102 protein-coding genes, 4 tRNA genes, 3 rRNA genes, 7 pseudogenes and 1 riboswitch (1 of these 117 cut by a window edge) are annotated in these 113,897 nt (G+C 58.0%); of the genes and pseudogenes, 52 read left to right on the top strand and 64 right to left on the bottom strand.

What is annotated here, in order from left to right; genetic code table 11:
* The 7 genes and pseudogenes from OYW20_RS05085 to OYW20_RS05055 form a co-directional block, all read right to left on the bottom strand.
* Positions 1 to 553, bottom strand: partial view of an ABC transporter ATP-binding protein gene (locus OYW20_RS05085; RefSeq protein ID WP_268799640.1) — the 5' end (the start) only. The gene continues 1,196 nt to the left of window position 1, outside the view; only the first 553 of its 1,749 coding nucleotides appear in the window; it begins with the start codon at positions 551 to 553; its stop codon lies beyond the left edge, outside the window.
* A gap of 9 nt (positions 554 to 562) precedes the next feature.
* On the bottom strand, positions 563 to 1,510 hold the full coding sequence (locus tag OYW20_RS05080; RefSeq protein WP_268799639.1) for an acetamidase/formamidase family protein: 948 nt from the start codon (positions 1,508 to 1,510) through the stop codon (positions 563 to 565).
* 275 nt (positions 1,511 to 1,785) lie between these two features.
* Positions 1,786 to 3,420, bottom strand: a complete 1,635-nt coding sequence (locus tag OYW20_RS05075; RefSeq protein ID WP_268799638.1) for an ABC transporter substrate-binding protein — start codon at positions 3,418 to 3,420, stop codon at positions 1,786 to 1,788.
* A 51-nt stretch (positions 3,421 to 3,471) separates the two neighbouring features.
* The gene (locus tag OYW20_RS05070) at positions 3,472 to 4,386 is read right to left on the bottom strand and encodes an ABC transporter permease (protein ID WP_268799637.1); all 915 of its coding nucleotides are present in this window, start codon (positions 4,384 to 4,386) and stop codon (positions 3,472 to 3,474) included.
* Positions 4,387 to 5,235 carry an ABC transporter permease gene (locus OYW20_RS05065; protein ID WP_268799636.1) on the bottom strand — a complete coding sequence of 283 codons (849 nt, stop codon included), beginning with the start codon at positions 5,233 to 5,235 and terminating at the stop codon, positions 4,387 to 4,389.
* The gene (locus OYW20_RS05060; RefSeq protein WP_268799635.1) at positions 5,232 to 5,825 is read right to left on the bottom strand and encodes an ANTAR domain-containing response regulator; all 594 of its coding nucleotides are present in this window, start codon (positions 5,823 to 5,825) and stop codon (positions 5,232 to 5,234) included. Before OYW20_RS05060 ends, OYW20_RS05065 begins: the two co-directional genes overlap by 4 nt.
* Positions 5,822 to 6,907: pseudogene (locus tag OYW20_RS05055) on the bottom strand (transporter substrate-binding protein). Before OYW20_RS05055 ends, OYW20_RS05060 begins: the two are co-directional and overlap by 4 nt.
* 443 nt (positions 6,908 to 7,350) lie before the next feature.
* Here OYW20_RS05055 and OYW20_RS05050 point away from each other — a divergent pair.
* Both OYW20_RS05050 and OYW20_RS05045 read left to right on the top strand, forming a co-directional pair.
* Positions 7,351 to 7,488 (top strand): annotated as a pseudogene (locus tag OYW20_RS05050) (type II toxin-antitoxin system MqsR family toxin); the annotation flags it as partial.
* A 1-nt stretch (position 7,489) separates the two neighbouring features.
* A pseudogene (locus tag OYW20_RS05045) lies at positions 7,490 to 7,814 on the top strand (type II TA system antitoxin MqsA family protein); the annotation flags it as partial.
* Between the two features lie 169 nt (positions 7,815 to 7,983).
* On the opposite strand, the gene OYW20_RS05040 reads toward OYW20_RS05045, so the two are convergent.
* The 5 genes from OYW20_RS05040 to OYW20_RS05020 form a co-directional block, all read right to left on the bottom strand.
* Positions 7,984 to 10,725 (bottom strand): LuxR C-terminal-related transcriptional regulator, encoded by a 2,742-nt coding sequence (locus OYW20_RS05040; protein ID WP_268799634.1) that lies wholly within the window; start codon positions 10,723 to 10,725, stop codon positions 7,984 to 7,986.
* 623 nt (positions 10,726 to 11,348) lie between these two features.
* Complete coding sequence (locus tag OYW20_RS05035) at positions 11,349 to 12,713, bottom strand: DUF1329 domain-containing protein (RefSeq protein WP_268799633.1); 1,365 nt, start codon at positions 12,711 to 12,713, stop codon at positions 11,349 to 11,351.
* A 14-nt stretch (positions 12,714 to 12,727) separates the two neighbouring features.
* Complete coding sequence (locus OYW20_RS05030) at positions 12,728 to 14,650, bottom strand: DUF1302 domain-containing protein (protein WP_268799632.1); 1,923 nt, start codon at positions 14,648 to 14,650, stop codon at positions 12,728 to 12,730.
* A gap of 372 nt (positions 14,651 to 15,022) precedes the next feature.
* Positions 15,023 to 16,699, bottom strand: a complete 1,677-nt coding sequence (locus tag OYW20_RS05025; RefSeq protein WP_268799631.1) for a fatty acid--CoA ligase — start codon at positions 16,697 to 16,699, stop codon at positions 15,023 to 15,025.
* Positions 16,700 to 16,949: 250 nt separating this feature from the next.
* Positions 16,950 to 17,579 carry a LysE family translocator gene (locus OYW20_RS05020; RefSeq protein WP_268799630.1) on the bottom strand — a complete coding sequence of 210 codons (630 nt, stop codon included), beginning with the start codon at positions 17,577 to 17,579 and terminating at the stop codon, positions 16,950 to 16,952.
* Between the two features lie 217 nt (positions 17,580 to 17,796).
* Between OYW20_RS05020 and OYW20_RS05015 the strand changes: the two genes are divergently transcribed.
* The 3 genes from OYW20_RS05015 to OYW20_RS05005 all read left to right on the top strand — a co-directional run bounded on the left by OYW20_RS05015 (position 17,797) and on the right by OYW20_RS05005 (position 20,671).
* Complete coding sequence (locus tag OYW20_RS05015) at positions 17,797 to 18,762, top strand: 2-hydroxyacid dehydrogenase (RefSeq protein ID WP_268799629.1); 966 nt, start codon at positions 17,797 to 17,799, stop codon at positions 18,760 to 18,762.
* Positions 18,763 to 18,838: 76 nt separating this feature from the next.
* The gene (locus tag OYW20_RS05010; RefSeq protein WP_268799628.1) at positions 18,839 to 19,837 is read left to right on the top strand and encodes a class I SAM-dependent methyltransferase; all 999 of its coding nucleotides are present in this window, start codon (positions 18,839 to 18,841) and stop codon (positions 19,835 to 19,837) included.
* Positions 19,838 to 19,877: 40 nt separating this feature from the next.
* Positions 19,878 to 19,998, top strand: a riboswitch (yybP-ykoY riboswitch).
* Between the two features lie 88 nt (positions 19,999 to 20,086).
* Positions 20,087 to 20,671, top strand: coding sequence for a TMEM165/GDT1 family protein (locus tag OYW20_RS05005; protein ID WP_268799627.1), 585 nt, complete (start codon positions 20,087 to 20,089; stop codon positions 20,669 to 20,671).
* A gap of 179 nt (positions 20,672 to 20,850) precedes the next feature.
* Here OYW20_RS05005 and OYW20_RS05000 read toward each other — a convergent pair whose 3' ends face one another.
* From OYW20_RS05000 to OYW20_RS04985, 4 genes are all read right to left on the bottom strand, one after another.
* Positions 20,851 to 21,669 (bottom strand): M48 family metallopeptidase, encoded by an 819-nt coding sequence (locus OYW20_RS05000; RefSeq protein ID WP_268799626.1) that lies wholly within the window; start codon positions 21,667 to 21,669, stop codon positions 20,851 to 20,853.
* A gap of 92 nt (positions 21,670 to 21,761) precedes the next feature.
* Positions 21,762 to 22,400, bottom strand: a complete 639-nt coding sequence (locus OYW20_RS04995) for an SOS response-associated peptidase (RefSeq protein WP_268799625.1) — start codon at positions 22,398 to 22,400, stop codon at positions 21,762 to 21,764.
* Positions 22,401 to 22,451: 51 nt separating this feature from the next.
* Positions 22,452 to 22,712 (bottom strand): putative signal transducing protein, encoded by a 261-nt coding sequence (locus tag OYW20_RS04990; RefSeq protein WP_268799624.1) that lies wholly within the window; start codon positions 22,710 to 22,712, stop codon positions 22,452 to 22,454.
* Positions 22,712 to 22,903, bottom strand: coding sequence for a CPXCG motif-containing cysteine-rich protein (locus OYW20_RS04985; RefSeq protein ID WP_268799623.1), 192 nt, complete (start codon positions 22,901 to 22,903; stop codon positions 22,712 to 22,714). Before OYW20_RS04985 ends, OYW20_RS04990 begins: the two co-directional genes overlap by 1 nt.
* 130 nt (positions 22,904 to 23,033) lie before the next feature.
* Between OYW20_RS04985 and OYW20_RS04980 the strand changes: the two genes are divergently transcribed.
* Positions 23,034 to 24,197 (top strand): 1-acyl-sn-glycerol-3-phosphate acyltransferase, encoded by a 1,164-nt coding sequence (locus tag OYW20_RS04980; RefSeq protein WP_268799622.1) that lies wholly within the window; start codon positions 23,034 to 23,036, stop codon positions 24,195 to 24,197.
* A 63-nt stretch (positions 24,198 to 24,260) separates the two neighbouring features.
* Here OYW20_RS04980 and OYW20_RS04975 read toward each other — a convergent pair whose 3' ends face one another.
* Entirely contained in the window at positions 24,261 to 24,530 is a 270-nt protein-coding gene (locus OYW20_RS04975) for a hypothetical protein (RefSeq protein WP_268799621.1), read from the bottom strand.
* A 143-nt stretch (positions 24,531 to 24,673) separates the two neighbouring features.
* On the opposite strand from OYW20_RS04975, the gene OYW20_RS04970 reads away from it, so the two are divergent.
* Positions 24,674 to 24,880, top strand: coding sequence for a hypothetical protein (locus OYW20_RS04970; RefSeq protein WP_268799620.1), 207 nt, complete (start codon positions 24,674 to 24,676; stop codon positions 24,878 to 24,880).
* A gap of 172 nt (positions 24,881 to 25,052) precedes the next feature.
* Here OYW20_RS04970 and OYW20_RS04965 read toward each other — a convergent pair whose 3' ends face one another.
* Complete coding sequence (locus tag OYW20_RS04965; RefSeq protein ID WP_268799619.1) at positions 25,053 to 25,634, bottom strand: YajG family lipoprotein; 582 nt, start codon at positions 25,632 to 25,634, stop codon at positions 25,053 to 25,055.
* Between the two features lie 178 nt (positions 25,635 to 25,812).
* On the opposite strand from OYW20_RS04965, the gene OYW20_RS04960 reads away from it, so the two are divergent.
* Both OYW20_RS04960 and mqo read left to right on the top strand, forming a co-directional pair.
* Entirely contained in the window at positions 25,813 to 26,046 is a 234-nt protein-coding gene (locus OYW20_RS04960) for a hypothetical protein (protein WP_268799618.1), read from the top strand.
* Between the two features lie 738 nt (positions 26,047 to 26,784).
* The gene (gene mqo / locus OYW20_RS04955; protein ID WP_268799617.1) at positions 26,785 to 28,290 is read left to right on the top strand and encodes a malate dehydrogenase (quinone); all 1,506 of its coding nucleotides are present in this window, start codon (positions 26,785 to 26,787) and stop codon (positions 28,288 to 28,290) included.
* A 73-nt stretch (positions 28,291 to 28,363) separates the two neighbouring features.
* Here mqo and OYW20_RS04950 read toward each other — a convergent pair whose 3' ends face one another.
* The 4 genes from OYW20_RS04950 to OYW20_RS04935 form a co-directional block, all read right to left on the bottom strand.
* On the bottom strand, positions 28,364 to 28,837 hold the full coding sequence (locus OYW20_RS04950) for a hypothetical protein (protein WP_268799616.1): 474 nt from the start codon (positions 28,835 to 28,837) through the stop codon (positions 28,364 to 28,366).
* 217 nt (positions 28,838 to 29,054) lie between these two features.
* Positions 29,055 to 29,342: a PA4642 family protein gene (locus tag OYW20_RS04945; protein ID WP_268799615.1), complete on the bottom strand. Its 288-nt coding sequence runs from the start codon at positions 29,340 to 29,342 to the stop codon at positions 29,055 to 29,057.
* A 67-nt stretch (positions 29,343 to 29,409) separates the two neighbouring features.
* Positions 29,410 to 29,895: a hypothetical protein gene (locus OYW20_RS04940; protein WP_268799614.1), complete on the bottom strand. Its 486-nt coding sequence runs from the start codon at positions 29,893 to 29,895 to the stop codon at positions 29,410 to 29,412.
* Between the two features lie 159 nt (positions 29,896 to 30,054).
* Positions 30,055 to 30,612 (bottom strand): hypoxanthine-guanine phosphoribosyltransferase, encoded by a 558-nt coding sequence (locus OYW20_RS04935; protein WP_268799613.1) that lies wholly within the window; start codon positions 30,610 to 30,612, stop codon positions 30,055 to 30,057.
* A gap of 196 nt (positions 30,613 to 30,808) precedes the next feature.
* Here OYW20_RS04935 and upp point away from each other — a divergent pair, with 196 nt between their 5' ends.
* Positions 30,809 to 31,447 carry a uracil phosphoribosyltransferase gene (upp, locus tag OYW20_RS04930; protein ID WP_268799612.1) on the top strand — a complete coding sequence of 213 codons (639 nt, stop codon included), beginning with the start codon at positions 30,809 to 30,811 and terminating at the stop codon, positions 31,445 to 31,447.
* Positions 31,447 to 32,727, top strand: a complete 1,281-nt coding sequence (locus OYW20_RS04925; protein ID WP_268799611.1) for a uracil-xanthine permease family protein — start codon at positions 31,447 to 31,449, stop codon at positions 32,725 to 32,727. The genes upp and OYW20_RS04925 overlap by 1 nt, the downstream gene beginning before the upstream one ends.
* A gap of 115 nt (positions 32,728 to 32,842) precedes the next feature.
* On the opposite strand, the gene hemH is transcribed toward OYW20_RS04925, so the two are convergent.
* Complete coding sequence (gene hemH, locus OYW20_RS04920; RefSeq protein ID WP_268799610.1) at positions 32,843 to 33,868, bottom strand: ferrochelatase; 1,026 nt, start codon at positions 33,866 to 33,868, stop codon at positions 32,843 to 32,845.
* Positions 33,869 to 33,882: 14 nt separating this feature from the next.
* Entirely contained in the window at positions 33,883 to 34,785 is a 903-nt protein-coding gene (locus OYW20_RS04915) for a TIGR01777 family oxidoreductase (RefSeq protein WP_268799609.1), read from the bottom strand.
* Positions 34,786 to 35,074: 289 nt separating this feature from the next.
* Between OYW20_RS04915 and OYW20_RS04910 the strand changes: the two genes are divergently transcribed.
* The 12 genes from OYW20_RS04910 (at position 35,075) to OYW20_RS04855 (ending at position 45,150) form a co-directional block, all read left to right on the top strand.
* The gene (locus OYW20_RS04910) at positions 35,075 to 36,061 is read left to right on the top strand and encodes an NAD(P)/FAD-dependent oxidoreductase (RefSeq protein ID WP_268799608.1); all 987 of its coding nucleotides are present in this window, start codon (positions 35,075 to 35,077) and stop codon (positions 36,059 to 36,061) included.
* A complete protein-coding gene (locus OYW20_RS04905; protein WP_268799607.1) occupies positions 36,058 to 36,273 on the top strand; it encodes a TIGR02450 family Trp-rich protein in 216 nt (71 codons plus the stop codon). Before OYW20_RS04910 ends, OYW20_RS04905 begins: the two co-directional genes overlap by 4 nt.
* Positions 36,274 to 36,387: 114 nt before the next feature.
* The gene (locus OYW20_RS04900; RefSeq protein WP_268799606.1) at positions 36,388 to 37,371 is read left to right on the top strand and encodes a YbgA family protein; all 984 of its coding nucleotides are present in this window, start codon (positions 36,388 to 36,390) and stop codon (positions 37,369 to 37,371) included.
* Between the two features lie 3 nt (positions 37,372 to 37,374).
* Positions 37,375 to 38,313 carry a MerR family transcriptional regulator gene (locus tag OYW20_RS04895; protein WP_268799605.1) on the top strand — a complete coding sequence of 313 codons (939 nt, stop codon included), beginning with the start codon at positions 37,375 to 37,377 and terminating at the stop codon, positions 38,311 to 38,313.
* Positions 38,314 to 38,322: 9 nt separating this feature from the next.
* The gene (phrB, locus tag OYW20_RS04890; RefSeq protein WP_268799604.1) at positions 38,323 to 39,768 is read left to right on the top strand and encodes a deoxyribodipyrimidine photo-lyase; all 1,446 of its coding nucleotides are present in this window, start codon (positions 38,323 to 38,325) and stop codon (positions 39,766 to 39,768) included.
* Positions 39,761 to 40,186 carry a nuclear transport factor 2 family protein gene (locus OYW20_RS04885; protein ID WP_268799603.1) on the top strand — a complete coding sequence of 142 codons (426 nt, stop codon included), beginning with the start codon at positions 39,761 to 39,763 and terminating at the stop codon, positions 40,184 to 40,186. The genes phrB and OYW20_RS04885 overlap by 8 nt, the downstream gene beginning before the upstream one ends.
* Entirely contained in the window at positions 40,183 to 40,959 is a 777-nt protein-coding gene (locus OYW20_RS04880) for an SDR family NAD(P)-dependent oxidoreductase (RefSeq protein WP_268799602.1), read from the top strand. Before OYW20_RS04885 ends, OYW20_RS04880 begins: the two co-directional genes overlap by 4 nt.
* Complete coding sequence (locus OYW20_RS04875) at positions 40,956 to 42,203, top strand: NAD(P)/FAD-dependent oxidoreductase (protein ID WP_268799601.1); 1,248 nt, start codon at positions 40,956 to 40,958, stop codon at positions 42,201 to 42,203. The genes OYW20_RS04880 and OYW20_RS04875 overlap by 4 nt, the downstream gene beginning before the upstream one ends.
* Positions 42,200 to 43,000 (top strand): DUF1365 domain-containing protein, encoded by an 801-nt coding sequence (locus tag OYW20_RS04870; protein ID WP_268799600.1) that lies wholly within the window; start codon positions 42,200 to 42,202, stop codon positions 42,998 to 43,000. The genes OYW20_RS04875 and OYW20_RS04870 overlap by 4 nt, the downstream gene beginning before the upstream one ends.
* A complete protein-coding gene (locus tag OYW20_RS04865; protein WP_268799599.1) occupies positions 42,987 to 44,249 on the top strand; it encodes an SAM-dependent methyltransferase in 1,263 nt (420 codons plus the stop codon). The genes OYW20_RS04870 and OYW20_RS04865 overlap by 14 nt, the downstream gene beginning before the upstream one ends.
* Complete coding sequence (locus OYW20_RS04860) at positions 44,242 to 44,760, top strand: DUF2878 domain-containing protein (RefSeq protein WP_268799598.1); 519 nt, start codon at positions 44,242 to 44,244, stop codon at positions 44,758 to 44,760. The genes OYW20_RS04865 and OYW20_RS04860 overlap by 8 nt, the downstream gene beginning before the upstream one ends.
* Before the next feature lie 81 nt (positions 44,761 to 44,841).
* Positions 44,842 to 45,150 (top strand): YkgJ family cysteine cluster protein, encoded by a 309-nt coding sequence (locus tag OYW20_RS04855; RefSeq protein ID WP_268799597.1) that lies wholly within the window; start codon positions 44,842 to 44,844, stop codon positions 45,148 to 45,150.
* A 124-nt stretch (positions 45,151 to 45,274) separates the two neighbouring features.
* On the opposite strand, the gene OYW20_RS04850 is transcribed toward OYW20_RS04855, so the two are convergent.
* The 6 genes from OYW20_RS04850 to hemA all read right to left on the bottom strand — a co-directional run bounded on the left by OYW20_RS04850 (position 45,275) and on the right by hemA (position 50,662).
* Positions 45,275 to 45,793, bottom strand: coding sequence for an acyloxyacyl hydrolase (locus OYW20_RS04850; RefSeq protein ID WP_268799596.1), 519 nt, complete (start codon positions 45,791 to 45,793; stop codon positions 45,275 to 45,277).
* 117 nt (positions 45,794 to 45,910) lie between these two features.
* The gene (gene murI / locus OYW20_RS04845) at positions 45,911 to 46,711 is read right to left on the bottom strand and encodes a glutamate racemase (protein WP_268799595.1); all 801 of its coding nucleotides are present in this window, start codon (positions 46,709 to 46,711) and stop codon (positions 45,911 to 45,913) included.
* Between the two features lie 2 nt (positions 46,712 to 46,713).
* The gene (locus OYW20_RS04840) at positions 46,714 to 47,478 is read right to left on the bottom strand and encodes a molybdopterin-synthase adenylyltransferase MoeB (RefSeq protein ID WP_268799594.1); all 765 of its coding nucleotides are present in this window, start codon (positions 47,476 to 47,478) and stop codon (positions 46,714 to 46,716) included.
* Complete coding sequence (gene prmC, locus OYW20_RS04835; RefSeq protein WP_268799592.1) at positions 47,472 to 48,305, bottom strand: peptide chain release factor N(5)-glutamine methyltransferase; 834 nt, start codon at positions 48,303 to 48,305, stop codon at positions 47,472 to 47,474. Before prmC ends, OYW20_RS04840 begins: the two co-directional genes overlap by 7 nt.
* Positions 48,306 to 49,388 carry a peptide chain release factor 1 gene (gene prfA / locus OYW20_RS04830; protein WP_268799591.1) on the bottom strand — a complete coding sequence of 361 codons (1,083 nt, stop codon included), beginning with the start codon at positions 49,386 to 49,388 and terminating at the stop codon, positions 48,306 to 48,308.
* Positions 49,385 to 50,662, bottom strand: a complete 1,278-nt coding sequence (hemA, locus tag OYW20_RS04825) for a glutamyl-tRNA reductase (protein ID WP_268799590.1) — start codon at positions 50,660 to 50,662, stop codon at positions 49,385 to 49,387. Before hemA ends, prfA begins: the two co-directional genes overlap by 4 nt.
* A 273-nt stretch (positions 50,663 to 50,935) precedes the next feature.
* Here hemA and OYW20_RS04820 point away from each other — a divergent pair, with 273 nt between their 5' ends.
* From OYW20_RS04820 to OYW20_RS04775, 10 genes are all read left to right on the top strand, one after another.
* Entirely contained in the window at positions 50,936 to 52,660 is a 1,725-nt protein-coding gene (locus OYW20_RS04820) for a tetratricopeptide repeat protein (RefSeq protein WP_268799589.1), read from the top strand.
* Positions 52,661 to 52,664: 4 nt separating this feature from the next.
* Positions 52,665 to 53,282, top strand: coding sequence for a lipoprotein insertase outer membrane protein LolB (lolB, locus tag OYW20_RS04815; RefSeq protein ID WP_268799588.1), 618 nt, complete (start codon positions 52,665 to 52,667; stop codon positions 53,280 to 53,282).
* Between the two features lies 1 nt (position 53,283).
* Complete coding sequence (gene ispE / locus OYW20_RS04810) at positions 53,284 to 54,135, top strand: 4-(cytidine 5'-diphospho)-2-C-methyl-D-erythritol kinase (RefSeq protein ID WP_268799587.1); 852 nt, start codon at positions 53,284 to 53,286, stop codon at positions 54,133 to 54,135.
* Between the two features lie 34 nt (positions 54,136 to 54,169).
* A tRNA-Gln gene (locus tag OYW20_RS04805) sits at positions 54,170 to 54,244 on the top strand.
* Positions 54,245 to 54,291: 47 nt separating this feature from the next.
* Positions 54,292 to 55,233 carry a ribose-phosphate pyrophosphokinase gene (locus OYW20_RS04800; protein WP_268799586.1) on the top strand — a complete coding sequence of 314 codons (942 nt, stop codon included), beginning with the start codon at positions 54,292 to 54,294 and terminating at the stop codon, positions 55,231 to 55,233.
* A 138-nt stretch (positions 55,234 to 55,371) separates the two neighbouring features.
* Positions 55,372 to 55,980, top strand: a complete 609-nt coding sequence (locus OYW20_RS04795; protein WP_268799585.1) for a 50S ribosomal protein L25/general stress protein Ctc — start codon at positions 55,372 to 55,374, stop codon at positions 55,978 to 55,980.
* A 167-nt stretch (positions 55,981 to 56,147) separates the two neighbouring features.
* Entirely contained in the window at positions 56,148 to 56,732 is a 585-nt protein-coding gene (gene pth / locus OYW20_RS04790) for an aminoacyl-tRNA hydrolase (RefSeq protein ID WP_268799584.1), read from the top strand.
* Positions 56,733 to 56,753: 21 nt separating this feature from the next.
* Entirely contained in the window at positions 56,754 to 57,854 is a 1,101-nt protein-coding gene (gene ychF / locus OYW20_RS04785; RefSeq protein WP_268799582.1) for a redox-regulated ATPase YchF, read from the top strand.
* 437 nt (positions 57,855 to 58,291) lie between these two features.
* Positions 58,292 to 59,851 (top strand): sensor domain-containing diguanylate cyclase, encoded by a 1,560-nt coding sequence (locus OYW20_RS04780; RefSeq protein WP_268799581.1) that lies wholly within the window; start codon positions 58,292 to 58,294, stop codon positions 59,849 to 59,851.
* 83 nt (positions 59,852 to 59,934) lie between these two features.
* Positions 59,935 to 60,933: an NAD(P)H-quinone oxidoreductase gene (locus tag OYW20_RS04775; protein WP_268799580.1), complete on the top strand. Its 999-nt coding sequence runs from the start codon at positions 59,935 to 59,937 to the stop codon at positions 60,931 to 60,933.
* Between the two features lie 207 nt (positions 60,934 to 61,140).
* On the opposite strand, the gene OYW20_RS04770 is transcribed toward OYW20_RS04775, so the two are convergent.
* Positions 61,141 to 62,037: a serine hydrolase domain-containing protein gene (locus OYW20_RS04770; RefSeq protein ID WP_268799579.1), complete on the bottom strand. Its 897-nt coding sequence runs from the start codon at positions 62,035 to 62,037 to the stop codon at positions 61,141 to 61,143.
* A gap of 508 nt (positions 62,038 to 62,545) precedes the next feature.
* On the opposite strand from OYW20_RS04770, the gene OYW20_RS04765 reads away from it, so the two are divergent.
* Positions 62,546 to 63,100 carry a HisS family protein gene (locus OYW20_RS04765; protein WP_268801046.1) on the top strand — a complete coding sequence of 185 codons (555 nt, stop codon included), beginning with the start codon at positions 62,546 to 62,548 and terminating at the stop codon, positions 63,098 to 63,100.
* 200 nt (positions 63,101 to 63,300) lie between these two features.
* A pseudogene (locus OYW20_RS04760) lies at positions 63,301 to 64,140 on the top strand (EamA family transporter).
* 58 nt (positions 64,141 to 64,198) lie between these two features.
* Here OYW20_RS04760 and OYW20_RS04755 read toward each other — a convergent pair.
* Together OYW20_RS04755 and fos are read right to left on the bottom strand one after the other, a co-directional pair.
* A pseudogene (locus OYW20_RS04755) lies at positions 64,199 to 64,552 on the bottom strand (transposase); the annotation flags it as partial.
* Positions 64,553 to 64,639: 87 nt separating this feature from the next.
* On the bottom strand, positions 64,640 to 65,050 hold the full coding sequence (fos, locus tag OYW20_RS04750) for a fosfomycin resistance glutathione transferase (RefSeq protein ID WP_268799578.1): 411 nt from the start codon (positions 65,048 to 65,050) through the stop codon (positions 64,640 to 64,642).
* Between the two features lie 158 nt (positions 65,051 to 65,208).
* On the opposite strand from fos, the gene OYW20_RS04745 reads away from it, so the two are divergent.
* Entirely contained in the window at positions 65,209 to 65,385 is a 177-nt protein-coding gene (locus OYW20_RS04745) for an AbrB/MazE/SpoVT family DNA-binding domain-containing protein (RefSeq protein ID WP_268799577.1), read from the top strand.
* A gap of 18 nt (positions 65,386 to 65,403) precedes the next feature.
* Here OYW20_RS04745 and OYW20_RS04740 read toward each other — a convergent pair whose 3' ends face one another.
* On the bottom strand, positions 65,404 to 66,174 hold the full coding sequence (locus OYW20_RS04740; RefSeq protein WP_408005463.1) for an SDR family NAD(P)-dependent oxidoreductase: 771 nt from the start codon (positions 66,172 to 66,174) through the stop codon (positions 65,404 to 65,406).
* 41 nt (positions 66,175 to 66,215) lie between these two features.
* On the opposite strand from OYW20_RS04740, the gene OYW20_RS04735 reads away from it, so the two are divergent.
* Positions 66,216 to 67,169 (top strand): LysR family transcriptional regulator, encoded by a 954-nt coding sequence (locus OYW20_RS04735; RefSeq protein ID WP_268799576.1) that lies wholly within the window; start codon positions 66,216 to 66,218, stop codon positions 67,167 to 67,169.
* Between the two features lie 139 nt (positions 67,170 to 67,308).
* On the opposite strand, the gene OYW20_RS04730 is transcribed toward OYW20_RS04735, so the two are convergent.
* The 9 genes from OYW20_RS04730 to OYW20_RS04690 form a co-directional block, all read right to left on the bottom strand.
* Complete coding sequence (locus tag OYW20_RS04730) at positions 67,309 to 68,628, bottom strand: OprD family porin (RefSeq protein WP_268799575.1); 1,320 nt, start codon at positions 68,626 to 68,628, stop codon at positions 67,309 to 67,311.
* 135 nt (positions 68,629 to 68,763) lie between these two features.
* Complete coding sequence (locus OYW20_RS04725; protein WP_268799574.1) at positions 68,764 to 69,597, bottom strand: phosphodiesterase; 834 nt, start codon at positions 69,595 to 69,597, stop codon at positions 68,764 to 68,766.
* A 10-nt stretch (positions 69,598 to 69,607) separates the two neighbouring features.
* Positions 69,608 to 70,639 carry an ABC transporter ATP-binding protein gene (locus tag OYW20_RS04720; RefSeq protein WP_268799573.1) on the bottom strand — a complete coding sequence of 344 codons (1,032 nt, stop codon included), beginning with the start codon at positions 70,637 to 70,639 and terminating at the stop codon, positions 69,608 to 69,610.
* Positions 70,636 to 71,430, bottom strand: coding sequence for an ABC transporter permease (locus OYW20_RS04715; RefSeq protein WP_268799572.1), 795 nt, complete (start codon positions 71,428 to 71,430; stop codon positions 70,636 to 70,638). The genes OYW20_RS04720 and OYW20_RS04715 overlap by 4 nt, the downstream gene beginning before the upstream one ends.
* Positions 71,427 to 72,245, bottom strand: a complete 819-nt coding sequence (locus tag OYW20_RS04710) for an ABC transporter permease (RefSeq protein WP_268799571.1) — start codon at positions 72,243 to 72,245, stop codon at positions 71,427 to 71,429. The genes OYW20_RS04715 and OYW20_RS04710 overlap by 4 nt, the downstream gene beginning before the upstream one ends.
* Positions 72,246 to 73,250 (bottom strand): ABC transporter substrate-binding protein, encoded by a 1,005-nt coding sequence (locus OYW20_RS04705; protein WP_268799570.1) that lies wholly within the window; start codon positions 73,248 to 73,250, stop codon positions 72,246 to 72,248.
* A complete protein-coding gene (locus OYW20_RS04700; RefSeq protein ID WP_268799569.1) occupies positions 73,234 to 74,253 on the bottom strand; it encodes a LacI family DNA-binding transcriptional regulator in 1,020 nt (339 codons plus the stop codon). Before OYW20_RS04700 ends, OYW20_RS04705 begins: the two co-directional genes overlap by 17 nt.
* A gap of 237 nt (positions 74,254 to 74,490) precedes the next feature.
* A complete protein-coding gene (locus OYW20_RS04695; RefSeq protein WP_268799568.1) occupies positions 74,491 to 75,033 on the bottom strand; it encodes a methyltransferase domain-containing protein in 543 nt (180 codons plus the stop codon).
* 203 nt (positions 75,034 to 75,236) lie between these two features.
* Entirely contained in the window at positions 75,237 to 77,294 is a 2,058-nt protein-coding gene (locus OYW20_RS04690) for a methyl-accepting chemotaxis protein (RefSeq protein WP_268799567.1), read from the bottom strand.
* 453 nt (positions 77,295 to 77,747) lie between these two features.
* Here OYW20_RS04690 and OYW20_RS04685 point away from each other — a divergent pair.
* Positions 77,748 to 77,824: transfer RNA gene (locus tag OYW20_RS04685), tRNA-Met, on the top strand.
* A gap of 363 nt (positions 77,825 to 78,187) precedes the next feature.
* On the opposite strand, the gene OYW20_RS04680 is transcribed toward OYW20_RS04685, so the two are convergent.
* The 9 genes and pseudogenes from OYW20_RS04680 to OYW20_RS04640 form a co-directional block, all read right to left on the bottom strand.
* Positions 78,188 to 78,790, bottom strand: coding sequence for an ANTAR domain-containing response regulator (locus OYW20_RS04680; protein ID WP_268799566.1), 603 nt, complete (start codon positions 78,788 to 78,790; stop codon positions 78,188 to 78,190).
* 16 nt (positions 78,791 to 78,806) lie between these two features.
* Positions 78,807 to 79,931, bottom strand: coding sequence for a transporter substrate-binding domain-containing protein (locus tag OYW20_RS04675; protein WP_268799565.1), 1,125 nt, complete (start codon positions 79,929 to 79,931; stop codon positions 78,807 to 78,809).
* On the bottom strand, positions 79,928 to 81,442 hold the full coding sequence (locus OYW20_RS04670) for an amidase (protein WP_268799564.1): 1,515 nt from the start codon (positions 81,440 to 81,442) through the stop codon (positions 79,928 to 79,930). Before OYW20_RS04670 ends, OYW20_RS04675 begins: the two co-directional genes overlap by 4 nt.
* 10 nt (positions 81,443 to 81,452) lie before the next feature.
* Positions 81,453 to 82,157, bottom strand: a complete 705-nt coding sequence (locus OYW20_RS04665; protein ID WP_268799562.1) for an ABC transporter ATP-binding protein — start codon at positions 82,155 to 82,157, stop codon at positions 81,453 to 81,455.
* On the bottom strand, positions 82,150 to 82,872 hold the full coding sequence (locus OYW20_RS04660; RefSeq protein ID WP_268799561.1) for an ATP-binding cassette domain-containing protein: 723 nt from the start codon (positions 82,870 to 82,872) through the stop codon (positions 82,150 to 82,152). The genes OYW20_RS04665 and OYW20_RS04660 overlap by 8 nt, the downstream gene beginning before the upstream one ends.
* Positions 82,869 to 83,894: an ABC transporter permease subunit gene (locus tag OYW20_RS04655; protein WP_268799560.1), complete on the bottom strand. Its 1,026-nt coding sequence runs from the start codon at positions 83,892 to 83,894 to the stop codon at positions 82,869 to 82,871. Before OYW20_RS04655 ends, OYW20_RS04660 begins: the two co-directional genes overlap by 4 nt.
* Positions 83,894 to 84,763, bottom strand: coding sequence for an ABC transporter permease subunit (locus OYW20_RS04650; RefSeq protein WP_268799559.1), 870 nt, complete (start codon positions 84,761 to 84,763; stop codon positions 83,894 to 83,896). Before OYW20_RS04650 ends, OYW20_RS04655 begins: the two co-directional genes overlap by 1 nt.
* Positions 84,764 to 84,773: 10 nt before the next feature.
* Entirely contained in the window at positions 84,774 to 86,012 is a 1,239-nt protein-coding gene (locus tag OYW20_RS04645) for an urea ABC transporter substrate-binding protein (RefSeq protein WP_268799558.1), read from the bottom strand.
* Between the two features lie 666 nt (positions 86,013 to 86,678).
* Positions 86,679 to 87,167, bottom strand: a pseudogene (locus tag OYW20_RS04640) (hypothetical protein); the annotation flags it as partial.
* Positions 87,168 to 87,467: 300 nt separating this feature from the next.
* On the opposite strand from OYW20_RS04640, the gene OYW20_RS04635 reads away from it, so the two are divergent.
* Both OYW20_RS04635 and OYW20_RS04630 read left to right on the top strand, forming a co-directional pair.
* Positions 87,468 to 88,172 carry a hypothetical protein gene (locus OYW20_RS04635; protein ID WP_268799557.1) on the top strand — a complete coding sequence of 235 codons (705 nt, stop codon included), beginning with the start codon at positions 87,468 to 87,470 and terminating at the stop codon, positions 88,170 to 88,172.
* Positions 88,173 to 88,365: 193 nt separating this feature from the next.
* Positions 88,366 to 89,946 carry an aldehyde dehydrogenase (NADP(+)) gene (locus OYW20_RS04630; protein WP_268799556.1) on the top strand — a complete coding sequence of 527 codons (1,581 nt, stop codon included), beginning with the start codon at positions 88,366 to 88,368 and terminating at the stop codon, positions 89,944 to 89,946.
* 109 nt (positions 89,947 to 90,055) lie between these two features.
* Here OYW20_RS04630 and OYW20_RS04625 read toward each other — a convergent pair whose 3' ends face one another.
* Positions 90,056 to 90,661, bottom strand: coding sequence for a flavin reductase family protein (locus tag OYW20_RS04625; RefSeq protein ID WP_268799555.1), 606 nt, complete (start codon positions 90,659 to 90,661; stop codon positions 90,056 to 90,058).
* Between the two features lie 328 nt (positions 90,662 to 90,989).
* On the opposite strand from OYW20_RS04625, the gene OYW20_RS04620 reads away from it, so the two are divergent.
* From OYW20_RS04620 to OYW20_RS04590, 8 genes and pseudogenes are all read left to right on the top strand, one after another.
* On the top strand, positions 90,990 to 91,742 hold the full coding sequence (locus OYW20_RS04620; RefSeq protein WP_268799554.1) for a metal ABC transporter ATP-binding protein: 753 nt from the start codon (positions 90,990 to 90,992) through the stop codon (positions 91,740 to 91,742).
* A 44-nt stretch (positions 91,743 to 91,786) separates the two neighbouring features.
* A complete protein-coding gene (locus OYW20_RS04615) occupies positions 91,787 to 92,608 on the top strand; it encodes a metal ABC transporter permease (protein ID WP_408005499.1) in 822 nt (273 codons plus the stop codon).
* Between the two features lie 26 nt (positions 92,609 to 92,634).
* Positions 92,635 to 93,537: a metal ABC transporter substrate-binding protein gene (locus OYW20_RS04610; protein ID WP_268799552.1), complete on the top strand. Its 903-nt coding sequence runs from the start codon at positions 92,635 to 92,637 to the stop codon at positions 93,535 to 93,537.
* A gap of 159 nt (positions 93,538 to 93,696) precedes the next feature.
* Entirely contained in the window at positions 93,697 to 94,353 is a 657-nt protein-coding gene (locus tag OYW20_RS04605; RefSeq protein ID WP_268799551.1) for an HD domain-containing protein, read from the top strand.
* 137 nt (positions 94,354 to 94,490) lie between these two features.
* The gene (locus tag OYW20_RS04600) at positions 94,491 to 94,799 is read left to right on the top strand and encodes a hypothetical protein (protein ID WP_268799550.1); all 309 of its coding nucleotides are present in this window, start codon (positions 94,491 to 94,493) and stop codon (positions 94,797 to 94,799) included.
* A 93-nt stretch (positions 94,800 to 94,892) separates the two neighbouring features.
* A pseudogene (locus OYW20_RS26090) lies at positions 94,893 to 95,660 on the top strand (MCP four helix bundle domain-containing protein); the annotation flags it as partial.
* Between the two features lie 27 nt (positions 95,661 to 95,687).
* Positions 95,688 to 96,566 (top strand): methyl-accepting chemotaxis protein, encoded by an 879-nt coding sequence (locus OYW20_RS26085; RefSeq protein WP_408005498.1) that lies wholly within the window; start codon positions 95,688 to 95,690, stop codon positions 96,564 to 96,566.
* A 112-nt stretch (positions 96,567 to 96,678) separates the two neighbouring features.
* Positions 96,679 to 97,851, top strand: coding sequence for a hypothetical protein (locus OYW20_RS04590; protein ID WP_268799549.1), 1,173 nt, complete (start codon positions 96,679 to 96,681; stop codon positions 97,849 to 97,851).
* Between the two features lie 47 nt (positions 97,852 to 97,898).
* On the opposite strand, the gene can is transcribed toward OYW20_RS04590, so the two are convergent.
* A complete protein-coding gene (gene can / locus OYW20_RS04585) occupies positions 97,899 to 98,540 on the bottom strand; it encodes a carbonate dehydratase (RefSeq protein ID WP_268799548.1) in 642 nt (213 codons plus the stop codon).
* Positions 98,541 to 98,696: 156 nt separating this feature from the next.
* Between can and OYW20_RS04580 the strand changes: the two genes are divergently transcribed.
* Complete coding sequence (locus OYW20_RS04580) at positions 98,697 to 99,104, top strand: serine kinase/phosphatase (protein ID WP_268799547.1); 408 nt, start codon at positions 98,697 to 98,699, stop codon at positions 99,102 to 99,104.
* A 10-nt stretch (positions 99,105 to 99,114) separates the two neighbouring features.
* On the opposite strand, the gene rimI is transcribed toward OYW20_RS04580, so the two are convergent.
* Together rimI and OYW20_RS04570 are read right to left on the bottom strand one after the other, a co-directional pair.
* Entirely contained in the window at positions 99,115 to 99,567 is a 453-nt protein-coding gene (gene rimI, locus OYW20_RS04575; protein ID WP_268799546.1) for a ribosomal protein S18-alanine N-acetyltransferase, read from the bottom strand.
* Positions 99,560 to 100,354: an energy transducer TonB gene (locus OYW20_RS04570; RefSeq protein WP_268799545.1), complete on the bottom strand. Its 795-nt coding sequence runs from the start codon at positions 100,352 to 100,354 to the stop codon at positions 99,560 to 99,562. Before OYW20_RS04570 ends, rimI begins: the two co-directional genes overlap by 8 nt.
* A gap of 144 nt (positions 100,355 to 100,498) precedes the next feature.
* Between OYW20_RS04570 and mksB the strand changes: the two genes are divergently transcribed.
* Genes mksB through mksF form a run of 3 tightly spaced genes read left to right on the top strand, consistent with a single transcriptional unit; the run spans position 100,499 to position 105,304 of the window.
* The gene (gene mksB / locus OYW20_RS04565; protein WP_268799544.1) at positions 100,499 to 101,776 is read left to right on the top strand and encodes an Mks condensin complex protein MksB; all 1,278 of its coding nucleotides are present in this window, start codon (positions 100,499 to 100,501) and stop codon (positions 101,774 to 101,776) included.
* A complete protein-coding gene (gene mksE / locus OYW20_RS04560) occupies positions 101,766 to 102,473 on the top strand; it encodes an Mks condensin complex protein MksE (RefSeq protein WP_268799543.1) in 708 nt (235 codons plus the stop codon). The genes mksB and mksE overlap by 11 nt, the downstream gene beginning before the upstream one ends.
* Positions 102,470 to 105,304, top strand: a complete 2,835-nt coding sequence (gene mksF / locus OYW20_RS04555; protein WP_268799542.1) for an Mks condensin complex protein MksF — start codon at positions 102,470 to 102,472, stop codon at positions 105,302 to 105,304. Before mksE ends, mksF begins: the two co-directional genes overlap by 4 nt.
* Positions 105,305 to 105,511: 207 nt before the next feature.
* Here the strand turns inward: mksF and rrf are convergent.
* From rrf to pssA, 8 genes are all read right to left on the bottom strand, one after another.
* A 5S ribosomal RNA gene (rrf, locus tag OYW20_RS04550) occupies positions 105,512 to 105,627 on the bottom strand.
* A gap of 165 nt (positions 105,628 to 105,792) precedes the next feature.
* A 23S ribosomal RNA gene (locus tag OYW20_RS04545) occupies positions 105,793 to 108,673 on the bottom strand.
* A 232-nt stretch (positions 108,674 to 108,905) separates the two neighbouring features.
* Positions 108,906 to 108,981 (bottom strand) — tRNA-Ala (locus tag OYW20_RS04540).
* A 30-nt stretch (positions 108,982 to 109,011) separates the two neighbouring features.
* Positions 109,012 to 109,088 (bottom strand) — tRNA-Ile (locus tag OYW20_RS04535).
* 80 nt (positions 109,089 to 109,168) lie between these two features.
* Positions 109,169 to 110,702: ribosomal RNA gene (locus tag OYW20_RS04530) — 16S ribosomal RNA — on the bottom strand.
* Together the 16S, 23S and 5S rRNA genes with 2 tRNA genes alongside form the textbook arrangement of a ribosomal RNA operon.
* A gap of 520 nt (positions 110,703 to 111,222) precedes the next feature.
* Positions 111,223 to 111,831, bottom strand: a complete 609-nt coding sequence (gene msrQ, locus OYW20_RS04525; protein WP_268799541.1) for a protein-methionine-sulfoxide reductase heme-binding subunit MsrQ — start codon at positions 111,829 to 111,831, stop codon at positions 111,223 to 111,225.
* Positions 111,831 to 112,844 (bottom strand): protein-methionine-sulfoxide reductase catalytic subunit MsrP, encoded by a 1,014-nt coding sequence (gene msrP / locus OYW20_RS04520; protein WP_268799540.1) that lies wholly within the window; start codon positions 112,842 to 112,844, stop codon positions 111,831 to 111,833. Before msrP ends, msrQ begins: the two co-directional genes overlap by 1 nt.
* Positions 112,845 to 112,916: 72 nt before the next feature.
* Positions 112,917 to 113,765 (bottom strand): CDP-diacylglycerol--serine O-phosphatidyltransferase, encoded by an 849-nt coding sequence (gene pssA / locus OYW20_RS04515; RefSeq protein ID WP_268799539.1) that lies wholly within the window; start codon positions 113,763 to 113,765, stop codon positions 112,917 to 112,919.
* Positions 113,766 to 113,897: the final 132 nt, after the last annotated feature.

The following is a 113,897-nucleotide window of genomic DNA, read 5'->3' as shown; positions in this document are numbered from 1 at the left end:
CGATCAATACCTTGGGCCGGCAGAGCATTGCCATGGCGATCATCACCCGCTGACGCATCCCGCCGGACAACTCATGGGGGTATTGGGTGAGGCGCTTTTCAACCTGCGGCATGCGCACCGAATCGAGCATTTCCCTGGCGCGACGCTTCGACGCCTGACGATCAAGCGGTTCGTGTCGGCGAAGGGTTTCGTCCATCTGCTGGCCGACGGTCATCAGCGGGTTGAGCGAGGTCATCGGCTCCTGAAAGATCATGCCGATGTGCTTGCCGCGCAGCAGTTGCAGCTCGCGTTCGGGCAGGGTGATCAGATCGCGGTTGTCGAAAATGATAGCGCCGCCGGGCACTTTCGCAGCTTTGGGCAGCAAGCCCATGATCGCCAGCGACGACAGCGATTTGCCGCTGCCCGATTCGCCAGCGATGCACAACGTCTGACCTGCACGCAGCGTAAAGCTAAGCTCATCGACCACTCGCCGTGGCGTGGCGCCGTGGCCGATGTCGATGTCGATGCTCAGGCGCTCGACCGCCAACACCGCCGGGGGAAGCTGATCACTCATTGCAACGCCTCACGCAAACACGATTTTCGGGAAGTAGAACGACACCACCCAGTTGGGCAGATCGACCACTTCACTGATGCGCAAATCCCCACACACCGAACACAACATGTACGCCTGCTCCGCTGGCATGTGGTGCTCGCGGCAAAGCCAGTCGATGGTGTTGCTCAACGCCTGTCGTGCCGCCTGCATGAGGTCAGGCCCGATGCCGGTGAAAGCTTCGTAGCCTGCGCTGTCGAGGTGACGGGTGACCGGGCCTGGCGTGCTGAAGCGCGGGCTCGCAAGCGGCGTGGATTTGATCAGGTCGAGTTTGACCACCACGTCCATCTGGCTCTCGATCGCGGTGCCACAGACCTCGCCATCGCCTTGGGCCGCATGGGTATCGCCGATGGAGAGCAGCGCACCGGCCACTTCAACCGGCAGGTATAACGTGGTGCCCGCAGACAAGTCGCGGATGTCCAGATTGCCGCCTACACGGCGCGGCGGCACCACTGAATGCAAACCTGATTCAGCAGGCGCCAGGCCGATGGTCCCGGCGAATGGCTTGAGCGGTACTTTGGCGAACTCACCAAAAGCGGCCGGGGCCAGCGTGTCTTTGTCGTAGTGCCACAGCGTCAGCGCCGGGTCTTTGAATTGGTCGGCCAGCAAGCCGAATCCGGGGATGTTCGCGGTCCAGCCAAAGCCGCAAGGCTTGAAGCTGTCGAGGGTGATCTTGAGGATGTCGCCGGGCTCAGCGCCTTCGACGTAAATCGGCCCGGTGACGGGGTTGATCTTGTCGAACGACATGGTCGCGACATCATTGGCGGTGGAGTGTGGCGTGAAATAGCCGTTGGAAGAATCCAGGCATTTGAACTCCAGCATCGCTCCCGGCGCGACGGTTTCCACCGGGGCGAAACTTTTGTCCCAACCGAAATGGCTGTTGATGCTGTGAATGGTTTTGACCAGGCAGTTCTGGCACATGACACCGTTCTCCGATATGGGGTGTTTCGTTTGGTAGTCGACATACAGCCCTGTATGAGCGCGCTGGCCCGCGATAAATTTGCCAGGCGATACATCTCGTTTAGATGTACTGGCCTCTTCGCGGGCAAGCGCGCTCCCACAGTTTTGTGCCTGACTCCTTTGCGCGCTCGACCCTGTAGGAGCGAACTTGTTCGCGAGGCGATTTACCTGACACGACGCAAAGGCCTCTGGCCAAAAGTGGCTCCTACAGGATCAGCGTCATCTATAGGCCGCTTTTATTTGATCCAGATGTAGTCGTAGTTCACAGGCACATGGACCGGGTCGACGTACAGGATGTCGGCGCCGCCCATACGCGATGAGCGCACGGTGAAGCGCTGCTCGTTGAAGACCGGCACCCACGGCGCGTCAGCCATGACATCGGTGAAGATCTTTTTCCACAGCTCGGTGCGTTCTGTCTGCTGCTCGGGTTTAGCCATGCTGTCAGCCTTGGCCGCATCCGCGTCCAGCTTCTTGTTGCAGTACAGCGACCAGTTCCAGCCACCGTCCACCGCGCCATCACAACCCAGAATCGGCCCGTAGAAGTTGGAGGGATCCGGGAAATCCGCAATCCACGCCATGCCGCCTGACCACACCATCGGCGCCTGATCTTTCGAGCTGCCGGCTGCAATCACGTTGGCTTGGGCCAGGGATTTGATCTGCACCTTGATGCCGACCTTCGCCAGATCCTGCTGGATCGACTGCGCGATACGCGGCTGCGGATCGGTATTCATCACGTACAGCTCGGTCTCGAAGCCATTGGGATGCCCGGCTTCAGCCAACAGTTTTTTCGCGGCTTCGACGTCATACGCATAGCCCTTATAGGACTTGTCGTAACCCGGCATCGCAGGCGGCAAAGGCTGATTAGCCGGCACCGCACGCCCGTTGATGATGCGCACGATGCGATCTTTGTTGATCGCCATGTTCACGGCCTGACGCACCTTGAGGTTATCGAACGGCGGCAAGGTGGTTTTCAGCGTCACGTAGCCGGTGTGCAACTGGTTGCCGGTGATCATCAGGCCTTTGTATTTCGGGTCGTTCTTGAACTCGAGGAACTTGGCTGGAGGCACGCCGTCGCCAGCAATGTCCACTTCACCCTTTTGCAAGCGCAGCAGCGCGACCATCGGGTCTTGCCCGACTTCGAAGGTGATGGTGTCCAGGTGCGGCAGGCCAGGCTTGTTGTAGTTCGGGTTTTTCTTGAAAACGATCTGCTGACCGAGCTTCCATTCCGCCAGGCTGTAAGCGCCTGACCCCACGGGATGCTTGCCGAAATCGGCGCCCCACTTCTCGACTTCCTCCTTGGGCACGATGGACGCAAAGTTGATCGCCATCACGTGCAGAAAGGTCGCGTTGGGCTGTTTCAGCGTGATCTTGACGGTGTAGTCGTCGACCACGGTCACTCCGCTCAAATGCTCGGCCTTGCTGGCCGCCATGTCTTCGTAACCCACGATGGCGTTGAAAAATCCGGCGCCGGGGCTCTGGGTTTTCGGATTGACGGTGCGCTCAAAAGAATACTTCACGTCGCTTGCCTTGAGCTCGCGGCCGTTCTGGAACTTCACGCCCTTCTTCAGGGTGAAGGTGTATACGGTGCCATCGTCGGAGATGGTGTAGTTCTCGGCCAGATCCTTCACCAGTTCGGTGGTGCCGGGCTTGTAGTCCATCAACCCGTCGAAGAGGCTTTTGATCATCGACCAGTTCTGCCAGTCGTAACCGATGGCAGGGTCCAGCGTGGCGACGTCGTTCTGATACGTGATGACCGCCGAACCACCGTTTTTGGCGTCGGCGTCGATGTCATCGGCCAGCGCGGCTGCGCTGAGCCCGAATCCATTGAACAAGGTGGCCGCAATGGCCAGGGACAGTACTTTACGCTTCATGCTCCAGCTCCCCTTTGGTAAACAGTGTGTCGCTCAGGTTTTAGTGTTTTTTCACATCGATACGCGGGTCGACCAGGGAATGATCAGGTCGGCCACCAGATTGCCGAGCACGATTGCTACCGCCGAAACCGTGGTCACGCCGACAATCACGGGAATATCCACTTGCTGGATCGCTTGCCAGGCGAGCTGGCCGATACCCGGCCAGCCAAACACCGACTCCACCACTACCAGCCCGCCCATGAAGATGCCGATGTCGATGCCGATCATCGGGATGACCGGAATGATCGCGTTAGGCAGTACGTGCCGCAGTACCACACGCACGCGGCTCAACCCTTTGGCCCGGGCAGTGCGAATGAAATCCTGGTGCAGCACCTCGATCATCGACGAGCGCACCATGCGCGAGTACCAGCCGCTGCCCAGAATCCCGAGTGTCAGCGCGGGCAACATCAGGTGTTCGACGCCACCATATCCGCCCAGAGGGAACCAGCCCAGCTGCACGGCGAAGAAGTACAAAAACAGCATGGCCGCGATAAATTGCGGCGCCGACACGCCGACAAACGAAAGCGCCATCAGCAGCTTGTCGGCGAAGCTGTCCCGACGCAGCGCCGCGATCACGCCGAGGGTGATGCCGATCAACAATTCAAAGCCGATACCAGCCGCCATCAACTCCAGCGATGGCCGCAAGCGCGAGCCGATCAGCTCGGTGACGTTGGTGCGCTGAATGTACGAACGCCCCAGATCACCTTGCAGCAGGTTGCCCAGGTAGTTGGCGTATTGGTGATAGAACGGCAAGTCCAGCCCGAGCTGGGCACGTATACCCGCCACCACTTCCGGTGTGGCGCTGCGTCCGGCAATTTGCCGCGCCGGATCTGCTGGCAGCATGAACAGCAATAGATAGGTGATGAAGGTCACGCCCAGCAAAATCAGCAGGGAGTAACCGATGCGACGACTGATGAAGGCCAGCATTCAGCTTCTCCCTTGCAGCGTGGGGTCGAGTTCGTCGCGCAAGGCGTCGCCGACCAGATTGAACGCCAGCGACAGCAGGACGATGGCGATGCCAGGGAAAAACACCAGCCATGGCGCGGAGGTGAAGTACGTCTGGCTCTCGAAAATGATGTTGCCCCAGCTCGGCGTCGGCGGCTGTACGCCTACCCCGAGGTACGACAGCGTGGCTTCCAGCAACACGGTGGTCGAGATCCCCAGCGTCGCCCACACCAGAATCGTCGGCAGCAAATGCGGCAACAGGTGCGAGAACAAAATGCGTAACGAACTGGCGCCCAGCGTTCGCTCGACCGCAACGAAGTCCCGTGCGCCAAGGGCAATGGTTTCGGAGTAGATGACGCGGGCGATCTGAACCCAATTCACCATCGCAATCACCAGCGCAACGATCCACACACTGGGCTGGAAAATCGCCGACAGGGCAATCGCCAGCAACAACGCCGGGAACGCCATCATCAGGTCGGTGAAGCGCATCAGGATGCTGCCGATCCAGCCGCGCAGAAACCCGGCCGTCAGCCCTACCAGGGTCCCGATCAACACCGCCATCCCGTTGGCCACCAGGCCAATGAACAGCGACGTACGCGCGCCATAGATCAAGCGTGAAAACAGGTCTCGACCGAGCAGGTCAGTGCCCAGCCAATACGCTGAATCAGGCGCCAGCGGTGCGCCCTCCATCGACAGCCCTTCAACGAATTGCTCGGAAGGATCGTAGGGACTCATCCAGGGCGCAAAAATGGCGAAGACCACCACCAGCGCGATGTACAGCAACGACAACGCAACGGCAGGACGACGAATCAGCGCACGCATCACACTCATGTCCACATTCCGCCTTGCTGGGGATGGTCAGCGGCAAGGTCTGCACACAGGTCGTCAATGCTGCGGTTGAGTTGCATCGACAAGCCGCGCAAGCGCTCGTAGGCGTCGCGCTCGCTGAGCTGATGATCCGTCATCAATCGCGCCAGCGCCTGTGCCAGCAATGGCCGCGCATCAAGACGCCGTTGCAGCGCATCGATGGTGCGGGCATCAGCGTCGCGGCGTTCGTGCAAACCGATTGCCATCATCAGCGTGGTGTAAACCGAGCTTTGGGTGATGGGTTTGTTCAGCAGCGCAGTGGCGCCTAACCCGATGGCGCGCTGCACCTGCGACAGCGTTTCATGAGGGGTAAGGGCGACGATGGTCACACCGGCCACGTTGAGGCGTTGCAGCAGATGCGGACTGGCAAAATGTTCGAGCTCGACGATGGCCGCGAACACACCTTCCAGCGAGTCGGCTGCATCGTTGCCCAGCGCCAGCGCACTGATGCCCAAGCGGTTCAGGCTTTTCTCAAGACTGGCCAGCGTGCGCGGCTCGCAGTCCACCAGCAGCAATCGGCTCTGTTCGAAATCCGGACGCTTGAGCAGACTCATTTTTTGACGATCCTCAAGTGAGGCAATGGCGCCACGGCGCGCAGCCGATGAAATTCGCGCAGATCGGTCGATGTCAGATACGGGTCGGCAGGCAACGCCAGGTTTTCGCTGTGCAGCACCACGAAACGGCCCTCGCTCAACTCCGCTATGCGGCACGGCAGACTGCTGTGATTGTTGCGCCCGGAAATTTTCAGCCGCCCCAGCACGCTGTCTTGCGCGTGGGCGTAGAGGTAACGGCAAATATCTTCGGGCTCTTGGTTACCCGCGTTGTGCAGGGCCTCGGCAAACAGGTGCAGCGCAACATACATTCCGGTGTAGTAATGCGAGCAGGGCCGCTGCCCGTGCTCTCTGAACTGGCGTTCAGTGAATGCATCGTCAACCCCTTCAAAGAACGGGCCGCAGGACAACAACCTGAGGTTTTTCATCTCGCCCACCTCGCCCAGCTCCGCCTCGGTCAGGTTGCAACTGAGTACCGGGAGGACCATGTCGTGCTCGACACACGCGGCATCCAGCTGATGCAAAAACGCGTAGGTCGATTCGCCCACCAGGTTATTGAGGATGAAGGAAGGCTGCTCGGTGAGCAGAAACTGAACCAGATCACTGAAATTGGTCGAGCCCATGTGCACGTATTTTTCGCCGACCACGTCGCCATGGGCCGCCTGCAATACCTCGCGGGCAATGCGATTGCTTTCCCAGCCCCAGATGTAATTCGAGCCCACCAGCATCGCGCGCTTGCCAAACGTGGTCAGCGCATAACGCAGCAGCGGGATCAGCGTCTGGTTGGGGCAACCGCCCAGGTAGAGCACGTTTTCACTGCTCTAGAAACCCTCATACGGGCAGGCGTACCACAGCAGACTGGCGTTCTGCTCAAGGTCCGGAATGATCTCCTTGCGACTGGCCGACGTCGTGGTGCCGAACAGATGCCGGATGCCACTGTGCATCAGCGACACCGCGCCTTCGTTATACCGATGCAGATAACCCTGCGGATTGATGTGCGTGGCCTTGAGCTCAAAATCGTAGTCACAATGCCGATTGATTTCGGCCAGCGCGTGCTGAGCACCCGCCAGACCGTGCTGTCCCATGCGTTTGTAAGTCCCGTCGGTGGAAAACAAAAAACCCACCTCAATCGTGCGTCGCATCAATGCCACTCCGACAAAAGCCGCTGCAATAAAAAAGCCCGACCCACCGGTAATCCGGTCGATCAGGCTTCATCACCTGGCGCTATGCGCTGAATGTAAACAAGTCTTAACGGCCGTGACCGAGCTTGAGTATGAATCCTTCCATGGAAAAAGCATGCCATCTCCCTTGATCACGCCGCTAAAGGCGTTGGCGACTGCCCCTTGCCAGGAAGTGCCCCTTTATGAGGCCGAGCGTAGCCGAAGTGCCCCGAGTTCGTGCGAATTTTCTTCAGCCGGGTAAGCGGTTTGGCTGCTTTGAGTTCTGGCCCTACGGGGCAATGTGCTGTGACGCAAGGGAGATGGCGCTCCGAAATAACCGAGGCTAGCTTCGACCGCAATAAAGAAGATTTTACAAAACCATGACCTGCTACACCGATCACAAGATTTGGCAGGACGTGTATCGGCCCTGGGTTGCGGATGGTCAGCTTTACCTAAAGCTGACTGTCACCGATAACGTCCTCGTCGTGTCTTTCAAGGAATGCTGATATGAAATGCCCAGCCTGTTCGCATGAGTTAGAAAATGAGACTGCTGACCAGCCCTATACCTACAAGGGATGTTCAACGGTGATACCTGCGGTAGCCGCTCAGCACTGCCGCCATTGTGGTGAGGCCGTTCTGGACAGTGAGGAGTCGGCACGCGTCAGTGCGCCAATGTTGAAATTCAACAAGCAGGTCAATGCGTCAATCGTTGACCCTGAATTCATCGCAAACGTGCGCAAAAAGCTCGACCTCGATCAGCGCGAGGCGGCGGAAATATTCGGAGGTCAATGCATTTTCACGGTATGAAAATGGAAAGACCAAACCCCCACTCTCTCTGGTCAAGCTGCTTCAAGTTCTGGATAAACACCCGGATCTGCTTGCAGAGATAAGGATTCAGTGAAACCGCAACGGCACTCAACACCTGACAGGCATAATCCCGGCCCGCATTCCGAATGGCTTGAACACTTGATTGAGCGTTTGGAGGGTCGGGTTACGTTTCTTCAACCCAGCAGCCCCATCTCCTGCGCCCTGGCCACGGCCTGTGTTCTGCGCTCTACGCCCAGCTTGCTGTTGATATGGCTGGCGTGGGTCTTGACGGTGTGCAGGGAGATGAACAGCCGCTCGCTGATTTCCTGATTGGAGCAGCCTTGGGCGATGAGTTGCAGGACGCTCATTTCACGTACGCTCAGTTGGTCCGTGCAGTGGGAGGTTTCTGCACTGTCTCGACTGACAATGGACGGCGGCACGAGGGTCAGTAAAAACTGCACGAGCAGGCACGGCTTACGCGGCAGCAGTTGCTCGCGCAGCCAATCGGGGTGTTGCTTGATCAGGCGCTGGAACGGCAGCAGTGCCCCGCCGGTAGCCGATTGCAGGGCGCGATCCAGCAGCGGCCTGGCCTTGGATTCCTGCTGAGTACTCAGCAAAAACAGGATGTGCTGATTGAGCGCGGTCAGGCCGAGCAGATTCGCACCCGTTAGCTGTGAGCCTTCCTCGAGACGCTGCAAGCGCGCTGCAGCTTCGGTCTTGCGGCCCTGAATATTGTCCAGAACGGCTTGCAACAATTCGATGTTCTGTGGCAATTGCGGGTGGCACTCGGGCGCTGCGGCGGCGTGCTCGCCGCTGTAGGTCTGCCCCAACCGCATCAGCCAGGCTTCGGCCAGATCGATACGACCCTGAGCCAGCCACAGCTCGCATTTGACCAGCGTGATCATCGCCAGATAGTAGATCGGCGGGACGTCCCAGATGTGCATCAATCGCTCGGCTTCGGCGAGTTCGGCGAAGGCTTCGGCAAAGCGCCCTTCCCGCCCCTCGAGCCCCGCGATCACGCAATGCCCTATCAGCACGCTGATGTCGCGACACGCACGCGCTTCGGCAAGGCCTGCGGCCAGTCGCGCACGCCCGGTTTCGGCCTGCATGCACAAGGTCAGCAAGTGACCTTCGTACAACGTCAGGCGAGCCCGCACCGCATACAGCCGCTGCATCGACAACCCTTTCAGGCGCTGCTGTCCCTGGCGGACTTCTTCCAGCGCTCGGAGAATTTCGCCCCTCGCGTGCAAGACACGGGCGCGATCGTAGTGGGCCAAGGCTTCAAATAAAGGATTGGCGACCCGTTGCGCCAACTCGAGTGCATCGCGATTCAGCGCCCTGGCGCGCCACAGATCGCCATCGGCAATCGCCAGATTAGCCAGCGTGGACAGACACAACAGGCGCTGGCCGTAGCGTTTGTGCGGCAAGCTCACCAACGCTTCGCTGCAGTAGCGCTCGGCCTTTTCACTGTCGCCACGCCCTCGCGCAATGATGCCGCTGAGTGCGAGCCATTGCGCGAGCATGGACTTTTGCGCGGTGGCCGAGGGTGCGGGCAAAAACCGGCTCAGGTGATCGGCGAGTTCTTCGGCGGCATCCAGCTGGCAGGCCAGCCCCAGCGCCCAGGCGTAGAGGACGATCAACCGCGGGGTGCTGATCAACAAACTGTCAGGCAAGTCCATTTTCCAGCGCAGCAGCATGCCGACGTTCTGCTCGGCCAGCAGCTGTTCTTCGGACAGGTTTTGCACCAGGTTGGCGGCGACATCCAGATGGCCCGCTCTGAGCGCCTGCTCAATCGCTTCGTCCAACAGGCCCTGCTCACTGAACCAGCGACAGGCATTAAGGTGCAGGCGGGTTTGTTGCGGCCCCATGTGAGCCCCGGCGCGCGCGCGCAACAAATCGGTAAACAGATGGTGATAACGAAACCAGCGACCGCCTTCGTCCAGCGGCACCAGAAAGACCTGATGCGCCTGGAGGTAACGCAGCATCTCGGCACTGTCATGGCTGTCGCGAGCGGCGTTGCACAGTTCGATGCAGAAGCGCTCCAGACACGCAGTGTCATAAAGGAACGCCTGGACATCGGTCGGTAAGCAGTCGATGACCTCCTCCAGCAAATAGTCGCGAATCAGCCCTTCGCCTCCGTTGAGGGCGCGCGGCAGGCTGTTGTCTTTGCCCTCTTCAACCGCTGCGAGCAACCAGAACCGCAACCCGGCGACCCAGCCTTCGCTGCGCTGGACCAACGTGTGCAGCGTGTCTTCGCTCAACGAATTGCTGTGCTGGTCAAGCACCGCGATCGACTCGGCATCGGTCAGGCGCAAGTCCTGCTCGGTCAATTCCTGCAACTGGCGCGACAGCCGCAGGCGCGCCAGATGCCAATCCGGACGCTGGCGACTGGTCACCAGTACGATCATGCCCGCCGGCAAATGATTGAGAAAAAACTGCAGACAGCGATCCAGCACCGGACCTTGCGCCAAGTGGTAGTCGTCGAGCACCAGCAGCAAAGGCTTGCTCAACATAAGATGCATGGCGAGCTCATCGAGCAGGCCATCGAGCCATTCTTCGAAGGCAAACGGTTGATGCCGCTGGCGCATTTTCAAGAGACTCAGCGCCTGGCCACCCAATTGAGGAAAGAACTGTTGAAGACCGGACAGCAAACGCTCAAGAAAACGTCCCGGATCGCTGTCGCGGTGGCTCAACCCCAGCCACAGGCTTTGCCACTGCTCGGGCAGGCTTTGACAGAACTCTACCGCGAGGGAGCTTTTACCGAAGCCGGCAGGGGCGCTGACCAGGAGCAGTCGACCCGACAAACCTGCACTCAGCCGCTCGCACAGGCGCGGACGAGGCACATAGTTTTCGGGTAACGGGGGACGGAAGAATCGTCCTTCCAATGCAGTGACCGCGTGACTTGCGAATCCCTGCAAACGCGACAGATCAGTCATAGCCGGCTCTTATTGAAAGTGCTTGTTGTTCGGCAGTCAGATGCAACCGAGACTAGCGGCTAAGTCAACGCTTTTGAAGGATGTACTACGAAAGACTGTAAGAAAAGATCTCTAATTGGCGTGGCGAATGATCATCTATAGCTGTTGGACAGCAATCCATGAACCGATAGGAGCGCACTTGTCCGCGAAGCCTTTGATTCTGACCGAAGGCCTTTAATTGCCTGCTTCTGCCCGAAGGGCGTAGGAGCGCACGAGCAACGCGAGGCCGCGATGGGCTGCGAAGCGGCCCTGAACCGGACACCCAGTTGCACCCGATACACCGCGTGTACAGGTTTACTGCCGGTTACCGGCAGATCGTCAGCAAGCTGGACTCCCACGCCCTGCGGGCAGAATCAACGGCAATACTCAAAGCTCCGATTGCCCGCTTCTGCCGAAAGGGCGCGATGGGCAGAATCAACGGCAACACCCAAAACGCGATTGCGTGCCAATGAAAAACACCCCGACCAATCGGGGTGTTTTCTTTTTGCACCATGGGGTTCAGCCATAGGGTGGGACGGCGCAAGACTGCGGTGCACTGCAGCTGTGATCAACGATGCACCCATTGCGCCTGTTCGGTTACGCCATTAACGCACGCCGTCCTGACGCAGGGCGTTGGGCTGGAAGTCGCTGGTCGACGCCGTAAAGCCGAAGTCGTAGGCGCGTTTCTCTTCGTTCTTCATACCCAGCGCCAGGTAACGACCCGACTGCAGGTCATACAGGGCTTCGAGGGCGTACCACGGCACTTGTTTGTCGTAGTAGTTTTCGGCGTGCGCCTCAGCTACGCGCCACAGTTGACCGCGACCGTCGTAATGATCGATTACGGCTGCCTGCCAGCTGTCTTCGTCAATGAAGAAGTCACGCTTGGCGTAAATGTGGCGCTGGCCTTCCTTCAAGGTCGCGGTCACGTGCCACACACGGCGCAACTCGTAGCGCGTCAGGTCCTGGTTGATGTGACCAGCCTTGATGATGTCGGCGTACTTGAGTTTAGGATCGTCGAGTTTGTAGCTGTCCGAGGCGATGTACAGCTCCTGCTTGCCGATGAGTTTCCAGTCGTAACGGTCAGGAGCGCCGTTGTACATGTCCAGGTTATCGGACGTACGCAGCCCGTCAGCCGCTGTGCCCGGACCGTCGTAAGACACTTGCGGTGCGCGACGCACGCGACGCTGGCCTGCGTTGTAAACCCACGCCGAACGCGGTTCCTTCACCTGATCAAGTGTTTCGTGAACCAGCAGCACGCCACCGGCCAGACGCGCCGGCGCGGTCACTTCCTGCTTGAAGTAGAACAACACGTTGCCAGGGTTTTTCGGGTTGTAATCCTTCATTTTGTCGCGGAAGACGAACTGATCGCGGAAGTACACCAGGCTGAACGAGCCATTGGTTTGCGGCGTGGCCTGGGTCACCAGACGCGTCACGCTGCCACCACGATAACGGGTGATGTGGTTCCAGATGACTTCAAGACCGCTTTGCGGAATCGGGAACGGAACGGCGGTTTCGAAGTTTTCCAGCCCGTTGCCACCGGAAACCAGTTTGGTGTTGGTGGCGTTTTTCTTGATCGAGGCAAACACGTCGGCTGGCACAGTTGCGCCGCGATGCGAGGGATAAACCGGCATTTTGAAGGTGTCGGGGTAACGCTTGAACATCGCGTATTGCCCTGGCGCCAGCTTGTCTTTGTACTGCTCGACGTTTTGCGCGGTGATGATAAAGAGCGGCTTTTCACTGGCGTATGGATTGGCCAGGAAACCACGGTCGTCCACAGCGCCGGCGTTGGTCGGCAGCGGCGTCCAGGCTGGGATGGTGTTGTTGGCATTACCGGCCTTTTCCGCACCCATCGGTGTCAACGTGGTGCCCAGTTTCGCAGCTTCGGAATCCGACACCGCAGCCATCACGCCGGTCGCCAGCAATGACAGGCCCAGCACACCGACTTGCAGCAGACTCTTTGTTATTTTCATGTTCATGTGCGTCCTTAGAAGTTCATGCCGAAGCTCAGCGCTACGAAGTCACGGTCATCCACGGTGGTGTACTTGCCGTCGAAGAAGTTGGTGTAGGAAAGGTTGGCCGTGTAGGTGTTCTGGTACTCGGCATCCAGACCCAGGCTGACCGCTTTACGACCTTCTTCAAAGTTGCCGCCAGGGCCTGGCGAGTAACCGCTGACGTCATGCGACCAGGCCACGCTCGGCTTAAGGTTGATACCGGCGAACACGCTGTTGTAGTCCCAGATGGCGCGGGCGCGGTAACCCCAGGAATCGGCCGTGGTGAAGCCGTCGTTTTCGCAATAACGGGTCAGGTTGTTCTGTGCAGCGCCCCCAAGCGTACTGGCGTTGAGCGTCTGGCATTGCCCGCCCGGCAACGGACCCGGGCCATAGCTTGGGTCACGGCCGTAGCGCAATTTGGAAGTGCTTTCCAGCCCGCCGACGTGGGTCCAGCCCACCTCGCCCACCACGGTCAGACGTTCCGCGCCCATCACCTGATCAAAGAAGTGCGTCAGGGTGGTTTGCGCCTGAGTGATTTCCTTGCGGTGATAACCGGCCTGATCGGTATTCGGACGGCCTTGCAACAGCGATACGTTAGGGTTGAGCGGCGACAGACCCGAGTAGAGGATGTCGGTGGTGTTGAGCTGAACCGGCGCGTTCGGACGATAGCTGACCTCGCCGCTCCACGCGGTGCCGGTGCGCAACGTGGTCGAGAAGCTCAGGCCATACAGGTGAATGTCTTCGGGGTATTCGATGTAATAGCTGGAGTTGCCAGCCACCACCACGGGCAGCAGCGTGGGCGCCAGTGCCGCTGCTACACCGCGCGGCACACCATTAGCCGCCAAGCCGCCGACCAGCCCGGCTGGGCTGTAGGCACTGGCTGGGCCGCCGCGACCGCTGAAGATCGGCAGACGGCTGTGGTAATTCATGAAGTAGCCACCAAATTCGGTGTCCAGCGGCTCGAAGTTGTAATGCACCGCAAGACCATACTGGCCGCTGTCACGTGCATCGCGGTCAGGACCACGTGCAACGATGGCGCCTTCGTCCGGGCTGCCAAAACTCACGCCGCGTTGAGCGAGCGTATTCTGCACGGGAGTTCGAAGTGCTGCTGGCAAGGCACTGTTCAAACCGTTGCGAGTGCGCAATACCGCCAGGTTGTTATTGCAGCCGTCTGAAATCACGTCCGGCTGCGAGAAGAAGGTGCCGCAGTTATCGGTAACGGTCTGGTCCCACTCCAGCTGATAGAAACCTTCAGCCGACAGGTTCTCGGTGATGCTTTGAGACAGGTAGAACATGTTGACCGGAATCAGGCCTTCCTTGATTTCCGAGCCTGGACGACGGAACGCCGACACGTCGACCGGGTTGATGCTGTTGATGCCGCCCTGAATGAAGGTACTTTCACCCCAACTAACGACTTGCTTACCAAAACGCACCGAACCTGGCTCATCGCCAATGGAATAGTTGTGGTAAATGAACGCGTCAAGCAGTTGCCCGCCAGATGACTTGGCGCCCTCCTTGCGGTTGGAGTCGCTGATGTCCTTGAAGTCGCGGCCTTCGTCTTTGAGCTCGAAGTCATACCAGTACTTGCCCCGGATAAACACGCCGGTGTCGCCGTATTTCAATTCAAGGTCGTGGATGCCCTTGAAGATCTTCGAGAACGTTTCGCCGCTCTTGAAGTTCAGGTGGCCATCATCGGACGTCTGTGAAAGGCCATGCCCGCCATTGTTGGAACCGATGAGGTTCTTGTTGGCGTTCTGGGTTGACCAACTGGCGCCCACGGAGAGCGAGGAGTCGAAGTTGCCTTCGATTTCACCGATATTGAAACTGACGCCGAATGCAGGGCCGGCGAGCGTAGAGGCGAGACTGACGGCCAGAGGCAACTTCGCCCGGCGCCAGAACTGGTTTGCTGATGTCATCGACGCTACTCCATGTGCTTTTATTTTTATGGCAGTAAGTGATCCCGGAAACGACTCAGGCAGATGAATCCGCAGGGCCTGGTTTTCGACGCGCTTCGGGGCAGTCCATATGAAACTGCGAAACGAAACTGCGTTTTTTTTCCGGTTTCTACCTAGTGCCGACTATAGCCAGCGGCTTCTACTGCGCGATCCCTCTAAAGTGTGATTTGCAGCGTCAAAGCGTCTGGCACGCCGATTTCGGCGTACCCGGGGGTGTGGCACGGAGGGGAGGATGGCTGATTTTGCAGATTTGGCAAGCGCGATGCCCGCCGTAGAGGCCTTTGGCCCTGCGCCGAGGGTCAAACCAGACGCAGGGTCGATTCAACGAATGAATCAGAGGGTAGAAAGAAACGTGCTATTGGTGCTTTGCCATTCGACGATGTCGAGGCGAATGCGCTTCTTGTCGAGTTTGCCGACACTGGTCTTGGGAATTTCAGTAACAAGCGCAATCTGACTCGGAATCGCCCACTTGTTGATGTGGCCCAACTCCACGAATGGCTTGAGGTGCTCTTTGAGCGACCTGGCGTCAATGACGTGACCTTCGCGCGCCACCAGTAAGGCAAAGGGTCGCTCGCCCCACTGCGGATCGGCGATCCCCACCACCGCCACTTCGCGCACGGCCGGGTGACGACTGCACAAATCTTCCAGCGCCAGCGAGGAGATCCACTCGCCGCCGGTTTTGATCACGTCCTTGATCCGGTCGCGAATATCAATGGTGCCCATGCTGTCGAGCGTCGCCACGTCGCCGGTGTGCAACCAGCCACCCGCCCACAACTCCGAGCCTTTTTCGGGCTCCTGGAAATAGCCTTCGGTCAACCATGGTGCGCGCAACACCAGCTCGCCCTGAGTCTCCCCGTCGGACGGCATGAAGTTGCCTTGCAGGTCGACAATCGCCGCTTCCACCAGAATGCATGGCGCGCCGGCCTTGATGCGATACGTAATGCGCTCGTCTTCTGTGCCGGCCATCAGCTCTTCGTTGAGGTGGGCGACGGAGATCAGCGGACAGGTTTCCGACATGCCATAGGCGGCGGTCAGTTGAATGCCTTTGGCCTTGGCAGCTTCGTACAGCGAACGGTTAAGCGAGCTGCCGCCGATGATGATGTTCCACCCGCTGAAGTCCACGTCCCTGGCAGCGTCGGCGTTGAGCACCATCTGCATGATGGTGGGGACGCAGTGCGAGAAGGTGACTTTTTCCTTGCGCCATAACTCGACCAGCAGTTCCGGGTCATAGCGGCCGGGGTACACCTGCTTCACGCCGAGCATGGTCGCGGCATACGGCACGCCCCAGGCATGCACGTGAAACATCGGCGTGATCGGCATGTAAACGTCGTCATGACGCAGCACGCCTTCAATGCTGCCCATTGTCGTTGCCACGGCCATCGAGTGCAGCACCAACTGGCGATGGGTGAAATAAACGCCCTTGGGGTTGCCCGTCGTGCCGGTGGTGTAGAAGGTCGTTGCAACCGAGTTTTCGTCGAAATCTTCAAACTGATAATGGGGGCTCGCAGCCGCCAGCAAGGTTTCGTACTCCCCGACGAAGCCTGGCAGGTCGGCGGTCTTGTCAGCGGTATCTGTGATCAGCAGCGTCTTTTCTACCGAGGTGAGATGCGGGGCAATCGCCTGATACAGCGGCAGGAACTCACTGTTGACCAGCACAAAGGTGTCGTTGGCGTGATTGATGGTGAACAAAATCTGCTCGGGGGAAAGGCGCACGTTTACGGTGTGAATCACTGCGCCAAGCATCGGGATCGCGAACATGCACTCAAGGTAACGATGGCTGTCCCAATCCATCACGGCCACGGTGTCGCCGGCTTTGACGCCTGCTTGCGTCAGCACGTTGGCCAACCGACAGATGCGTTCGTTGAGGGTCAGGTAGGAATGGCGCGACAGGTCCCGATAGACGATTTCTCGCGACTTTTCATAGCGGCTGCCAGACAACAGCAGACGTTTGATCAAGAGGGGATATTGGTAGGCGCCATCGGCGGGTGGAATCACGCGAGTCTGCAACATAAGAATCCCTTTTCGAGGTGCATAGGCGTTGCACAAAGATGTGCACTCTAGAGGCCCGCCCTGCGACCCAAATCAGCCAAAGGGATGATTTGGGTCGCAGGGCACTGATGCAGGCGTTACGCCATTTGATGCGGTGGACTGGACAACACTTCTTGCGTTGAAGCGAGGCTTGCCCGCGAAGCCTGCGACGCAGCTCTCGCGCCAACCCCGAAAAACTTCGCGGGCAAGCTTCTCCCAAACAGTGCGCAGCTCAATGCATCTCGGTAAACGCAAGCTTCACACCGAGCGCTACAAGGACGCCGCCCATTGCGCGATCAAACCAATGCCCCATTCGCGCGAAGCCTGCACGCACGCGCGGCTGACTGAACAGACGGGCGACCATGCAAAACCACAAGCCCGTCGCTATTGCCAGATAGACGCCATAACCGGCCTGGACAACCATCGGCGTGTGGGGATTGATCACAACGGTAAACAACGACAGGAAAAACAGAGTGGCTTTGGGGTTCAAGCCATTGGTGACGAACCCCGCCGTGAACGCTCCGCGGGCGGTGCGCTGGCCTACCGCGATATCGACCGGCGCATCTGAGGCGCTGGCCGGTTTGGAACGCAGCGCCTTGATGCCGATGTACAGCAGGTAGGCAGCGGCCGCCCATTTCAGCGCGTTGAACAGCACGATCGATTGCGAAACGATCAGCCCGATGCCCAGCAACGAATACCCCACATGCAGGAAAATCGCGCTGCCCACCCCCATCGCCGTGTACGTTCCGGCCTTGCGGCCATGGGTAACGCTTTCACGTACGACGACCGCAAAGTCAGGGCCTGGGCTGGCGACCGCCAACAAGTGAATCAGCGCAACAGTGAGAAATTCCGTCAAGTACATAGTGGGTCTCCGGGGTCAGACAGAGCAGCAGGCTCGGGGAAGAAAGCTACCTTACGCTTCAGCCCATGCGAGCAAAAGCCCGCCGCATCGCGACGAAAGAATTCACGCCGACAGAGTGGCGCGGGACGCGGGCGGGTGGCGTCAGAGCGAGATCCTGAAGCACTATGACCCCATATCCCTATCGTTTTCTTGACCCTCAACCACAGGAACCCTGCCCATGAGCGCTAACCGCAAAGCCGTTTTTCTCGATCATACGTCGCTGGATCTGGGTGATCTGGACCTGAGCCCGTGGCGTGAGACATTCGGTGAGCTTGAGCTGCATGCCAGCACCACGCCCGATCAGGTCGCGGAACGACTGCACGGCGCCCATGTGGCCATCTCCAACAAAATCATGATCGACGCGGCCGCCCTCGCCGCCAATCCGCAGCTCAAGCTGATATTGATTACGGCGACGGGCGTCAACAATGTCGATCTCGACGCGGCCCGCAAACACGGCGTGGTGGTCAGCAACTGTCAGGGTTACGGCACGCCTTCGGTCGCGCAGCACACGTTGATGCTGCTGCTGGCGATGGCCACTCGGGTTCTGGACTATCAGGCAGCGATTCACAAAGGGATGTGGCAGCAGTCGAAGCAGTTCTGCCTGCTGGATTTCCCGATTGTCGAACTGGAAGGAAAAACACTGGGGTTGCTGGGCCACGGCGAACTGGGCGGCGCGGTCGCCAAGCTGGCAGAAGCCTTCGGCATGCGCGTGTTGTCGGGGCAGATTCCAGGACGCCCGGCACGCCCCGACCGCGTGCCGCTGCATGAGTTGCTGCCGCAAGTCGACGCCCTGACGTTGCACTGCCCCCTCAACGAACACACGCGCGACATGATCGGCGCCCATGAACTGAGCCTGTTCAAACCCCACGCATTCATCGTCAACACCGCACGCGGCGGGCTGATCAACGAGCAGGCCCTGGCCGATGCCTTGCGCAACGGTCAACTGAGCGGCGCCGCCACCGACGTGTTGACGGTCGAGCCACCGGTCAACGGCAATCCATTGCTGTCAGGCGATATCCCGCGCCTGATCATCACGCCGCACAGCGCCTGGGGCAGCCAGGAAGCCCGACAACGCATCGTTGCGCAGGTCAATGAGAATGCGCTTGGGTTCTACGCCGGTGCGCCAATCCGGGTGGTGAGCTAACAGCCCTTAACCTATGCAAGAGCGCGCTCCGATAGGCGTGCGCTGTTAAACTCCGCTCTTTTTCAAGGACCCGACGATGGACCCTCGCAGTGAAGTGTTACTCCGTCAGCCCGATTTTTTTCAGGGTTCCTTGCTGCTGACCGGCTTGCCAGCCGATGACCTGATGGGCAAGTTACCCAACGCCCATGGCTGGAGCTGGCATGCGGGGGACCGTGCGGCGCTCGACGCACGTTTCCCGGACCGCACGCATTTCGGCGTGCACGCGCCGGATCAATCATTCGATGCAGCGGTGTTGTTTTTGCCCAAAGCCAAAGACCTCACCGATTACCTGCTCAACGCCCTCGCCTCACGGCTGGCTGGCCGCGAGCTGTTTTTGGTCGGCGAAAAACGCGCCGGCATTGAAGCGGCTGCTCGTCAGTTGAGCCCTTTTGGACGCGCACGCAAACTCGACAGCGCTCGCCACTGTCAGCTCTGGCAAGTCACGGTAGAAAACGCCCCCCAGGCCGTGCCGCTGGAAAGCCTGGCCAAGCACTTTGACGTCCCTGCTGGCGACACGCCGCTCAACGTCATCAGCCTGCCTGGCGTGTTCAGCCATGGCCGGCTTGATCGCGGCTCGGCACTGTTACTGGAAAACCTCGACCGCTTGCCGGGTGGCCATGTGCTGGACTTTGGCTGCGGCGCAGGCGTTTTGGGAGCGGCTGTAAAGCGTCGTTATCCCGACAGCCAGGTCACGTTGCTGGACGTGGACGCGTTCGCCACGGCCAGCAGTCTTCTGACACTCGCCGCCAACGGGCTTGAAGCGGACGTCCTGACAGGCGACGGAATTGATGCCGCACCGAGCCATCTGGACGTGATTCTGACCAATCCGCCCTTCCATACCGGCGTTCATACCGATTACGCCGCGTCTGAAAACCTGCTTCGAAAAGCACGCGAACATCTTAAAAAGGGTGGCGAACTGCGACTCGTCGCCAACAGTTTCCTGCGCTATCAGCCGATCATAGAACAGCATCTCGGGCCCTGCGCGACGATGGCTGAGGGGCAAGGATTTCGTATCTATCGCGCCAAGAAAGCCTGAAAATTATCGCTTGCCGATCACGACCGGTGTAGGCAGAATCCGCACCGTCCTAGGGGAGTAGTCTCCCACGAGCGCCATGCTCGTCCGGCACGCATCAACATACTTGGTCAACAGACCATGGTGCGTGCGACCCCAGATTCGCTCAGACGGATCGGTGGTTTGACAAGACCTATGACACGAACACCTTACCCGGGGCGGGGAGGCTGTACGTGTCATAGCCGTGTCGACCCGCCCCTTAGGAAATACCTGATGCTGGAATCATTGTTGGTCCCGACTGCGGTCGTTGCTCTTGCCGAAATCGGTGACAAAACCCAACTCCTCGCGCTCATCCTCGCTGCTCGTTTTCGAAAACCCTGGCCGATCATCGCCGGCATTGTCGCGGCAACCTTGGCCAACCATGCGGCGGCCGGTGCGGTAGGGGCCTGGTTCAGCAGTTTCTTCACCGACGCCACGTTGCACTGGATCCTTGCTGCCAGCTTTACCGCCACCGCGTTGTGGACACTGGTGCCGGACAAAATGGACGACGACGAAGCAAGCACCGGACGCAAATTCGGGCCTTTCCTGACCACCCTCATTGCGTTTTTCATCGCCGAAATAGGTGACAAGACGCAGATCGCCACGGTGATGCTGGCCGCGCAGTATTCCTATCTGTGGCTGGTGATTCTGGGTACAACGCTGGGCATGCTCATCGCTAACGTGCCGGTGGTGCTGGCGGGGAATTTTGCGGCTGAGAAGCTGCCACTGACACTCATTCGACGCATCGCCGCGACGGCGTTTTTCGTGCTGGCGATTATTGCCGTCTACAAGGCGATGCAGGTCAGCGGCTGGGTTTGACCGACGCTGAAGGAGTCGCCAAGGCGCCGGACTGGTGGCCAGCGGCAGTAAAGCCTAAGCATGCGGCGTATCAGGAATAACCGAGGTCTCAGGTTTTGGGGCCGCTGCGCAGCCCATCGCGGCCTCGCGTTGCTCGTGCGCTCCTGCATTGATCGGTGCAGGCACCGATCTAGTCATTTCTAAGACTTCGGCGCTTGCTGGTACAACGGCATGACCTTTGGAATTGCCGCTTGCAAGGATGCAATACGGTTGCTCGATGCCGGGTGAGTGCTCATGAATTCAGGCTGCGACGCGCCAGCCTGCGCGGTCATCTTCTGCCACAGCGTGATCGCCGCGTTCGGGTTGTAGCCGGCACGCGCCGCCAGTTCCAGACCGAGCAAATCCGCTTCGTTTTCGTTGGAACGGCTGTTCGGCAATGTCAGGCTGTAATTGACTACCGTATCGGCCAGCGCAAGGCTGTCCTGCCCCAGTCCCAAAAATGCGCCAGCGCCCTGCTTGGCCATTTGCACGCCATACGCCTTGGACATCGCTTCACGTCCGTGCTCGCGCAGTGCGTGAGCGATCTCATGACCCATCACTGCGGCTAACTCGTCGTCGCTGAGCTTGAGGGTGTCGATCAGACCGGTGTAGACGATGATCTTGCCGCCAGGCCCGCAGTTGGCATTCAGGTCGTCGCTTTTGATCAGATTGACTTCCCACTGCCATTGCGCGGCATCAGGGCGAAGCTTGGGCGCCTGAGCGATCAGCCGCCGCGCTATGGTTTGCACGCGCTTGGCTTCAGCGCTGTCTTTGTCCAGCACGCCTTTGGTGCTCGCTTCACTGACGGTCTGCTGGTACGACTGCGCGTACATCTGGTTGACCTCATCGGTCGACAGCATGCTGAACATGTACTGCTTACGCTCAACCCCTACCGAATCACCGCTGGTGGTGTTCACGGCGGAACAACCGCTCAACAACAGCGCTGCGCTCAAGGCACATAGAGCAAATGTCTGACGCATCGAAGATCTCCTGAAAATCATGGCGAATATCCTAGGTAATAGAAGGGGCAAGTTCCAGATAGCAGCGGTTTGCCACATGTTAAAGCCATTAATCAACCCGGAGTAAGACACTCCGGCGCGTTAAGTTTGGGGTCGTTCACCAGATTGGCCAGCGGTCGCTCGCGCAGTGCGGTTTGCGGCGCGGCCAACAGCGCTTGCAGTGTTGGCAGTGGCGTATCGCTCGCCAGCCAGGCTAGCTGCCCCTGCGCGTCCAGAATCAAAGGCCGGCGCTGACTGGCGGCGGCCTGTGTCACCACCGCCACGCTCAGATAGGTATGCCCTTCTACAGGATAGGCTTCCCAGATGGCGGCGAAATAAAGCGCCGAGCCTTCCCCCGGCGTCAGCCAGAATGGTCGTTTGCGCACGCTGCCGCGCCACTCATAAAAACCGTTGGCAGGCAGCAGGCAGCGCCTCTCGCGAAAGGCCTGGCGAAACATCGGTTGTTCGGCGACGGTTTCTGCCCGGGCGTGAGCGGGCGTGCGCGACATGTCGGTCAACCACGGAGGGGTCAACCCCCAGCGCGCCTGTGCCACCTCCCTGCCCGGCCCGGCTTCGTCCACTGCCGCAGTTGCACGCAGCATCAATACCGAATCAGCAGGTGAAATATTCCACTGGGCTTTGTGGTCTGCAGGAAACCCCGGCAGGGCCGCAACCGCAGGGGTCCAGCGAAACAGTGCATAACGTCCACACATGGGCTCAAGACAACTCTTCTGGAAAGCGAGCGACGCAGCACTCAAGGTGACTCAGCACAGCAGCACGTCGGGGTAGCTGTCCGGCTCATCGCCGGACAACGGAAAGGCGGCATTGTACTCAGTGATCAGCTCGCGCGCCCGGTCGGCAAGACCGTCATCGACCGTCAGTCCGAGCAAACCAAAGACAGGCAGCTCGCCAATCCCTCCGAGCAAGTGACGGCCGGTGATGTGGGCTTCAATGCCTTCGCTGGCGAGCATGCCCTGAAGCAACTCACCTTCCATCAGATTTTCCGGCTCGTAGATTTTGCGCATCAATCGTTCTCGGCGCGGACTTCCAGATCCCATCGCTGACCGTCGGTTTCGAGGTGAAACTCGATGGGACGGCAGCACACGTGGCAGTCTTCGATAAAGTTGTTGTCGCCCTCGGAGAGGTCCAGTGTGGTCTCCCCAGGCTCGCCGCAGTAAGGGCATTCGTAGGGGGCTGAAGGTTGTATTTCGTGCATCGCGGTCTCCACGGTCAGTTTTGCGTATAATCGCCGCTCATTTAAAGGCCGGTCTTGATATTCACAGCCCCGGGCTTGTTTCCCCGGTGCCGGCCACCTTTACCCTAGCCGTTTTCAACAAGAGAGCATGATGGGCGAATTCGATGCCATCCGACCTTACAACGACACCGAAGTAAAAGCCGTACTCGAACGGCTGCTTGGTGACAAGGCGTTCCTTGCAATCCTCACGCATTTCCGCTTCCCGCGCCTCGCGGGCACCCTGGGCTGGGTACTCCAGCCCGCCATTGCGCGCAAACTGCGTCGCCAGTTCGCCGGGATCGACACGGTCGCGGCGCTGCAGGATAAAGTCGAGCATTACGTCGACCATACAATCGAACGCGCCACCGATGGTGTGACCTATACCGGTGTCGAGCAGTTCAAGTCCGGCGTCGCGTATCTTTTTCTGGCTAACCATCGCGACATCGTGATGGACCCGGCTTTCGTCAATTACGCCGTGTACCACGCGGGCCTGCCGACGCCGCGCATCGCCATCGGCGACAACCTGCTGCAAAAGCCCTTCGTCGGCGACCTTATGCGTCTGAACAAGAGCTTTATCGTGCATCGATCGATCACTGGCCGCAAAGAAAAAATGGCGTCGTATCACTTGCTGTCGGCGTACATCAATCACTCGATCCGCAACGACTGCCAGTCCATCTGGATCGCTCAGGCCGAAGGACGCGCCAAAGACGGCGATGATCGCACCGAGTCGGCCATCCTGAAAATGTTCCACATGAGCCGCAAGGATGAGCCGTTCGAGGACGTGATCAAGTCGCTGAACCTCACGCCGGTTTCGATCAGCTACGAATACGATCCGTGCGATCACGCCAAAGCGCGCGAGCTGTTTATACGCGCCACCACCGGTAATTACACGAAGGCGCCGGGCGAAGATGACGTCAGCATCGCGCTGGGCATCACTGGCTATAAAGGCCGCGTCCACGTGAACTTTGCGCCGCCCATCACCGAGACCTTTGAGGACACCAAACAACTGGCGATCGAAATGGATCGGCAGATCCTCGGCGGCTATCGGTTGTTCCCGGTGCATTACCTTGCGTACGCACGCTGGGCCGATGCCGATCCGAGCCTGAACGTGCCCCGTGCAGCCGACGTATTTGCGGCAGACGAGCTGGCGCGTGCCGAAGAGGAATGGGAGCGCCGCCTGCAGGGCTGCCCTGATGAGCATCGTCCTTATCTGGTGCTGCAATACGCCACACCGGTGCGCAATCAATACCGGGTCAAGGCTGGGTTGCCGCTTTAAAAAGCGAGCCATGAAAAAACGGCGCTTTCGAGCGCCGTTTTTTATTTGGGGTCCATGCAGCACTCAAAGCTGGGTGCTGGCCCAAGACATCAGCAATGCAAACCCCAGACATGCAGCCCCAATCCTGTAGCTCATGCGGATAAGACGCAGTGTCGGCACGTCCATCAGGTGCATCGGCTCGTCAATCTGCGCCTGTTCGGTGAGCGCGTGCAGGTGAGCGTTTTCGCGCTGTTCACGGTGCCGCGTGATGTGCAGCAGCCAAATGCCCGGCCCCGCCGCAAGCAGTGCAAACAGGTTCATGGTCATCGCGGGAGAAAGCGAGAGCAGCGACATAAGGGCCTCGATGGCGTCGGGATAAGAGACGCCGCGGATTCTGGTGGATCTAGATGGCAATTTAACGGGTGTCACCTTAACGTCACCTGAACCGGGCACTGTGTGGCACCTCATCCTGACACCCAGTTTCACGGAGCCCCTTCATGCTGCACGCAAACAACCAGGATCGCTTGTACCTGATCGCCCCCAGTGATGAACAGGAAGCCTTGATCGATGCTTTGGCGTTCAACGTTCAGGACCGTCACTGGCTGGTTTATTGCGCACTGGGCGGGCACGCGCACTACGACTGGCCGGACGTCGATCTGGATACGGGTTATACATTTTTGAGTTTTTATCAGCAGGCCGCCTGAGAAGCGGCGTGATGATGTAGGAGCGCGCTTGCACGCGATGACAGTCAGTCTGTGACAAATGCGGTGACTGACCCACCTCAATCGCGGGCAAGCGCGCTCCAACAAAAAAGCTGTCCAGCAAAAAGCCCCGGCTTCTCACGAAACCGGGGCTTTTTTATGCATCAGCCAGGGATTACTGACCCAGCATGCGACCAATGGTTTGATCCTGGAACAGACGCGTCAGCGCATCGCTGAGCACATCACTGACCAACTTGGTGTTGGTCTCTTCGTTGGGTGCCATGCCGAAACGCTGATCGAGCGAGGCTGCGTAACGACCGCTGTAGCTACGGCCGTTGTTTTGCACGTCAGCACGGAAGGTTGAGCTGATGGTCGCTTCGGTCACGTACATGCCCTCTTTGGGCGACTGATATTTCAAGTCTGCCAGCGTCACTGTCAACTGCGGGCCGTTCCCGCCGGTGGTTGGGGTGAAACCAAGCAGACGTACAGCGGCTTCGGCCTGTGCTTGCAGTTGTGGCAACAATTGCTGGCCGTTGACGGTGATAGAACTGGTTTCCGGGTACAGGCCACCTCGAGTCCCGAGGGTCTGGGATTGACGTCCGTCGACCACCCGCACCACCACTTGCTGACCGTGACCTACCGGTGCCAATTGGGCATTCAACTTGGGCTGTGGGCTAAGGGATTGCGGGCTGTGGGCGCAACCCACCAACGTCAAACTGCTAACAGCAAGCAAACCGAACAAAAGGCGACGCAGCATGCTCATCTCTCCATGGGTCAGGCACAAAAATGTGCCGCAGTATAGCGACGTCTCGACATCGCTCACTAGCTCAATGATACGACCGGGCACCACGGACACGGTTCCGCCACAGGAGTGTCACTGAGGTGTCATCGCCATAGGACACACTTTTCACACGTCCCCATCACGGAGTTGCGCCATGGACTTTCTCTTGTCGTTGTTTTCGCTGCGCCGCCGCTATCGTCACTACGCGCGGCTGGACAAACAGGGCATCTGCCTGTCGTTCAAGCACTGCGCAGCGCCGCCAACAGGTTCGGACTGGGTAGAAATCACAGAACCCAGACTCATCTGGCTGCAACAGCCGCTGCCGTCCAGCGCCCGGGTTGCGCGACGCGCGCGTTCGATTACCGCCCGGCATTTGATCGTTACGTGACTCAAGATCGAATAAAAGTCATTTAATTAGGATCAATTCCTGACGTTTCATCGCTATAATCTTCCCCCGATTATAAGGACGTCTCCTGATCGGGCCTCGCAGCATCGTTGATACCGCGTATCGACTCCTCCGTATCGCCCACAGAGAGCCTTCCACACAGACATGTGCCCTTCAGCGCGCGCGGTCTTACGGTGAGAAAACGCTCGACTCGATCGAACCTTTCCAGCCCGCAAGCCTCCCAAGCATGACTCGCATCTGATCTGCCAGAGCTGCCATCGCGCAGCCCTTTTTGAGGTTCACGTCTTCAAAAGAGCGTGAAAAAAACGGGTTTTCACAACTTCACAAGAGTGTGGCAAGCAAATGAATAGTTACGCGTTTGTAAATGCACCGTTAGCGTCTGACCCAGCCCCCTTGAACAGGACTGACCGCTGCTGCGCAGTCTCCATAAACGGAGTCTGAAGCCTGTCCGATACGGATTTGGTTGCACAACCGGACGCCTTGACGATAGTCGAATGGCTGTTCGGGCCAAAAAATGCGTTGATGCCATCTATCAGGCATTCACACAGGCTCGACAGGCAGCGTCCGCTGAAGATGCAAAAAATTGCGAAGAATCGGACATGGCGATCCCGACCAGGGTCAAGATGGGTGCACTGCAAGGCACGCCCATCCTACGCCCGGCACCTGACCTCGGGAACGCATGCCGTCAATTTGGTGCTGCAGATTTTGGAGACGCGTTAAATGGCGCATAACGAAGCAGTCGATGTGGTACTGGTCGGGGCAGGCATCATGAGTGCCACCCTCGCCGTACTGCTCAAAGAACTCGATCCCAGCCTGAAGCTGGAAGTTGTCGAGCTGATGGATTCTGGTGCTGCCGAGAGTTCCAACCCCTGGAACAACGCCGGTACCGGTCACGCCGGTCTGTGTGAGCTGAATTACACGCCACAGGCTGCGGATGGCTCAATCGACATCAAAAAAGCGGTTCAGATCAACGCTCAGTTCGAAGTGTCCAAGCAGTTCTGGGCGTATCTGGCCCGTAAAGGAACCTTCGGCTCATCGCGCTCATTCATTACCCCCGTGCCACACCTGAGCTTCGTTCAGGGCGATAAAGGCATCGCGTTTCTGAAGAAGCGTTTCGAAGCGATGCACCCCCATCACGCTTTCTCGACGATGGAATACACCGAAGACAAGGCCAAACTGGCTGAGTGGATGCCGCTGATGATGCCAGGCCGTCCGGCTGATGAACCCATCGCCGCCACCCGCATCATGCATGGCACGGATGTTAACTTCGGCAACCTGACCAACAATCTGCTCAAGCATTTGTCGAGCGGCCCGGATGCTCAGGTCAAATACTGCAAACGCGTCACCGGTCTGGGCCGCAAAGGCAGCGGCTGGAGCGTCACCATCAAGGACGTCAACAGCGGCGACACGCGTGAAATCGACGCCAAATTCGTTTTTCTCGGCGCAGGCGGCGCGGCATTGCCGCTGCTGCAGATGTCGGGTATCGACGAAAGCAAAGGGTTTGGCGGTTTTCCGGTGAGCGGTCAGTGGCTGCGTTGCGACAACCCGGAAGTGGTCAAGCATCATCAGGCCAAGGTCTACAGCCAGGCGGCCGTCGGCTCGCCTCCGATGTCGGTGCCGCACCTTGATACTCGCGTCGTTGATGGTAACAAGTCTCTGCTGTTCGGGCCTTACGCAGGCTTCACCACCAAGTTTCTCAAGCACGGCTCTCTGATGGATCTGCCGCTGTCGATTCGGGCCGCCAACATTGCACCGATGCTCGCCGTAGCGCGTGACAACATGGACCTGACCAAATACCTGATCAGTGAAGTGCGTCAGTCAATGGAACATCGTCTGGATGCGTTGCGGCGCTTCTATCCTGAAGCCCGTGCAGAAGACTGGCGTCTGGAAGTGGCCGGCCAACGCGTACAGATCATCAAGAAAGACCCGAAGAAAGGCGGCGTTCTGCAATTCGGTACCGAACTGGTATCGGCCAAGGACGGTACGCTGGCTGCTCTGCTCGGCGCATCGCCTGGGGCTTCGGTCACTGTGTCGATCATGCTCGATCTGATCGAGCGCTGCTTCCCCGATAAAGCCCGCAATGAGTGGGCTGCCAAGCTGAACGAGATTTTCCCTGCTCGCGAAAAAGCCCTGGAAACCGATGCGCAGCTTTATCAGCGCATCAGTGCCCAGAGCGATGCGAGCCTGGAATTGACCGAGAACAGCGAAGCACCCAGCTTTGCTTGATTCAGCGCTCGCGCTGAATCAGTGAAAAACTGAAAGCCCCGCCCACGCAGCGGGGTTTTCAGTCCTGTTTGATTCATTGGGTAATGTCCTGCATTACCACTCTTACTGTATAGGCCGACAGCGAGTCGGTACCTTTGATAACCGATGCGCCACACTTTACCTGTACACTGCCAACCGATTTTGCGCTCGCTGTTTTCTCTGGTGCAGGATTAACGGGCATCCACTGAAACCTGGCCTCATGGCCCAGTTTAAACTCACACACTTTTTCGTCACTGCGCAGCCGAAATGCTGCCGAGTCTTTTTTTGGATTGCCCTGCGTGACGAAAAAAGATGCGTTTTCGGAGTCGCCGGGGATCACATATGGGCTCAAGTCAGTGCCCGGGGCAAGCCAGCTGGCACCGCTAAGCGAAAGATCCTCTCCCGTGCCGTTCCAGACTTCAACGTTCACAGCCATCTCGGTTGGAGACGCAGCGCTCGCAACAGGCGCGAGAATCAGCAATGAAGCAACAAACATAAAATGCCGGGTAAAACGTTCAACTGCATTCATCTTAAAGTCCTTTTAAAAATGACAAACTTCCTGCTCGCCAGCGTGCTTAATGCACGAAAATAAGTATGCATCGACAATGAATTAATTAAATAAGAAAACCAGAAAGACACTGTAGGAACAGTCAATAGGGTTCGTAATAACTTCAAGTTCCCCGGCTTATGACAGACGCCTCGTCATGGGGAGCCCGTTGCAGGCGCCCCATCGGCAACACTTACGATCAGTTGCGAGCTTGCGCAATCAGCTCGATGTATTCCTCGGCATTGCGCTGATCCTTGATCAACGTAACGAAGTCGTTGCCCTGTTCGTCTTTGCCGTCAAGGTCGTAGCCGGCTTCTTTGAAGAACACCAGAAACCGCCCGAAATCATCGACGCGCAGACCGCGGTAGGCCTTGATCAATTTGTGCAGCGAAGGCGAAGTGGCATCCACCGGCTCGAAATCGAGGAACAGTTTGATCTGGGCATCACCAATTTCATCGCCAATCAACTGCTTCTTATCTTTACGCATTGCTCACTCCAACGGACTCGCGGGGACATTCACGGTCCAGCAGTTTACCCCTCGCCCGGTCGCAGGCTCAACGCGCGCGTAAGGCGGCGGTGTGGATATCCGCCCACACGTGGCCATTGGCATAACTGAGGAACTGGCAGTAGACCTTTTCGTTACGCAGCAGATCCACCAGCACGCGGTACTGCGCTACCGGGTAATACAGCGTAAGGGCGCGGGTCTTGTCGTCAAAGGTGGGTTTTTTCAGGCTTTTGCTTTCGCCATCGAAGTGAATCAGCACTTCGGACACCGTGGCGCCCTTGTTCATTGGCTTGCCTTTGAGCCGCAGCAATAGCGGCGAAGTCACCGGGATAGGCTGCTGACTGGACTGCCGCTGGCTGCCAACGACCACCGAATATTCGGTGATCTGCAACAATTGTTGCTGCTCCGGCTCGCCCTCACGCACGGATAGCTCATCGGGCGGAAGGTACTGCGCATGCATAGGCTCGGCCAGCACGGGGAGCGGCAGGCTCAACACCACTATCAGCACCGCTTTGCTGCGAAACGAAAACGTCATGGATGCCTCCCGAAAAAGTGCGAGGCACTCTAGCATGGGACGGGCGCCGATCATCTGTAGGAGCGCGCTTGCCCGCGAAAGCGAGCCACTTGGGCCTGATTTTGGCAAATGACACACCATAATCGCGGGCAAGCGCGCGCCTACAAACGCAGCAGCCTTTTACATGCCTTTCACGGCATAGATGCCGGCCGCGTTGCGCCAGTAGCCTTTGTAATCCATGCCGTAACCGAAGATGTAACGGTCGATGCAAGGCAGGCCGACAAAATCAGCCTTCAGGTCCGGTCGCGCTTTGCGGTCGTGGTCTTTGTCGATCAGCACCGCAGTGTGCACGGCACGTGCGCCAGCGTGCTTACAGAAATCGATGATCGCGCCCAGCGTATGGCCTTCGTCGAGAATGTCATCGATGATCAGCACGTCGCGGTCGATGAACGAGACCTCCGGCTTGGCCTTCCAGAACAAATCGCCGCCGCTGGTCTCGTTACGATAGCGTGTGGCATGCAGGTAGGACGCTTCCAGCGGGAAATTCAGGTGCGTCAGCAACTTGCCGGCGAAGATCAGCCCGCCGTTCATCACGCAGAAGACAACCGGATTACGGTCTGCCAGCACGCTGTTGATGTGCTGACCGACGCGGGCGATGGACGCCTCGACTTCAGCCTCCGTGTACAGGCAGTCAGCCTCGCGCATGATTTGACGGATATGCTCGAGATCAGCGGACATGGCGCTCTCCAAGGGGCTGTGTAAGAAAAGCGGGCAAAGGTACGCATCAGGTTCAGCCAGAGCAAGCGTTTCTGGACTAACGTTGCACGGACGTTCCAATGATGTAAGAAATCCGAACCTAACCGGTAAGACAATTAACCGCTGAATAGATTAATCTAAGCCGTTTTTTTTGCCCGCCGCTGGAGCCTTTCCCCTTATGCCCATTCGTGAGATCCGCCATCCGCTGATCCGTCACAAGCTCGGCCTGATGCGCCGTGCCGATATCAGCACCAAGAATTTCCGTGAACTGGCGCAGGAAGTCGGCGCCTTGCTGACCTACGAAGCAACCGCAGACCTGCCGCTGGAAACCTACGACATTCAGGGTTGGGCTGGCACTGTCCAGGTCGAGAAAATCGCCGGCAAGAAGATCACCGTGGTGCCGATTCTGCGCGCCGGTATCGGCATGCTCGATGGTGTGCTGAGTCTGATTCCGGGCGCGAAAGTCAGTGCAGTAGGACTGGCCCGCAACGAGGAAACCCTGCAAGCGCACACGTATCTGGAAAAGCTGGTGCCGGAGATCAACGAGCGCCTGGCGATGATCATAGACCCGATGCTCGCCACTGGCAGCTCTATGGTCGCCGCCATAGATCTGCTCAAGAAAGCCGGCTGCCGGGAAATCCGCGCCATGGTGCTGGTGGCTGCACCGGAAGGCATCGCTGCTGTCGGGGCGGCGCACCCGGACGTGATGATCTACACCGCGTCCATTGATGAGCGCTTGAACGAACACGGCTACATCATTCCGGGCCTGGGCGATGCCGGCGACAAAATTTTCGGCACCAAGCAAAAGGACGCCTGATGAGCAAGGACGAGTTCAACGATCCAACGTGGCGCACGATTCTGTCAGGCGCACAGATGCTGTTCGTGGCCTTCGGTGCACTGGTGCTGATGCCGCTGATCACCGGGCTCGATCCCAATGTTGCGCTGTTCACTGCCGGGCTGGGCACACTGTGCTTTCAGGTAATTACCGGACGTCAGGTGCCGGTTTTCCTGGCGTCGAGCTTCGCTTTCATTACACCGATCATTCTTGCCAAGGGTCAGTTTGGCCTCGCGGCGACGATGGGCGGTGTGATGGCCGCAGGCTTCGTTTACACCTTTCTCGGCCTTGCGGTGAAGATCAAAGGAACAGGCTTCATCGACCGTCTGCTGCCGCCTGTTGTGATAGGGCCGGTGATCATTTCCATTGGTCTGGCGATGGCGCCGATTGCCGCCAACATGGCCATGGGCAGAACAGGCGACGGCGCGGCGGAGTTGATCCCCTATAACACCGCGATCATCATCTCGATGGCGGCGTTGCTGACCACGCTGATCGTTGCCGTCTTCGGCAAAGGCATCTTTCGTCTGGTGCCGATCATTTCCGGGGTGCTGGTAGGGTTCGCGCTGTCGTTCTACTTCGGCGTAGTCGACACCGCCAAAATCGCCGCCGCACCTTGGTTGGCACTGCCGCATTTCACGGCGCCGGAATTCAATTGGCAGGCGATTCTGTTCATCGTGCCGGTTGCGTTGGCACCGGCTATCGAGCACATCGGCGGCGTGATTGCCGTTGGCAGCGTGACGGGGCGCGATTACCTGAAGAAGCCCGGGCTGCATCGCACCTTGCTCGGTGACGGCATCGCAACCACCGTCGCCGGCGCCTTTGGCGGCCCGCCTAACACTACTTACGCCGAAGTGACAGGCGCTGTGATGTTGACCAAAAACTACAACCCGAAAATCATGACCTGGGCGGCGATCTTTGCGATCACGCTGGCGTTCATTGGCAAATTCGGCGCGCTGCTGCAAAGCATTCCGGTGCCGGTGATGGGCGGGATTCTCTGCCTGTTGTTTGGCTCGATTGCGGCGGTTGGCATGAACACGCTGATCCGCCACAAGGTTGACCTGGCCGAAGCTCGCAATCTGGTGATCGTCTCGGTAACGCTGGTTTTCGGAATCGGCGGCGTACTCATCGGCACCGGCAACGGACCGGACGATTTCGGCATGAAAGGCATTGCTTTGTGCGCCGTGACAGCCATCGTCCTGAACCTGATCCTGCCCGGCAACGATGCCTGGAAGAACAAGCATCTGGACGATCAGTTGCCGTAGATACACGCCAAACCTGTAGGAGCGAATTTATTCGCGAGACTGCGGTAAATCGGACATAACCCATTGTCTGGACTACCGCTTCGCGAATGAATTCGCTGCTACAGAGGGCATGTGATCACAACATCAACGGCGCTCGTTCGCACAGTTTGTTCAATGCTGCCGCCCAGTTTGGGTCGTCGTTGAGGCACGGGATCAGCACCAGCTCCTCACCACCCGCCTCCTTGAAATGCTCCGCCCCGCGATCACCGATCTCCTCCAGGGTCTCGATGCAGTCGGCAACAAACGCCGGGCACATCACCAGCAACTTCTTCACGCCTTGTTCGGCCAGCTCGGTCAAATGCGGCTCAGTGTAGGGTTCGATCCATTTGGCGCGGCCCAGCCGGGACTGGAACGACACCGACCATTTGCCTTCAGGGATGCCCATCAGGCGGGCGAACTCCGATGCTGAGCGCAGGCACTGCGCGCGATAACAGGTGGCAAGCACCTCAGGCGAAGCGTTCTGGCAGCAATTGGCGTCTTTGAAACAATGATTTCCGGTGGGGTCGAGCTTGGTCAGGTGGCGTTCCGGCAGACCGTGAAAACTCAACAACACGTGATCGTGCGGCTGTTCCAGGTGCGGGCGAACATTGTCCACCAGCGCCTGCAGATACTCAGGCTGATCAAAGAATGGCTGCAATAGCGAAAACTGCACCTTGAGTTTGCGCTCGCGGACGACGCGCTTGGCTTCTTCGATCACCGTGGTCACGGTGCTGTCGGCGAACTGCGGATACAGCGGCGCCAGAGTGATTTTTGTGATGCCCTGCGCAGAGAGCTTCTTGAGCTGGGTCTCGATGGAGGGCTCGCCATAACGCATGGCAAGCTCGACGGGGCCAGAAGTCCACTCTTTTGTCATGGCCTGCTGCAAGCGCTTGCTCAGCACGACCAGCGGCGAGCCACCGTCCCACCAGATTGAGGCGTAGGCATGCGCCGACTGCTCCGGGCGCCTGATAAGGATCAGCGAGACGATCAGCCGACGAAGCGGCCACGGCACATCGATCACGTAAGGGTCCATCAGAAACTGATTGAGGTAGCGACGTACATCCGCTACCTCAGGGGAAGCCGGCGAACCGAGGTTAACCAGCAACAACGCGTGATCGGTCATGCAACACCTTAAAGTCAGTGGCGGCTCAGCAGATTGTCTAGGGCCGCGCGCAGATCGGTGAATCGGAAAGTGAACCCAGCTGCCTGCAGCCGGGATGGACGAGCGCGCTGCCCACCCAACAACAGCACCGACAATTCGCCCATCAACAACCGCAGTGCAACAGCGGGCAGTGGCATAAACGACGGCCGGTGCAAAACAGCACCTAATGTTTTGGCAAATTCGTGGTTACGAACCGGTGATGGCGCGCAGGCATTATAAGGACCTCGTGCGTCTTCCCGGTTTAACAGAAAATCAATGGCCGCGATTTGATCGTCGATGTGAACCCACGGCATCCATTGGCGACCATTGCCTATCGGCCCACCCACGCCCAGCTTGAAGGGCGGCAGCAAACGCTGGAGAAATCCGCCTTCGTTGGCAAGTACCAGCCCGGTTCGCAGCAGAACAACCCGGATGCCCAGCGCCTCTGCGCGCATGGCGGTTTCTTCCCAGGCAATGCACAGGCGGCTGGAGAAATCTTCATTGACGGGGGGCGATTCTTCGTCAAGCTCACGCTCGCCGCCGTCGCCGTACCAGCCGACTGCGGAACCGGAAATCAGCACGCCAGGCTTTTGCGCGCGACGCTCAAGCCAAGTGATGAGCTGTTCGGTGAGGGTAATGCGACTGTCCCAGAGGAGCGCCTTTCGCTTGCGCGTCCAGGGACGATCAGCGATGGGAGCGCCCGCCAGATTGATGACCGCGTCCACAGTCTCGGTGCCGATGTCGTCCGGGTGCGCAATACCGCGCACCCCGGCACCGCAGATTTTCGCGACGTCGTCGGGCTTGCGGCTCCACACCGTCAGTTGATGACCTTGACCGAGCCATTGCCGGCAAAGTCTGCGTCCTATCAATCCAGTACCGCCGGTCAGCAAGATGTGCATGACAGAGTTCCTCGGGTGGCGTTCGTCGCAAATCAGTAGTCTATTTCTTCACAAGGTTCGCGCATCAGCACAACGCGAACAATAGAACCATAGGCCACGTTATAGAGAACGGCGCGGGCTCGACTCGTTCGATCGGTTGAGCCCCATTCGAGCGAAGCCAGACTCAGCTCTACCCATACGAGTGGCGTTGCGCCTTTCGCTATAGAACGACGCCAAGTTATACCGAAAAACGAGATTGTACAGGTTTTAACTACGGCGTAGTCTGTGCAGACAAGGTAACGAGGCCCCTATGACTGTACCTATCGCAATCATCGGAACCGGCATCGCCGGACTCTCCGCTGCCCGCGCACTGCAAGCGGCCGGGCACGCGATCCATCTTTTCGACAAAAGCCACGGCAGTGGCGGACGCATGTCCAGCAAGCGCAGCGATGCCGGCGCGCTGGATATGGGTGCGCAGTATTTCACTGCCCGAGATCGCCGATTTGCGGCCACTGTCCAGCAATGGCAAGCCGACGGCCACGTCGCCGAATGGAAGCCGCTGCTTTACAACTTCCACGGAGCAAAACTGAGCCCGTCGCCTGACGAGCAGGTGCGCTGGGTGGGCAAGCCACGCATGAGCGCCATCACCCGCGCGATGCTCGGCGACATGCCGGTGACGTTCGCGTGCCGCATCACTGAAGTCTCGCGCGGTGAAGAACACTGGAATCTTTTGGACGCCGATGGCCGCAGCCACGGCCCGTTCAGTCAGGTGATCATTGCTGTGCCAGCACCTCAGGCCACCGCGTTGCTGGCCGCCGCACCAAAACTCGCTGGCGTAGTGGCCGGTGTCAAAATGGAGCCGACCTGGGCTGTGGCACTGGCCTTCGAAACCCCTCTGAATACGCCCCTCGAAGGCTGCTTCGTGCAGGACAGCCCTATCGACTGGCTGGCCCGAAATCGCAGTAAACCCGGACGTGAAAGCACCGTGGACACTTGGGTGCTGCACGCCACCAGCGCCTGGAGTCGCCAGCATCTGGACATGCCCAAGGAACAGGTCATCGACCAGTTGCACGGTGCGTTCGCCGAACTCATGAACTGCGCAATGCCCGCGCCGGCGTTCACCCTCGCCCACCGCTGGCTGTATGCCCGACCGTCCGGAGCACGAGAAATCGGCGCGTTGTCTGATCCGGATCTTGGCATCTATGTCTGCGGAGACTGGTGCCTGTCCGGACGGGTTGAAGGTGCGTGGCTAAGCGGTCAGGAAGCAGCACGCCGACTGTTGGAGCATCTCAATTGAACCGGCTCAATCCGCGCAAGCTGCTGCTGTCGAAATGGACCGCCGCAGCGCCCCAGAACCGGGAAAAACATTTTCTGGTTACCGAGCTGTTTTGCGACGAAGAAGGCACCGTGCTGGAAATCGAGTTACAGGCCGTGATGACCAAGCGGGTTCAACGGCTGGGATGGCAGACGTTGCAGGACGATGGGTCGTGGCGGATGGGCTGGAAATAGTGTTGAGCGGCGAATAGCTATACAAATAATTTGACTTGTACAAGTACAAAACTATGATGAGCGGAGGTTGTACAGCCAAAACATCCTGTACAAGCAGTTCTCAGAGGTTTTGCCATGTCCACGCCCGCACACAGACTGCATGCCCCCTCGATCTCCAAGCCGAAACTCGGCATCAGCGCCTGCCTGATGGGTGTTGAAGTTCGCTTCAATGGCGGGCACAAACTCTCTCACCTTTGTACCGATTCACTGAGCCAGTATTTTGATTTTGTCCCCGCGTGCCCTGAAGTGGGCATCGGTATGGGCGTCCCACGCCAGGCCATCAGGTTGGTGGGCGATATCGACAAGCCACAGGCGGTCGGCTCTGTCGACAGCGATATGAACGTGACTCAGGCCCTGGCCGAATACGGCGAGCGCATGGCCGATGAGATGGATGATCTTTGCGGCTACATCTTTATGCAGAAGTCACCGTCTTGCGGGCTGGAGCGGGTCAAGGTCTATCGCGAAAACGGCGCGCCTTTCGACGGCGGTGGCCGAGGTATTTATGCCAAGGCGTTCTGCGATCGCCACCCCGATCTGCCAGTCGAGGAAGATGGACGCCTGAATGATCCGGTGCTGCGCGAGAACTTTGTTACCCGCGTCTACGCCTACGCCGCGTGGCAAGCACTGGTCGACAGCGGTATCACTCGCCGCGCCCTGACCGAATTTCACTCGCGCTATAAATATCAGTTGATGGCCAACGACCCCGTGCAATACCGGGCGCTGGGTAACTTGTTGGGCACCATGGGCAAAAGCGATCCGAAGGAAATTGCCCCGGGTTACTTCAGCCAATTGATGAGCGCTCTTAAAAAGCCAGCCACGCGCCGCACGCACACCAATGTGCTGCAACACCTGTGTGGTTACTTGCGCAAGACCATCGGCACCGAAGACAAGCAGGAAATCCAGGCGGTCATCGACCAATACCACCAGGGCATCGTGCCGCTGGTGGTGCCCTTGACGCTGCTCAAACACCATTTTCGCCAACACCCCGATCCCTATGTAGCGCTTCAGGTTTACCTGCAACCTCATCCGGAAAACCTCAGCCTGCGGAACGCCATCTAATCTATGAACAACCCCCCTGCTCCTGCCGCCGACGACCAAGAGCCAAGCGCCTACGCGCTGGAGAACGGTTGGCTGCCGATTAGGGAGATCGCGCGCCTGACGGGTGTCAACGCCGTGACCCTTCGCGCATGGGAGCGGCGTTATGGCTTGATCGTGCCGCACCGCACACCTAAGGGTCACCGGCTGTATTCCAACGAGCACGTCCAGCGCGTGCAGGCGATTCTGACCTGGCTCAACCGAGGTGTTTCCGTCAGTCAGGTCAAGCAACTGATCGACTCGCACCCCGCGCCGCAACCGACTGCGCCGCAAAGCGACTGGGATGCCTTGCGACTGACGCTGCAACAGGCCATCAGCGAACTGGCCGAGCGGCGCATCGACGAGATGTTTAATCAGGCCATGTCGCTGTATCCGCCGCGCACGCTGTGCGAGCAATTGATGTTGCCTTTGCTGGACGCACTCGAGCAGCGTTGGCAAGGTCAGTTCGGTGCCCAGCTGGAGCGAGTATTTTTCTATTCATGGCTGCGCAGCAAACTCGGTGCTCGCCTTTACCACAACAATCGGCAACTGAGCGGCGCGCCAGTCTTGCTGGTCAACCATTCGGATCTGCCGCTTGAGCCGCACCTGTGGCTGACCGCCTGGCTGGTTAGCAGTGCCGATTGCCCCGTGGAGGTCTTCGACTGGCCGTTGCCGGTAGGCGAACTGGCCTTGGCCTGCGAGTATCTCGAGCCGCGTGCGGTGTTGCTGTATTCGAGCAAGTCTTTGAACGTGGCTCAGTTGCCGCGCCTGTTGAACAATATTGCATGCCCGATTGTGCTGACCGGACCAACGGTACGCATCCATTGTGCCGAACTGTCCGTATCTGTCAGTGAGGTTCCGGGGCTCACGCTGGCCCGGGACCCGCTTGCCGCCCAGAGTGCGCTGCAGCGCCTGGGGCTAATCTAAGGAATGAACATGCAATTGATTTGGCTGCGCAGCGACTTGCGCGTTCACGACAACACGGCCCTCTGTGCTGCCATGGAGCAGGGGCCAACGCTGGCGGTTTACATGATCAGCCCGGCGCAATGGGCGAGTCATGACGATGCGCCTTGCAAGGTCGACTTCTGGCTGCGCAATCTGGTTGAGCTGAAAACGGCACTGGCCACGCTTAACGTGCCGCTGTTGATCGTCCACGCAGACACTTGGGACAAGGCGCCGACCGCGTTGATGCAAGTGTGCAAGAAGCACGGGATCGAGAAAGTCCACGTCAACGAGGAATACGGGATCAACGAAAGCCGCCGCGATGACGCCGTGGACGCTGCGTTGAGCGACGCCGGTATCCATTTCCAGAGTCATCTCGACCAGCTTTTTTTCAAGCCAGGCAGTGTGCTGACCAAAACTGGCAGCTACTTCAAGGTATTCAGTCAGTTTCGCAAAGTCTGTTACACGCGGTTTCACCAGAGTGTTGCGCCGCTGGTTCGTCTGCCGGGCAAACAAAAAGCGCTTGAGGTCGAGGGTGATGACATCCCCGACAAGGTTGAAGGCTTTGCTCCTCCATCCGACGCATTGCGCGCACTCTGGCCAGCCGGCGAGCAAGAGGCACGCAAGCGCCTGGAAACCTTCGCAGACGCTCAGATCGAACACTACCTGGACGAGCGCGACTTCCCGGCAAAACCGGGCACCAGTCAGCTCTCGGCCTACCTGGCGGCTGGCGTTGTCTCCCCACGCCAATGCCTGCACGCGGCGCTGAGCAGCAATCAGGGCGAGTTCGAAACCGGCAATGCGGGCATCGTCACCTGGATCAACGAGCTGCTATGGCGTGAGTTTTACAAACACGTGCTGACAGGCTTCCCGAGAGTCTCGCGCCATCGTGCCTTCCGACCTGAAACGGAAGCCGTGAAGTGGCGGCAGTCGCCCAAAGACCTTGAGGCCTGGAAACAGGGTCGCACCGGCTTTCCGATTGTCGACGCCGCCATGCGTCAGTTGCTGGAAACCGGCTGGATGCACAACCGGCTGCGTATGGTCGTTGCAATGTTTTTCAGCAAAAACCTGTTGCTCGACTGGCGTGAGGGCGAACGCTTTTTCATGCAGCACCTGATCGATGGAGACTTGGCAGCGAACAATGGCGGCTGGCAGTGGAGTTCATCGACCGGGACCGATTCGACGCCCTACTTCCGTATTTTCAACCCGCTGAGTCAGTCGGAGCGGTTCGACGCGCAAGGTGTGTTCATCAAGCGCTGGGTGCCTGAGCTGGCTTCACGCAACAAGAAGGACATTCACAATCCGATCTCGCAGGGCAGCCTGTTTGGCGATGCCGACTACGCAGCGCCCATCGTTGATCTCAAAAGCAGCCGAGCCCGTGCGCTGGCAGCTTTCAAGTCCTTGCCTCACCTGCAAGCCGCGGAGGAGAGCCATGAGTGAGTTCCTGCGCGACTTCGCCAAGCGCTTCGCGGCCCTGGACAAGAACAACCTGAATCGGCTTCCCGAGCTGTACAGCTACGACGTGGCTTTTGCAGACCCTATTCATCAGGTCAATGGCCTGAGCGATCTGCACGTCTATTTCGCCGAGCTGTACGCCAATGTACAAAACCTGAAATTCGACTTTCATGCATTCGATCAAGTGCGCGAGGGCAAGGGCTACCTGCGCTGGACGATGAGCTACTCGCATCCGCGTCTCAACAGCGGCAAGGTCATTCAGGTGCAAGGCTGTTCGCACCTGTTGTGGAGCGATAACAAGGTGTTCCAGCACCGGGATTTCTTCGACGCTGGCGCAATGCTTTACGAGCACTTGCCAATAATTGGCAGGGCGATTCGCTGGCTCAAAGGGAGATTGGCATGACGCGACGTATCTGGCTCACCGGCGCCAGCAGTGGAATTGGTCTGGCACTGGCAGAGGAACTGCTCAAAGCGGGGCATCGCCTGGCGCTGACCGCTAGAACACTGGAGCCCCTCGAAACGCTGGAGCGGCGTTTCCCGCTGCAAGTGCTGGTGGTGCCCGGCGATGTCTCGGACAGCTCGCAAGTGATCGCCATGGGCGAAAGCATCGCGAAAAGCTGGGGCGCGCTGGACACAGCCATTCTCAACGCCGGAACGTGTGAGTACATCGACGCCAAACATTTCGACGCACAGATGATGGAGCGTGTGATTCACACCAACCTCATCGCCACGTCGTACTGCATTCAGGAAGCCTTGACTCTGCTGCGCCTGGGGGATGCTCCGCATCTGGTTGGCGTGGCGAGTTCGGTCGCGTTTCTGCCGTTGACTCGCTCCGAGGCCTACGGTGCTTCGAAAGCCGGCTTGCGTTACCTGCTTCAGTCGCTGCGCATCGACCTGGCGGATGAGGGTATTGACGTGACCATCGTCAGCCCGGGTTTCGTCGACACGCCGTTGACGGCGAAAAACGACTTTCCGATGCCCATGCGCTGGCCTGTGGATAAGGCCGCACGCTACATCTTCGAGCGTCTGGAAAAGTCGCGGCGCCCGCTGGAAATTGCGTTCCCGAAGGTTTTCATTGCGGCCCTCAAGCTGATATCGCTGCTGCCTGACCGGGCGCAACTGGCGTTGGGCAAACGCATGGCGCGCTCGTCCAAAGAAGGCGGGAATGCATCATGAGGATCGCCATCATTGGCAGCGGGATTTCAGGCCTGACCAGCGCCTGGCTGCTTAACCGTAACCACGACATCACCGTGTTTGAATCCGAAAGCTGGGTCGGCGGCCATACCCACACGGTCGATGTGTCGGTGAACGGCGAAAGCCATTCCATCGACACCGGCTTTATCGTGTTCAACGACTGGACGTATCCGAACTTCATTCGCTTGCTGGAGCAGTTGGGGGTGGCGTTCAAGCCCACCGAAATGAGTTTTTCGGTCAACGATCCAAAAACCCGTACCGAATACAACGGCAACAACCTCAACAGCCTGTTTGCGCAACGCAGCAACCTGCTATCGCCGAGTTTCTGGGGGATGCTGCGCGACATCCTGCGCTTCAACAAAGAAGCCTTGAGCGACCTGCAAAACCAGCGCATCGCTGCCGATACGACACTCGGCGCGTACCTGAAGGCCGGGGGCTACGGCCAGCGTTTCACTGACCATTACATCGTGCCGATGGGGGCTGCCATATGGTCGATGTCCCTGGCGGACATGCTGAGCTTTCCGTTGCAGTTCTTTGTACGGTTTTTCAAAAACCACGGTTTGCTGTCAGTGAGTGATCGACCGCAGTGGTGCGTCATCGAAGGCGGTTCAAGCGCCTACATCGCGCCGCTCACGGCCTCGTTCAAGCAGAAAATTCGCGTGGATTGTCCGGTTCACCGTGTCGAGCGAGACAGCGATGGCGTGACAGTACACAGCGCTGCCGGTAGTGAGCGGTTCGATAAAGTGGTCTTTGCCTGTCATAGCGATCAGGCGCTGTCGATGCTCGCCGCGCCCAGTGCCGCCGAGCAGGATATTCTTGGCGCCCTGCCCTACGCCGACAATGACGTGGTGCTGCACACCGATACGCGTTTGTTGCCACAGCGCGAGCTCGCATGGGCCAGCTGGAATTACCGTTTGGGCGGCGCGGGCGATCAACCGGCGGCCGTGACCTACGACATGAACATCCTGCAAGGCATCACGAGCGACACCACGTTCTGCGTCAGCCTTAACCAGACGCCGTCCATCGATCCTGCAAAAATTCTGGCGCGGTATCGTTACGCACACCCGCAATACAGCCTCGAAGGCGTTGCTGCCCAAGCGCGCTGGCAAGAGTTATCGGGCGCGCAACACACGTATTACTGCGGGGCCTACTGGGCCAGCGGATTCCACGAAGACGGCGTGGTCAGCGCGTTGCGCGTGGCATCCGCGTTCGGGGAGTCCCTGTGAACAGTGCCCTTTACAGCGGGGTGATCAGCCATCGTCGGTTCTCGCCCAAGTCCCATGCGTTCAGCTATCGCATCGGCATGCTGTACCTGGATCTGGATGAGCAGGACGCCGTCTTCGGCCTGTCGCCATTGGCGGGCACCAGTCGTTTTGCGCCGTTTTCGTTCAGACCCGGCGACTACCTGCGCGAATACACCGGGCGCGGTATCTCCTTGACTGCCGCTGTGCGCAGCATCGTCAATAACGCGCTGGGGCAATCTCCACTGGGGCGCGTTTGCCTGCTGACACAAGCGCGCAGTTGGGGCTTGTCATTCAATCCGGTGAGTTTTTTCTACTGTTTTGAGCGCGACGGCTCGCTCGCAGCGATCGTCTGTGAGGTAACGAACACGCCATGGGGTGAGCACTATCACTACGTGCTGCCCGCGTCGGACACCGGTCATCAACATTTCGCTGTAGCAAAGGCGTTTCATGTGTCGCCGTTTCTACCGCGCGACCTCGAGTACCGCATGAGCTTCAGCCCACCCGGCGAGCGGCTGGGCGTGCACATGGCTGACTGGCAGGGCGATCTGAAAGTGTTCGACGCCACGCTCAATCTGCAACGCCAACCGCTGACCCGACCGGCGCTGCATCGCCACTTGCTGAACTTCCCATGGATGACGGCCAAGACGTGCGCCGCGATCTATTGGCAAGCCGTGCGCCTGTTCATAAAGCGCATGCCGATTTTTTCCCATCAGGCCGCCGAAGGCGCCTTTCGCACTGCAGCCGCGCAACAAAAGGATCGACGCCATGAAAAGCAGTAGCGTTATCGCCGGTCTCGGCACCAATAGCTTCACCGCAGGCATTTTGCGACGCGCCGTTTTACGGCAGCTGTCACACCTGCGTCACGGTCAACTGGTTGTGATCGAAGGCGACGAACGTCGTGTGTTCGGTGCAGCTGGCGCAAAAATCCAGGGCGAGATACATATTCAGGATTCCGCCATCTGGGGGCTGGTCGCCAGCAACGGATCCATTGGCGCCGGTGAAGCCTTTATTCACGGGTACTGGACAAGCCCGGATCTGACGGCCGTGATTCGCGTATTCGTCAGTAACCTTGAAGTGCTCGATGCGCTGGAAGGCGGACTGGCACGGGTCAGTCGGCCTTTCGTTCAGGGGCTGCACTGGCTCAACCGCAACACGCGCCAAGGCTCGCAAAAAAACATCGCCGCGCACTATGACTTGGGCAATGACCTGTTCGAGCAGTTTCTCGACCCGACCATGATGTATTCCGCTGCGCAGTTCCTGAGCCCGGACGACACACTGGAGCAGGCGCAGTTGAACAAGCTTGAGCGCATCTGTCAGAAGCTTGCGCTCAAACCCACCGATCATTTGCTGGAGATCGGCACAGGCTGGGGCAGCATGGCGATCTACGCGGCGCAGCATTACGGCTGCAAAGTCACCACCACTACGCTGTCCAAAGAACAGTTCGCGTACACCGAAAAACGAGTAGCCGAGCTGGGACTTCAGGACCAGATCACCTTGAAGCTTGAAGATTATCGCGACCTCACCGGCGAATACGACAAGCTGGTGTCCATCGAGATGATCGAAGCGGTCGGCCATCGCTTTCTGCCGACGTACTTCAAGCAGTGCACGAACCTGCTCAAAAGTGACGGCCTGATGCTGATTCAGGCGATCACCATTCGGGAGCAGCGCCATGAGCAGGCAAAACGCAGCGTGGATTTCATCCAGCGCTATATCTTTCCAGGCGGCGCACTGCCTTCGGTTGCCGGCATGCTGGAGATCGTCGGTCGCGATACCGACATGAACCTGCTGCACATGGAAGATTTCGGCCTGCACTACGCACGCACGTTGCGCCTGTGGCACGACAACTTCCGTCATGCCCACGGCTATCTGGCCGAACTTGGCTACGACGATTACTTCCTGCGGCTGTGGGAGTTCTACTTGTGCTACTGCGAAGGCGGTTTTCTGGAACGCACCATCGGCACGGCGCAGTTGCTGCTGGCAAAACCCCAGGCAATGCCGCAGCCGTTGCTGGGTCGTTTCGATGCTTAGCGCCAACGTCAAAAACATTGCGAACGCCGTGTTGTTTCAACTCGGCTGGTTTGTCTGCGTACTGGGCGGCAATGTTTTCGGGCTAATGGCGGTGCTGGTAATCGTTGCTGTGCACTTGTCACTGATAGGATCGTGGCGCACCGAGGCGAAGCTGGTCATCGTGGTGTTCGCGCTGGGCTCGGCACTGGACAGCGCTCTGCTCAAACTTGGGGTGTTTGATTTCGGTGATTCCAGCGTGTTGATCCCGCTGTGGCTGGCACTGCTCTGGCCCTTGCTGGCAACCACGATGGGGCATTGCCTGGCGTGGTCTGCGAAACCGATGTGGCTCGCCAGCCTGCTGGGCGCGGTCGGCGGGCCAGCTTCTTATTATGCGGGCTCCAAAATGGCTGCGGTCTATCTGCCACTTGGTTTCTGGCCGAGCATGCTGATACTCGCCGCTGTCTGGGCTGTGGTTTTTCCGTTACTGCACTGGCTGGCCGCCTATTTCAGAACCGCCCGTACAACGGCCTGACACGGCTTTTGATGGCTGTAGTTTGGCGTTCATCTGTCAGGCAACCCACCGGTCGGCAATGCGCTGCTTTACACTGCCGCCATGAACTCGATACCTGTCACTCAAATCCCTGCCGAACCTGTCGTCACCTGCTCAACCTGCGCGGCGTGCTGCTGCCAGCTGGAAGTCATGCTGATCACTGACACAGGCGTGCCCGAACGCTTTATCGATACTGACGATTGGGGTGGAGAGGTGATGCTGCGTCTGGACGACGGCTGGTGTGCGGCGCTGGATCGCGACACGATGATGTGCACGATCTACGACAGACGACCGTTGATTTGCAGGGAGTTCGAGATGGGTGCGCCAGAATGCCTGATCGAGCGCGAAGGGATTGCGACGGCCTATGTGTGAAGCAGTCAGCATCTGGTTTCTGTAAAAGCGCGCGGGCACCGAAAGTGGCCTGCCAGCCGCCGATTCAGCGACTGACGTGTTTATCCGCGGATAAGCGTGCTCTTACAGATTCAGATGCTAGATCTTAGAACGGCATCGTGTAGTGAATCGCGTAGCTTTCGATACCATCGTTATTGGTGGTCATGCCGCCGTTGGAGTAGTGAGTGGCGCGGATGCCCACTTCATGTCCACCGGCAAAGCGCAAACCGAAACCGATGCGGTCTTCAAACTGGAACGCGCTGCCCAATTTGTTGCCTTCGACTTCTGTACGCTGAAACACCGCAGCGCCAATACCCGCTTCGATATACGGCTTAATGTTTTCACCCGAGAATTCGTAAACGAACACAGGGGAGAACGACAGGCTGTTGTTGCTGGAATTCTTGTCGCCTTCCCAGTAGGTGTACGCCCCGCTCCAGTAGCCGGTCAGACGGCCAACACCGGTTTGCCACCAGCTTTTGTCCCAATCAAACTGCGCGCCCAAACGATAAGTCATCGTCGATTCCCCGGTTTCCCCAACCGAGAACTCAACCCCATCAGCTTGCGCAATCGCACTCTGCCCCAGTAACGCGGCCGCAATCGCAGCCAAACAAAACAGTCGCTTCATCTGAAACATCCCATTTTCGAATGCAGTGGTAGAAAATTTTTTATCTAGACAGACCCGCTATAGAAGTCTGCGGCTTACATTTAGTTCAGCCTGAAAACAGCGCGTTTCACGTTTTTTTCACGAGGCGAAGCTTCGCACACTGTCAGACGCTTCTAATAGTACCGGTAGGATGTTTCTGAAGTTATCTGGGTCGCCACTCGTCCAAAACTGGGTTGGCTGCGGGGGACCGCTTGCGAGCATGTCACGCTGACCGAGCAGCCGCTGAAGTTGGCGCGCAACGGCGCCACCGGTATCGATCAAGGTGATAGAAGCGGGAATCATCTCGCGCAGAAGCGGTTTGAGAAAAGGGTAATGCGTGCAGCCCAGGATGATCGTGTCGCAACCGGCCTCCAGCAGTGGCTCGACGTAGCTGTGCAACAGCTGACGGATCAGAGGGCTGGTCAGGTCGCCGGTTTCGATCAGCTCCACCAGCCCCGGGCAGGGTTGAGTTACCACCTGGATATCAGTGGCAAAACGATCCAGCAGGGCTGCAAATTTTGCGCTTTGCAGGGTGCCGGTGGTTGCCAGCACGCCGACTACACCAGTGCGCGTCGCGGCAGCAGCGGGTTTGACCGCAGGCTCCATGCCGACGATGGGCCACTCGGGGTAACGCTCACGCAGGTCTGCCACCCCTGCAACGGTGGCGGTGTTGCAGGCCAGCACCAGCGCCTTCGCACCTCGGGTTCGAAAAAACTCAGCGATGATCACGCAACGCTGACGGATGAATTCAGGGGTTTTCTCACCATAGGGAATGTGCCCGCAATCGGCGACGTACAAGAGCGATTCGCTGGGCAACAGGCTGCGAATCTCACCCAATACCGACAAGCCGCCGACACCGGAATCAAACACCCCCACTGGCGCATCGTTGTCCCTGGACACGGTTAGCCGCGCTGAGCATGCAGGGCGCTGCAAACGCTGCACGCCGGATCACGCTTGACCCTGAGTTCACGAAAGCGCGTTGTCAGGGCATCGATCAACAGCAAGCGCCCTACCAGCGGCTCGCCGAAACCCGCCAGCAATTTCAGTGCTTCGAGCGCTTGCAAACTGCCGACCACGCCCACCAGCGGGCCAATCACGCCAGCTTCGCTGCAGGTGAGTTCGGACTCGCTGCCGTGGCCGTACAGACAGTGATAACAGGGGCTATGCGGCTGACGCGGATCAAACACGGACAACTGACCATCCAGACGAATCGCTGCGCCGCTAACCAGCGGTTTACCGGCAGCCACACACGCGGCATTGACCGCTTCACGGGTCGAGAAGTTATCGGAGCAATCCAGCACCACGTCCACTGCCTCGACGGCAGCCGCAAGGGAATCGACGTCCAGCGCGGTGCGGTGAGCTAGCAGTTTCACATCAGGATTGATCGCGGTCAGGCGCTCGATAGCCGAATCGACTTTGCTTTGCCCGACGCCAGGGGTGTCATGGATGATCTGACGTTGCAGGTTGGTCAGATCCACGGTATCGAAATCCGCCAGGTGCAACTCACCCACGCCTGCTGCGCCAAGATATAGCGCGACCGGCGAACCCAGCCCGCCAAGGCCGACGATCAGGGCGCGGCTTTGTTTGAGGCGCAACTGACCCTCGATGTCCACGTGCTGCAGAAGGATCTGTCGGCTATAGCGCAACAGCTCCTGGTCGGTCAGCACGGCACGCGCCCGAAGGTGATGCGTTCGTTATCGCCGAGATCACGACGGGTCTGTATCTGCTCAAAGCCGTTGCCGTTGAGCAGGTCACGCACCGCGGCGCCCTGGTCGTAACCGTGTTCGAGCAATAACCAGCCGCCCGGCTCCAGGTGCGCAGGCGCCTCAGACGCGATCACCCGCAAGTCGTCCATGCCGTCGACACCGGCGACCAGTGCACTGCTTGGCTCAAAACGCACATCGCCTTCGGCCAAATGCGGATCACCGGAAGCGATATAAGGCGGGTTGCTGATGATGAGGTCGAAGCGCTGACGCGTGAGCGAGCTGAACCAATGACTTTTCATGACCGCAGCGTTGTCGAGGTTGAGCCGTTGGCGATTGCGCTCGGCAAGCTCAACGGCCTCGTCCACGCGATCAACGGCGGTAATGGTCCACTGCGGACGGTCCTTGGCCAGCGACAAAGCAATTGCCCCGGTGCCCGTGCCCAGATCGAGCAAACGATGAGGAATGGCACCCGGAAGCAATTCCAGTGCTGTCTCTACCAGCATTTCGGTTTCCGGCCGCGGGATCAGCGTGTGCGTAGCGACTTCGAGATCGATGTTCCAGAAACCTTGCAACCCCAGGATGTAGGCCACGGGCTCACCGGTGCGACGCCGCTTCAGGAAACCTTCGAACGTGTGCGCAGCCTCGCTGCTGACAATGCGCTCAGGCCAGGTGTGCAGGAAACTGCGCGGCTTGCCCAGCGCGGCAGCCAACAGCAGTTCGACATCCAGACGCGCCGTCGGCGAGTCCGGTAGCTCAGAGCTTCTTAACAAGCTGGCGATAATGGTCATTTACTCACCCAGTGCCGCAAGTTGATCTGCCTGATACTCGGCAAGTAACGGCTCTATCACTGCATCGACTCCGCCGGCCAAAACTTCATCCAGCGAATATAGCGTCAAATTCACGCGATGATCCGTCACTCGCCCCTGTGGAAAATTGTACGTGCGAATGCGTTCGGAGCGATCGCCCGACCCCACCAGCAACTTGCGCTCACTGGCGATGGCATTGGCCGCCGCGCTGGTTTGTTGGTCATTGAGCTTGGCTGACAACCAGGACATGGCACGCGCGCGATTCTTGTGCTGCGAACGCTCTTCCTGACACTCGACCACAATACCGGAAGGCAGGTGCGTGATCCGCACCGCTGAATCCGTCTTGTTGACGTGCTGACCGCCTGCGCCTGATGACTTGTACGTGTCGACACGCAGATCGGACGCGTTGATCTCGATAACCTGGTGTTCATCAGGCTCCGGCAATACTGCCACGGTGCAGGCCGAGGTGTGAATGCGGCCTTGGGATTCGGTTTCCGGGACGCGCTGAACACGGTGCGCGCCGGACTCGAACTTCAATTTGCCATAGACGTGATCGCCTTCGACACGGGCGATGACTTCTTTGAAGCCGCCGTGCTCGCCAACGTTCTCGGACAGGATCTCGACCCGCCATCCACGGCGTTCGGCGTACCGCGAATACATGCGGAAAAGATCGCCCGAAAAGATGGCCGCTTCATCGCCACCGGTGCCGGCACGAATTTCCAGAAACACGTTGCGACCGTCGTTGGGATCCTTGGGCAGCAGCATCTTCTGCAGATTGCTTTCCAGCACCACCAATTGTTCCTTGGCTTCGCGCACTTCTTCGACCGCCATTTCGCGCATGTCGGGGTCGCTGTCCTTGAGCAGCGCCTGAGCGCCGTCAAGATCGGCCTGCACTTTGAGCAGCTGTTTGTACGCTGCGATCACAGGCTCGGCTTCGGCGTATTCACGGGAATAGCCGCGAAAGCGGGTCTGATCGGAAATGACTTCGGCATCGCCAAGCAGTGCGGTCAATTCCTCGAAACGGTCACTGAGGATGTCCAGCTTATTGAGCAGTGAAGCTTTCATTGCGGGGGTTTATCCGTGGAGCCCTCGGTGAGGGCAAAGAGTTCCTGAGCCATGGCCAGCGCATCGACGCGGCCTTCGGCAGATAGCTTTTTCAGTTGCACGCTAGGCGCATGCATCAATTTGTTGGTCAGGTTGCGGGCCAGTGCCGCCAGCACATCCTCAGCGCTGGCACCGTTCGCCAGCAGCCGTTGCGCCTTTGACAGCTCTTCGTCACGCAGCCTTTCGGACTGCTGACGATACGCCTTGAGCACGTCGACCGCTGCCAGTTCTCGCAACCGCGACATAAAGTCGTCGACACCGATTGTGACCAGCGCTTCGGCAGCCTGCGCGGCACCCTGGCGGCTCTTGAGGTTTTCGGCAACAACTTCATGCAGGTCATCGACGGTATAAAGGTAGACGTCATCGAGCTCGCCGACTTCAGGCTCGATATCCCTCGGGACCGCGATGTCGACCATGAAAATCGGTTTGTGCTTACGCAGCTTCAGCGCGCTTTCCACCGCGCCCTTGCCCAGGATCGGTAGCTGGCTGGCGGTGGAACTGATGACGATATCGCTGTTGACCAGCTCGGCTGGAATGTCCGCGAGCAACACCGCGTGGGCGCCGAACTGTTCAGCCAGGATGCTGGCGCGCTCAAGCGTACGGTTGGCGACGACGATACGCTTAACGCCAAGATCATGCAGGTGCCGGGCGACCAGCGTGATGGTCTCGCCCGCCCCGATCAACAGCGCCTGACTGCGCTGAAGGTCACTGAATATCTGTTTCGCCAGACTGACCGCTGCAAAAGCCACGGACACCGGGTTTTCACCGATGGCCGTATCGGTCCGCACCTGTTTGGCGGCGCTGAAGGTTGCCTGGAACAGTCGACCGAGCAACGGTCCGATGGTCCCCGCCTCACGCGCCACGGCGTACGCGGACTTCATCTGACCCAGAATCTGCGGCTCGCCCAGCACCAGGGAATCGAGCCCGGAGGCGACACGCATCATGTGGCGAACGGCAGCGTCTTCTTCGTGCACATAAGCACTGGCACGCAGTTCGTCGACGTTCAGGTGATGGTAATCGGCGAGCCAGCGCAAGATAACTTCAGCGGTAATGTGATCCTGCTCTATATAGAGCTCGCTGCGATTGCAGGTCGACAGGATTGCAGCTTCGCGGCTTTGAGTCAGGCGGCAAAGCTGCTGCAGGGCGTCAACCAGTTGCTCAGGGGTAAATGCCACGCGCTCGCGGACATCGACTGAAGCAGTCTTGTGATTGATACCCAGAGCAAGAAAGGCCATTCAATGTCGCTGATGGTGACGAGAAGCCGGCAATTGTCCTACTTCAATAGAGTGAGGACAACCACCGCAATACATTCAGAACGACCGGCGCAGGCTATTGTCCCTATAGATATCCGCATCAGGAGCGGCCTGACTGCGACAAATTGTCCAACCAAAGACACTTTAAGCACAGGCCCGAAAGGTGGGTTCTTACTTTTCGCGTAGGCTGTGGGTTTGCTCCCGGCCTTGTGTCATGATGCTTTCAAACCGCAGGTAAGTCGCCCTCTCTTCTATATGAATAAATCCTCCGCACTGTTTCTCGCACTAATCGCTCTGAGTGGCTGCCAAAACAAGGCCACGGTTTCACCGCAGACACCTGCGGTGAAAGAGGCGCCCCCCGAGCCCGAGGCAAAGCCTCAGGTCTATGGCTCGTTCACTCAGGAAACAGTGGTCAGCCTCTTGACCGCCGAGCTCGCCGGCCAGCGCAATCGCTTTGACATTGCGCTGGACAACTATGTTACCCAGGCGATCAACACTCAGGATCCGGGGATTTCAGAGCGCGCTTTCAGAATCGCCGAGTACCTGGGCGCCGATCAGGCCGCTCTGGACACATCGCTGATCTGGGCCAAAAACGACCCCACCAACCTTGAAGCTCAGCGCGCAGCGGCCATCCAGTTGGCACGGTCCGGGCGCTATGACGACTCGATGCGTTACATGGAAAAAGTCCTGCAAGGCCAGGGCGATACCCATTTTGACTTCCTGGCGCTTTCCGCTGCCGAGACCGACTCCAACACCCGTAAAGGGCTGTTGACCAGCTTTGATCGCCTGCTGGCGAAATACCCGAAAAACGGTCAGCTGATCTTCGGCAAAGCCTTGCTGCTGCAACAGGAAGGTGACGGTAACGGAGCACTGAAACTCCTCGAGGACAACCCGCCCAGCGAGGGTGAAGTCGCGCCAATCCTGCTCCATGCACGCCTGCTGCAAAGCATGAATCGTGGCAAGGAAGCGCTGCCGCTGCTGGAAAAAAGCATCAAGAAATATCCGGACGACAAGCGCCTGCGCCTGACCTACGCACGCACGCTGGTCGAACAAAACCGCATGACCGACGCCAAGGTGCAGTTCTCCAGCCTGGTGCAGCAATACCCGGATGACGATGACCTCCGGTATTCGCTGGCGCTGGTGTGCCTGGAAGCCAAGGCCTGGGACGAAGCTCAGGGTTATCTGGAAGACCTGGTCGCGCGCGGCAGCCATGCGGACTCTGCGCACGTCAATCTCGGGCGAATCTACGAAGAGCGTGATGACCCGCAAACCGCGCTGACCGAATACGCTCAAGTCGGCCCGGGCAGCGATTACCTGCCTGCGCAATTGCGCCAGGCCGATATTTTGATGAGCAATGGCAACACCGCCGAGGCTTCGAAACGTCTGGCACAGGCGCGTACTGACCAGCCTGACTACGCGATTCAGCTGTACCTGGTCGAGGCTGAAACCCTGACCAACAATAACCAGTCCGATCGCGGCTGGCAGGTATTGAATCAGGCGCTAAAGCAATACCCGGACGACCTCAATCTGCTCTACACACGCTCGATGCTGGCTGAGAAGCGCAATGATCTGTCGCAAATGGAAAAAGACCTGCGCAGCATCCTCAAGCGAGAACCCGATAACGCGATGGCCTTGAACGCTCTGGGCTACACCCTTTCGGACCGCACCACGCGGTACGCGGAGGCCAAGGAGTTGATCGAACGGGCGCACGTCTTGAACCCTGATGATCCTGCCGTTCTCGACAGCCTTGGGTGGGTGAATTATCGCCTGGGCAATCTGGATGAAGCAGAACGCCTGCTGCGCCAGGCGCTTGAGCGCTTCCCCGATCATGAAGTTGCCGCCCACCTGGGCGAAGTCCTCTGGGCGAAAGGCGAACAGCGCGAAGCGCGTAAAATCTGGGGCAAAGCCCTTGAACAACAACCTGACAGTCCAGTCCTGCGCAGCACCCTCAAGCGCCTGACCGGATCCGAGACCCTTTGAATTTATGTTATTGCGCCACGTAATCGTATTCGGCCTCATCGCCCTGCTCGCTGGCTGTGCCGGCATTGGTTCCCACGAAGCCCTACAAGGCCAGGGCGACGCCAAACAATGGCAGGCACACAAACAGCAATTGAGCACCCTTGATGGCTGGCAGATCAACGGCAAGGTAGGCATCCGGGCACCCAAGGACTCCGGCAGCGGGACGCTGTTCTGGCTGCAACGTCAGGACTATTACGACATCCGCCTGTCCGGTCCGCTCGGCCGCGGTGCTGCACGCCTGACCGGGCGCCCTGGTGCAGTGTCGCTGGAGGTCGCCAACCAGGGCCGCTATGAGGCACCGGATCCGGAAACCCTGCTGCAGGATCAAATGGGCTGGAAACTGCCCGTGTCGCATCTGGTGTGGTGGGTTCGCGGATTGCCCGCACCTGACAGCAAAAGCAAGTTGACGCTCGATGGCAACAGCCGGCTGGCCAGCCTGGAACAGGATGACTGGCAGATCGAATACCTCAGCTACACTGAGCAGAACGGCTTCTGGCTCCCTGAGCGGCTGAAGCTGCACGGAAAAGATCTCGACGTCACGCTGGTCATCAAGGACTGGCAACCGCGCAAGCTGGGGCAATAACATGCCCCAGCCGATCCTGACGCTGCCCGCACCGGCAAAACTCAATCTGATGCTGCATATTCTCGGTCGTCGAGCTGACGGCTATCACGAATTGCAGACGCTGTTTCAGTTTCTCGACTACGGCGACGAACTGAGTTTCTCCGTCCGGGAAGACGGCAAGATTTGTCTGCACACAGAAATTCCTGATGTCCCTCACGACAGCAACCTGATTGTTCGAGCCGCTCGATGGCTGCAAGAACAATCGGGCAGTTCGCTGGGTGTCGATATCTGGCTGAAAAAAGTGCTACCCATGGGCGGCGGAATTGGCGGCGGAAGCTCCGATGCCGCAACGACGCTGCTGGGCCTGAACCATCTTTGGAAACTGGCCTGGAGCGAGGACAGACTCGCCGCTCTGGGGCTTACTTTAGGCGCGGACGTCCCGGTTTTCGTGCGTGGGCGGTCCGCATTTGCCGAAGGTGTGGGCGAAATCCTGACCCCGGAAAACCCCGAAGAACCTTGGTATCTGGTGCTTGTGCCGCAAGTATCTGTAAGTACAGCAGAAATTTTTTCAGATCCCCTGTTGACACGTGACACTCCTCCCATTAAAGTGCGCCCCGTTCTCGAGGGAAACAGTCGTAATGACTGCCAACCGGTTGTAGAGAGGCGTTACCCAGAAGTTCGTAACGCTTTGAATTTGCTAGGTAAATTCACCGAAGCGAAATTAACCGGAACTGGAAGTTGTGTGTTTGGGGCCTTCCCAAACAAAGCTGAAGCTGATAGAGTCTCGGCCCTTCTTACAGAGACCCTTACAGGGTTTGTAGCGAAAGGAAGTAACATCTCGATGTTGCACCGAAAGTTACAAAGTTTGTTCTAAGAAACGAGTGCTGGGCACTCGGCAACATCGCTACAGGGGCGTCGCCAAGCGGTAAGGCAGCAGGTTTTGATCCTGCCATGCGTTGGTTCGAATCCAGCCGCCCCTGCCATTTTCCTATACTCATCCAGGTATACCCTCAGCCGGCAGGTACTGCGCGTGTCCAAGATGATGGTCTTTACGGGGAACGCTAACCCCGATCTGGCTCGGCGTGTCGTACGTCAGCTGCATATCCCACTCGGTGACATTTCTGTTGGTAAGTTCTCCGACGGCGAGATCACCGCTGAGATTAATGAAAACGTCCGCGGTAAAGACGTGTTCATCATTCAGCCTACGTGTGCTCCGACCAACGATAACCTGATGGAACTGGTTGTGATGGCCGATGCCTTCCGCCGCTCCTCAGCAACTCGTATTACCGCTGTTATCCCTTACTTTGGTTACGCCCGTCAGGATCGCCGTCCGCGCTCAGCACGTGTGGCAATCAGCGCAAAAGTTGTCGCTGACATGCTCACCGTCGTTGGTATCGACCGTGTACTCACCGTCGATTTGCACGCAGACCAAATACAGGGTTTCTTCGATATACCGGTAGATAACATCTACGGCTCCCCGGTCCTGGTGGATGACATCGAGGATCAACGATTCGAAAACCTGATGATTGTTTCCCCTGATATTGGCGGCGTCGTGCGTGCACGTGCTGTTGCCAAATCTCTGGGTGTCGATCTCGGGATCATCGACAAGCGCCGCGAGAAAGCCAATCACTCCGAAGTGATGCATATCATCGGCGACGTCGAAGGACGTACCTGTATTCTCGTTGACGATATGGTCGACACCGCTGGCACGCTCTGCCATGCGGCGAAAGCCCTGAAAGAACACGGCGCTGCAAAGGTTTTCGCCTATTGCACACACCCTGTCCTCTCTGGCCGCGCCATCGAGAATATCGAAAATTCCGTGCTGGACGAGCTGGTGGTGACAAACACTATCCCGTTGTCCGCTGCAGCACAGGCCTGTAGCCGTATCCGTCAACTGGATATCGCGCCGGTTGTTGCCGAGGCGATGCGTCGCATCAGCAACGAAGAATCGATCAGCGCGATGTTCCGTTAAGGGTTATCCCTTTTCAGACATATCGTTGACGAAAAGCGCCCCGCCCTGACAATTCGCCAGGGCGGGGCTTTTTTGCCCATATCACCCGAGCGTCGGTCGCAAACGCAGAGGCGAGTGTGGTTATTTTGGAGAAACAACATGAACGATTTCACCCTTAATGCCGAAGTGCGTTCCGACCTGGGGAAAGGTGCGAGCCGCCGCCTGCGTCGTCTCGCCGCCCTGGTTCCAGCTGTAGTCTACGGTGGCGAAAAAGCCCCTGAGTCCATCAGCATGCTGGCCAAAGAAGTTGCCAAACTGCTCGAAAACGAAGCGGCTTACAGCCACATCATCGCGCTGAACATTGGCGGCAAAAAGCAAAACGTCATCATCAAAGCGCTGCAGCGTCACCCGGCCAAAGGGCACGTGATGCACGCTGACTTCGTACGCGTGATCGCAGGTCAGAAGCTGACTGCAATCGTACCGGTCCACTTCGTTGGCGAAGATACTCCAATCAAGAAAGGCGGCGAAGTTTCGCACGTTACTTCTGAGCTGGAAGTTACTTGCCTGCCGAAAGACCTGCCTGAGTTCATCGAAGTTGATGTGTCGGCACTGGAAATCGGTTCGATCATTCACCTGTCCGACCTCAAAGCGCCTAAAGGCGTTGAGTTCGTCGCGCTGGCGCACGGTAACGACCTGGCTGTTGCCAACGTTCACGCACCACGCGTAGTTCCAACTGAAGATGAAGAAGCCGAAGGCGCAGCCGAGTAATTCATTACCCGGTAACGTCGGAGTTGCTCAGGAAACACCGAGAGCGATAGTGTCAGGCAAAGCGGGCGAGATCGCGGAGTTTACATCATGGTAAATGAGCAGTTTTCGCCCACTTTCGCCGCCGCCATCATCGGCGTTATCCACAACTCCAAGGAAGAGCCCCTGTCGTGACTGCCATACAACTGATCGTTGGCCTGGGAAATCCAGGCGCTGAATACGAACAGACCCGGCATAACGCGGGGGCTTTTTTTGTTGAGCGTATCGCTGCGGCGCATCGAGTGAATCTCGTGCCCGAGCGCAAATTTTTTGGCCTGACCGGTCGCTTCATGCATCAGGGTCAGGATGTTCGTCTGTTGATCCCCACCACGTACATGAACCGTAGCGGCCAGGCCGTGGCGGCGCTCGCCGGCTTTTATCGCATACCGGCTGAAGCAATTCTGGTGGCTCACGATGAACTCGACATACCGCCCGGCGTTGCCAAGCTGAAAGTTGGCGGCGGTCATGGGGGACACAATGGGCTGCGCGACATCATTGCGCAGCTGGGTAATCAGAATACATTTCACCGTCTGCGGCTTGGCATTGGCCACCCAGGCGATGCCAGCAAGGTCTCCGGTTTTGTTCTGGGTCGAGCGCCGCGCGCCGAACAGGAAAAACTGGACGCCAGTATCGACTTTGCCCTCGGCGTGCTGCCGGACATCTTCGCCGGTGAATGGAACCGTGCGATGAAAAACCTGCACAGCCAGAAGGCCTGACATCACTCGAGGGAAAACACCATGGGATTCAACTGCGGCATCGTCGGCCTGCCAAACGTCGGCAAGTCCACCCTGTTCAACGCCCTGACCAAATCCGGTATTGCGGCAGAGAACTTTCCCTTCTGCACCATCGAACCGAACACCGGCATTGTGCCGATGCCTGACCCACGCCTCGCCGCGTTGGCAGCCATCGTCAATCCAAAGCGTATCCTGCCGACAACCATGGAATTCGTGGACATCGCAGGCCTGGTTGCAGGCGCGTCCAAAGGCGAAGGCCTGGGCAACAAGTTTCTCGCCAACATCCGCGAGACCGACGCCATTGCCCACGTGGTTCGCTGCTTCGAAGACGAGAACGTGATTCACGTTTCCAACAGCGTCGACCCCAAGCGCGACATCGAGATCATCGACCTCGAACTGATCTTTGCCGACCTCGACAGCTGCGAAAAGCAACTGCAGAAAGTCACTCGCAACGCCAAGGGCGGCGACAAGGATGCTGTGGTTCAAAAAGGCCTGCTTGAGCAACTCATCGCTCACTTCACTCTCGGCAAGCCTGCACGTAGCCTGATGAAGACCATGAACGCTGATGAGAAGGCGGTTATCCGCGGCTTCCATCTGCTGACCACCAAACCGGTCATGTACATCGCCAACGTCGCTGAAGACGGCTTTGAAAACAATCCGCTGCTGGACGTGGTCCGCGCGATTGCCGAAGAAGAAGGCGCCATGCTGGTTCCGGTCTGCAACAAGATCGAAGCGGAAATCGCTGAGCTTGATGACGGCGAAGAGAAGGACATGTTCCTTGAAGCGCTGGGGCTGGAAGAGCCAGGCTTGAACCGCGTCATCCGCGCAGGCTATGAAATGCTGCACCTGCAGACGTATTTCACCGCTGGCGTCGAAGAAGTCCGCGCCTGGACCGTTAAAGTCGGCGCCACCGCCCCACAAGCTGCGGGCGTTATCCACACCGACTTCGAAAAAGGCTTCATCCGCGCCGAATGTATCGCCTACAACGACTTCATCCAGTACAAAGGCGAAGCTGGTACGAAGGAAGCAGGTAAGTGGCGCCTGGAAGGCAAGGACTACATCGTCAAGGACGGCGACGTACTGCACTTCCGTTTCAACGTCTGATCGACGTATTAAGTTTTAGGGTGTTTTTTGAAACACTGAGAAACTGATCCAGCCCAAGAAAAACCGCGCATGTGCGCGGTTTTTTTGTTTCGGAATGTCGCATTTCGTTTCTATTCCCCCACCCAAAAAGTGAGCAGACTCGTGAGTACACGAATTTGCCAAGCACTAAGGTGATGATTGCAGCGAGGTATCTACACGCGGAGAACCGGCACCACTAACCGATAGCCACTGAATGGCAACTCCAGCATGATTGGAGCCGACGACTACCCTCCCCCCTATGAGCGGTGCGCAGTAATGGCATGGGAGTAGCAGATCGGCTTATGCTTCTTGCGATTTTTAATCAAGGAACGATGAAATGATTACGGTAACTGCTGCACTGTTTGTTACCCGTTTGCCGTTCGTTTTTTCATGAGCCTTGCTCTTGGAGCAGTACAGTAATGCTCGCAAAGAAGCGTCGAACATTGGCCGGTTTTATGGCGCTCGCGCTCGGCTTGATCGTGTTGTCTGCGTATTCATTGTTTCACTCGGAGTTTCGCGGCCTGGAAGGACGTTTTTCCGAAAACGTACGAAACGTCACGGCGGCCGTTCGCAATCAACTGGACACCAACGAGGCGGTGATTGCAGGGTTTGCCGCGTTTCTCCAGGCCGTTGACCAGGGCGATACCGAAGCCGCGGCCCGTTACGCTGAAGTGGCGCTGCGTGGGTATCCCCATATTTATATGATGGAGGTGGCCAGGGCCGTTCCCGCCGCTGAAGAGCGTCGATTCGAGGCTTTGCTTCGGCGCACCTGGCACGCAGATTTTGAGTTGAAATCCTTTCCCGGGGTCGCTCCGCAACTTTCGTCGAGTCCAGCGATAGTCACTGAGACTTGGCCAATACTGTTCATGTATCCGATGCTCCCCCAGGCCAGCGCTATTTATGGGGTAAGGCTGGAGACAGTACCTTACCTGTCCGATGCATTGGCCAAAAGCCATGCAAGCCCTAACGCAGTCGCGTCACCTGTTTTTTCAATGTACGAGGGGGGTAACGCGTACATCGTCTTGCAGTGGGTCTCCCGATCAGACGAAAAAGTCCACGGTTCACTTCCCAATTTTTTCGGCAGCACGATGGTCGCATTGCTGCTTGTCAAAACAGATGCGTTGCTCAGTGCAATAGAGCACGGCAGTGGTGACCCGTTGCTGAGCATTTACGCCGCGCTCAAAACAACAACTGAATCGCTCAGTCCTGTTGTCTCTGTCCAATCGCAACCGGCGGGTTGGTTAGACCGGTTGATCATGCCGAAGCTGACCAGAGAGGTCGAAATCGATAGCCTGTCTCAGCCCATGAAAATGCACTATGAACGTCAGTTGCGGTTCTCGGATGTGCTGTCCATGGGGAACCTGTCCATCCTTGCAGGTCTTCTGATCGGTCTGATAACAGTGCCTGTGGCGCTGGTACGACATTTCGCAGCCATAGAGTCGGCTGAAATCGAACACGCACGTGCAGCCTTCCTCGCGTCTCACGATGTGCTGACACGGCTCCCCAATCGCTACCTGCTCGCGGATCGATTCGAACAAGCCCTCGACAGGTTGAAAACACATGAAACGCCATTCGCTGTATTCGTGATTGATCTGGATCACTTCAAAAAAATCAACGACCAACATGGCCATGTTGTCGGCGATCAAGTGCTTCATGCGGTTGCGGCTCGTATGGTTAAGGCAATGCGCAACAGCGATACCGTGGCCCGCTATGGAGGGGATGAGTTCGTGGTGTTGGTTGCAGACATCGCCGACTCAAGTACGGCCAATCTCAGAGCGAACAATGTACTGGAAGCCGTGCAACAACCGATCTCGACCTCGGTAGGCCTGCTCTCACTGTCGTGCAGTATCGGTGTCTCGCTCTGCCCTGCCCATGGTCAGGATCTGGACACCCTGCTCAAAGCTGCAGATGATGCGATGTATGACGTCAAGCAGGAGGGCAAGAATGGGTTGGCGGTCAGCGGTGATGAACGGCGGTGAATCCATGGGTTGAATACGTTCGCTGAATGCCTGCGACGAATCGAGGTCAGACGTTTAACTGACTTATTCAATGAGGCGTAAACATGAACGTGCCCAGCCGCATGAACTATATCGAAATTACCCAACCGGGAGGCCCGGACGTGTTGCAGATGGCACAGGCAACTGTGCCCGAGCCAGGAGAGCATGAACTGCTGATCAAGGTTCACGCAGCCGGGATCAATCGCCCGGACGTCATTCAACGAACCGGCAAATACCCGATGAAGCCCGGGATGAGCCCTGTGCCCGGGCTGGAAGTGGCGGGTGAAGTGGTGGGCATCGGTGCATCGGTCTCTGGGTTCAAGGTCGGCGATAAGGTCTGTGCGCTCACCAACGGCGGTGGTTATGCCGAGTACTGTGTTGTGCCAGCCACCCAGACACTTGCGATCCCTGACGGTGTCGACATGATCCACGCGGCTGCCATCCCGGAAACATTCTTCACCGTATGGGCCAATCTTTTCGAGCTGGGACAAGCCGCGGAAGGTGCAACCGTGTTGATCCACGGCGGCACAAGCGGCATCGGTACCACTGCGTTGATGCTGTGTCAGGCGCTGGGTATCAAGACCTTTGCTACGGCAGGCAGTGAACAAAAGTGCGAGAAGATCCGTGCGTTGGGCGCCGAGGCAATCAACTACCACGACGCGAAATTTGCTGAAGTCATTGCCCGGGAAACCCAAGGCAAGGGTGTCGACGTGATCCTGGATATCATGGGCGCCAGCTATTTCGACGACAACGTGGCATCCCTCGCCCGTCGCGGACGCCTGGTGATTATCGGCTTTCTCGGGGGTAGTTCCGTCAAGGATTTCAACCTGCCCGCCTTAATAGAGAAACAGGCGGTGGTAACGGGCTCGATGATGCGCTCGCGCAGCGCAGAGGAAAAAGCCGAGATCGCCCGGGCGGTCAAATCCAACCTCTGGCCTTTGCTGAGCAAAGGCCAGTGTCTGCCCATCATTGATCGAGTTTTCCCCCTCGCCGACGCCGCCAGCGCTCACAAGCGGATGGAAGAAGGCGAGCACATCGGGAAAATCGTGCTGAAGGTGGTGTGAGCGTTGCGATTGCCGTTGGTGGTGTTGAGTGTGAATGAGGGGTCATTTTGATGTGTGCCGATGTTGGCGGTCGTCAGTGACGTGGAGAGGCGCCATTGGATTGCCCGCAGTCCAGAGGCTGCAGTCGGCCAAAGGCGCCCAACCGCGAACGGTTCTATCGACCCGAAGCGTTCATTCGGCGAATGATGAGGCCGACGCCAAAAGGACTTAGAAGCCTTCAGCCCCCTGCCGCAGAATTTGCATCAGTTGTCCAACAACGATGGCTTCAACAGCACCCTCACTGGCGCCTGCCTCAAAAGCAGCGCAACAAGCCGATGCGCCGCCATCGCAAATACGGTAGACAGCAATGGCACTGCCAGGCCCGCAGCCTGTGTGCCCGCATAGGGAATAACCGCCATCAATCGACCCATGCGTCACACCAAGGCCATAGCCCGGCGTGACCCATGGGCGTCCGGGAATCGGGCCGCCCAATATTCGTGCGGTCTGCATTTCTTCGAGCAAGTCCGAGGAGAGCAGGTCTTCGCAGAAGAGTCGATCCAGAAATAGCGCTGCTTGCGAAATTGGGCCGATTAACAGGCCGTGATAAACCCAGGCGGGGTCGTAATTGGAGGTGTTTCCAAGATGGGTCGTTTGTAAGTCTGCTCGTGTTTTAGCAAAGCGAACGTTCGAAAGGCCCAGAGGGGAAAGCGCCCGTTGAATCACCGCGTCATCAAGCGTCAGATCAGTCAGTCGTTCAATTAGCCGGGCGATGAGCAAGTAGCCCACATTCGAGTAACGCCAACCAGTTCCGGGACTGTATCGAAGCCGAGCACCGTCAAGGCGTTGCATCATTTCATTTGCCGACCAGGCTGACTCACTGCTCCTGACGGCGGCGTGATACTCCGCAAGTTCGCCGTAATCAGCCAGACCTGCCTCATGCCGCAGTAGCTGGCGTAACGTGAAAGGCTGATCAAGAACGGGGTCGTCCAATCTGATCAGCCCGTCACGTACCAACGATAGGGCTGTCGCAGCCAAGACTGTTTTCGTGAAACTCCACCAAGGGGCCACCCGCTCTAATCGGTCAGGGGTTTGTGGCTGACCATTCGATACGAGTGAACTGAGCATTGGCTTCCCTGGAGTGTTGAGCGGATCGACAGCCCCACAAGATATCTCATTCACTCTTCTTCACCAGAGTGAAAAGGCAGCTGTTTGTGCTGTCCTGAACGACTTGTATTGGCCGATATTCGTGTCCCATGATGCGTAGCTAGCGGCCAAAGGCTGTCTGAAAACGGCTTCGGTGGGAGGCGTCCCGGCTTGTCAAAAAATGCGGCACCTTGTAGGCGCTCCCGTTTTTGTGCAAGGATTCGCTATGACTCAATTTACTCCAAGCAATCGCCATCATCATCACGGACCTCGCTCAGGGTGCCGCGGTTGCGTACGCTCATCGATTGATCAGAGTTCGAAACATCGATTCTGACCACTCAGTGAACCAAACCAAGGCGCCAATGGCGCTTTTTTATTGCCTGTAAATTGGAGATTATGAAAATGACTATGCTTCGTGGAACTCGAATAGTGACTGGGACAGAAGCTGCAATGATGCGTGAGATAGAAGGTCGTTTTCGGAGCTACCTTCATCGATGCCGGGGCTGAAGAGACCATAGTTCCTGCGCTGTGGGGCCAGGACACTTTTATTGAGAAAACCGGCGGGAGTGAAATTATCGGACAAATGTGGGCCTTTAATGACAAGGCCGGACGTCCTTGTTGCCTCATCCCAGAAGCAACCGCGCTCTTTCAAGAGCGCAACGATGTGCTTCTCGGGTCACGACAAGAAGCGATGTTTTTCTATGTAGCGCGATGTTACCGGTATGAACGACCCCAAGCCGGTCGTTATCGCGAATTCACTCAACTGGGACTCGAAATTCTTAGTCCTACACCAGCACAGGCTTTGGAGCGTAGCCAAACAATTTGCACTGGTTTTCTTGATTCGCTGGGACTGGAATATGAACTCAGTCTCGCAGTTAAGCGCGGACTAAGTTATCACCTTGAGGGGAATGGCTTCGAGGTCCGTTGCCCCGTATTGGGCGCACAACAACAAGTTGTCGGCGGCGGTGCCTATCGAGAAGGAGCTGGGTTCGGCATCGGACTTGAACGGTTGGTGCTGGCCTCAGGGATGACTCGGAGTCTGTGATCTTTAAGGCGCCTCCACCAGGAGGCGCCAAACATAGAATCATGGTTCACATCCTTTAAAATCGTGCCGTGTGGCTAAACATGAAGCCTCCCCAAGGTTCAAGGACGCCGAGGCTATCGACTAACAGAAGGGCTGTCCAGCTGCTGCTTCTGGCCGATCTTAGCCCCTGACGACCGGCTGCAAAGGATCGGTTATGGGGCTTGAATTTCTCGGTCATCAAACTGGGACTCGCAACGGTCGATCCCTTCATTCTGGCGGGTATTCGCTTCACCCTCTGCGCCCTTCCCGCGATTTTCTTCATTCCCAAACCTGATGTGCAGTGGCGCTACATCGTCGGTTATGGGCTGGTCTTCGGCATTGGACTGTGGGGTGTGGTCAATCTGGGCATTGCGTCCGGTCTGTCGCCGGGCATCGCCTCGCTGGTGCTACAGTTCAGCGCGTTTTTCACCATCCTGCTGGGGTCTTGGATATTCAAGGAAGCGCTTTCCCGCTATCAGATCGCCGGAATGGGCATCGCTTTGTGTGGGTTGTTCAGCATCATCTCCATTGTCGACGGGACAGTCACAACGATCGGGTTGATGCTGGTGTTGCTGGGCGCGTTGGCCTGGAGTGCGGCCAACGTCATCAACAAGCAAGCCAGGACCACCCAGGTATTTGCCTTCCTGGTATGGTCCAGCGCGTTCTCGCCCATCCCGCTTTTCACGCTCGATTTTGCGTTGAACGGCTCAACCGGGTACCAAACATTCAGGAATCAGCTGGACTACAGCGCCGTGCTGTCGATCCTGTTTCAGGTATACCCCAACACCTTGTTCGGCTACTGGGTGTGGAACTCGCTAATGAAAAGGTACCCGGTATCGACAGTCGCACCCTTGTCGTTATTGGTGCCCGTTTTCGGATTGTTCGGCTCAGCCATGATTTTCAATTAGGACGTATCACTTAACAAAATCGTCGCGGTCGCTCTCATCGTGTCGGGACTGGGGGTGGGGTTGTATGGGCAACGTATTCTGAATGCGATTTTCCCGCGGGCTGTGCAGCCGTAATGCTGATTGCATGGCGCACGATGCTTGAACAGTCTTGTAAGGTCAGGTGACTGCTTTGGGTCTCTCGAAAACGGCCGTGTCGATTTTTCGAAAAGGTTGAGTGGTTGGGGACTTTATCTTCAAGGCTCAATCGGCAGAACCAGCGATACGCCAGGTTCAAATGGGCCTCTTCGCACAACCGCCGTTCAGAGCGGGTGCCAGCGCAGTAGCCCACGATCAGCATGCGGATCATCAGTTCAGGATCTATCGACGGACGCCCGTTAGGGCTGTAGAAATCGGCGAGGAAGTGGCGCAGGTCGCTCAGATCGAGACAGTGATCAATGCGGCGCAGCAGATGATTTGTCGGGATGTGCTCTTCAAGATTGAAGTAGTAAAACAGCCGCTCCTGCCCACTCGATAACTGTCCCATCATGCTGCGTATTCTCCCGCTGGCCGATGAGCAGATTTCGCCTCAGGCCAAGCAGGAGAGCTACTTATTCTATAGGTCGGTCAAAAAGAATCAGTCAAAGAACTCCATACCTTCGTAAGGCTGGCGCCGACATTGATCAAGCCGCGAAGCCAGACTGCCAACATGCAACTCTAGTCGGTGTTTGTCGGGGTCTGAGAAATAAAACGAGTCACCCTCGCTCGAATTGGTTTTCCATTCGAAAACATTCCGTGACCGCAAGGAAGCAGTGATTCCTGCAAATTCGCTTTGCCCTACTGTAAAAGCATAGTGCGTGTAATCCGGATGTTTTTCCGAAACGCGTTTCTCGTCGAGAGACAAGCAGAGCCAGAGATCGCCAACGGTAAGATAGGCCCCCGTTTCCCAGCGGGCAGCCAATCTAAAACCGAGTAATTCCACATAAAATTCGACACTGCGAGGAAGATTAGCAGTCGCCAAAGTAAGGTGATTCAAGCCAGTCAGCATGAGCAGCCATCCATAACACGTCCATGAGAAGGCTTGAGGATAACAATGTCGACTTTTTCGACACAATCGGCCATTAGGTGCCAGTCGCACATCCTGCGCGCAGGATATCGTCTGAGCACCTCGGCCGAGAATGGAGCGAGCGTCCGAAGAGTGAGGCAATGCAAACAACTGTGGTTTGCCAGGATCCAGGGGATGGCAGCGGTAACGTCATCATCAATCTCCATCCGGACGCCCTCAAAGCACTGAACACAGGTCTCAGTGATTCGTTGAGCATTGAGCTGGCCGATGGATCTCTGGTCCTAAAGCCAATCCGTGAAGTTGATGCGAAGTCATGAGGCTGGTTTCGGCCAATCTCAGAAGGTCATACCGCCAGAGACATCAAGCGTGGTACCCGTTACCCAGCCTGCATCTTCCGATACGGCATACGCTACCGCCGCTGCAATGTCTTGAGGCTTGCCTACGCGGCCCAGCGGGGTTTTGGCGATGAAGAATTCATCCATACCTCGTGCAGACTCCGCGTTTCCTTCTGTATGAACAAACCCCGGTGCGATGCCCATAACACGAATGCCCCGAGGCCCTAGCTCCATGCCCAGAGAGCGGGTCAGCGTATTCACCGCTCCTTTTGTTGCGCAATACACGTGCACCTGCGGATAAGGACTGTGGGCCAGGCCTGAACTGATATTAACGATGACTGAGCCGGCATTCATTACTCGAGCAGCTGCTTGTGTAGTGAGCAACAGCCCGCGTACGTTCAGGTTGAAATGCTCGTCGAAACTGTCAGCACTCAACTCGTCGAGTGAGTCAGCTTTATATACGCCAGCGTTATTCACCAGAATATCCAGCCTGCCAAACGCTTGAACAGCCGAGTCGATCAAAGGCCCGATATCTGCGGGATGAGAGATGTCAGCCTTGAACGCGATGGCTTCACCGCCTGCGTCGACAATGCGCTTTACCACACGATTGGCGTCTTCGACGCTTCGTGAATAGTTAATGATGACTTTTGCACCGTCCGCCGCCAGCCGCTCGGCAATACCTGCACCGATGCCTTTTGAAGACCCTGTCACGATGGCAACTTTCCCTTCTAACTTACCCATACATAGCGCTCCTGTGAATGTAGGCACCATGTTAGGCTCGATCACCCCCTTTATTAATAGGCGCAATCGGCATGCAATATGAAGCTTTGCTTCACAATAATGCTATTCGCCCAGACCTCTTGTCCGGCATCGCTGCCTTTGCCCAGGTCGCAAAATACGGAAGCTTTACCAAAGCGGCTGCAGCAATGGGTATCTCGCCCTCGGCTCTTTCACAAACCCTGCGCACACTAGAGAGCCGGCTGGGCGTGCGACTGCTCGAACGCTCCACGCGAAAAGTCGGTCTGACCGAGCTTGGTCAACGTTTTTTGGGGTACGCGCAACCGGGGCTTGCGACCCTTGCATCAGCCATCGAAGACGTAAACGAACTACGAGATAAACCTACCGGCCTTTTGCGACTCAATGTGTCTCGCACTGCTGCGGACATTGTCCTGACGCCTCACTTGGCGGCGTTCATGGACGCCTATCCTGACATCACTCTGGATATCCATTGCGACAACGCATTGCTGGATCTGGTGGCAGGCGGCTTTGATGCCGGCATAAGGGTCGGCGAAAACCTTGCACAGGACGTAGTCGCGTTACCCATGGGAGGCAGTCATCGTATAGCTACCGTAGCAGCACCGAGTTACCTGCGAGATCGCGATCTCGTGCGCACGCCTGAAGATCTGCGCCTGCATCGATGCTTAAATATCCGCTTGGCTGGCGGCGTTTACCGATGGGAATACAGTCAGGATGGCCGTTTAATCGAAATCGAGCCTCCCAGCCCACTGATTAGCAATGATGCAGACACTTTGATGCAGGCAATCCGCGGCGGGGCCGGGATCGGTTGTGCGTTTGAAGCCCAGGTACGAGCTGAGATCGCTAGCGGGCAACTGGTAGCGCTGCTTGAGCCCTGGTGGCCCGGCGTCTCGCCGTTCCATCTTTACTATCCAAGCCGAATGCATATCCCACGGAAACTAAGCGCTTTCATTGAATTTATGAGAGCAAGGATTGAGCATTCAGCGGCAGCTGCCCGCCTAAGCTGGTAACCGCTTTCCCGGTGGAAAGATACGACATACAACGTGCCAAGACGCCCCCGCGATCACGAGGTGTTGCAGCGTCTTGGCACTTATAGTTGCCCGTCTGTTTGGGTCCCCTTGAGAGGAAGACGCTGCTGCTAAGCGAAACTCACATCAGTGGAATGGAATAGCTTACAAACAACCGGTTCTGGTCTTGATCCCTTGCTATCTCGCTGCGCGACATGCCGTTACGCCAGCCGAAACCGACGTTCTTGAACGTGCCGCTCTGCACGACGTAATCCAACGAGATATCCCGCTCCCACTCGGTGGCATTGTTGCCGCTGGTGGTGAGGATATGGTCGCCCTTGAGGTACATCGCGGATGCCTTCAGCCCCGGTACGCCCAACCCTGCGAAGTCATAGGCGTACTGCGCAAATGCCGTACGCTCGCCCGCCTGGATAAAAGTCTGCACGGTGCGGTCGGTGTAGAGGTACAGGCTGGCGCCGCCCTCCCCTTTATTTACAAGGCCGCCCTGATTGAGTTGAGCGAAATTGCTGTCGTCCGAGACTTGCTGGTAACCGGCCGTAATCGCGTGCGCGCCCAGGGAGTAGATGAACGCGGCACTCCAGGTGTTGTTGTCGATTTCACCGTTACCGTTCTTGGTATAACCCCCCAACTTGTAGCCTTCGGCGCGGCCAGTAGCGCTGCTGTTTTTGCCGTCGGAGGTAGTTTTGAAGTAACGCAGATCAGTTTTCAGTGAACCGTATTCGCCCAGCGGCAATACGTGAATCAAGCCCGCAAAGTGTTGTTGGTAATAGTCTTCGAGGTTGGCGTAGTAGTACTGGACCATCAGGTCCTTGGTCACCTGGTAGTCGGCACCGGCGTAGTTGAATTTATTGCTCTCCTGGGTGCCGCCCGCAGCTGCCAGGCCACTGTGGTCGCTGGAGCCACGGCCGGTGGTGTGCTGGAGTTGCCCGCCAGTCAGGGTCAGGTTGTCGATGTCCTTGCTGGTGACCTGCCCGCCTTCAAACGACTGGGGTAACAGGCGACCGTCGTTACTCACCAGAATAGGCAGGTTCGGGCGCAGGTAACCGTAGCGCGCTTCGGTCTTGGCAAAGCGCGCTTTTGCGGTGGCACCGCCACGGCTCCAGCTGTCCGTTGCCTTGCCGTCTTCATTGGGGATCATCGAACTACCGACATGGCGGCCGGCACCGCTGTCGAGTGTGACGCCAAGCATGCCGATGGCATCGAGGCCAAAGCCCACGGTGCCGTCGGTAAAGCCCGATTGATAGTTCAGGATAAACGCCTGGCCCCACTCTTCAGTCTTCGACGGAGCGGCAGCGCCGTCACGGTTGTCGTTGTTGAAGTAGAAGTTGCGCATGCTCAAGTTGGCTTTGCTGTCGCTCAAAAAGTCAGCAGAGGCCAAGGGGCTCAGGGCAATACCCAGGCCGCCGGTCAGTACGCTTAATACATTAAAAGTAGCTTTCATCAGGACGAACTCCGGCGCGGAATCCAGGTTCCGGGCGCAAAAATAGACAGCAGGAAGCACGCGGCCAAACTCGAGTTGGCCGGTGCGGTACTTACTTTCAGGTGCTTAATTAAGCGTTTGAACTTACTTAAAGCCTCAGTCAATCAATCCATGAACGTCATAAAACGGATACGGCCCCGGGTAGTCTCCAAATACGCCGTTGTGGCTGATCAAACCCTGTTGCGCATCCCAGCGATGCAACAAATAGCCCGCCGGCTCCAGGTTGAAATGCGCGGGCGCCGCGTCTTGCAAGTCCAGTACGATCTGATGGGAAGTACCAGGACATACACAACTCATACTGCCGCCGAAACGCCGCTGCATTGGCCGGTGCAAATGCCCGCACAGCAGACGCTCCACTTGCGGGTGGCGGGCGACGACTGCCTCCAGTGCCGCGGCGTTGATGAACGGTTCACGGTCCATGTGGCCGATGCCGCTGATAAACGGCGGGTGATGCAGGATCAGCAAAGTGGGCACATCCGGACGCAGCGCCAACTGTTCATCGAGCCACTGCAATTGGCTGTGAAGCAACTGCCCGCCATGGCCGCCGGGGATTGTGGAGTCAAGCCCGATCAGGCGCAGCGGATGCTCGTCCACCACCCAGTCCAACGGGCCATCGGACGACGCTGGCAAATAGCGGTGATCACGGAAAGCATCCAGCAACGGCCCGCGTGTGTCGTGGTTGCCGGGCACCAGATAGCAAGGCATGTGCAGGCGCGCCAGCTCAGGGTGCAGCACGGCGTATTCATCAGCGCGGCCGAAGTCCACCAGGTCACCGCTGACTACCACGATGTCGGGGCGTGGGTGGCTGGCGTTCAAATGATCGACGGCACGGCGCAGTGCGCCCAAAGTATCGACAACCCCATAGGTAAGGCGCTGGCCGGCTTTAAGGTGCAGATCGCTGATCTGTGCAACAAGAAACGGACGGTTCAAAAGTCAATTCTCAAGCATTCAGGGTGAACAACATGTGCGGCGCGATGGCCAACGCCATTGGCGCACCGACGGCGTAGAGCTGGTTGTCGCTGCTGTCCACCAGCAGTGGCTGCGGGCCGCCCACATCCACCAACAGGCGGCTCTGGGCGCCCTGGAAAAACTGCGCCAGCAGATGGCCGTGCAGATGACCTTCGCCTTCCATCACCCGCAAATGCTCCGGGCGGCAGTACACGGTGCCGGGCAGGCTGGCCTCATGCCACGGCAATTCGCCGCCACAGACTTTCAAGCCATGAGCCGATTGCTCGATCACCGTGAACGCATTGAGGTTGCCGACAAAGCCTGCGACGAAGGCGTTGGCCGGCTTCTGGTAGATCTCACGCGGGCTGGCGAGCTGAGCTATGCGGCCGTGTTCCATCACCAGAATGCGATCGCCCAAGGCCATGGCCTCGCCCTGATCGTGGGTGACAAACACCGAGGTGATCCCCAGGCCGCGCAACAGTTGATCCAGCTCACTTCGCAAACGCTCGCGCAGTTGTGCATCAAGGGCCGCCAGCGGTTCATCCAGCAACAACACTTTCGGGCGCGGCGCCAGAGCACGGGCCAATGCCACGCGCTGACGCTGGCCACCGGATAGTTCGTGGATGCTGCGCTTGCCGTGCTGCTGCAAGCCCACCAGTTCCAGCAGTTCCTCACAGCGCTTGTTGCGCTCAGGCGCAGGCACACCGCGAACCTTCAAGCCGTAGACGATATTGCCGGCCACATCCAGGTTGGGAAACAGCGCGTAGTTCTGGAACACCATGCCCACGTCGCGGCGTTCAATCGGCAGCCGGGTCACATCCTGGTCACCGAAAAACACCTGGCCCACATCCGGGCATTCCAGGCCGGCAATCAGGCGCAAGGTGGTGGTTTTGCCGCAACCGGACGGGCCAAGAATCGCCAGGGTTTCACCGCCTTCGACGGTTAGATCAATGTTATTCACAGCCACGGTGCCGTCGGCAAACGCCTTGCGACAGCCTTGCAGGCGAATAGTGATAGCGGTCATCGACGCTCTCCACGGGACAAACGAGCGCTGATGGCCTGCAACGCAATCAGCAGCGGCACAATCATCAGCAAAAAGATAAGGGTGTAAGCACTGGCGATCTCCAGGCGCGCCGAGGCGTAGCTGTCAGCCAGGCCGACCGGCAAGGTCTTGGTCATCGGCGTGTGGAGCATCCAGGTCAGGTTGAACTCGCCCAGCGACAAGGTCACCACCATCAACACCCCGGCGAGAATCCCTGCTCGGCAATTGGGCACCACCACGCTGAAAAAGCGCCTGATCGGCCCGGCACCCAGGCTGGCCGCCGCCTCTTCCAGCACCGGCAACTGCTGGCGTTGCATCACCGCCATCACCGGGCGCACCAGAAACGGCAGGGTGAACAGCACGTGGCCAACCAAGATAAACAGCCAGCTGCTGCGGAACGTGCCGAACTGGCCGTAGGTCAGCAGCAAGGCCAAGGCACTGGCCAGGCCGGGCATGGCGACCGGGAGCACCATCAACTCTTCGAAGGCGCGGCTGAAGCGGTTGTTCATCCGCACCAGAGCGTAGGCCGCCGGCACGCCGATCACGCAGACGCAAACAGCGCACGCAACAGCCAATTGCAACGACAACCACACGGTGGGCGAATAGGCCTGCCACACCTGAATCAACCAGTCGAAGGTCAAGCCGCTGGACAGCCCCACAAAGAAGTTACGCGTGAGCCCGGCGAGCAATGACATCAGCACCGGCACCAACATAAAAGCGCACACCAGCAGGGTGAACAGCAGTTGAATCACGAACAGCGATGAGCGCTTCACAGGACAGTCCCCGCGTTTTTCACCAGGCGCCGCGTGAGCAGCAATACCGCCCACGTCACCGCGCCAAGTACCACCGATAACGCGGCGGCGACGGCAAAGTTGGCGTAGTTGGTGAAGACGTTGTAGATCGCCACCGGGGTGACATTCAGCCGCGTGCCCAAGGTAAACGCCGTTCCGAAGGCGCCCATGGACGTGGCGAAACAGATCGCGCCGCAAGACGCCAATGCCGGCGCCAGGCCCGGCACGATCACATCGCACACCACGCGCCAGTGCCCTGCCCCCAAGGAATGCGCAGCTTCTTCCAGGCTGCGGTCGAGGCTTTCGCACGCGGCCATTACCGTGAGGATGACCCGTGGGATCGAAAAGTACAGGTAGCCCACAAACAACCCTGCCAGCGAGTAAGCAAAGATCCAGCGCTCACCCGCCAATTGCAGGCTAATGGAGGCCAGCAGGCCTTGGCGCCCCGCCAACAGGATTACAAGAAACCCCACCACCACACCGGGGAACGCCAACGGAAAGGTGAGCAGTGCCACCAAGGCCGAACGCCCGAAAAATTGCTGGCGCGCGAGAAACACGCCACTGATGCCGCCGATCAACAGCGCCACCAGCGTCACAAAGATCGCCAGCACACAGGTTTGCGCCAGGCTCCCCAGATACTGCGCACTGCTGAGCACCTGCCAGTAACCGCTGCCATTGCTATCGCGGCTCTCGGCGCCGAGCACCATCAGGTGCGCCAGCGGCAGCAGCCAGAACGCGAACAGCACGGCAAACGCGGGGGCCAGCGCCCAGGCCGCGTGTTTTGCCGATGTGGCCACTTACTTGACCTCGTTCAGGTAACGGGCGGCGAAGGCTTCCTGTACGGCGGCCATTTTTTCGTAGTCCACCACACCGGCTCGGGCGTAGTCGCTGTCGGGCAGGAACTGCGCGGCGACGTCGGCCGGCATTTTCATCGGACGCACCGGGCGCAGGTAGGCCTTGGCCCACAGTGCTTGGCCTTCATCAGAAAGCACGAAGTCGAGGACTTTTTCACCATTGGCGCGGTGCGGCGCGTTGGCCACCAGACTCATCACGTAAGGCACGCTGATGCTGCCTTCTTTGGGGATCACGAAGGCGACATTGGCTTTGTCTTTGTAGCGCGCACGGTAGGCATTGAAGTCGTAGTCCACCAAGATCGGCAACTCACCGGACAGCACCCGCGCATAGGCGGTTTGCTTGGGCACGATGGGTGCGTTTTTCGCCAGTTTCTGGAAGTAGTCGATGGCCGGGGCGAAGTTGTCCAAATCACCACCCATGGCGCGGTTGATCGCGACCGCCGAGACGTAGCCGACAAACGCGCTGGACGGGTCGAGGTAACCGACCATGCCTTTGTATTCAGGCTTGAGCAGGTCGGCCCAGCTTTGCGGCACGGGCAAGCCGCCGAGCGCGTCGACGTTCACCATGATGCCCAAGGTGCCGGAGTGGATCGCGAACCAGTGGCCGGCGGGATCTTTCAAGCCAGTTGGAATCTGCTCCCAGCCCTTGGGTTTGTAGCCCTCGACCACACCGGCCTTTTGCGCCTGTAAGCCGAAGGTCACGCCGTAGTAAACAACGTCCGCGACCGGTGCGGCCTTTTCGGCCACCAGTTGCGCAAGAGACTGGCCGGAGTTCTTGTTGTCCAGCGGCACTTGCACGCCGGTGCTGGCGGCGATGGCCTTGAGCTGCGAACCCCAGTCGGCCCAGTCCGGTGGGCAGTTGTAGCAAATCGCGGTGTCGGCGGCCTGGGCCAGGCTGGCCATACCGCAAAGCAGCATGGCTGCCAGGGGTTTACTGAATGCGCGCATCAGGGGTCTCCTCAAACGGTTGAGTGCTTTCGCCGGGCCGGATATGGCAAGGCAGGCAATGGGAAATCGGGGCGTTGCCGGCAATCTGCGCCAGCAGTTGATCAATCACTGTGCTGGCGAGCAGCGCGATGGGCTGCACCACGCAGCACAGCGTCGGGTGCATCTGGGTGCCGAGGGCGATGCCGTCAAAGCCCATCACCGAGAGTTGCTGCGGCACGTTCCAGGCGTTGCGACGCAGTTCGGCGATTAGGCTAATAGCGAGGAAATCGTTGGAGCACACCAGCGCGGAGGGTGCGTCCGGGCCGTCAAGAAACGGCTCGATAGCGGAGAACTCGGCCTGGGTGTGGGCTGGCATTTCGATCACCGGCTGCGCTTCGAGGCGGTATTCGGCCATGGCGTCGCAATAACCGGCGTAGCGCAGGCGTGCCCGGTCCGACTGCAACGCGGGCCCGGCGACCATGCTGATGCGGCGGTGGCCGGCTTCCAGCAGGTAACGGGTGGCCAAGGCCATGCCGGCGCGGTTGTCCACCGACACGGCGCTGTAGTTGAGGTTGCTGGGTTGGTGGTAGGCCAGCACGAACGGGGTTTGTTCGGTATTCAGGCTGCTGAGCACGCTATTGCTCTCAGCATCGGTGACCGTCAGCACCAGGCCATCGACGCGCTGGCGCAGCAGTTCTTCCACTACGATGCATTCGCGCTCGGCGCTGTAATCAGTGGTGGCCAGTAACAGGCTGTAGCCGCGTAACCGCGCCGCCCTTTCCATCGCCTGGAATTGCTCGGCAAATACCGGGTTGAGCAAGTTGGGCACGACCACGCCGATCAGATTGGTGGTTTGCAGTCGCAGTTGGCGACCCAACAGATTTGGGCGAAAACCCAATTCACGGGCAGCGGCGAACACCTGTTCCCGGGTCGCCGGGCGCACCTGGTCGGGTGAAGCAAAGGTGCGGGCGGCGGTAGCGCGGGATACGCCGGCCAGCCGCGCAACGTCTTTCAAGTCAGTCATTGTCACTCGCTTGAGATCGATCTCATTGGCGAGCAAGGTACCGTTCGAATGTGGCAGGCACGTGGTGGGCAGATGACAGTTCAATGTCAAAAACCCCTGTGCCCCAATCTGCACAGGAGTCGCTTCAGAATGCGTGGAAGAGGTTAAGGCTTACTGCGGCGCAATAAGAGGCAGGCATGGGAGTGAACGAAGGTGAACCCCAAGCTGAATGTGAAAAGGCAGGCCGCAGTAACACTACTACCTATCGATGGACTGCGAGGCGCTGAACATCAGCACACACCCTTCTCGCTGCAATGACACCTCGCCAAAATGCTTACGCAGAAAGGCCTCAAAGCCCGCCTGAGTATCGTGTCTATTACCGAAAATGCCTTTGCTGTTGTAGAGGCTCATAAGCTTGCGACCAAACGCATTGTGACCGGCCTCACAGCTCAGAATCGTGGCGCCGAAAAGGACGCCGTCCGGCCTGAGGCTGTGCTTGAGATTGCCGAAAATAGAGCCCTTCGCTTCAAGCGGCCCCGGCAGACAATGCAACAAATAGAACAATGAAATCGAATAGAAACACTTGGCGCCCGGAAAGGGGGTCATGACGTCATGCTTGATGGTGCGCGCCCCCGCACGACCTATACGCAGCCGGGCTGCTTCCAGACTGCTGGGACTGAGGTCCCGCAGAGTGATCGCCGTATCGTTCGGTAAATCAGATTTCGCAAGGGAGTAGCCCGTGCCAACGCCAATATCCAGGTGATGCGTTCGAACATGGCGGCGAAAAAACGGCAGTAACACATGCTGCGTCGAGCATCACAAGGCGTATCGATTGGAGATGCCCAAGACCCAGGCGTCGTAAAGCGCCAGGGTCAGAGGGGAATAAACCGCCGCTCCTGCGGCACTGCTGTCAGTAATGAGAAATACCCTACTCGTCAAACACACGTTGGACCGGAGTAAACCGGACCAATCTTACGCTCAGTAGGTTGTCACGCCGGCACCTCTCAACTCAGTTGAAACCTCGCGGTGTTTTCGCTCAACGCCCGGCTGCCTTTGCTCAACGTATCGGCCGCCAGATTGACTGCACGCGCGCCTTCGAGCAAACGCCCGGCGGCTTGATCAACCTGCTGGATGTTGCCGCTGACCTCATCGGCAGTCGCCGCTTGCTCCTCAACGGCTGTGGCGATCTGCGCCAGTGTATCGGTGACGTCCTGCACCGCAGTGGCGATCTCACCCAGACGGTTGCCCAGGCCGGTGACCGACTCGGCATCGGTGATCGCCTGGCCACACGCGGCCTCCATCAACGTGACAGCCTGACTGACCGTCGAACGCAAGCTATCGACTGTCCCGGCGATCTGCGCGGTCGAGGCCTGGGTGCGTTGCGACAGGCTCCTGACTTCGTCCGCCACCACCGCAAAACCACGGCCCTGCTCCCCTGCCCGCGCGGCCTCAATGGCCGCATTGAGCGCCAGCAAGTTGGTCTGCTCGGCGATGCCGCGAATGGTGTCGACTACGGACTGGATCTGCTGCCCTTGCTGGCTTACCCGTCCCAGCGCATCGGCCGTGTCGGTCAAGCGCTGGTTGAGCTGCTGAATACTGGCGGTCGTGCGCAAGCTGTCACGGCTGCTGTCTTCGGCAATACGGCGGGTGTGTTGAGCGCTGCCAGAGGCTTGCTCGCAACTTTTGGCGACGCCCAGAGACGTTGCGGCCAGTTGGGTCGCCGCTGCGGCAATCTGGCTTATTTGCAACTGCTGATCTTCAACTTCGGTGAGTGTGCTGCCCGATTGCGAGTTCAGCGTCAAGACAGCGGAACCCAGTTGCTGAGTTTCATGGTTCACCCCCAGAAGGCTGGTGCGCAGCTGCACCACCGCAACGTTAAGTGCGGTACTGATGGACGCCAACTCATCACGCCCATCAACCGGCACCTGAACACACAAATTGCCGTCACGCAGAGACTCGGCAAGGGTGGTGATGCCACTGGCACTGCGCCTGATCGACGCTTGCAGGCAGACGAGCAGATACAGCGCCGCCAGCGCCAGGATGCTGAACGTCGCCGCCACCGGAATGAACTGCTGAAGGGAAGCGTCGTGGTAATAGGTCAGGCGCGCGTCAAGAGAGATCAGCGATTGACTGCGCAGCGCGCTAACGGCGCCCAACATGCCATCGACACTGCGGTCGAATGCCACGGTATCGAGCTTGATCGAACCGCCGAAAACACCATCATCAAGAGACTTCAGCTCGGTATCCAGCAATTCCAGGCTGGTGTCGTATTGAGCGGTCCAGGGCTCCATCCCCGGATACGCCTTGGATTTGAGCGATGCCGCTGTCTTGACCAACTGGTCCCGCGCGTCACCGATGCGGCCCCGCAGATCGCGCATCTGCAAACGGCTTTGCAGCGTGAACTGGCCCGAGGCGATGGAGGACTGCCCAACGCCTGCCATTCGCCCGATACGCTCTATAAGGTCGGGGGTCTGCTGGGTTGATATCTGCATCAATAGAAAGGTTTCAAGCCATGGATCAAGGATCAGCCCCGAGTCCATGGCGATCTGCTCGCGCAGGTTTTGCATGGCGCTCAGCGCAGATGTGAAGCGATCGTAGCCATCGGGCCACCATCCCACTGTGCGTAACGACGATGAGTCCAATCCGGTCACCAAAGCCTTGAGTGCTTCAAAGCGCACCAGCGTGTCTGCACTCGCGCTCTGCGCTTTGAGTGTGTCACCCAATCCCTGCAGACTTTGCAGCATCAGGGGGTTGTTGACATCGAGGTCGGCCATCGCCGCCTTGGCAGCTGGCGTGGGGTCATGAAGGATATCGGAAGCTTTCCAGCGCGCTGCACGGTTGCGCTGTGCGGTCAATTGCCCGTCCAGTGCATCGAGTGCCTGCAATTGGCGCACCCCGGATTGCTCGCTGGAGATGACCTCAAGCTTGGCGCGATTGTCTTGCCCCATCATCCAGAGACTGCCCACCAACGGCAGCATGAACAGGAAAAACAGGATCTGAAACTTGCGCGCAAATCCGAAGCGCCCGAGCAGACGAATTCCTGGCGATAAAAGGCGCTGCATGTCCGACTACTCCCCTGAACAACCCGCCGAAGGCACACTGCGCAACAACGGATGCCGACTAATAAATGTTAGCGGCAAAATGCCATGTTATTGATTGAATGGCGAGATCCGCTTATCCCCTGCACTGCAGAGATGCGACGCTTATTGAGATCTTCAGGGCTTGCCCCAGAACGGAGCCCCTTGCCGATGCTGGCTCTAGCAAGAACCGGACCGATGCGATCAGGCCCGTTCTTACGCGGCTCCGATCAGAACAGCACAGGTCGCGTGCACGAAAGTGGGGCAAAATCACTCAGCGCTCGCAACAAACTGTAACCACGGTTTGATGACGGGCGTGCGAAGCAGGATTGTTTTCGTAAAAGAAGGCGATAAATCCTAACCGGTTGATCACACGCATAATTTTTTTACCCAGATGCTTGACACATCTTCGAACCAAGGGAATAATGCGCGCCACTTGGCTACATAGCTCAGTTGGTTAGAGCATAGCATTCATAATGCTGGGGTCCGGGGTTCAAGTCCCTGTGTAGCCACCAAGTACCGGTTTACAGATTTCCAACGGAATCTGTAAACCAATCAAGAAGCCCGCCTCGTGCGGGCTTTCTTGTTTCTGGCCTTTCACTCTCGTCCACCCTCCTCTCTTCATACGAGTCTCAGCCCAGACTTTTGGGTTCGTACACAAGCTTCCTTACCCGGGTATCAGTAACCCGCCGTCTCAATCGCCAAAGCATCTTCCCCAAGCACCCACGCGGGTTATCGACCAGCAGCCGCCGCCGTTGCATCGCGCTGCGGGCAACCTCAAACAGGCGGCGACGCTGGTGCAGATCATGTGCGGGGTGGTGCTGAAGTCGAAGGTTGCATAAAGGACCTCTTACGTATTCTTGGGTGCACTGATGTGCTTATTCCGGTGGAGGGGGCAGGCCAGCATCGATGATCACCTGGGCCACCGCTTCCATGCTGGTGCGGCTGGCCATGGCATCCCGCTGAAGGCGGCGATGGGCGTCGCTTTCGCCGATGCGGTGGCGCGCCATGAGCAGTGCCTTGGCCATCGATATCTTGGAAACTGCCGGTTGCCGGGTCTGTAATTTGCGCAGCTGCGCCAGCATGTCGATGCGCGCACGCCAAGCGGCACGGGCCATCAGCAACTGCGTCAACAGGCCGAATGGCCGCAGCGGACGCTCGATCACCGCCGCCGGCTGGGTTTCCAGCACCAGTTGCAGCATTGATGGGTTTTCGTAACCCACCACAGCGATGATCGGCGGCGCCTGCTCGCTCAAACCCTCCACCAGCGCCTGGGTATTGAGGCGCTGACTGAGTTCAACGGCGAGCAGCACCACGTCGGTGTTCTGCGGCAGGCAAGCGGGCACTGGCCAACACTGCTCGACGATGCAGCCGATCCGCTGCAACTGGTCCAGCACAACACGCGCTTCGGCATCCACCGGGTGAATCACCAACACACGCAGGCCCTTGAGTTCGCGCAACAGCGACGGCGCACTCGTCATCTCGCCCTCCCGCCGTTCATGGCTGCACGTCCAGCTGGTAGTCGACCATGTAAGGGCTGGGTTTCACCGGTTGCTCGCTTTGCAATACCAACTCGAAGCGTCGCTGATGGTCGAGCCGCGCGATGCGTGGCCACAGCCAGGTGTGCTGCGTATCCGGGTCGATCTGCACGCGCCCTTGGGGCGCTTCAAATTGCGCGCCGGCCAGACTCTGGCGCAGCGCTTCGATGGACGCCCCCTCCGCGCGCCTTGCCGCTTCAGCAAATACATGCACCTGAAAATAAGCGGCCTCGGCCCCTGCCGTCAGCGGTGCCGCGTCTCCGAAGCGCGCCCGGTAACGTGCGACGAACGCCTGGCTGGCGGGCGTCTGCAAGGTGGAAAACCAAGGTGCGGCCGACACATGCCCCTCGGCTTCCTCATCGCTCATGCACAGCACGTCCACTTCATTGGTGGCAAGGCTGACGATGGGCATGCGTGCCGGATCGAAGCCGGCCTGCCGATACGCACGGTGCAGTGCCGGAATATCACTGCCGACGATAGTCGAGTAAATCGCATTCGGAGCGGTGGCACGTGCCCGTTGCATCACCCGTTCAAAATCCTCGGCGGTAGCGTGGAACGGCAGGTAGATCTCATCCACTACCTCGCCACCGGCCTGCTCGAACAACTCGCGCATGATGCGGTTGGACTCGAACGGATAGACGTAGGAACCGCCCACAAACAACACCCGGTTGCCGAAATACTCGAGCACGTAACGCGCCAGTTGCACCGAGTTCTGGTTCGGCGCTGAGCCCGTGTAGAAGCACCACGGCGAGTATTCGAAGCCTTCATAGAGCGTCGGGTAGAACAACAAGCGCCGCCGGCTTTCCACCACCGGCAGCACCACTTTGCGGGTGCTGGACATATGCGTGCCGAACAGCACCTGCACCTGATGTTCGTCACACAGGCGCAGGGCGCTATCGCGGTAGTCCGCTGGCTCAGGGCCGGGGTGGCCATCCACCGGAACCAGCGGCCGGCCATTGATGCCGCCGGCGTCGTTGACCTCGGCGATGGCCAGGTGAGTGGCATTGGCCTGAGTGGTCTCCGAGGCAGCGGTGAGGCTGCTCTCGGAAAACAGCAAGCCGACTTTGTAGTCGGAGACGCTCATGAAGTCAGACTTTCCCAATCGATATGTTGTTCAAACGCGTGCGCGACCTGGTACAGGGTGGACTCATCATAGTCCCGCGCCACCAGCATCATGCCAACGGGCAGACCCGAAGCAAGGCCACATGGAATCGACAGAGCGGGATGCCCGGTGACATCGAACGGCGCGGTGTTCGCGTTCATTTCCAGGGCCCGTTGTACCCATTCGCTGGCAGAGGCGTCGGCTGTGGGCAACTTTGGCGCCTTGAGCGGCACGGTGGGCATCAACAGCACGTCGAAAGCCTGCAATTGCTTGTCATAGGCGGCACGCAACTGCCGGGCGGCGTTCTGGGCCTTGGCGTAGTACCGGCCACCAAAACGCTGGTACGCGTATTCACCCGCCAGCAGGCAGGTCTTCAGGTCATGAGGGAAATCTCCGGCCTTGCTCTGCCAGTCCTGTTGCGCGTGCATCAAACTTTCTACATACAAGCCCTTCCAGTTCGAGCCGTAGTTATAGCCGCGCAACAACTGGGTGGTGCCTTCCACTGCAATCGGGGTCCAGATCGCATGGCCCAGCGCGTGCATCGGGATTGATATGTCCTCGACAGTGGCTCCGAGGCCTTCAAACATCGCGGCCGCGCGGCGCACTGCTGCGTCCACATCGGCCTCGGAATTGGCGTGCCCGAATCCCTCGCGCACCACACCAATTCGCAGGCCTGCGCAGCCCTTGCCCAAGGCGTCGGTGTAGGCCTGTGTCGGCACAACACGGTCTTGCCGGGGGTCGAGGCCATCCGCGCCGGCAAGCACCTCAAGCAGCAAGGCGTTGTCGGCGAGGTTGGCACTCATGATCCCTGCGTGGTCCAGGGTCATTTCGATGGGCATGATGCCCGTATAAGGAATCAGCCCATGGGTCGGCTTCATGCCATAGATCCCGGAATAGGCGGCAGGAATGCGAACCGAGCCGCCCTGGTCGGTACCGATGCCCAGATCTACCTCACCGGCGGCGATCAGCGCCGCGCAACCCGATGACGAACCGCCGGTTGAATGCCCCGGATTGCGCGGGTTGTGCACCGCACCGGTGGCATTGGTATGGCTGCTGCCCGACACGCAGAAGAACTCGCAATGGGCCTTGCCGAGGATCTGACCTGCGGCGCCCAGCACGCGGGTGGCGACAGTGGCGTCGATATCCGGCACGTAGCCGCGCAAGGTCGACGCACCGTTCATCATCGGCACGCCAGCCAGGCAGATATTGTCTTTGAGGGCCACGCGCTTACCGGCCAGCTTGCCGGTTGCGGCGCCCTGAATGTCGGTGCGTACGTACCAGGCGTTGTAGCGGTTGTTCTCCGGAACCTGACCGGGGCCTCTCGGATACCTCGGGGCCGGCGGCGGGTTGGTGAGCTCGTCGAGGCGGTCGTAGTCCTGCCAGACGGCTTCCAGAATTTCCGCGTATTCGTGCAACAGTGGCGCGGCCATTTCCAGACCAAGGCGGTGCCCGACGTCAGTGAGATCGGCCAGGGTAGGACGTTGAATAGACATGACAGATTCCTTATGCATGAAAGCCCATGAAGCGCTCAGCGATGGCCTCGGGGGTGGTGTTAGACGGGTCGACCTCGTCCACCAACTGGCCGTTCTCGATGATCAGGATGCGGTCGGACAAAGCACTGAGAAACTCGATGTCCTGTTCCACCAGGATCACCGCCAGGTTTTGCTCCACACGCAGGCGCTGCAGGGTTTCGATGATTTCGTCGCAGATCGATGGCTGGATGCCCTCGGTAGGCTCGTCCAGCAAAATGATTTTTGGCTCGCCACACAGGCAGCGGGCCAGGGCCAGCAGTTGCTGCTCACCGCCAGACAACGCGCCGCCGGGTTGGTCGAGCAGACGTTGCAGACGCGGGAAATACGCGAGGATGCGTTCGATAGTCGCGTGTGCAGCGGCGAAGTCCTTTACACAGCCCATGCGCAGGTTTTCCCGTACGCTCAGGTACGGGAAAATCTGCCGGCCCTGGGGCACATAGCCGATACCGGCGCGTGCGCGCTGGTGAGCGGCGGCCTTGCTCAGGTCTTTACCTGCAAAATGCAGGCTGCCAGCCATGGCCGGCAACTCGCCCATCAGCGCTCGCAAAAGGGTGGTCTTGCCCATGCCGTTACGGCCTAGAACCCCTACGCAGGCGTTCGCAGGACTGCTCAGACAAATGTCGCGCAACACGGGAATGCGGCCGTAACCTGCGGATAAACCGATGACTTCAAGCATGTTTGATCTCCTGCTTGCCCAGGTACGCTTCGCGCACGGCCGGGTTCTGTGTCACTTCAGCAAAGCTGCCTTGAGCCAGGATCGCCCCCTGGTTGAAGACGGTGACGGTGCCGGCAATCAAGCGAATGAACTCCATATCGTGCTCGACCACCACCACAGTGCTGTGGGCATTGATTTCCTTGATCAGCGCGGCGGTCTTGCGAACCTCATGGTGGGTCATGCCTGCGGCTGGCTCGTCCAGCAGCACCAGAGCCGGACGAGAGGCCAGGATCATCCCAAGCTCTACCCATTGGCGCTGGCCGTGGGCGAGGTCGCCGACAAGGCGCGAGCGCAGATCAGTCAGCCCTATGCGTTGCAGGGTCTGCTCGGCGGTGTCGCGGGCTTCGCCGGGAGCTTGCAGGCGGCTGGCGGCCAGACGCAGGTTTTCCAGCACATCCAGGCCATCGAACACGCTGGGCGTCTGGGTCTTGATGCCAATACCGAGTCGGGCGACCTGATGAGGTGCCATCCCGGAAATGCGCTGACCCTTGAAGTGGCACACGCCGCGGGTGGGCTTGATTTGACCGCTGAGCATCTTGAAAAACGTACTTTTGCCGGCCCCGTTGGGCCCGATCAGGCAGCGAAGCTCCCCGCTCTCAAGGGTAAAATCCACCTCTTTAACCGCATGGACACCGCCGAAACTGACACCCAGGCCTCGGGTTTCCAACAGCCTCATAGTGCGCGCTCCTGTGTCGGTGTCGGCCGGGGGAGTCGTTTGCAGACGCGGATCACCAATGTGCTCAACGCCGGCAGCAGGCCACGCGGCAACAGCATCACGAAGGCCAGCAGGATCAGGCCCAACACAAAGCCGCTGTCCACATGTTGCTGCTCACCCAGTCTAGCCATCAGCGCCTGGATGCCGATGCACGCCAGGATCGGCCCGAACAAAGTGCCGCGCCCGCCGACGATGACCCAGATGATGATCTGCGCCGATTGCGCCAGCCCAAACACTCCGGGGCTGACAAACGCACCCCAATTGGCGAACAGGCAACCCGCCAGCCCAGCGATGCCGCCACCCAGGCTGAACACGATCAGCTTGTGCAGGCGCGTGTCATAACCCAGCAAGCCGGCGCGCTGTTCGTTCTCGCGAATCGCCACCACCACTTTGCCGAAGCGGCTGGCGAGCAGCCCACGCAGGCCCAGGTAGCAGAGAATCAACGCGGCGCCGATTACCTGAAACAGGGTTTCCGGTTCCAGCAAACGATCAGGATTGAACGGGACATTCAGTGTGGGAATCGCCGGGATGCCATTGAAGCCGCCGAGCAATGCGCTGCCGATGTGGTACTCGGAGCCGGAGGTGGAGTTCATCACATTGAACAGAATCAAAGTGACCGCGAGGGTAATCACCCCCAGGTAAACGTCACTGATGCCGCCGTAGAACATGAAGTAACCCATGGCGGCGGCGACCAGCGCGGGCACCGCAATTGCCAGCAGGACTGGCCAGGTACTGTCGCCGATGTTGAGCACACCGATGGCATAGGCGTAAGCACCCAGGCCGAAAAACGCCGCCTGGCCAAAGCACAGGATGCCGCCAAAACCCCAGATAAAAGCCAGGCTCAGCGCGAGCAGCGCCATCACCAGGTAGATGGTCAGCGACAACAGGGTAAACAAGTCCAGCCACTGAGGCAGGATCGCCACTAACACCGCGGCTAATGCGCAGCCGAGCAGGGGTAAAAGCGTGCGGATATCAACAGGCATCAGAATGCCCTCCGAAAGAAGCGACCGGTAATGCCCTGGGGCAGTATCCGGATCAGTACAATGGCCGCCAGCAGCAACGCCACTTCACCGAACACCGGAGTGCTGAAGAACGTCACCACTTGGCTGATCACGCCAAAGCCGCCTGCCGCACTCAGGGTGCCGGTGATCACCGCACTGCCGCCGCCGATCACCGTGATGAAAGCCTTGGCGATGTAGCTGGCACCGAGGGTGGGAATCACCCCGGTGAGCGGCGCCAGCACGGCACCGCCCAAGCCGGCAAGTGCAGCGCCCAAGCCAAAGGTCAGGCTGTAGATGCGCCCGGGGTTGGCTCCAAGGGCAGCGGCCATCTTGGCGTTTTGCATGGTGGCGCGGGCACACAGACCGAAGTGGGTAAAGCGCAGCAGCGCCCACATGCCGAGCAACACGGCGACGGCCACGGCGATCACAAACAGGCCGTAGCCGCTGGTTTGGTAAGCGCCGATGCTTATGCCCGGCAAAGGCGAGCTGATGCCCACCGTGGTATTGCCGAACAACATGGTGGCAGCGCCGGTCAGCGCCAGGCTCAAGCCCCAAGTGGCGAGCATCGTGTCGATCATGCGGCCATACAGATGACGCACCAGCAAGCGTTCCACCAGCATGCCGAACAGCCCCACGCTCAGGGGCGCAAGTACCAGGATCGAAATCCAGATCGGTACGTGCAAGTTATGAGTGGCAAGCACCGCGACATAACCGCCGAGCATCATGAACTCACCGTGGGCCAGGTTGATGATCTTCATCATCCCGAACACCACCGCCAAGCCGATGCTCAACAGCACCAGCGTGGCGATGGCACCCACGATCTGCAGGGAAAAAATGGCAGCCCAATCCATGTCCGCCTCCTTACAGCGCGATGCTGTATTGTTTTGCGTCGCGTGGATTTTTCACCAGGTCGCACACGGCGGCGGTGTCAGAAGGCGCTTGCTGGGCGAAGCTCTCGATCACTTCAAGGCGGCGATCGCGCACTTCGGCGATGTGCACGTCGAGCACGCAATGGTGGGTGCCCGGATCAATGCTGACCTTGCCGCTTGGCAGGTCCAGGCTAATGCCTTTTTCCAGCGCCTCGGTCACGGGCATGCGCTCAACTGTCCCGGCCTGGCGCACGCCTTCAGCCCACAGCATCATGCCTTGATAGGCCCCCATCGCCAGTTCGGTGATGTACGGATAGTCAGCGCCGAAGCGCTTGTGGAAACGTTCGACGAATACCTGGTTCTGCGGCGTCGCCAGTTCCTGAACGTAGTTCTGGCAAATGAGGATGCCGTTGCACTCTTCCGGCGACAGGACGACGTGCTCGTTGCCGCCGGCGAAGGTGGTCGAAGCGATTGGCAGCTTGCCGGTCATGCCCGCTGCTTTCCACTGGCGGTAGAACGACATATGCGCGCCGCCCACCAGCGCCGACCACACGAAGTCCGGCTTGGCTTCCTGAATCTTCGAGATGGTCGCGCCGAAGTTGGTCACGTCCAGCGGAAAGAACTCTATGCCCACGCTTTGCCCGCCGGCCTGCTCCACGTACTTTTTGACCCATGCGGTGACAATCTGCCCGTAGTTGTAGTCCGCTGCGACGATGTAGACCTTCTTGCCCCACTTTTTCGTGACATGGGAGACCAGCTTCTCGACGGTCTGGCCGGGGGTAACACCGGTGCCGAAGAAGTTGCGGTCGCACACGCCGCCTTCGTACTGGTTGTTGTAAAAATACAGGGTCTTGTAGCGGTCCAGCACCGGCCGCACCACCTCCCGCGAGGCCGAGGTGATACCCGCATGCACAACCGCCGCTCGATCCTTGAGCGCCGCTTGCTGGGCGTACTGCGCGTAGAGCTGCATGTTGGACTGGGTGTCATACTTGATCAGGTTCAGCGGGCGGCCGAGTAAACCGCCGGCACTGTTGAGCTCCTCGACCGCAAAGGTCAGAGCGTCGACGATGGGTTTGCCATAGATGTCCAGGCCACCGGAGTTGTCATAGAGCGAGGCAATATTGATCGCATCCTCGGCGGCAAACGCCGAGAAACTCTTGAGGCTCAAGGTGGACAATGCAGCAGCAGAAATAGCGGACGAACGCAGGAAAGTGCGACGATTCATAGCCATTCGGGAGACTCCTGGAATCCAGACCCGCACACCGATTGCAGCCCGGCACAGGCAACCCGTTGAGGGGCCGGCAAGGGATGCAATAGAGGAAAAAGATCTGGCAGAAATACAGGCGGTGGAAGGAGGGCCTGATTTCACATACCGACGACGCTGTCGGCTGGATGTGTGAGTCGCTTCACTTGGAGACGGCAGCCGCTTCGTTGAGGCTGAGTCGCCCACCACATCTGATGGGGGAAGCGAACACCGCGATAGGCGGCTTTACTCCAACAGCAAATTTCAGACCAAAACCTTATCTATCTGATTCATAAGAATTTTTAAAAACCACCAAAAAGCTTGTGCGCTCCAGAAGATGCCACCTGAGTAGAATCTACGCACTGAACGCTCAGCTTTGGGGCGTAGATCATTCCGGCTGGTCTCCAAACTGCAACGCTTGCAGGCAGAAGTTGAACCCTGTTTCGGAACCACTGATTTACAACTACAAGCCACGTCAATCGAGAGCGGGACAAAGGCGTAAAACACGACAATGAAGAACGGCACAACGCCGATAAGCATCGATCACTACGTTGATCTTTCGCACTGTCTACCTTCCATTCCGGGTTACCCGTCAGGGCTTGAGCTGTCAGTCAATGCAAGTACCGCGATGTCCAGGCGCTTCAAGAGTGCTTGCACCTGTGCAGGCAGCGTGGAATCGACACAGGCGAATACCTGCAATCCTTTGTTGGTCGCGGTGGCCGCGTAACCGCGCACGGCGTCCTCGAAGACGTCGAGCGGGCTGAAGGTAATGGTTTCCAGGGCCATTTGCCCGGACTCGATTTTCGAGACATCAGGCACATCGCTGATCAGTTGAAGGAGCACCGACGACGAACGCCCGATGGTCTGCAGGTAATCGCGTTGAGGGGCGTCCAGGTCGTTCAGCCCCAGTGTTGTCAGCAGTGTTTGACGGCTGACGAAGAAACGCTGGGCGTCAGAAATGGCGGCGTTCATGTAACCGCGGCGCCGGGAGATTTCATCGCTCAACGTCGAATTCAGGTAGCTGAAGGCAAATGCGTACACACGCATGACCAATGCGATGGCGAACAAGTGCAGTAACTTGCGCGCAGCCTTTGGCGTTGAGAAGGAAGGATCGAGCGGATGAATGAATTGGCGTAGTTTCATGCGCGTAACTTGGGGCTCGTCACGCAGATGGGGAATCAGACAATTCTTAAACCCCACCAAGGTGTCTGCGCAACCCCGTTCAAGGAGCGTTATTACCGCACGGCGGGGTCAATCAGTGCGGGGCAAGCCAACGCCAGCGCCACCTTGACCATCAGCTATCAGTAATCACGACGCTTGTCGGGTTTGCTGCCATCCGCCGTTGCCCCGTGACAACGGCGCTCGGGTCCAATAGATTAGCGCCCCCGAAACGCCTAACGGCTTTCGCGCCTCAACCTCAGCTAATGAAGTAGTGAATGTCCAATGCCTGATTCCAATACCGATGCCGCCGTGACGTCCTTGTCTTCCAAGCAGGAATACGAGAACGCCATCCATCTTTCACAGCACGTGCCGCAGGCGAAAATCGTCAGTGAAATGGTGCTCGACGCCTTCCAGACCGCCAAGGAAAGCGACCAGATTCGTGAGCTTCGGGTTGCCATTCGTCAGGCGCATGACCAATTCGACGACGACAAAGCCTACGACCTGATGGGCGAACTCAAGCAACTCAAGGACGCTGAAGCGTCGGACATGGCCGCCCTTGAAGACTTGAGCAGCAGGTTCCCGATCAGCCGGATTTTGTCCTGCTACAAAGACGACCCGTCGTTTCAGGAGTTGGTCTACAACCTGGCACTGCGCGTGTTGAACCAGACGCACCAGGCCGTGAGCAACCCCAACCCGGGCAAAGGCAAAGTCGCTCGCGCCAAGAAAGACATCGAAGTGTTCGTCATCAGCAAGGACGGCACCAGTGTGACCCTGCCGCTGCGCAACCCGCGCTCCAAGCCATACGTAGACCGCGAAACGTACGAGTTTCTGGGCTTCACCTTCGTGGGCGAAGGCGACGAAGCTGAACTGCAAAGCGAAGTGTTCGTGGACAAAGACGGTAATGAGCAGCCAGCGACTCGCAAGAACATCGTCACAGCGATTCAGCAGCAGACCGCGTTTGACGGCTATAGCGTCGTTCAGCAGTAACCAGCTGTACGCCTCTGCCACGCAACAGGCAATTTCACCGCCGTTCTATGCATGGCTGGCGATAACGACCTCATGATCTACCCTCAGGCACTGGGCACGGCGGCGACTAAAGCGCTTCGTGGCTGGTTGTCGTGGTGGTTGTCTCTTCGGCAGAAATCGCCCTAGGCCCGTCTTGATTAAGAGGTGTTCAGCAATGCAGATTCTTGGTGAAACGATCATTGGTCAGCGCTCCGTTCGGGGCGACGCCGGCGAGGTGTTCGCGCTGGCAGCGGCGACGGGGGAAAAACTGCAGCCTGCGTTTGGCGCCAGCAGCCTGGCCGACGTCAACACGGCTTGCGAGCTGGCCGAAGACGCTTTTGATGCTTACCGTCAATTACCCGATGAACGCCGTGCGCTGTTTCTCGAAGCCATCGCCCAAGGGTTGCTGGACTTGGGCGACACGCTGATCGAACGGGTTCATCAAGAGAGCGGCCTGCCCAAACCGCGCCTGGAAGGCGAGCGCATGCGCACCGTCAACCAGTTGAAACTGTTCGCCAGCCTCGTGCGTGACGGCCGCTGGCACGGTGCGGTGATCGACAACGCTTTGCCGGACCGCACGCCCTTGCCCCGTGCCGATTTACGTTTGCGCCGCATTGGCATTGGTCCGGTCGCGGTGTTCGGTGCCAGTAACTTTCCCTTGGCCTTTTCTGTCGCAGGTGGCGATACCGCGTCAGCCCTCGCGGCTGGCTGCCCGGTCATCGTCAAAGCGCATCCGGCGCACTTGGGCACCAGCGAACTGGTAGGCCGGGTGATTCAGAAAGCCGCCTACGACACCAATATGCCGGCTGGCGTGTTCTCGATGGTGATCGACAAAGACATCTCCGTTGGCCAGGCGCTTGTCAGTCATCCATTGATTTCTGCGGTGGGCTTTACCGGCTCGCGCCGAGGCGGTCTGGCGCTGGTGGCTGCCGCACAAGCGCGGCCGGTGCCGATTCCTGTGTACGCCGAAATGAGCAGCATCAACCCGGTGTTCTTGCTGCCCGCCGCGTTATCCGCTCGCGCCGACAGCATTGCCAAAGGCTTTGTGGAGTCATTGGTCATGGGCGCCGGGCAGTTCTGCACTAACCCAGGCATCCTGTTGGCACTTGAAAGCGATCATCTGGAAGCTTTCGTAGCCGCCGCCGCACACGCGCTGTCTGACAAATTGCCAACCACCATGCTCACGCCCAACATTCACGGCGCTTACTGCAACGGTCTTAATAGCCTGCACAGCGCGTCGGGGGTTGAACTGGTGGCCGAGGGCAAAGAGGCTGAAAGCGCCTATCAAGCGCGTCCGGCCTTTTTCCGAACCGATTCGGCGACCTTCCTCGCCAACCCCGGGCTGGAAGAAGAAAACTTCGGCCCAAGCGCGTTGCTGATCGTCTGCAAGGACGCGGATGATCTGCGCAACGTCGCGACGAAATTTGCCGGGCAATTAACGGTAACGCTGCATGTTGACGAAGGCGACCACACCATCGCTCAAGCGCTGATGCCAACACTGGAGCGCAAAGCCGGCCGCATTCTGTTCAATGATTTCCCGACAGGCGTCGAGGTCAGTTACGCCATGGTCCATGGCGGCCCCTTTCCGGCCACGTCCGACAGCCGCAGCACGTCGGTCGGTGCAACGGCGATAGACCGCTTTTTGCGCCCGGTTTGCTACCAGAGCGTGCCGGATTCGCTGTTGCCACCGGCGCTGCAGCAGGGCAATCCGCTGGACACATGGCGTCTGGTTGACGGTCATTTGACCAAGGGTTGATGGGTGGGTTGTCGGGTGTTGTGAGCCAGGCAGCACCTGGCCCTCCGCCAACTGGCAGGCTCCGGTTGGAATACAGCGCTGAAAACCACAGCGTGGTGCGCCCCGCTCATTACTCAGGGCGCGGTAACACCTTTCCTTCAACGCTATCGCCGATCACCAGAAAGTGACCACCGGCCACGTGATGCACGGTGCGTAGCGCGTCATGCCCTTGAAAGTGCCAGTGGCCATCGGAGAACACCCTCTCGTCTGCATACGCCGCCACCACCTCGCCGATGAACAAATCGTACTGGCCCTGATTATGCGACTCGGGTAGCAAACGGCACTCAAGCCACGCCGCACAGCTTTCGAGCAGCGGCGCATCAATGACCTCGCCTTGAAAGGTTTCGAGTGAGTAGGCACTGAATTTGTCGACGTCCTTTTCTTTCGAAATCTCCAGACCAGAGGTTGAGCCTACGGTTTCGACAATGTCGACCTGACTGACTGTCGGGACGTTGATGACGAAAGTGCCGGAAGCTTCCACCAACTGCCGCGTCCACACTGACTTGTCCAACACCACAGTGACTTTCGGCGGATCGAAATCAAGCGGCATTGCCCATGCAGCGGCCATGATATTGCGCTTGCCATCGTGGGCAGCGCTCACCAATACGGTAGGACCGTGATTAAGCAAACGGTACGACTTGGCCAGCGGGACGGGACGACGATGAGATGCGGACATAAAGGAACCTGAAAAGAAAAAGCCTGAAAGGAAAAGCCTGATCCGGAAATTACAGTGTTTACGCTGCAGGGAGAATGCGAGAAGTGAACAGGTCTCTAACCTGTCCCCTCCCTGAACCTGCAGAAAATAGCCCTTCCCTCCCGCCCGAATAAAGTGATGTAATACTATAACAAAATATTTCAGGCTTTCCGTTTGTGAAATCTTCTACGCGCTTACCCCCAAACATTTCGGCTTCCGCCCTCGCTCAGTCCGCAGGCAAACGCGTGCTGATTTCCTTAGCCGTGCTCGCGCTGCTGTGGATCGGGATTATGTGGGCGGTGGCCATCCCATGAGCGCAGCCATCAACCTTCATGACCTGACAATCACCTACGAGCGGCGCCCGGCCGTCCATCACGTCACTGGACGTTTTGCTGCGGGGAGCCTGACGGCGATTGTCGGCCCCAACGGCGCGGGCAAATCGACCTTGATAAAGGCCATTGCGGGCACGTTGAAGCCAGCCCAAGGCCGTGTTGATCGCGGCAATCTGGCGACACGTCACATCGGTTATCTGCCGCAAGCCGCCGAGATTGACCGCAGCTTCCCGCTCAGCGTCGCCGACACCGTGCTGATGGGCGCGTGGCATGCGCTCGGCCCGTTTCGCGGCGTGGGCCGCAAGCAAGTCGAGCAGGCGCAACACGCATTGCTCGCCGTCGGCCTGGAGGGTTTCGGGCAACGCAGCATCAGCTCGTTATCGGCCGGGCAATTTCAGCGCGTGCTGTTTGCACGCCTGTTGCTGCAGGACGCATCGGTGATTCTGCTGGATGAACCCTTCACCGCCATCGACGCCCGCACTACACGGGATTTGCTCAAATTGATCAGCCAGTGGCACGACCAGGGCCGCACCGTCATTGCCGTGCTGCACGACATAGAACAAGTACGCCAGCACTTTCCGGACACGTTGCTGCTCGCACGGGAAACCATTGCCTGGGGCCGCACGACGGACATTCTCCACAGCGACAACCTGCGTCGGGCAAAGAACATGGCCGAGCACTGGAACGCCGACGCGCAGCCATGCGCCATCAACGACGAGGACAACCTGTGACCGTTTATCAGGCGCTGATTCAGCCCTTCGTCGAGTTCGGGTTCATGCGCCGCGCTCTGGTCGCCTGCCTGGCACTGGGCGTGGGTTCCGGTCCAGTAGGCGTGTTGCTGATGCTGCGGCGCATGAGCCTGGTGGGCGATGCGATGAGCCATGCGGTATTGCCCGGCGCCGCAGTGGGCTTTTTGTTTGCCGGGTTATCGCTGCCAGCGATGGGGTTCGGCGGGCTGATCGCAGGCCTAGCTGTGGCGTTGCTGTCAGGCTTGGTCAGCCGCTTTACCACGTTGCGCGAGGACGCCAGCTTCGCCAGTTTTTACCTGACATCGTTAGCCGCGGGCGTTTTGATCGTGTCGCTGCACGGCTCCAACGTGGACCTGCTGCATGTGTTGTTCGGCACGATTCTGGCCATCGATAACCAGGCGATTTTCATGGTTGGCGGCATCGCTTCCTTCACGTTGATCCTGTTGGCGCTGATATACCGGCCGCTGATTCTTGAGTGTTTCGATCCCGGTTTCCTGCGTGCTGTGGGCGGTCGCGGCTCCCTGTATCACGTGCTGTTTTTGCTGTTGGTAGTGCTCAATCTGGTAGCAGGCTTTCAGGCACTCGGCACGCTGATGGCCGTGGGTATGATGATGCTGCCGGCAACGGTCGCACGCTTCTGGTCGAATTCTCTGACAGGCATGATCGTTATATCCACGGTAATTGCCACGCTATCGGGCTTCATCGGGCTGATCGTGTCTTATCACGCCAGCGTCGCTTCCGGCCCGGCGATCGTCCTGACCGCCAGCGCCTTTTATTTGTTTTCACTGTTTTTTGGACGCAGCGGTTTTCTTCGACGCCTGCTTCCAAGGGTTCACTTGTCCGGCTGATTGTTCTCTTACACAAAGGAAACCACATGAAACGTTTGACGCTTCTGACCGCCGCTCTGGCGTTATCGGGTCTGGTGCTGTCGAGTCTGGCCAACAGCGCCGAGACGAAACCTCTGGAAGCCGTTGCTTCGTTCACAGTCATTGCCGACATGGTCCGCAACGTTGGTGGCGACCACGTTCACGTCACTTCGCTGATCGGCCCCAATGGCGATCCGCATGTTTACGAGCCCACGCCCAACGATGCACAGGCACTGAAAAAAGCCGACGTGGTATTTGTCAGCGGCCTGCACCTGGAAGGCTGGCTGGACCGATTGATCACAGCCTCTGGCTACAAGGGCGAGCCCGTGGTGCTGTCCAACGGCATCATGACCCGAAGCATGGAAGAGGACGGCAAGAAGATCACCGACCCGCACGCCTGGAACAGCGCTATCAATGGCGTGGTGTATGTAAGAAATATCATCGCCGCACTACAGAAAGCAGACCCGGCCAATGCCGCCGATTACAAAACCCAGGGCGACCTTTACATCAAACAGCTGCAAGACATGGACGCATACGCCCGTACGCAGATTCAGTCCATACCGAAATCGCAACGCAAGGTGCTGACCTCCCATGATGCCTTCGGCTATTTCGGTGATGCCTACGGCGTTACGTTCCTGTCCCCACTGGGCTTTTCCACGGAGACAGAAGCGTCAGCGGCTGATGTCGGCAAGCTGATCAACCAGATCAAACAAGAGCATGTCAGCGCGTATTTCTTTGAGAACTCGGGCGATCCACGGCTGGTGCAGCAAATCGCCAAAGCCAGCGGCGCGCATCCTGGCGGCGAGCTGTATGTGGAATCGCTCTCGCCTGCAGACGGGCCAGCAGCGTCCTACGTGCAGATGTTCAGGTACAACGTCGACAAGCTGACGGCAGCGATGAAGGGCCAGTAAACGCAGGTATTCAACGGCGCGCCGGCGATGAGTGTTCGAGCGAATGACGACATTCCTCGAACCGCCTTCGAAGCTGGCGCGGCTTTTGGCTCGTTTAATGTTGCGCCTGGATCTCTGTATGCTTGCCAAACAGCTCGCCGGGATAACCAGGACCCTTCGATGAATTCACTTTCATTTGCGCCGTTTCAAAGCCTTGCCAATCTGCTGATACCTCACACCGTGGCCGAAAGGCTCGACGGCTCTCACGATGAATCCCATCTGCATCGGGTCTGGATGAATGTCTGCGCGATCCGTGACAAGGAAGGCGGCGATCACGAGGTGCTGCTGGCCGCGACGTTGCTGCACGACTGCGTGTCGGTGGAAAAGAACTCGAAATTCAGGTCCAGCGCTTCCCGCCTGGCCGCCGCGAAAGCGTCCGAACTGCTGTCGGAAATGGGCTGGAGCGAGGAGCGAATCGCAGCCGTTGCCCACGCCATCGAAGCGCACAGCTACTCGGCCGCCATCACGCCTACAACCCTTGAAGCAAAGATTCTGCAGGATGCCGACCGCCTCGACGCACTGGGCCTGATCGGCGTTGCGCGGCTGTTTTATGTCGCAGGCCGTATGGGCAGCCGCCTGTATGACGCCGCTGACCCGCTCGCAGCAAACCGTCCTCTGGACGATAAGCAGTTCGCGCTGGACCACTTCAAGAACAAGATCTTCGGCCTGTCACAGGGATTCCAAACCCAGGCCGGGGCCGAGCTGGCTCAAGCTCGACACGCCCGGGCCGTGCGTTTTGTCAGTGAGTTAATGGAGGAAGTGGGCGCAGGTCAGTGACGCTGCTTAAACAGTCCGAGCGCAGTGCCGAGACGTCCTGTAACCAGTTTTCACGTCGTCATGCTGTTTGGTTTCCTAAGCTTCGACAACGCGTTCAAGGCTTGAGCGTGATCCCAATCAGTCATGGAGATTGTGCAATGAGCACTCGAGACACAAGCGTTGCCGAAGGCGTGATGGTGGTGGCCGCGGACGTGCCGCCGGGTTATCTGGTCGATGCCATGCTTGCCGAGGTGTTGCGCGCAGAAGCCGTGCTGCTGCTGATATCGGGGCAATTCAGTGGGGCGGACGAAGGCGATTGGTCTGATCAGGTGATGTCATCGGCTGTCTGGGCAGCACAAGGACACCTCGGGATGCTGAAAACCCTGATCAATCACGGCTACAAAACGTCCAGAAGTGCCTGCAGGGCAACGACCACAGCAGCCGTTGAAAAAAAAGAGTCTCCATAAAACTGCAACATTCCTCGCCGATGTCATAAAGACATCACGGAACGTCTCTATAACCAATGTCTCCGGTTTAATCGTCGATGGGATTGGTCTGTAGTGAAAACGTTATTACATCGGTTACGCGGCCGCTCCTCCAGACCTGGCCTACTGCGTCGTCTGAAAATCACCCAGCGGCTGGTTCTGTGCTTCGGCATCACTGCACTGCTGCTGGTGGCGTTGGGTGTGTTCTCCCTGCTGCAGATGCAGAGCATTCGCGAACAAGGCGAAGCGGTTGAAAGCGGAACGTTGCCGAGCATGGCTATGGCCGACGCGATCGCCATCGACCTGATCAAACTGCGCGGTGAAAGCGCTCGCTTGATCGCCAACGCTGATGATCCGGGCGCCGTTGTGACCAGCAAGATCAATGTCGAACAACTGCGTAACGAGGTTGATAAAGGCTTCAACGATTACCTGGCGCACGCCACCGATAGCACCGAACGCGATTCGATTGCGGCGTTGCAGGACGCCTATAAAGCTTTCATGCCCGGATTGCAGGATGAAATTGCACTCATCGAACAACGCAAACTGGACGAAGCAAGAATGCTGCTCAACACCGCATTGAGTTTACAGGGCGACCTGATGGACATGCAGGTGCAGTTGCTGCGTGAACTCAATAAACAGAGTGCGGCAGCGGCCGTCGAGGCTACCGGCAGTCGCTTCGAGCAAACCCGGATCATTGCCGTCAGCGCCATTGTCGTCGCACTGGTCTTGACGTTGCTGCTTGCCTGGCGCCTGAGCGTCAGCATTATTCGCCCGGTTCGCCATGCGCTGCAGATCGCCAGCACCATTGCCGAGGGTGACCTCAGTCCGCAGCCGATTCCGGAAGGTAAAGACGAAACAGCACAACTGCTGATGATGCTTGGCCGGATGCGTGGCAACTTGCACGGCACTATCGAGCAGATTTACGCAGCCGCGACGCAATTGACTCAATCGGTTCAGGAAATGGGCGCTATCGCCGAAGCCAGCGCCCAGAACTTGCACCTGCAAAACAACGAAATCGAACAGGCGGCCGTGGCCGTGAACCAAATGAGTCAGGCGGCGGTGGAAGTCGCGGACAACGCCAGCAACACATCCACTGAATCCCAGGCATCCAACGCAGCCGCGGCCCAAGGGCGGGAACGCCTCTCGGGCACCATCGAGTCGATAAGGGAGCTGACCGACAACGTTCTGGATTCATCGCATCAGGCCGAAGGACTGGCTGAGCGTACGTTGAGCATTAGCAAGATTCTCGACGTGATTCGCGCCATCGCCAATCAGACCAATCTGCTGGCACTCAACGCCGCCATCGAAGCCGCGAGGGCCGGCGAAGCAGGACGTGGCTTTGCCGTGGTGGCAGACGAAGTCAGATCACTTGCGCAACGCACCAGCGCCTCGACTACAGAAATAGAAGGCTTGATCAATGGTGTGCAGAAAAGCACCCAGCAAACAGCCCAAGCATTGCGCGTGACCGCAACTCAGGCAGGCATGACGCTGGAACAGGCCGCCGCCACCAGCGAGGCGCTGTCGGTGATCATCAGTTCCACCTCCACCATCAGCGACCGTAACGTGTTGATCGCCAGCGCCGCTGAACAGCAGGCCCAGGTCGCCAACGAGGTTGATCGTAACCTGAGCAGCATCCGGGATCTGTCGACGCAATCGGCCTCCGGCGCGCAGCAGACCACGGTCGCGAGCAACGCGCTGTCGATGCTGGCCACGGACTTGAACACCATGGTTCAGCGCTTTGTCCTGTAGCTGGCGGCAGACTCGATTATTTTCTCGTCCCCCGCTTATTAAGCCTGTCCGAGTGTTTCATTATTGAAATGCCGTCCGCCCGGACTCGTATCTCTCTATCAAGGACAGAAGCATGAATAAAAAAACAGTATTGAGCCTGGCCCTCGCCGCATTCTCAGTAATGAGTGCAGCGCAAGCTCAGGCAGAGGCGACTGTGAAGCTGGGCAGCAAGGAGCGCGTCGCACGACTCTTTGCGTTCCCCAACAACTGCAGCGTGATCTGTTTTCGTCAATGGACGCTCGAGCAAACCGCTGAGCATTACCTGACACAGAGCGTGCAGCGCGACGGCTACTCCGCAGGCAAGGTCAGCGTGCATAACGACAACGATGTGCTCTACGCCGAGATAACCGGTGTGCCCGAAGGCTACGACAAACCGCTGTTAGCGTTGCTGGATGCAGGCGAACTGGCCTACAACGGCGCGAAAAAACTCAACATGGACGGCAAGTGGGCGTTCAACTGGTATTTTTATCTGCCTCTCGGCATGGCGCTTGAGAACCGCAAGAGCGTCGAGTTGCTGCACTTCCCGCCGGACACCTCGCTGACCCATTTTCAGGACTATCTGAATTCCGCCACCACTGACCGCTGGTCGATGCTGCTCACGGCCAACGGCATCCCCGCTGCGCAAACGCCGGGCTATCAAACCATTATCGACATTGCCCCTATCGCCGCGCCTGCCAATGCCGGCAGCACCCTGGAAACGGTGTACGGCTATTTTCAGGATTATCAGACCAGCATGATCAAACAGCTGAGTCAGAGCAGAGCGGGCACCTCACTGCCGATGGTGGCGTTCGGCGCGCCCGTCAGGACCTGGCTTGAACAGCAATATGGTCAGAAGGTCGGGGTGTTAGGGCTGGCGATGATCAGTCCTTCGACCGGTCAACAAGTGTCGGTGCTGGGCTCTAATCACCCCAGTTACATCTGGTATGCGGCGGACCAGGCCAACAACGGGGGCGACCAGGCCAAGGCTGACGCTACTGGGCTGAAAGTCATGGGGCAGGATCTGAGCGCGGCCTGCTGGCAGGCGAAGATGGGCAGCGAGCCAACGGCGAATCCGAGCACCACGTTGAGCCAATGCACGCAAAACTGGCAAGTGACCAATAAGGTCCAGACCTGCCAGTTGTTCTTTACCTCGGTGCGCAAGATGACCGCCGATCAAGCGGCCGCCAAATGCAGAACCGGGGACACCTCACGCGAACTCAGGCAGCTGCAAAAGCCGCTGCCTGAGATGGCGCCGTCAGCGATCTGATAAGCGATGCACTAATCGCCCAGACCGTGAAGATGCCGCAGGGGGCGTTATTCCCCTTGCGGCATCAAACGGTACTGCGGCGGTAGTTGATCAAAACCGCTGATGGTAGCGTTCAGACTTTTCCAGCGCCCATCCTTGATGCCATAAATGCATCCATGCACCGACAGGCTCTGCCCACGATGCCATGCGTTCTGCACGATGCTGGTATGGCCCACGTTGGCCACTTGTTGAATCACGTTCAGTTCGCAGAGGCGATCCACACGTTCTTCTTCGGTCGGCAGCTTGGCGAGCTCTTCACGCTTCTCGTAGTAAAGATCACGAATCGAGCGCAGCCATCCATCGATCAGCCCCAACTGGCGAGTCTGCATCGCCGCGCGTACACCGCCGCAACCGTAGTGGCCGGTGACCAGAATGTGTTTAACCTTCAGCACGTCGACGGCGTATTGAATCACCGAAAGGCAATTGAGGTCCGTGTGCAGTACGACGTTGGCGACGTTACGGTGGACGAACAAATCACCCGGCAGCATGCCGACGATTTCATTGGCCGGGACGCGAGCGTCCGAACAACCGATCCATAGAAACTCCGGAGTCTGTTGACGCGCCAGCTTGGCGAAGAACTCAGGGTCTTCTTCTTTGATGGCAGCGGCCCAGCGCTCATTGTTGTCGATCAGGTCTTGTAGGTCGTTCATGCGTTGATGCCTCGAAAATGATGCTCAGCTATGACTGGCGCTCGACGTTCCGGGTCACGCCCTATTTGCCACTATGCGCCTCCAGAACAAAAAGGAATTCTCGAGAACGCTGTCGGTCCACCTAATTAAGGCCCACTACGTAATGAGGATTTCGCCATGACTGATGAACGCCGCCCTTTAGGTGCAACCCAACCCGAGCCCATCGATACCACCGAAGATCAGATGGGATCGATGGAAGAGCTGAACTTCAACGACAATAACGAACCCAGTGGTCGAATTGGTGACACGATTCCTGCTGATGAGCTGGAAACGTATATCCCTGATGAACGAGCGCGCGAAGCGGGGATGACGGGTGCTTCCACAGAGGATCACGAGCCGACCGACGACGACATGAGCCCGGAAACGCTGATCCACGAAGACGGCGCCCGCTCCGCACGCGAGCAAGGCGAAGGCGGCCCGGCGGATTCCGACTTGAGTATCGTCGATGAAGACGAAATCGGCGCGGGCGGAGGTCTGGACGAAGAAGAAGAGGCGATTGTCCACCCCCTGGACGGAAAACCTTAAGCGTCGCGGTTCAGTCCAGTAGCGTGCACGCCATGACCAGCGCGTCTTCCCGACCACCGATTGCCGGATAATAGTCGCGACGCCGGCCTATCTCGTTGAAGCCATAACGCTCATACAGACGATAGGCCGACTGGTTGCTCGCCCGCAGCTCCAGAAAGCATTCACGCCCATTCAGCTCGTAAGCACGCTTCATCAAACGGTCCAGCAACAACAGTCCCAGTCCACGGCCCTGACTTTCCGGCTTGACCGTAATATTGAGCAAATGGGCCTCGTCGATGATCACGTTGATCACGCCATGCCCCACTTGCTGCTGCCCTTCGAACATCAACCAGATTTCGTATGATTTCAGACCATCCAGAAAAATCCCACGGGTCCACGGGTGGCTGAACGCTGCGTATTCGATTTTTAGAACGGCATCCAGATCTGCCTCGGTCATCGGGCGAAACGTTACTGCATCACTCATTTACGGTCTTCCAACGTGCCATCAATCGCCGCATGGCTTTCCAGACATCGGCTTTGCGCTGAGGCTCGTCCATAAGGAGTTCTAGCCCTGGCAGCGCCCAGGCAGAACCCAGGCCATCGACCTGAAGTTCTCGGTTATAGGATTCGGCATCCACTTCGCCGGCAAACTTCAGCGACGGCAAGCCGACGAGCCAGAGAACACTGCAAGGCGCCTCTTCAAGCCGTGCGAACAAGAAGCCCTGCACGAAATCGCGCGCCGCTTCCGGCCCCTGATCCATTTGACCGCGCACCAGCAACGGCCAGCGCACCGGCTCCCCAATGATCTGCGGACTGTCCGGAAGACCCGCGGCGCGGAGCATGTCCTTGAGTAACAGATAGGAAGGATCGCGGCTCTGAAACGGCTCGCCCGTGGCCAGCTCTACCAGCAGCAGGCAATTGCCCGCGCGCAGCAATTGAAGCGCAAAACGTGGAGGCTGCACGACGGGCGCCTTAGCGACTGCCGCAGGCGCTTCTTCTGCCTTGGCGACGGGTTTGACTGTCGGCTTGACGATGGAAGAAGGACGCGGCACCTCTACCTTTGCTCGCTCGACAGTGCGCGCTGAGGCGGCAGGCGTCGCCTGTTTCTCAGGTTGTGGCGCAGCAAAGGGAACAGCCGCTTCGACACTTGCCGGCAAGGGCGCGAGCAACTGCGGGCGAGACGGTGCGGCAAAGGGCAATTCAGTGCGCGGCAGCCAATTGACCACCTGCATGGCAGTCATATAAGCGCGGCGGCGGGACTCGTTGAGCAAAGGTCAGCCACCTGTGGATAAGTTAGGCACGCGATTCTACAGACCTTCGCCCTCTCGCGCCGCAGTTGATCGACCGAGAGTAAAAACCAGCGCCTGCTATGCAGTACAATCGCCGCTTTTCTTCGCTAACCAGCTGGCCATCCAATGATCGAACCTAAGCGCGTCTTGCGCGCCCTTGCCGAACACTGGGCACTGCTTGAGCCTCTGTGCGAGCATTTCGACCAAGGCACTTTGAGCCTGAGCGAATTGCGTCTGCAACTGGCCGCCCAGCAGCTCGAAAGCACGCCGCAGGACATTACTCACTTGCTGGATGTGTGGATCCGCCTCGATATCCTGGTGCCTGTGGCCAAAAGCCCGAACCGGTTTGAGCTGAATGCACAAATCCACGACTTCCTGTCTTACCTGCGCCGCGAGCACCGTCTTGGCCTGTGCCTGGAGATCGAAGCGTACTTGCGCCATCTGGAGCGCTTAGCCGGTTATATCCAGGACGCTTTCGATGTGCGCGATGCCAATGATCTGGCCCGCCAGTTGCGCTTGCTTGATATGCGCGTGCGAGATGTCCTGAAGAAGCTCGCTAATGATGAGCAGGCACTGGTGTCTGTCGCCGAGCGGGCCAAGACCAGCGACAGGCAAATCCCACTTCGCCAGCGATACGCCGAGGTGCTGGCTACGTGGGACGAGTACGTCGAGCCGATGATTCAGTTGGTCAACGCAGACGGCGCATTCGAACAAGGCGTTCGCAAGGTGGAGAACGTGTTGTTGCGCATGTTGACCGATCAGCAGCGCCTGGGGCACCTCGTTGACGACGACATGTTGCTGCGCACTCATGCGCGAATCCTGGAGATGCAGACCAGCGCGCAACTGACGCTGCGTCATGCCCGAGAACTACTGCTGCCTCTTCGCGAAGAAGCGCGCAGGCACAACGCCGTAACCCGCGGCGCCGCGCTAGCCCTGTCGGCTATCCGTCGCAAAGGTATCGATGCGGTGCCGCAGGCTGCGATGCCGCTGTTTACTCGCGCGCAAAGCACGTTTCTTGGCAGCGCAAACCAGGTGGAAGCCTACGTCTACGCCCTGGCGCGTTTCGAACCCAAGCCAGCAATCTTTCCCAAGGCCAGCACCACACGCAAGGGCGAGTCGGCTCGCGCACCGCGCACGGTCAAGGAGATGGTCGAGCGTTGCGAAGACGCGTTGCCGATGCCAGACCTGATGGTGTGGTTGCTCGAGCAGGAGCCGACTGGCGCGACCGATGAATTGCTCTACTGGTTCTCTCGTTTGTCCCGGGATAAGCGTTTCCAGCGCGAGCGTCTGGAACGCCGCGACTACTTCACACAGGAGCATCGGGTCAGCCTACGCTCCTTCGCCCTGCTCTCGAGTCGAGACGTCACCCCAGAGAATACAGAGGGCAACGCCCATGCATCTTGATCTGTCCGAAATGTCTCAGCTCGCGCCTATCTTCCGCGAGCTGTTCAAGGGATATCACATCAGCCGTCGTGACCCTGAGCTTTACGCTCAGTTGTCGAACTCGCAGGACCAGTACCGAACTCTGTTCAAGGCGTTGGGTTTTGAATTGGTCTGCGATACCCGAGGCTTCTATTACTTCGTGCCTGACCTGGCAGCGGCTCAAGTGAACAAAACGGCCCAACGGCTGGCGCTGTTTACGTTCATTCTGGTCGAGCATCTGGCAGACCAGGGCCGTGACCCGGTGGCAGTGCTGGACGGCGGCAGTCTTGGGCGCGACGAGCTGCCTTCGCTGCTTGAAAAGTACCGTGATCTGTTTCTGCAAGCCGAAGTCCAGACCCACGAAGAGCTTGAAGAAAAGATCATGCGCCGCATGACCCAACTGGGGTTTGCCAGTGAAGAGCCTGGCGCGTATCGCTTTTTGCCGCCAATGCATCGATTCCTCGATGTCTGCCTCTCCGTCCAGCAGGACCGGGACCTTGCCGCCAGTCTTCACAGTGAGTTGCCTTTGCCGACGCCGATTCTGATCGACGATGACAGTGACGAAAAATTACTCGAAACCGATGACCCACTTGATCTGGCAGATTTCGGGGATGTCGAGCTGACCGAAGAGCAGGCCTTGGCCCGCGCGATTGCCGAAGAACAGGAGCTTGATGCATGAGCCAGGAACGTTATGGCATTCGCCGCTTTGCCCTGCTGAACACGGCAGGTTACAGCCTCGGGCTGTTCCCGCTGGAACACCCGCTGTCTGTCTACGGCGCAAACAATCTGGGCAAGAGTGCGTCGATCAATGCACTGCAATTCCCGATTCTCGCCCGCATGTCAGACATGAGTTTCGGCAAGTACAGCCTGGATCAATCCCGCCGCTTCTACTTTGCCACCGACACCAGTTACATCCTGGTAGAGGTCGCATTGCCGCATGGACCTCACGTCATTGGTGTGGTCGGGCGGGGCCCCGGCGGCGGTTTCGGTCATCAATTCTTCGCCTACGCAGGCAAGCTGGATCTCGCGCACTACCAGATCAACGACACCTGCCTGCGCCAGAAAGAGCTGTTCAGCAATCTGGAATCCCAAGGCCTCAAAGCCTACGAACTCAAACCTGATGAATTACGCCGTCTGCTGGTTGGGGGTCATACCTCGATTCCGCTGGACCTGACGCTGATTCCGTTGCGTTCCACCAGCGAGCAGAGCCTTAAAACCTTCCGCGCCCTGTTCATCAACCTGCTCCACATGCGCGAGATCACTGCGGCAAAGCTCAAACAGCTGTTTCTCGATGCCTTCGAGCACAGCTTGCGCTCCGGCAGTGTTGATTACATCGCAGCGTGTGAAGAAGCCTTTCGCGACGTGCGACGCATGGAGCAGGACTACAACGCTTTGGTATTGGCGGGTCCTCTCGTTGAAGCGCTGGCCAACGGCGTCCGGCAAAGGGAAGTGCTGCGCGGCAAGTTGCATCGGTTATCTCCGTTGCTGGACTCATTGCTCGGCACATGGCAGGACTATTCCAACGCTCGCAAGGAGGAGCTGGTCATTCAGGCCGAGCACTACCGTGGTGAACAGGACGGTCTGCAAAATGATCAGCGCGGTGGCACGCAAGAGTTGATGCGCCTGGAGCGGGAAATCTCCGGTATTCAGCGTTGGATCGGCGAATTGGCTGTGCTTAAAAATCGCTTTGCCCTGGTCGACGATGTGCGCGTGCTAGAGCAGCAACTACTCGCGGCCAAAGACGCGCACGACGAATTGGCGGGCGCGTTGGCGCAATCCCGTCAGTTCAGCGCCGAGGATCTGGATGAGCGTCTTCGCGACCTTGAAAAACGTCTGAAGGCAGTCAGACAGCAACTCGATCACGCAGATAACAATAGTTATGCGCGGCTGCGCGAAGAATTTTCGCAGCCCGATGTAGAACGTCTGATGCGCCTGTTCAACAGTGCGTTGTTCAGCCTGCCGCTGGGCGAACAAGGTATCGCGCTGGCAGACGGAGACGCTTGGGTTAAATCACTGGAAACCATTCTCGACAGCTTCAAGGGCGATCACTTTGAAGTGCCGGGGCTCTCGATCAATCTCTCGCACATTGAGCCGCCTGCGTTGCAAGCGTTGGCCGATCGCGCCGCGTTGCGTGATCAGAAAGAGCGTCTTGAGAAAGAACTCAAACAGCTGAAAACCCAGCAAGCCGTTGCAGCAGATCGCGCAGCCAGCAAAACACAGACCGAAGCGCTGTATCAGCAGGTCCTTGACGCTCAGAAGGCCCTCGAGGACTTCCGCCGCTCACAGACGCTGTCTGCTGAAGAGCCTGAAAAACTCGATCAACTGGCCCAAATGGAAGCCGCGCAGGATGAACTCAAACGCTCGTCAGATGCATTCACGGAGCGTGTTCAGCAGCTGTCAGCCAAACTTCAGTTGATTGGCCGTCAGATCGGCGATCTGGAATCCAAACAACGAACGCTTGATGATGCGTTGCGTCGTCGTCAACTGCTGCCGGCTGATCTGCCCTTCGGCACGTCGTTCATGGAACCGGTCGACGACTCGCTGGAGAACCTGCTGCCACTGCTCAATGATTATCAGGACAGCTGGCAAGGTTTGCAGCGCTGTGATGGTCAGATTGAAGCGCTGTACGCCCAAGTGCGTCTCAAAGGCGTGGCCAAGTTCGATAGCGAGGACGACATGGAGCGTCGTTTGCAACTGTTGATCAACGCCTATGCGCATCGCCAGGATGAAGCACTGACTCTGGGCAAAGCGCGTCGAGCGGCTGTCACGGATATTGCGCGCACCCTGCGCAATATCCGAAGTGACTACGACAGCCTCGAGCATCAATTGGCGCTGTTCAACCGTGAGATCAACAAGCGTCAGGTCTCGAACCTTGAAAGCTTCCGAATTGTGCTCGCGCCTAACAAAGAGGCGCTCAAGCACATTGATCAGATCATCCATAGTGCAGGCCAATACGAGGAAGGCGAGACGCTTTCCGTGTTCGATCTCAACCAGAGTGCGGATCAGGATGATAAGAATGAACAAGCGAAGGAGTATCTGGCACGTCTGGTTGCGGCTAACCACAATCAACTTGGCTTGAAAGATCTTTTTGAACTGGCGTTTGAGATCACCAAGGTCAACGGTCAACCAGTCATTCACACCGATATTGATGGCGCTGCATCTAACGGCACCACTATGACGATCAAAGCGCTAACCAATATGTATCTGCTCCTCCATCTGATGGATCGTGATCAGGCAGGTCGTATTCGTCTTCCTTATTACCTTGATGAAGCCGCTGATATTGATGAGAGGAATCAGGCAGCACTCCTTGAAACGAGCCTGCAACTTGGCTTCGTCCCCATCCTTGCCAGCGTCAAACCTCAAGTATCGGCTCATGTAGCGATCGATCTTGAGGGAGGCAGCGGACCAGCAGGGATTTACATTGATGAGGCTGACTGGAAATACATTCAGCCACGCGAGCCGGTGTTGAAGGCGAAGGTGACTGCGGAAGCTGAAGAGGCTGCGGATTGACCTGAACAGCCCGCTGAAATAGAAAGGCCGCACTGATGTGCGACCTTTTTTTGCGTTCTAAGATGCGTGCAGAATACTGTAGGCCAGATAGGGAGTATATGTTCGAGCATGATCGGAACTGGAACGGCGGCGTCAGGAGCTGTACGTAGTTTTCGCGCGCATAAACAAAACCCCATCTGCGTAAGCAGATGGGGTTTCGGAATTTAATCTTGACGATGACCTACTCTCACATGGGGAAACCCCACACTACCATCGGCGATGCATCGTTTCACTGCTGAGTTCGGGATGGGATCAGGTGGTTCCAATGCTCTATGGTCGTCAAGAAATTCGGGTACCAAGTCGCTGCACCTGTCGCCAGGGCCTCGCTTCGGCAAATCGGGTATGTGATCAGGTAGTTTGGTTCGTGTACTGCAAACTTTCAGCGTCTGTCATCTTCACAGTCACCGCAATCTGTGCCCTCTCGGGTCGCTAGATTGCTTGGGTGTTATATGGTCAAGCCTCACGGGCAATTAGTATTGGTTAGCTCAACGCCTCACAGCGCTTACACACCCAACCTATCAACGTCGTAGTCTTCGACGGCCCTTCAGGGAACTCAAGGTTCCAGTGAGATCTCATCTTGAGGCAAGTTTCCCGCTTAGATGCTTTCAGCGGTTATCTTTTCCGAACATAGCTACCCGGCAATGCCACTGGCGTGACAACCGGAACACCAGAGGTTCGTCCACTCCGGTCCTCTCGTACTAGGAGCAGCCCCTCTCAAATCTCAAACGTCCACGGCAGATAGGGACCGAACTGTCTCACGACGTTCTAAACCCAGCTCGCGTACCACTTTAAATGGCGAACAGCCATACCCTTGGGACCGGCTTCAGCCCAGGATGTGATGAGCCGACATCGAGGTGCCAAACACCGCCGTCGATATGAACTCTTGGGCGGTATCAGCCTGTTATCCCCGGAGTACCTTTTATCCGTTGAGCGATGGCCCTTCCATACAGAACCACCGGATCACTAAGACCTACTTTCGTACCTGCTCGACGTGTCTGTCTCGCAGTCAAGCGCGCTTTTGCCTTTATACTCTACGACCGATTTCCGACCGGTCTGAGCGCACCTTCGTACTCCTCCGTTACTCTTTAGGAGGAGACCGCCCCAGTCAAACTACCCACCATACACTGTCCTCGATCCGGATAACGGACCTGAGTTAGAACCTCAAAGTTGCCAGGGTGGTATTTCAAGGTTGGCTCCACGCGAACTGGCGTCCACGCTTCAAAGCCTCCCACCTATCCTACACAAGCAAATTCAAAGTCCAGTGCAAAGCTATAGTAAAGGTTCACGGGGTCTTTCCGTCTAGCCGCGGATACACTGCATCTTCACAGCGATTTCAATTTCACTGAGTCTCGGGTGGAGACAGCGCCGCCATCGTTACGCCATTCGTGCAGGTCGGAACTTACCCGACAAGGAATTTCGCTACCTTAGGACCGTTATAGTTACGGCCGCCGTTTACCGGGCTTCGATCAAGAGCTTCGCGTTAGCTAACCCCATCAATTAACCTTCCGGCACCGGGCAGGCGTCACACCCTATACGTCCACTTTCGTGTTTGCAGAGTGCTGTGTTTTTAATAAACAGTCGCAGCGGCCTGGTATCTTCGACCGGCATGAGCTTACGGAGCAAGTCCTTCACCCTCACCGGCGCACCTTCTCCCGAAGTTACGGTGCCATTTTGCCTAGTTCCTTCACCCGAGTTCTCTCAAGCGCCTTGGTATTCTCTACCCAACCACCTGTGTCGGTTTGGGGTACGGTTCCTGGTTACCTGAAGCTTAGAAGCTTTTCTTGGAAGCATGGCATCAACCACTTCGTGTCCTAGGGACACTCGTCATCAGCTCTCGGCCTTAGAATCCCGGATTTACCTAAGATTCCAGCCTACCACCTTAAACCTGGACAACCAACGCCAGGCTGGCCTAGCCTTCTCCGTCCTCCATCGCAATAACCAGAAGTACAGGAATATTAACCTGTTTTCCATCGACTACGCTTTTCAGCCTCGCCTTAGGGACCGACTAACCCTGCGTCGATTAACGTTGCGCAGGAAACCTTGGTCTTTCGGCGTGGGTGTTATCACACCCATTGTCGTTACTCATGTCAGCATTCGCACTTCTGATACCTCCAGCAAGCTTCTCAACTCACCTTCACAGGCTTACAGAACGCTCCTCTACCGCATCATCATAAGATGATACCCGTAGCTTCGGTGCATGGTTTGAGCCCCGTTACATCTTCCGCGCAGGCCGACTCGACTAGTGAGCTATTACGCTTTCTTTAAAGGGGCTGCTTCTAAGCCAACCTCCTAGCTGTCTAAGCCTTCCCACATCGTTTCCCACTTAACCATGACTTTGGGACCTTAGCTGACGGTCTGGGTTGTTTCCCTTTTCACGACGGACGTTAGCACCCGCCGTGTGTCTCCCATGCTCGGCACTTGTAGGTATTCGGAGTTTGCATCGGTTTGGTAAGTCGGGATGACCCCCTAGCCGAAACAGTGCTCTACCCCCTACAGTGATACATGAGGCGCTACCTAAATAGCTTTCGAGGAGAACCAGCTATCTCCGAGCTTGATTAGCCTTTCACTCCGATCCACAGGTCATCCGCTAACTTTTCAACGGTAGTCGGTTCGGTCCTCCAGTTAGTGTTACCCAACCTTCAACCTGCCCATGGATAGATCGCCCGGTTTCGGGTCTATTCCCAGCGACTAGACGCCCTATTAAGACTCGCTTTCGCTACGCCTCCCCTATTCGGTTAAGCTCGCCACTGAAAATAAGTCGCTGACCCATTATACAAAAGGTACGCAGTCACCAACAAAGTGGGCTCCCACTGCTTGTACGCATACGGTTTCAGGATCTATTTCACTCCCTCTCCGGGTTCTTTTCGCCTTTCCCTCACGGTACTGGTTCACTATCGGTCAGTCAGTAGTATTTAGCCTTGGAGGATGGTCCCCCATGTTCAGACAAGGTTTCTCGTGCCCCGTCCTACTCGATTTCATTGCAAAGAGATTTTCGCGTACAGGGCTATCACCCACTATGGCCGCACTTTCCAGAGCGTTCCGCTAATCTCAATACAACTTAAGGGCTGGTCCCCGTTCGCTCGCCACTACTAAGGGAATCTCGGTTGATTTCTTTTCCTCAGGGTACTTAGATGTTTCAGTTCCCCTGGTTCGCTCCATACACCTATGTATTCAGTGTAAGGTAACCATCTTATGATGGCTGGGTTCCCCATTCAGACATCTCCGGATCACAGTCTGTTTGCCGACTCCCCGAAGCTTTTCGCAGGCTACCACGTCTTTCATCGCCTCTGACTGCCAAGGCATCCACCGTATGCGCTTCTTCACTTGACCATATAACCCCAAGCAATCTGGTTATACTGTGAAGACGACATTCGCCGAAAGTTTGCATTTCACAAACTTTACCTTAGCCTGAATGAACACCAGTGAAAGTGCCATCCAGTCTATCTTTCTATCACATACCCAAATTTTTAAAGAACGATCTAATCAAAGACTAGAAATCAACATTCACCGCCTCATCAGCGGAATGCTCATTTCTAAACTCTAACAACGAAACAGCGGTAAGTGGTGGAGCCAAACGGGATCGAACCGTTGACCTCCTGCGTGCAAGGCAGGCGCTCTCCCAGCTGAGCTATGGCCCCGTATTTCTACAGGCGTTTCCCACACAAAATTGGTGGGTCTGGGCAGATTCGAACTGCCGACCTCACCCTTATCAGGGGTGCGCTCTAACCAACTGAGCTACAGACCCAATTTCGGGCTGTTTCTATCGTCTTCTTCAATGAATCAAGCAATTCGTGTGGGAACTTGTGAAGAAGCTGAGTCTTCGATTAAGGAGGTGATCCAGCCGCAGGTTCCCCTACGGCTACCTTGTTACGACTTCACCCCAGTCATGAATCACACCGTGGTAACCGTCCCCCCGAAGGTTAGACTAGCTACTTCTGGTGCAACCCACTCCCATGGTGTGACGGGCGGTGTGTACAAGGCCCGGGAACGTATTCACCGTGACATTCTGATTCACGATTACTAGCGATTCCGACTTCACGCAGTCGAGTTGCAGACTGCGATCCGGACTACGATCGGTTTTATGGGATTAGCTCCACCTCGCGGCTTGGCAACCCTTTGTACCGACCATTGTAGCACGTGTGTAGCCCAGGCCGTAAGGGCCATGATGACTTGACGTCATCCCCACCTTCCTCCGTTTGTCACCGGCAGTCTCCTTAGAGTGCCCACCTTAACGTGCTGGTAACTAAGGACAAGGGTTGCGCTCGTTACGGGACTTAACCCAACATCTCACGACACGAGCTGACGACAGCCATGCAGCACCTGTCTCAGTGTTCCCGAAGGCACTCCGCCATCTCTGGCAGATTCACTGGATGTCAAGGCCTGGTAAGGTTCTTCGCGTTGCTTCGAATTAAACCACATGCTCCACCGCTTGTGCGGGCCCCCGTCAATTCATTTGAGTTTTAACCTTGCGGCCGTACTCCCCAGGCGGTCAACTTAATGCGTTAGCTGCGCCACTAAGAGCTCAAGGCTCCCAACGGCTAGTTGACATCGTTTACGGCGTGGACTACCAGGGTATCTAATCCTGTTTGCTCCCCACGCTTTCGCACCTCAGTGTCAGTATCAGTCCAGGTGGTCGCCTTCGCCACTGGTGTTCCTTCCTATATCTACGCATTTCACCGCTACACAGGAAATTCCACCACCCTCTACCATACTCTAGCTCGACAGTTTTGAATGCAGTTCCCAGGTTGAGCCGGGGATTTCACATCCAACTTAACGAACCACCTACGCGCGCTTTACGCCCAGTAATTCCGATTAACGCTTGCCCTCTGTATTACCGCGGCTGCTGGCACAGAGTTAGCCGGTGCTTATTCTGTCGGTAACGTCAAGACACCAACGTATTAGGTTAATGCCCTTCCTCCCAACTTAAAGTGCTTTACAATCCGAAGACCTTCTTCACACACGCGGCATGGCTGGATCAGGCTTTCGCCCATTGTCCATATTCCCCACTGCTGCCTCCCGTAGGAGTCTGGACCGTGTCTCAGTTCCAGTGTGACTGATCATCCTCTCAGACCAGTTACGGATCGTCGCCTTGGTGAGCCATTACCTCACCAACTAGCTAATCCGACCTAGGCTCATCTGATAGCGTGAGGTCCGAAGATCCCCCACTTTCTCCCGTAGGACGTATGCGGTATTAGCGTCCGTTTCCGAACGTTATCCCCCACTACCAGGCAGATTCCTAGGCATTACTCACCCGTCCGCCGCTCGCCACCAGGTACAAGTACCCGTGCTGCCGCTCGACTTGCATGTGTTAGGCCTGCCGCCAGCGTTCAATCTGAGCCATGATCAAACTCTTCAGTTCAATTACTTCATGGGTTTTGAGAAAACCCTAAACTTGGCTCAGCAATCGTTGGTTAAACCATGATTTCTCGCGGAGTAACTTGCGATGCTGATAATCAGTTGACATCAGTCTTACAGCACAAGCCCCACACGAATTGCTTGATTCAGTTGTTAAAGAGCGGTTGGTTAAGATCTTTCGTCTCAACCGAGGCGCGCATTCTACAGCGCCCCGTGTATCTGTCAAGCGGTTATTTTCAGAAGCTTTCAAAGTTTCGCTTGGAAATCTTTAACAACTTCAACCACTTGCGCCGTGAGTGACTTAGCGTCTCTCGTCAGCGGGAGGCGAATTCTACAGCGTTACAATCTGCTGTCAACCCCCTTTCTGCACCTTCGACTCGAACCACTCAATCGAAGCACTTCCTCACCGCTTACTTCGTCCAACTCATTGATTATCAAAGAGTTTTCCGTTTCGTCTGCGCCGGAAGTGGAGCGAATTATAGACAGATCCTGAGGGCCGTCAACACTTAATATCAACCTTTTGCTCAGACTGCGTTCTTGCGCACACCATACCGGGGGATTCGCCTAGTAATTACGGGAATTCGAACGATCAACAGCAAGGCTCCAATCCCCGCGTATAAAGACCATTCTTTAAGATCCGCGCGGACAATCCACAAGAAGTGAAGCAAACCAAGCCCCAGGATTACATAGATAAGCCGATGCAACTTGCGCCACCGAGAACCCAAACGCCGCTGGCTATAACGATTGGAAGTCACAGCCAGCGCCAGCAAACACAGAAATGCCAAGCTGCCGACGATGATGTAAGGGCGCTTCACCAGCTCCACACCCAACTGCCCGAAATCCAGCCCCAAGATAAAAACCGCGTACCCGGTCATATGCATGACCACGTACCCAAAACACCACAGTCCCAATTGACGTCGTACTGCAATCCATCCCGGCCACCCACTCACGCGCTGCAACGGCGTCATCGCCAAAGTGATCAACAGCAGAATCAATGTGCCAAGTCCCAGTCGATCAACGAGGACCTTTCCAGGATCAGGCCCCAACGCAAAGATCCACGCTTGATAGACCCAAAGCACCGGGGCCACGCAGCAGGCAACGAACACACTCAAACGCCAAACCGGAAACCGCATCAGTAATTCTTCCGTAGATCCAGGCCTGTATAGAGAGAGGCAACTTCCTCGCCATAGCCGTTGAACATTTCTGTCTGACGAACATTCGGACTGAAGAGCCCACTTGGGAGACGACGCTCATGAGCCTGGGTCCACCGGGGATGATCGACAGAGGGGTTTACGTTCGCATAAAAGCCGTACTCATTCGCGGCAATGCTTTGCCAGGTAGTCTTGGGCTGCTCACTCACAAGGCTTATACGCACGATGGACTTCACGCTCTTGAAGCCGTACTTCCAAGGCACCACAAGTCGCAGAGGTGCCCCGTTCTGATTCGGCAGCTCACGTCCATACATACCGACTGCAAGTATCGCTAACGGATTCATCGCCTCATCCAGACGAAGCCCCTCTACATAAGGCCAATCGATGAGCGCAAAACCGGATCGCTGCCCAGGCATGGACTTGGGATCCTGAAGCGTTTCGAACCGGATGTACTTGGCGCTGGAGGTGGGCTCGACCTGCTTGAGTAACTCGGAGATCGGAAATCCCATCCATGGTATGACCATCGACCAGGCTTCCACACAGCGCAGCCGGTAGATTCGCTCTTCCAGCTGATATGGCTTCATGAAGTCCTCAAGCGCATAGCGGCCCGGCTTGCCCACCTCTCCATCAATGACAACGCTCCACGGCTCGGTTTTGAGCGAGCCGGCGTTCTGTGCCGGATCCCCTTTGTCGGTACCGAACTCATAGAAGTTGTTGTAGTGCGTGGCGTCTTTGAAAGGAGTGATCGCTTCATTTTTGACGTTGACCGCCTGCCACTTGACCGAGGCAAGCTTATCTTTGAACCACTGAGGCGCCGCGCCAGGTTCGACATCAGAGTACTGAGATGCGTCGACCGCACTCGCCCAGCGCGGCAAAGCGCCCATCGCGAGACCAGCCGCAGATGCACCGAGCAGAGCCCGTCGGGAAAGGTAGATTGATTCAGGCGTGACGTCCGACTCTTTGCAGGCAGACGTTGAAGGCAATTTTATTAGCATGATGACTCCACAGCTATGGGGGACTGATGCACCTATAGACTGCGGAGTATGCGCGAAATTTAATCGGCTTTTCTATTTCTGCCGACGCAGGCGCAGCAGGTATTGGACCGGACCTGAGGCTGCATACGCGAGGAAAATCAACAGCAGTATTCTTGGTGGATCACTGAACACCACCGCAAACACCAGAACCACGGCCAGTATCGCCACGAAAGGAACACGCCCTTTCAGATCCAGCTCCTTGAAACTGTTGTATTTGATGTTGCTGACCATCAGCATCCCAGCGGCAGCAACCAACAGCGCAACCAGAAACGACATCTTCGAGCCCTGAATGCCGAAGTCGCTGAATGCCCATACAGTGCCTGCTACAACCCCTGCCGCTGCTGGGCTGGCCAGGCCAATGAAATATCGCTTGTCCGCTTTGCCCACTTGGGTATTGAAGCGCGCCAGACGCAACGCAGCACCTGCCACATAGATGAAAGCAACCATCCAGCCCACTTTGCCCATGTCGCCCAACGCCCAGCCGAAGGCGAGCAACGCAGGCGCGACACCGAAAGCCACCATATCGGAAAGGGAATCGTACTCGGCTCCGAACGCGCTTTGGGTGTTGGTCATGCGCGCAACGCGGCCATCGAGACCATCGAGCACCATCGCGACGAAGATCGCGATGGCGGCAAATCCGAAATACTTGCTCGCGCTCGCAGGGTCGCCGGCGCTCATCGCACTTTGAGCGCTCATGGAACTGATGATTGCGTAAAAACCGGCAAACAGATTAGCCGTGGTAAACAGGTTGGGCAGAAGGTAGATCCCACGATGGCGGACCTTGCGTCCTTCATCATCGTGACCGTCTTCAACATGCTCATCAATCGGTAACAGGCTTTCGGCGTCAGAGGCCTTGTTCGGCTCTTCGGGACGTTCGCTCATAAACAATACCTTGCAGCTGTGAATTTTCGACGAATGCTTGCGACACAAGGTCGGCAAACGATGCAGCTTTATACCAGATGAGCTCCCATAACGAAAAAACGCGACCCTGGGGTCGCGTTTTTCATAGGCGGT

The organism is Pseudomonas sp. BSw22131 (assembly GCF_026810445.1).
GTDB classification, from domain to species: Bacteria; Pseudomonadota; Gammaproteobacteria; order Pseudomonadales; family Pseudomonadaceae; genus Aquipseudomonas; species Aquipseudomonas huanghezhanensis.
This window is presented reverse-complemented; position numbering and strand designations above follow the sequence as displayed.

What these genes read in the sequence shown, in the direction of transcription:
- prfA (WP_268799591.1), bottom strand. Translation starts at nt 49,388, where the DNA reads ATGAAAGCTTCACTGCTCAATAAGCTGGACATCCTCAGTGACCGTTTC.
- OYW20_RS04630 (WP_268799556.1), top strand. Translation starts at nt 88,366, where the DNA reads ATGCAGATTCTTGGTGAAACGATCATTGGTCAGCGCTCCGTTCGGGGC.
- OYW20_RS04795 (WP_268799585.1), top strand. Translation starts at nt 55,372, where the DNA reads ATGAACGATTTCACCCTTAATGCCGAAGTGCGTTCCGACCTGGGGAAA.
- OYW20_RS05070 (WP_268799637.1), bottom strand. Translation starts at nt 4,386, where the DNA reads ATGCTGGCCTTCATCAGTCGTCGCATCGGTTACTCCCTGCTGATTTTG.
- upp (WP_268799612.1), top strand. Translation starts at nt 30,809, where the DNA reads ATGCCCATTCGTGAGATCCGCCATCCGCTGATCCGTCACAAGCTCGGC.
- OYW20_RS04615 (WP_408005499.1), top strand. Translation starts at nt 91,787, where the DNA reads ATGCGCCGCGCTCTGGTCGCCTGCCTGGCACTGGGCGTGGGTTCCGGT.
- OYW20_RS04735 (WP_268799576.1), top strand. Translation starts at nt 66,216, where the DNA reads ATGCAATATGAAGCTTTGCTTCACAATAATGCTATTCGCCCAGACCTC.
- OYW20_RS04875 (WP_268799601.1), top strand. Translation starts at nt 40,956, where the DNA reads ATGAGGATCGCCATCATTGGCAGCGGGATTTCAGGCCTGACCAGCGCC.
- lolB (WP_268799588.1), top strand. Translation starts at nt 52,665, where the DNA reads ATGTTATTGCGCCACGTAATCGTATTCGGCCTCATCGCCCTGCTCGCT.
- OYW20_RS05005 (WP_268799627.1), top strand. Translation starts at nt 20,087, where the DNA reads ATGCTGGAATCATTGTTGGTCCCGACTGCGGTCGTTGCTCTTGCCGAA.
- OYW20_RS04945 (WP_268799615.1), bottom strand. Translation starts at nt 29,342, where the DNA reads ATGCGTAAAGATAAGAAGCAGTTGATTGGCGATGAAATTGGTGATGCC.
- fos (WP_268799578.1), bottom strand. Translation starts at nt 65,050, where the DNA reads ATGCTGACTGGCTTGAATCACCTTACTTTGGCGACTGCTAATCTTCCT.
- OYW20_RS05035 (WP_268799633.1), bottom strand. Translation starts at nt 12,713, where the DNA reads ATGAAAATAACAAAGAGTCTGCTGCAAGTCGGTGTGCTGGGCCTGTCA.
- OYW20_RS04995 (WP_268799625.1), bottom strand. Translation starts at nt 22,400, where the DNA reads ATGTGTGGACGTTATGCACTGTTTCGCTGGACCCCTGCGGTTGCGGCC.
- rimI (WP_268799546.1), bottom strand. Translation starts at nt 99,567, where the DNA reads ATGAGTGATGCAGTAACGTTTCGCCCGATGACCGAGGCAGATCTGGAT.
- OYW20_RS04660 (WP_268799561.1), bottom strand. Translation starts at nt 82,872, where the DNA reads ATGAGGCTGTTGGAAACCCGAGGCCTGGGTGTCAGTTTCGGCGGTGTC.
- OYW20_RS05065 (WP_268799636.1), bottom strand. Translation starts at nt 5,235, where the DNA reads ATGAGTGTGATGCGTGCGCTGATTCGTCGTCCTGCCGTTGCGTTGTCG.
- OYW20_RS05075 (WP_268799638.1), bottom strand. Translation starts at nt 3,420, where the DNA reads ATGAAGCGTAAAGTACTGTCCCTGGCCATTGCGGCCACCTTGTTCAAT.
- hemA (WP_268799590.1), bottom strand. Translation starts at nt 50,662, where the DNA reads ATGGCCTTTCTTGCTCTGGGTATCAATCACAAGACTGCTTCAGTCGAT.
- OYW20_RS26085 (WP_408005498.1), top strand. Translation starts at nt 95,688, where the DNA reads ATGATGCTTGGCCGGATGCGTGGCAACTTGCACGGCACTATCGAGCAG.
- msrQ (WP_268799541.1), bottom strand. Translation starts at nt 111,831, where the DNA reads ATGCGGTTTCCGGTTTGGCGTTTGAGTGTGTTCGTTGCCTGCTGCGTG.
- OYW20_RS05040 (WP_268799634.1), bottom strand. Translation starts at nt 10,725, where the DNA reads ATGACTGATCTGTCGCGTTTGCAGGGATTCGCAAGTCACGCGGTCACT.
- OYW20_RS05015 (WP_268799629.1), top strand. Translation starts at nt 17,797, where the DNA reads ATGAGCGCTAACCGCAAAGCCGTTTTTCTCGATCATACGTCGCTGGAT.
- OYW20_RS04610 (WP_268799552.1), top strand. Translation starts at nt 92,635, where the DNA reads ATGAAACGTTTGACGCTTCTGACCGCCGCTCTGGCGTTATCGGGTCTG.
- OYW20_RS04705 (WP_268799570.1), bottom strand. Translation starts at nt 73,250, where the DNA reads ATGCGCGCATTCAGTAAACCCCTGGCAGCCATGCTGCTTTGCGGTATG.
- OYW20_RS04980 (WP_268799622.1), top strand. Translation starts at nt 23,034, where the DNA reads ATGGGCGAATTCGATGCCATCCGACCTTACAACGACACCGAAGTAAAA.
- OYW20_RS04885 (WP_268799603.1), top strand. Translation starts at nt 39,761, where the DNA reads ATGAGTGAGTTCCTGCGCGACTTCGCCAAGCGCTTCGCGGCCCTGGAC.
- OYW20_RS04975 (WP_268799621.1), bottom strand. Translation starts at nt 24,530, where the DNA reads ATGTCGCTGCTCTCGCTTTCTCCCGCGATGACCATGAACCTGTTTGCA.
- OYW20_RS04895 (WP_268799605.1), top strand. Translation starts at nt 37,375, where the DNA reads ATGAACAACCCCCCTGCTCCTGCCGCCGACGACCAAGAGCCAAGCGCC.
- OYW20_RS05000 (WP_268799626.1), bottom strand. Translation starts at nt 21,669, where the DNA reads ATGCGTCAGACATTTGCTCTATGTGCCTTGAGCGCAGCGCTGTTGTTG.
- OYW20_RS04605 (WP_268799551.1), top strand. Translation starts at nt 93,697, where the DNA reads ATGAATTCACTTTCATTTGCGCCGTTTCAAAGCCTTGCCAATCTGCTG.
- OYW20_RS04780 (WP_268799581.1), top strand. Translation starts at nt 58,292, where the DNA reads ATGCTCGCAAAGAAGCGTCGAACATTGGCCGGTTTTATGGCGCTCGCG.
- OYW20_RS04680 (WP_268799566.1), bottom strand. Translation starts at nt 78,790, where the DNA reads ATGACGAGTGCGCCGTCGCTGTTGCGCGAACTCAAGGGCCTGCGTGTG.
- OYW20_RS04670 (WP_268799564.1), bottom strand. Translation starts at nt 81,442, where the DNA reads ATGTCTATTCAACGTCCTACCCTGGCCGATCTCACTGACGTCGGGCAC.
- OYW20_RS04745 (WP_268799577.1), top strand. Translation starts at nt 65,209, where the DNA reads ATGCAAACAACTGTGGTTTGCCAGGATCCAGGGGATGGCAGCGGTAAC.
- OYW20_RS04915 (WP_268799609.1), bottom strand. Translation starts at nt 34,785, where the DNA reads ATGCACATCTTGCTGACCGGCGGTACTGGATTGATAGGACGCAGACTT.
- OYW20_RS04740 (WP_408005463.1), bottom strand. Translation starts at nt 66,174, where the DNA reads ATGGTGCCTACATTCACAGGAGCGCTATGTATGGGTAAGTTAGAAGGG.
- OYW20_RS04580 (WP_268799547.1), top strand. Translation starts at nt 98,697, where the DNA reads ATGACTGATGAACGCCGCCCTTTAGGTGCAACCCAACCCGAGCCCATC.
- OYW20_RS04950 (WP_268799616.1), bottom strand. Translation starts at nt 28,837, where the DNA reads ATGAATGCAGTTGAACGTTTTACCCGGCATTTTATGTTTGTTGCTTCA.
- OYW20_RS04730 (WP_268799575.1), bottom strand. Translation starts at nt 68,628, where the DNA reads ATGAAAGCTACTTTTAATGTATTAAGCGTACTGACCGGCGGCCTGGGT.
- OYW20_RS05080 (WP_268799639.1), bottom strand. Translation starts at nt 1,510, where the DNA reads ATGTGCCAGAACTGCCTGGTCAAAACCATTCACAGCATCAACAGCCAT.
- OYW20_RS04645 (WP_268799558.1), bottom strand. Translation starts at nt 86,012, where the DNA reads ATGGCTATGAATCGTCGCACTTTCCTGCGTTCGTCCGCTATTTCTGCT.
- OYW20_RS05010 (WP_268799628.1), top strand. Translation starts at nt 18,839, where the DNA reads ATGGACCCTCGCAGTGAAGTGTTACTCCGTCAGCCCGATTTTTTTCAG.
- OYW20_RS04960 (WP_268799618.1), top strand. Translation starts at nt 25,813, where the DNA reads ATGGACTTTCTCTTGTCGTTGTTTTCGCTGCGCCGCCGCTATCGTCAC.
- OYW20_RS04855 (WP_268799597.1), top strand. Translation starts at nt 44,842, where the DNA reads ATGAACTCGATACCTGTCACTCAAATCCCTGCCGAACCTGTCGTCACC.
- OYW20_RS04720 (WP_268799573.1), bottom strand. Translation starts at nt 70,639, where the DNA reads ATGACCGCTATCACTATTCGCCTGCAAGGCTGTCGCAAGGCGTTTGCC.
- OYW20_RS05020 (WP_268799630.1), bottom strand. Translation starts at nt 17,579, where the DNA reads ATGTACTTGACGGAATTTCTCACTGTTGCGCTGATTCACTTGTTGGCG.
- OYW20_RS04910 (WP_268799608.1), top strand. Translation starts at nt 35,075, where the DNA reads ATGACTGTACCTATCGCAATCATCGGAACCGGCATCGCCGGACTCTCC.
- pssA (WP_268799539.1), bottom strand. Translation starts at nt 113,765, where the DNA reads ATGAGCGAACGTCCCGAAGAGCCGAACAAGGCCTCTGACGCCGAAAGC.
- OYW20_RS04850 (WP_268799596.1), bottom strand. Translation starts at nt 45,793, where the DNA reads ATGAAGCGACTGTTTTGTTTGGCTGCGATTGCGGCCGCGTTACTGGGG.
- msrP (WP_268799540.1), bottom strand. Translation starts at nt 112,844, where the DNA reads ATGCTAATAAAATTGCCTTCAACGTCTGCCTGCAAAGAGTCGGACGTC.
- OYW20_RS04990 (WP_268799624.1), bottom strand. Translation starts at nt 22,712, where the DNA reads ATGCGCAAAATCTACGAGCCGGAAAATCTGATGGAAGGTGAGTTGCTT.
- phrB (WP_268799604.1), top strand. Translation starts at nt 38,323, where the DNA reads ATGCAATTGATTTGGCTGCGCAGCGACTTGCGCGTTCACGACAACACG.
- OYW20_RS04865 (WP_268799599.1), top strand. Translation starts at nt 42,987, where the DNA reads ATGAAAAGCAGTAGCGTTATCGCCGGTCTCGGCACCAATAGCTTCACC.
- can (WP_268799548.1), bottom strand. Translation starts at nt 98,540, where the DNA reads ATGAACGACCTACAAGACCTGATCGACAACAATGAGCGCTGGGCCGCT.
- OYW20_RS04925 (WP_268799611.1), top strand. Translation starts at nt 31,447, where the DNA reads ATGAGCAAGGACGAGTTCAACGATCCAACGTGGCGCACGATTCTGTCA.
- OYW20_RS04700 (WP_268799569.1), bottom strand. Translation starts at nt 74,253, where the DNA reads ATGACTGACTTGAAAGACGTTGCGCGGCTGGCCGGCGTATCCCGCGCT.
- OYW20_RS04650 (WP_268799559.1), bottom strand. Translation starts at nt 84,763, where the DNA reads ATGGATTGGGCTGCCATTTTTTCCCTGCAGATCGTGGGTGCCATCGCC.
- mksF (WP_268799542.1), top strand. Translation starts at nt 102,470, where the DNA reads ATGAGCCAGGAACGTTATGGCATTCGCCGCTTTGCCCTGCTGAACACG.
- OYW20_RS05025 (WP_268799631.1), bottom strand. Translation starts at nt 16,699, where the DNA reads ATGTTGCAGACTCGCGTGATTCCACCCGCCGATGGCGCCTACCAATAT.
- OYW20_RS04860 (WP_268799598.1), top strand. Translation starts at nt 44,242, where the DNA reads ATGCTTAGCGCCAACGTCAAAAACATTGCGAACGCCGTGTTGTTTCAA.
- OYW20_RS04690 (WP_268799567.1), bottom strand. Translation starts at nt 77,294, where the DNA reads ATGCAGCGCCTTTTATCGCCAGGAATTCGTCTGCTCGGGCGCTTCGGA.
- ychF (WP_268799582.1), top strand. Translation starts at nt 56,754, where the DNA reads ATGGGATTCAACTGCGGCATCGTCGGCCTGCCAAACGTCGGCAAGTCC.
- OYW20_RS04985 (WP_268799623.1), bottom strand. Translation starts at nt 22,903, where the DNA reads ATGCACGAAATACAACCTTCAGCCCCCTACGAATGCCCTTACTGCGGC.
- OYW20_RS04590 (WP_268799549.1), top strand. Translation starts at nt 96,679, where the DNA reads ATGAATAAAAAAACAGTATTGAGCCTGGCCCTCGCCGCATTCTCAGTA.
- OYW20_RS04655 (WP_268799560.1), bottom strand. Translation starts at nt 83,894, where the DNA reads ATGCCTGTTGATATCCGCACGCTTTTACCCCTGCTCGGCTGCGCATTA.
- OYW20_RS04880 (WP_268799602.1), top strand. Translation starts at nt 40,183, where the DNA reads ATGACGCGACGTATCTGGCTCACCGGCGCCAGCAGTGGAATTGGTCTG.
- prmC (WP_268799592.1), bottom strand. Translation starts at nt 48,305, where the DNA reads ATGACCATTATCGCCAGCTTGTTAAGAAGCTCTGAGCTACCGGACTCG.
- hemH (WP_268799610.1), bottom strand. Translation starts at nt 33,868, where the DNA reads ATGACCGATCACGCGTTGTTGCTGGTTAACCTCGGTTCGCCGGCTTCC.
- OYW20_RS04820 (WP_268799589.1), top strand. Translation starts at nt 50,936, where the DNA reads ATGAATAAATCCTCCGCACTGTTTCTCGCACTAATCGCTCTGAGTGGC.
- OYW20_RS04935 (WP_268799613.1), bottom strand. Translation starts at nt 30,612, where the DNA reads ATGTCCGCTGATCTCGAGCATATCCGTCAAATCATGCGCGAGGCTGAC.
- OYW20_RS04965 (WP_268799619.1), bottom strand. Translation starts at nt 25,634, where the DNA reads ATGCTGCGTCGCCTTTTGTTCGGTTTGCTTGCTGTTAGCAGTTTGACG.
- ispE (WP_268799587.1), top strand. Translation starts at nt 53,284, where the DNA reads ATGCCCCAGCCGATCCTGACGCTGCCCGCACCGGCAAAACTCAATCTG.
- mksB (WP_268799544.1), top strand. Translation starts at nt 100,499, where the DNA reads ATGATCGAACCTAAGCGCGTCTTGCGCGCCCTTGCCGAACACTGGGCA.
- mksE (WP_268799543.1), top strand. Translation starts at nt 101,766, where the DNA reads ATGCATCTTGATCTGTCCGAAATGTCTCAGCTCGCGCCTATCTTCCGC.
- OYW20_RS04940 (WP_268799614.1), bottom strand. Translation starts at nt 29,895, where the DNA reads ATGACGTTTTCGTTTCGCAGCAAAGCGGTGCTGATAGTGGTGTTGAGC.
- OYW20_RS04625 (WP_268799555.1), bottom strand. Translation starts at nt 90,661, where the DNA reads ATGTCCGCATCTCATCGTCGTCCCGTCCCGCTGGCCAAGTCGTACCGT.
- OYW20_RS04665 (WP_268799562.1), bottom strand. Translation starts at nt 82,157, where the DNA reads ATGCTTGAAGTCATCGGTTTATCCGCAGGTTACGGCCGCATTCCCGTG.
- OYW20_RS04770 (WP_268799579.1), bottom strand. Translation starts at nt 62,037, where the DNA reads ATGCTCAGTTCACTCGTATCGAATGGTCAGCCACAAACCCCTGACCGA.
- OYW20_RS05060 (WP_268799635.1), bottom strand. Translation starts at nt 5,825, where the DNA reads ATGAGTCTGCTCAAGCGTCCGGATTTCGAACAGAGCCGATTGCTGCTG.
- OYW20_RS04635 (WP_268799557.1), top strand. Translation starts at nt 87,468, where the DNA reads ATGCCTGATTCCAATACCGATGCCGCCGTGACGTCCTTGTCTTCCAAG.
- OYW20_RS04970 (WP_268799620.1), top strand. Translation starts at nt 24,674, where the DNA reads ATGCTGCACGCAAACAACCAGGATCGCTTGTACCTGATCGCCCCCAGT.
- OYW20_RS05030 (WP_268799632.1), bottom strand. Translation starts at nt 14,650, where the DNA reads ATGACATCAGCAAACCAGTTCTGGCGCCGGGCGAAGTTGCCTCTGGCC.
- OYW20_RS04600 (WP_268799550.1), top strand. Translation starts at nt 94,491, where the DNA reads ATGAGCACTCGAGACACAAGCGTTGCCGAAGGCGTGATGGTGGTGGCC.
- OYW20_RS04900 (WP_268799606.1), top strand. Translation starts at nt 36,388, where the DNA reads ATGTCCACGCCCGCACACAGACTGCATGCCCCCTCGATCTCCAAGCCG.
- OYW20_RS04675 (WP_268799565.1), bottom strand. Translation starts at nt 79,931, where the DNA reads ATGAGCGTCTCCGACTACAAAGTCGGCTTGCTGTTTTCCGAGAGCAGC.
- OYW20_RS04620 (WP_268799554.1), top strand. Translation starts at nt 90,990, where the DNA reads ATGAGCGCAGCCATCAACCTTCATGACCTGACAATCACCTACGAGCGG.
- OYW20_RS04775 (WP_268799580.1), top strand. Translation starts at nt 59,935, where the DNA reads ATGAACGTGCCCAGCCGCATGAACTATATCGAAATTACCCAACCGGGA.
- mqo (WP_268799617.1), top strand. Translation starts at nt 26,785, where the DNA reads ATGGCGCATAACGAAGCAGTCGATGTGGTACTGGTCGGGGCAGGCATC.